Origin of the sequence: Coleofasciculus sp. FACHB-542 (genome assembly GCF_014695825.1) — a bacterium.
In the GTDB taxonomy this organism is placed as follows: Bacteria; Cyanobacteriota; Cyanobacteriia; order Cyanobacteriales; family FACHB-T130; genus FACHB-T130.
This window is the reverse complement of the sequence record NZ_JACJPB010000021.1, coordinates 1-115,343: the sequence shown is the minus strand read 5'-3', so window position 1 is coordinate 115,343 and position 115,343 is coordinate 1. Positions and strand designations below refer to the sequence as shown.

Sequence of the window (115,343 nt, the reverse complement as noted above, 5' to 3'; positions counted from 1 at the left end):
CTTGCGACTTGCGACGGCAAAACCGTCCCGATTTGCCCTGGAGACAGCTTATTAGTACCGCCGACGGGGATTCATAAAATTGAAAATACAGGTTGCGATCGCTTGTATACGCTGTGCTTTATGGTTCCCAACGAGGACTTTGTGGAACTGATTCGCAGCGGCGTCCCCGTCGAGTTGGATGAGGAGGATTTAAGAGTTCTGAATCGTTCAGATGCGCTTGTCGCCTGCTAAAGGTTCAAGAGAAAGAAACGGTTTGTCTGCTTAGTTATTAGTTACGAGTTATGAGTGAAGGCGAGATCCCCGACTTCTCGCAGAAGTCGGGGATCTGAACCGCTCGTATCTGATAACTAAACCAGGCTCGTTATCAATACAAATAAATTCAATAAATAGAGAAAGGTACTTATTGTAATTTAAAGTTTCAACTTATCTAAAAACTGTTTTTAGATAATCTTAAATTTTAAAATTGTTATAGTTTTGCCATGCTTGCCAAAAAACATAAATAGATAAAATCCCTAGCAAGGTGCGAAAGGCTAAACTGACGACTTCATCGGGCAATTTGGGGAGAAAGCGCGTGCTTATTTGCGCCCCCAAGAAACCACCACATCCTAAAAGAAGTCCTTCAACTAACAAAACATTGCCTCTAAAAGCGTGTCCGATAGTCGCTGATATAGCTGTAATAACGATGACACCTAAACTGGTTTGAATGGCGACTTTGATGGTTTCTCCTAAAAGTAAAATTTGCAGCGGCACCATAATTACACCGCCACCAACCCCAAATAAACCTGCGAGTATCCCAGCAGCGCTGCCAGTGGCAATTCTGGCAAAATTTGGATTGAAGAAGATGTTTGAATTTTTAGGGATGGTATCGTGGCTACCTGGAGTTTTTAGTTCCTGTTCTTCTTCCTGCTTCTTCTTGATTGTTAGCTGCTTGCGTAGTTCAACTAAGTAAATATTTAAAAGTAGCAATAATCCAAAAGCTGCTAGCAGTAAATAAGGACGGAATTGGGTAGCTAAATAAGCACCAATTTGTGCAGTGACTACAGCAGGAAATCCAATGGCAATCACTCTTTTGAAGCTGAATAACCCCATCCGCCAGTTTTGGACACTGCCAGAAATTGCCGTAATTAAAATTGCTAGGCTACTGGTGCCAACCGCTTGCACGGGTGTGTATTTCAAAGCGACTAATAAGGGGACAAGAACCGTACCACCGCCAATGCCTAAAAATCCCGCGAGAATTCCGGCAAAGAGTCCAGCGATCGCAAAAATCAATAAACTCGTGGTTGTCATAGTAAAAACCCCTGACGATTGAAGTCGCGGCTATACAAACAAAGCCTGCCTACGCAGACTAATAGGGATTGTATCGCTACAACTGTAGCGGCGATAATTGGGTGAGAACCTCGTCTTCTTGACCTGCTGCCCAACTAGCAAAATGCTTGGCTAAGGATGGCACGAATACCAAGGGATTTGAGAATCCGGAGAAGAGATAAGCGCCGTCTACGTTATTGAGTGCCCCAACTAAGGGAAGGCGATCGCTACTAAACGCAACCAAGCAGTGATGCCACTTTCCGGGTAGATTTTCTAGTGCAGGTAAGATTTTACCAACCGCAGCGCGGAGGTTCGCTTCACTTTGGGCCGCATCAATTTTAGCGTTGGGAGCGGTCAGAACTCGGCTAATTTGACCGATGCGTAAACTGCCATCTTGGAACTGAATCGCACCGGCATCTAGAATCGGTGGAACAGGCTCATAATCGGGTTCATCCCATAAGCGATCGTGTTCAGGGATAGTTGCTTGGGCTTCTAGTTGAAAGCGTTTGATCTCTGCTGGCATCACCGTTGTCTGCAACTGTACATCAATGGGTGGCGTTTCGATGAGTTCGGTATGGGTGAAATACAAGCGGATTGGAATCTCCGCAGCTTTGAGTAGCTGCCGACTCATGGCACCGGCACAAATAACGGTTTTGGCAGCGTGGTAGGTTGCAGTTGCGGTTTTGACTCCCTGAATCTTTGAGCCTGTGCCGAGTAGTTCCACCACCCGATCGATTTGCACCTCACCCCCAGCGCGGCGAAAAGCTTGAGTGTAGCCTTGAGTTAGTTTTTCGGGTTCAATGTGACCGTGACGAACCGTTAAAGCAGCTGCGATCGCATCTGGATTGAGTAGCGGTTCTATCTCGCAAGCTTCTGCAACGCTGAGTAACCGAGGCGGAATTGCAAACTCAGCGTAGTTGGCAGCAACTTTCTCCGGATCGTCATCAGTACCAATCGTCAAAATTAAATCCAATTCGCGGAACTGGGTATCGGTGTCTAATTCCTCAGATAAAATGCGGTGACGCTCAATCCCCTCAGCACATAACTGTCGCGTCAACTCAGTCGTCCCTGACCAGTAGGCAATTCCACCATAACTATAGCGAGTGGCACCTTGCAGTGAGGCGTGTTGCTCTAACAAAAGAACCGAAAAGCCTTTGATTGCCAGTTCGTAAGCCAGCGCCGCGCCTGTAATGCCGCCGCCGACAACAATCCAGTCGTAAGTTTTCATCATTGCCATTGGTCATTCCTGCGTCTAATGACGATTTTCCTTCCCCGCGCACACACGCTCTGTAAAGCTCTGTAACCCTAACAAGCCTTGGTTTTGCCCGATTTCTGGAAATGCTTTTCGTCGATTTGAAGAACCAAAAAGCAGGCAGTTGAAGGGTGCTAAGTGCAGATGCCGACAACTCGTCTTCAGTTCAAAGGAAGGTTAACACATGGCATTCGGTCTTCGTAAATTTAATTACAAATATGTTTCAACGCTGGCGCTACTCGGTGCAGGCGCATTTCTATTGTTGAACTCCCAAGCATGGGCGACAGCACTCACTAACAACGCTTCCGGTATTCATGTTTCTAAGACTAACGTAGGCAATACTACCCTCCAAATTGCCGCCCAACCCCAAACCGGCGTCAATCGGCGCGTACAGTTTGCACGGGGGAGAAGCTCTACTACGATTAAGGGAGCGGTGCCCCTAGGCAAAAAAGACATCTATACTTTCAGGGCACGGAAAGGTCAAACAATTATTACAGAAATAACCTGGGAAGGCGATCGCGTAGGTGCCGATAACAACGACGAAGGACTGTCTGGCTTCACCTTCGTTTGGCCTAACGGAGAAGTGATGGAACACCCACAAAATATTTATTTCCAGGCAACGTCAACAGGCGATTATCGGGTTGTGGTTGCACAGCCTTATAAGCTGACCAATTCCAGATACACATTTAAGTTGACGATTGAATAAGGAATCGGGCTTAAATAACGTATAAAGTTCGTGTTCCCTAGGGATATGGTATTGCCATGCCCCTAGGGTATTTTTATAGCCGCCCAGCACAGCCACTCAGCACTCGGTCAGCAGCTAGTAGATAATAAGAAATTTCTATGGAGTTACAAATGCAAAGCTGTCCCTGTTGCTGGAATAAGCGCTTATTTGCGTGGTTGCTATCCAAAGGCAACGCTGGATATGAAAAACTGGTAAGCGATCGCAAGCGCGATCTATTTTCTGACTTGCACGGCGACGTGTTGGAAATTGGCCCCGGAACGGGTGCTAACTTCCCTTATTATCCCAAAGACATTCGCTGGATTGGCATCGAGCCGAACCCGTATATGCATCCTTATCTGCGAAAAGAAGCCGAACGAAATGGCTTAAACAATCCCGATATCCGCAGTATTAGCGCCCAACGACTGGAAGCTGAAGATAACAGTATCGATGCGGTTGTTAGTACCCTTGTCTTGTGTTCGGTGCCGGATTTAACAGCAACTTTCCATGAAATCTTGCGAGTCCTCAAACCCGGCGGGCGCTTCTTGTTTCTCGAACACGTCGCCGCACCCCAAGACACTTTCTTGCGACGGGTACAGGAGGGAGTGCGTCCAGTGTGGAAATTTCTTGCCGATGGTTGCAACCCAGATCGAGAAACTTGGGTAGCATTGGAAAACGCTGGTTTTGACCGCCTCAATTACGAAAAGTTTGAGATCGATTTCCCCATTGTTAGCCCTCAAATCGCCGGTGTCGCGACCAAGTAGCAGGATTGTTTGGGAAAGTAATTGAAGTGCTTGGAGTGCGCTCTTTGTGTAGCCCCAAGTCCGCCTTAAACTCAAGTTCAAGGCTCATCGCTCAAGTCCATTGAAATAAACTAAAATTCTTAGGCAGTCTTCTCTTAGAAAACTTGATTCTGTTAGCCAGGAATTAAGCTCCGGGCGGGTAATGCGACTGGTGAAAGATGTGACAACCAACTTATCGTTAGCGTCGAGCTTAAAGTCGCCTGTAACAAGGTTGAAAGTTTATCCTAGATTGCGTCTGCATATTAGCTTTGCCGACCTTATAGCAAGTCTTTTTTCCTTTCTTTACTTCCCAAACAGAGAGCAAATCATCCGAGACATTCAATTTGATTGGCTGGGAAAGCGAGAACTTTTAGTAACACAATACGATCGCGTCAAAATTCTTTCTAAGCCTGGGTGTAAGAGTGGATGGGACGAGCAAATTGATGAATGTAGCAAGGTTCTAGTTACACTTTCAGTTAGAACAGCTCTCGATCTGCTGCTACAGTCATTAAACCTTCCTGCTGGGTCGGAAGTGTTGATGAGTGGTGTCAATATTCGGGATATGGTTGATGTGGTGAAACGGCATGGGTTAGTACCGATACCCGTTGATATTTCCTTAGATACACTTGCACCCGATCTGAAGTTACTGGAATCTCTGATTTCGGAAAAAAGTAAAGTTTTGATTGTGGCACATTTATTCGGCTCGATTATCAATCTGGAGCCTTATGCTGAACTGTGCAAGAAACACCAGATTTTCCTGGTTGAGGATTGTGCCCAAGCTTTTGCTGGTGACAAATATCACGGTTATCAGGATGCGGATGTAAGTTTATTTAGTTTTGGCCCGATTAAGTCCTGCACGGCACTTGGGGGAGCGATCGCTATCATTCAGGAGCGATCGCTTGCTCAACAAATGAGAGAGATCGAGCAACAATATCCCTCCAAGAGCGAGCCTTGGTTTTTTAAACGTATCCTTAAGTATTTTTGCTTAAAGCTTTTTTCGATTCCTTGGATATATTACCCTCTACTGGTTTTTCTTAAATACTTGGGAAAGAATCTCGACTCCGCGATCAACTCAATGACACGGGGGTTTTCTCAAGGAGATATTCTGACAAAAATTAGGTATCGTCCTCCGACTCGGATGCTGGTTCTTTTGAGGCAGAGATTAAGAACCTGCGATACCCAATGGTTTGAAAGGCGGTCAAAAAATGCCCGCAAATTTCTGTCTCTTCTCAAACCCGAAATTCCTTGCCCCGGAAGCCAAACTGAGTACAACTCGTTTTGGGTTGTTCCCATACTGGTTTCAAATCCCCCAGCAATGATGGCAAAACTTAGAGAGTCTGGTTTTGACGCTACTCAAGGAAATACCAGTTTGACCTTTATAGATATAGATATAGATAACGCTTCGTCAGGTGACAAACCAGCGACTGAAGCAGCTGAGAATGCACAACGGCTGATCCAATATGTGCTTTACCTGCCCGTGTCTGAATCTTTACCGGAAAATGACCTAGTGTGTCTTGCACAATTAATCAATTCCATGAAGTGTGCCCCATGACAGCAAAAATGTAAGGGCGACTAGGCGGACTGAATACGCACATATCCCCAAGCTTGAGGCGGTGGGACTAAATTCGCATGCATCAGGATGCTCCTCCCAAAGCATGATTTTTATTATGAAATTGAAATTCTGTCAAGATAATTAAAAAAGATGTTATATTAGTTTACATAGGTTCACACGAGGTTACACATTCATGCGATACACCAATAAAGAAGGGAATACCCTAACCCTCGATGAGTGTATGACTGCCGACAGCTTCTTTATGGAGGCTGATGTGTATGTCGGCGAACCACTAGAGATGCATTTCGACGAAAAACAAGAGCTAAAAGCAGGCAAGAAACCGAAGAAAGCAGTAGCAGCCAATCCAAGCGATCGCACATAAACCGCTCCCTACGAAGGTGTAATGGCTTTACTGTTGCAGAAACTTCAAAAATTAAAGAATTCTGGAAGTGTTACAGAGTGGTTGTTAGAGCGATTGACACCCATAGCAAGATCGGGGGTTTGAAAAAGCTCAACACGGCTAAAACACTTTCCTAAACCGGATATCTCTTCTCTAGACATTAACCTCGGCATACACAACCGAGGTTTTTTCTTGGGATACCCTTTAACTTTTGGGCAACGATAGATCAGAAACCCCCGTACCCCGACGTTATCAGCGATGGGATTTCTAAAAACTGAATCTCGATAAGGAGATGTATCGGGTTAAGCGCGATCGCCATTTGCAATTGGCGCTGAAATGATACCCTGTGCCTCCAGTACCGCCGCCACCCGGAGAATCAGCGTCTCGTTGTAAGGTGCGGCGATGATTTGCACTCCTAAAGGCATGGCATCGGGGCGATGAATGGGGACAGAGAGAACCGGCAAACCAATAAAAGATAGGGGTTGCGTGAAGAGTCCTAAGTGGGGACGGACTAGCACCTCTTCTCCAGCGATCGCCATTTTTTCTTGTCCAATCGGAGGGGCAATGCAGGGAGTGGTTGGGGCGAGAATGATATCAACCTCGCTGAAGATTTCCCGAACGCGATCGCGGTACCATTGCCGAAATCTTTGCGCCTGAATGTACCAGCTTGCTGGAATGAGGGCACCCGCTAGAAAGCGATCGCGGGTTGCCGGATCGAAATCTTGAGGACGCGATCGCAAGGAAGCTAAATGCAGATTCGACCCTTCACTCGCCGTAATCACATACGCCGCCGCCCTTGCCCGATGGGGTTCCGGGATGGTGACAGTTTCTTGCACGCCTAACGCCCGCGCGACATTAGCAACCGCTTCCAACGCTTCTGGTTCTGCACCTTGGGCAAAATAAACATCCGCCACGGCAATTCGCAACCCCTCAATGCTCCGCTTAAGATGCGGCAAGCACGGTTCTGGGGGGCGAGTTGTACAAACCGGATCTCTACCATCTGCCCCTTGCAAGACATCAAAAACGGCAGCTAGGTCGCGCACAGAACGGGCAAACGGCCCAATATGATCGAAGCTACTCGAAAACAATCCCGCGCCTGCTCTTGACAAACGCCCATAAGTCGGCTTAAAGCCGAAAACCCCGCAAAATGCCGCAGGAACGCGGATCGAGCCGTTCGTATCCGAACCCAGCGTCAGCGGCACTAACCCAGATGCCACAGCCGCCGCAGAACCTCCAGAAGAACCTCCGGTAACGCGAGTCAGATCGTGGGGGTTTGCTGATGTACCGTAGTGGCTGTTTTCAGTGACAAAGCCGTAAGCGTACTCATCCATGTTCAACGCCCCGACTAGCACGGCACCCGCTTGTTTGAGTTTGGCAACGGCGGTGGCGTCTTGGATCGCTGGAGGATTTTCGGCGTTAATTTTTGCGCCTGCGAGGGTGGTTAAACCGGCGATATCGAAGAGATTTTTAACGGCGAAAGGTACCCCTGCTAAAACACCCGGATCGTCGCCTTGAGCGATCGCGCGATCGATGGTTTCGGCGTCTGCAATTGCCGTCTCAGCCGTAACAGCCGTAAAACAGTTCAGCGTCTGATTCTGGTCGGCAATTCTCGCCAAGGTAGCAGCAACGACGGCTTTTGCTGAAACTTCAGAATTCCGCACGGCATAGGCAATTTGAGTAGCGTCAGGATAGGCTTGGCTCATGGTTGAAACACGGGTGCGGCTTCGATTTCATCGGGCAGAGGAAACTCGTTGACGAGTTGCGCGATCGCGGCAATTTTACTCAGATTCTCCACCACACCTGGATGGTGTTCTGGAGCCAGTGGCAAATCAATTAATTTTGCCATCAAATTGACATATTCTTCAGCGATGTCGTCAGTAGTCATTGCGGAAAAGGGAATGGGGAATAGTGCGTATTACTTGGGCAGATCCCAGATTAGTTCGATGAAAGCAGACTAACTTTCGCGGAGGGTTTGCATAAGTTTGTTCAGATGCGAACTCTATGCGCCAAGTATTTTTTTGTTTTCATGTCGTTTTTATCAACTGAGTTTAATTTAAATTTTATGAATAAATTTCCAGAGCGATCGCGTTGAATGAACGAGATTGGCGTGAATTTAGACACTAAAACCCAAAGATACCGGGAAAAAGTGGCGAGTTGCGATTTTGAGCGCGATCGCTGCTAATCATTGGGAATCCTAACAACTCAATAAATAATCCATAAGGTGAATACCAAAAAATTGTCATCTATCTTAGGGTAAAAAAAGCCTTGATGAAGGTGCGCTTTGGATTTCAATTTTGAAAGGTTCATGCTGAAAGTAACACGCTCCCAACTGCTGAGCTATGGCGTGGCTGTCTTGAGTGTGGTGGTAGCACTGCTACTGACACTCCTGTTACAGCCGCTGATGGGACCGCTCATTTTCCCTTTCTTTTATGCAGCAGTGTCGATTAGTGCCTGGTATGGTGGCATGGCTACGGGGCTGCTAGCTGCAATTTTATCGGCTTTAGTTACCAATTTCCTCTTCTTAGGGCCGCTCTATTCTGTAAACGTCACCAGCACGAGCCTTGTAGTGCGACTGGGTGTATTTATTCTGGTGACGTTCTTGATCAGCTCGCTGAACTCAGAACTACACACTGCAAAACAGCGGCTAGAGACGAGTCTGCTGAAGCTACAAGCAAGTGAGAAGCGCTATCGTCGCCTCATCGATACTGCCAACGAAGGCATCTGGACAATCGATACCCAAGGACGGACAGACTACGTCAACCAGCGAATGGCGCAAATGCTGGGATACAGGGTGGAAGAAATCCTGGAACGATCCATTTTCGACTTTGTGGATGAAGCGTCGCGCCAGGAAGCACTGCAAAAAATACTACAACCCAACCCAGACGTCACCGCTCAATATGACTTGCAGTTCCGCCGCAAAGACGGCTCGGATCTCTGGGCAATTGTATGTACCAGTCCAATTTTCAGCGACATGGGGGAATTCCTCGGCACGCTTGCCATGATTACCGATGTCAGCGATCGCAAGCAAGCAGAGTTGGTGCTACAGGAGTCCACCCGTCGCGTTACGAACGTCCTAGAGAGCATCACTGATGCGTTTGTCGCTTTGGATCGCCAGTGGCGGATCACCTATGTAAACCATGAAACAGCGAGGCTCAACGGGCAAAAGCTGGAGGAAATCGTTGGAAAAACTCACTGGGAGCAATGGCCTTGGTCAGTAGGGACGAAAGTTGAGCGAGAATATCGACGGGCAATTACCGAGCAGGTGGCTGTCCATTTCGAGGTGTTCTACGAGCCGTTAAGCATCTGGTTAGAGATCCATGCTTATCCTTCCGAAGACGGGCTGAGCATTTATTACCGGGACATCACCGAGCGCAAGCAAGCGCAGGAGACGCTGGAAAAAAAAGAAAATGAACTCCGCCTGATTACAAATGCCTTGCCAGTCCTGATTGCCTATATCAATTCAGAACAGCGCTATTGCTTTCACAACAAAGCCTATGAAGAATGGTTCGGGGATTATGGCACGCAAGTGAATGGAAAGCAAGTTCGGGAGGTTCTGGGCGAAGCCGCTTATGAAGCGACTCGTCCGTATATCGAAGCAGTCTTGTCAGGAAAACAAGTTACTTACGAAACCGAAATCCCTTATCAAGATGGTGGCATCCGCTACATCAGTGCCACTTACATTCCCCAGTTTGACAGTCTTGGGCAAGTTGAAGGATTTGTCGGCTTAGTTAGCGATATCAGCGATCGCAAAGCATCTGAGGAAGCGTTGCGTCGCTCGGAAGAGCGCTTCCGCAGACTCTTCGACTCCAACCTGAGCGGCGTTGCCTTCTGGAATTTGGATGGTTTCATCACTGAAGCCAATGACGCTTACCTCCGCTTGGTTGGCTACACCCGCGAAGAATTTACCGAATTGGGAAAAATCAGTTGGAAAAACCTAACGCCCCCAGAGTACCAACACGTAGATGAGCGAGCGATCGCAGAGGTTCTAGCAACGGGAGTTTCCAATATTTACGAGAAAGAGTACGTCCAACGGGACGGCAAGCGAGTGCCGATCGTTCTGGGGATTGCCTTGCTTAACGACTCTCAGCAAGAGGGTGTCGCCTTTTTACTGGACATTAGCGATCGCAAACAAGTAGAGGCAGAACGCGCTGTGCTTTTATCCTTAGAGCAAATCGCCCGTGCGGAAGCAGAAGCCGCTAGAGAGCAAGTCTCCAATATTCTCGAAAGCATCACCGACGGCTTTCTCGCCTTCGACCGCGAGTGGCGTTTCACCTACGTCAACCGCGAGGGAGCCAGAACTTTGGGTCGTTCCCCGGAAGAACTTCTGGGCAAGAACTTCTGGGAAGAGTTGCCAGAAGTTGTCAACACCCGCTTCGATCAGATGTACCGGCGGGTAATTGCCGAGCAAGTGCCTCTGGAACTGGAAGACTATTACCCACCATTCGACGCTTGGTTTGTCGTCCGCGCTTACCCTACGGAAACCGGAGGACTATCGCTATACTTCCGCAATATTAGCGATCGCAAGCACGCTGAAGCCGCATTAATCGAAAGTGAGGAACGCTTTCGCCTAATGGCAGATACGGCTCCCGTCTTGATTTGGATGTCTGGTTTAGACAAGCTCTATTACTACTTCAATAAACCTTGGCTAAACTTTACTGGCAGGACTTTGGAACAAGAGATGGGCAACGGTTGGATAGAAGGAGTCCATCCCGACGATCTCCAGTTTTTAGATACTTATGTAAATGCCTTTGATGCTCGTCAAGATTTCAAAATGGAATATCGTCTCAGACGCTTTGATGGGGAGTACCGATGGCTTCTAGAGATTGGGATTCCCCGATTTACACCGGATGGCAGTTTTCTGGGTTATATCGGCTCGTGTATCGACATTAGCGATCGCAAAGAAGCTGAAGCATCGATTCGACAACTCAATGAAAAGTTAGAAAAACGGGTCCAAGAACGGACTGCTCAACTAGAAGCTGCTAATAAAGAACTTGAATCTTTCTCCTACTCGGTTTCCCATGACTTGCGGGCACCACTTCGCCATATTAGCGGTTTCGTGGACTTGCTCCTAAAACGGCTAGGGTCAACAACCCTCGATGAAACCAGTCTGCGTTATCTCAAAACGATTGCCCAGACCACTAAACAAGCCGGAGTTCTCGTCGATGAACTGCTCGCCTTTTCCCGCATGGGGCGCACTGAGATGCGCTATGCATCGATTAATATGGATCGGCTGGTTCGAGAAGTCCAACGCGATCTAGAGCCGGAAATCAATAACCGGGCGGTAACTTGGCAACTTGAAAACTTACCTGAAGTCCAAGGCGACCCTTCCATGTTACGGCTGGTACTCCAGAATCTGATGGCGAATGCTATTAAGTACACGCAGACACGCACCCATGCCGAAATAGAAATTGGCAGCACTGACAATGAGTCTGAGGTTGTCTTTTTTATTCGTGATAATGGCGTAGGATTCGATATGCAGTACGTACACAAACTTTTTGGCGTATTTCAGCGCCTGCACAGCCAACAAGAGTTCGAGGGGACTGGCATTGGATTGGCGAACGTCCAGCGAATTATCCATCGTCATGGCGGTCGAACCTGGGCAGAGGGTGCGGTAGAGGGTGGAGCAACTTTCTACTTCTCATTGCCAAAATTGGCAGGAAAAACATGAAAATTAAAAATGCAAAATTAAAAATTAAGAAGAATAAATTTTTTAATTTTTAATTGATACAGGGGGATGAATGAAAGAATTGAAACGAATTTTGCTAGTTGAAGATAGTCCCAACGATGTTGAGTTAACACTCGCAGCGCTAGAGGAAAACCATCTAGCGAATGAAGTGGTGGTCGTGCGCGACGGGGAAGAAGCGCTAGATTATCTCTATCGACGGGGGATTTTTAAGCTGCGGATTGAAGGGAATCCGGTCGTGGTACTGCTAGATCTAAAATTACCCAAAGTGGATGGGCTGGAAGTGCTAGCACAGTTGAAGTCTGACCCTACGATGAAAGTAATCCCAATCGTCATGCTGACTTCTTCACGGGAGGAGCAAGATCTGATTAGGAGTTACGATTTAGGGGTGAATGCTTATGTTGTGAAGCCCGTTGATTTTCATGAATTTGTGAACGCCATCAAGGAAATCGGGCTTTTTTGGGCAATCGTCAATCAGCCACCACCTGGTTCTTTACCCATTGCCTGTACTGTCTAAGCAGGTAGAAGAAATTAAGCATTCACGATGGAGTTTATTCATGAAAACAAGGGATTATAAACGAAAATTTTTTAAATTATGAGTTTTAAATTTGGAATCAAAAAAAAATCTAATCACTCAAAATCAAAACTTTCATTTTCAGTTTTCAGCTTTAAGCAGTAATGTTGATTTCCACGGTTGCGCTGAATAATCAAAAAAAGGTTTGAGTCCTGTGAAAGTACTGCGTATCCTCCTACTCGAAGACAGTCTGCTAGATACAGAACTCATCTATGCGAATTTAAGCAATGGTGGGATTGACTGCGAGTTGGTGCAAGTAGAGACGCGCACTGACTTTGTTACAGCACTAGAAACAGACTCTTTTGACTTGATTCTCTCAGATTACTCACTGCCGTCGTTTGATGGCATCTCAGCGCTGAAAATCGCTCGCTCCCTTTGCTGCGATGTGCCATTTATTTTTGTCTCGGCGACGATTGGCGAGGAATTGGCGATTGACACTCTGAAAAACGGTGCGACAGACTACGTGGTGAAGCAACGGCTAGAGCGACTGGTGCCATCAGTCATGCGAGCTTTGCGAGAAAGCCAGGAACGCAGCGATCGCAAAGCTGCGGAACAAGACCTACACAAAAGCCACGAGCGGCTCAAGCTTCTATCGGAAACGGCAAGCAAGTTACTGTTGAACGATCGACCGCAAGAACTGATCGAAAACCTATTTCAAGAACTTTCTTCTCATCTAGGGCTTGAAGTTTATTTCAACTACTTGGTCGATCGGGAAAAACAACTTCTGCATTTAAACTGTTGTGGTGGAGTTTCCGAGCAAGTTTCTCAAGAAAGAGAGTGGTTGGATTTGGGTGAAACTGTGTGTGGACGTGTCGCTTTAGAGCGTCACCACTTCGTCGCAGAGAACGTTCAGCAATCCACAGACCCGAAAATAGAAATGGCGCGATCGCTGGGAATGACAGCTTATACTTGTCACCCGTTACTCGCCCACGGTCAGCTCATGGGAACCCTTTCTTTTGGCACCCGCAACCGCATCCGTTTCGAGACGGATGAAATTGAATTGATGAAGGTTGTTTGCGATCAGGTAGCGATCGCATTAGAACGCGCCCAAATGTTGACCCGTCAACGGCAATATACCAGCCGTTTGCAACGCCTCGCAGAGGCATCCGTTTCCATCAACTCAACCCTATCTCTCGACGAAATGCTATCGCTGATTACCGCACAGTCCCGCGAAATTATCGGGACACATCAGTCAGTCACTAGCATCACGGTAGGCGAGAACTGGGAACAGGCGATTAACTCAGTTTCTCTGTCAGATAAGTACGCGCAGTGGCGAGATTACAGTGAAACAACCGATGGTTCTGGCATCTATGCACTGGTCTGTAGCATGAAGCGCCCGATGCGGATGACGCAAGCCGAACTAGAAGCACATCCAGCTTGGCGGGGTTTTGGGAAGGCGGCGGATAAACACCCACCCATGCGGGGTTGGCTGGCTGTCCCGCTGATTGGTCGTAATGGAAAAAATATCGGTTTAATTCAGCTTTCCGACAAATACGAGGGGGAATTCACCGAAGAGGATGAAGCCATCCTGGTACAAATGGCTCAGATGGCATCGGCGGCGATTGACAATGCACAGCTTTACCAAGAATCTCAGCAAGCGAATCGCATGAAAGATGAGTTCTTGGCGATACTTTCTCACGAGTTGCGATCGCCGCTCAACCCAATCCTCGGTTGGACGCAACTACTCCGCACGCGAAAGTTTGACCAAGCTACCACCACTCGTGCGATTGAAACTATCGAGCGCAATGCTAAGTTGCAGACACAGCTCATTGATGATTTGCTGGATGTCTCGCGGATCATCCGCGGAAAAGTCGGTCTAAATATCTCCCCAATCAACCTAGTCTCTACCCTTGAGGCAGCTATCGACACGGTGCGTCTGGCGGCTGACGCGAAATCGATTCAGCTTCAGTCTTTCCTCGATCCATCTGTAGGGCTGGTTTCGGGCGATTCCAGCCGCATACAACAAGTTGTTTGGAATTTGCTCTCAAACGCGATTAAGTTTACGCCGGAAGGCGGTCGTGTTGAGATAAGACTGTCAATGGTCAGCGGTCAAAAGTCATTCGCCAACGAACGCGAACTCATGACAAATGAAGGACTCAGGACTTATCGCAACTATGCCCAAATTCAAGTCCTCGACACCGGGAAGGGCATCCGTGCTGACTTTTTGCCCCATGTCTTTGATTACTTCCGACAAGCGGATGGCTCAACGACTCGGAAGCACGGTGGACTGGGACTCGGTTTGGCAATCGTGCATCATTTAGTAGAACTGCACGGTGGGACTGTCTACGCAGAAAGTCCGGGCGAAGGACAGGGAGCAACTTTCACAGTAATATTGCCACTTATCAAGAGTGAGGCGAAAAAACTAACAATGGAAGAAGATGTTTTATTGGGTTCTGAATCCTCCGTCGGCAGCGCTTTACTCGATGGCGTGCGAGTACTGGTTGTGGACGATGATACTGACACGCGGGAATTTCTGACCTTCATGCTGGAACAATATGGCGCTGAAGCGATCGCAGCGGCATCGGCACAAGAAGCATTTGAGCGAATCCCTCAAGTCAGACCGGATGTTCTGGTGAGTGACATTGGGATGCCCGACGAGGATGGCTATTCTTTGCTTGGGAAAGTGCGGAAACTGGATGCCACCCAAGGAGGAGAGACTCCGGCGATCGCGCTGACTGCCTATGCGAGGGAAGAAGACCGCACGCAGGCTCTCTCGGCAGGCTTTCAGATGCATTTGGCGAAGCCAGTTGAGCCAGATGAATTGGCGAATGTGGTTGCAAAGCTGGCGGCAAGCACTTCAAACCGATAACTGCTAATTCTAATAGATGAATATAAATAGAAATAGTGGTTTGTACAATTGGGTAGTTTTTCGCAGCGATCGCTAGTCTTAACCCTTAGAGTTTTTCGTAGCGATCGCTAGTCTTAACCCTTCCAAGGTTAATCAAACTTTTTTTAAATTTAATAAAACTTAATCTTATATTAACGAGGATTTTACCACTTTTAGGTCTGCAACTCAAACCCCCCAGGAAAGTTTTTTGTTTATAGCTTGCTATCTCTTTGGAAGGTTGATCTCTCATTAATAAGAAATTAATTTACTGATATCAAAGCATTTTTATCTATCGGAAATAAACAGTTTGTACTCCTAACAGAACCAGAGACGATCTCAGTTCAGCCTAGGATACGTTTCTGCAAACTTTGCCTTTCTCAAACGAATCGTCTGCATTGATGACGAGCTGAAACTTTATCTGTAGCACGAGCTATTTTTTTCGGGCTTCTTATCAGAGTATTAAGCAATTTTAAGCAAAGTGAGTAAGCTAGCCATCAAATAAGCCGGTTGAGAAAATTTAATTGTCTTTATTTGTTTCCTAATCAACTATTAAACCTTTGCTTGATAAAGCAACAATGTTATATCGCCAATCGGTAAACAAACTGCGAAAATTCCTACCAAACCTCCGCTCTTTGCGTCGCTTTGGGATATCTATTCTTCTTTTCTTGGGCATCGTATTGTTTAGCTGGTTCGTGATGGCTCAGCAGCCAGTCACGCTCAACCTGTTGCTGCCTGCCCCTGATGCCCCACCCTTGCAGCGGATGATCAAAGACTTCGAGGCAGAGAATCCAGGCATTCGCATCAACATCGTTGAAGGTCCTAACGCTACAAACTTGGTTGAAGACCTCTATACCTCTGCTTTCATCTTGGGAGAATCTCCTTATGACCTGGTGGTCATGGATATCATCTGGACGCCAAAATTTGCGGCGGCGGGTTGGCTGCTAGACCTCAGCAACCGGATTTCCCAAGACCAATTGGCAGCATTTTCACCCAATGATGTCGAAGGGGGACGTTACGAAGGCAAGCTGTACCGACTGCCAATTCGTTCTGATGCGGGGATGCTCTACTACCGGAAAGACTTGCTAGCAGAAGCCGGATTGCAGCCACCAGAAACTTTTCAAGATTTGATGGCAGCTTCCAAAACCTTGCAGAAGACAGGAAAGGTAACATGGGGCTACCTCTGGCAAGGTCGCCAATACGAAGGAGCGGTGGCAATGTTTATGGAGGTTCTCGAAGGCGCTGGTGGCTTCTGGGTGAATCCCGACACGTTAGAAGTTGGGTTAGATCGACCGGAATCCTTAAGAGCCATCGAGTTTTTGCGTAGCACCGTTCAGGAGGGGATTGCCCCGCCTGGGGTGACAACCTACCACGAAGAAGATACCCGACGCTTCTTCCAGAACGGTCAGGCAGCGTTTTTAAGAAGTTGGCCTTATGTCTGGCCCTTAGCGAATGAAGAGACTTCGCCCATCAAGGGAAAAATCGGGATTAAACCGATGGTTCACGCCGCCGGTCAAAGTGGGGCGGCTTGCCTAGGCGGGTGGGGTTTTGGAATTTCTAAATCCTCTCGACATCCAGAGGAAGCCTGGAAAGCGATTCAATACTTTACCAGTGAAGAAACACAGCGGCAATTCATATTGAAAGAGGGCTATCTGCCCAGCCGACGGGAATTATTTACAGACCCACAGATTGTCGCTAAATACCCCCACTACCCGCAGATTTTAGAGGTGGTGCAAAAAGCCGTCTTACGTCCGCCGATTGCACAATATGCCCAAGCCTCTGATATTTTGCAACGCTACCTCAGTGCCGCACTCACCAACCGAACGAGTCCGGAAAAAGCAATGCAATCTGCCGCGAATGAAACGCGCCGACTCCTCAACGCGGGTCAAGCGAAACCGTCGGCATAACCAGGCAACCCTGTAAAAGGCAAAAGTAAATCAAAACAATATTTGCGGTTTCTTTTGCCTTTTCACCTTGGACTTTTGACTTTTTTAAGAGTTAGTCTTTTGAATTTTTACCTTTGACTTCATGATGAACCTGAATACAATCCGAGGTCGGGAACAACGCACGGGCTGGATCTTACTACTGCCTGCCTTGCTTGTCCTGTTATTGGTCTATGGCTACCCGATTGTCCGGGCATTCTGGTTGAGTTTGTTTACGAAGAACCTAGGAACCGAGTTGCAACCTGTCTTCGTGGGTCTGGATAATTACGGGCGGATGGCGGGGGATGGTCGTTTCTGGCAGAGTTTCTGGACAACAACAGTCTTCACTACCTCAGCCGTCATTATCGAGCTATTACTAGGGCTGGGAATCGCTCTGGTTCTGACTCAGAAATTTCGGGGAAGAAGCTTGGTGCGAACGACAGCTATCTTACCGTGGGCATTACCGACTGCTCTGATCGGTCTTGCCTGGGGTTGGATTTTTAACGACCAGTTTGGCGTTGTCAACGACATTCTTCGGCGAGTCGGTCTCATAGAAGGTGGGATTAACTGGCTGGGAGATCCAACGCTGGCATTGATGGCGGTGATCTTTGCCGATGTTTGGAAAACCACGCCGTTTATCAGCATTCTGCTCTTGGCTGGGTTGCAGTCGATTTCGCCTGACCTCTACGAAGCCCATTCGATTGATGGAGCAACCCCTTGGCAAAACTTCACTAGAATTACGCTACCGTTGCTGATGCCGCAAATCTTGATTGCACTGCTATTTCGATTTGCCCAATCTTTCGGGATTTTCGACTTGATTGCGGTGATGACAGGTGGCGGGCCTGGAGGTTCGACGGAAGTGGTCTCGCTGTACATCTACTCCACCGTGATGCGCTACTTAGACTTTGGTTATGGTGCGGCGCTGGTGGTAGTGACCTTTACGTTGCTGATTGTAGCAGTAGCGATCGCTAGTTTCTTGCTCAGTCGCTCTCGTGCCAAAACTTCAGGAGCCGCTTAAGTTATGACTGTCATTCCCCAAGAACGCCCAACCGCTCCAACCCCAACCAAGGGGAAAAAGTTTTCCTGGAAAAAAATCTTAATGCCCCTGGCAGTTGCCCTGGTAGTAATCTTCTGCCTAGCGCCAGTTTTATGGCAACTGCTGACTTCATTCAAAGTCAATGAGGATATTGCCGCCGTTCCCACGGTCTATTTTCCCACTCGATACACCCTTGCTCACTACATTGAGTTATTCGTTCGTCGTCCGTTTTGGCGCTACATCTTAAATAGTGCCTTCGTCTCGATTACTTCCACTGCTCTAGCTTTAGCCATTGGGGCACCCGCTGCTTACGCTCTGGCACGATTGCATCTTCGGGGCGGCAAAGTTATCCTTGCTGGTGTCCTAATCATTACTTTATTCCCTGGAATTTTGTTGTTCTTGGGACTGTTAGAAATTGTCCAGGCATTTCGCTTGGGTAACAACTATTTGGCGCTGATAGTTCCTTATACTGCTATCAATTTACCGTTGACGATTTTAGTGCTGCGAAGCTTTTTCGAGCAATTGCCAAAAGATTTGGAAGATGCTGCTAAAGTCGATGGCTATAATACGTTCCAAATGCTGACGCAAATCTTACTGCCGATGACGGTTCCAGCTTTGGTCACGACTGGAATTCTCACCTTTATTTTTGCTTGGAACGAGTTTATCTTCGCCCTCACCTTTATTACTCGTGAAGATATGAAGACGATTCCGGTTGGGGCTGCTCAATTAGGCGGTGCGTCCCTATTTGAAATTCCATACGGGCCAATTGCTGCGGCAACGGTCTTGGGAACTTTGCCCCTAGTTTTACTGGTGTTGTTCTTCCAGCGCAAGATTGTCCAAGGTTTAACAGCGGGTGCTGTTAAAGGATAAAGGGATGAATTTTGAGTTTTGAGTGATGAATGAATCACTCAACCTTAAAAATCATCCCTTTTCTCAGACTGAGCCAGAAACCGAGGTAAAAAAACTTTCAACCTTCAACTTTCTGCAACTTTCAACCTTCAACCTGTTTAAAATCATGGCTAGACTCGAACTCCGAAACTTAAATAAAACCTATAATCCCAAAGTCATCCCGGTCAAAGACGTTAGCTTGAGCGTAGAAGATGGTGAGTTTCTCACGTTACTTGGACCTTCTGGATGCGGTAAATCTACCATTCTGCGGTTGATTGCAGGTCTAGAGGAACCCACACGCGGTCGGGTCTCCATCGGGGATAAAGATGTTACAAACTTGCGACCGGGCGATCGCGACATTGCAATGGTATTTCAAAGCTATGCCCTTTATCCTCACATGACGGTTTACGAGAATATCGGTTCTGGTCTCAAACTGCAAAAAACACCCCCGGAAGAAATTAAACAACGGGTGGCAGAAGCTTCAAGAGTATTGGGATTAGACGAATTAATGAGCCGCAAACCGGGTCAAATGTCTGGCGGACAACGGCAGCGGGTCGCCCTAGCAAGGGCTTTGGTACGCCGTCCTCATGTCTTTTTATTAGATGAACCCCTAAGTAACTTGGATGCGCTGTTGCGGGAAAACGTTAGGGCTGAAATTAAGCAACTATTTGAATCTCAACACGTTCCGGTTGTTTACGTCACCCACGACCAGACAGAAGCGATGACGCTTTCTAGTAAAGTCGCTGTTCTCAACAAGGGCGATGTGCAGCAACTTGACCCCCCCGAACGTATTTATAATAATCCGGCAAATCTATTTGTGGCTGGGTTTGTGGGCAGTCCCCAAATGAATTTGTTAACGCTGCCTTGCCAGGGAAATTCCGCCATGCTAGGTAATTTTAGAATCCCGCTGCCGGAAGTTCCAACCGTGCCGCCGCAGATTGTGTTGGGGATTCGTCCGGAAAATGTTCGCATTGCACAACCTGAAGATAGAAACACCGTTCGGGGTCGGGTGTTTTTGGTAGAAAACTTGGGGATGAACAACTTAGTAAGCGTACGGGTTGAGGGTTCTGCTGGCGAACCCACGACAATTCGTACCTTGTTACCGACGGATCGGCGCTGGAGTGGCGAAGATATAACACTGGCATTGCCACTTCAGAATATCCACTGGTTTGATGTGCAGACGGGGGATGCTGTTTTTAGACGGCAACCGCTTGCGGTTGGGCGTTAGGCAACACTAAAGGTTCATTTTGCAATCAGAAAAAATTTTTGTTTGACTCGGTCAAAGAGCCAGGGGATTGTTTCCCTGACTCTTTGCTATGCCCCTACATCTGCGAAGACTCTACAGAGCTTGCCTGTGCTATGCACCGCTACGCTAACAAGCGATCGCGCTTCGGTAATGCTCAGAATGATAACCGGATTAAAATACTTTCTTAAAACACAAAACTGGTGCGGACGGTGCCGACATAAATTAGATCGTTGTTAGCATTGTGTTCGGGATTTGTAATTACAAAAAATCCTGGGGTAATCGCAATATTATCAGTGAGTTGATAGCGGTAAAAGGCTTCTAAATGTAAAGAGGTATCGGGATCTTCGCGCCCAACAACATCATTTTCAATTGCTTTAGGCGGTTGACCAATCACGAATCCGAGCAGATTACCGAGTCCACCGACATCGGGCAAAGCAAAGCTTAAAGCCCACGTAAAGATTTTGGCATCGCTGCCTTTATGTGGCTCGGATTCGGCACGAGCATTAATTAACCCTGTCCAGCCAGAAATGTTGAAGTTAGGGGAGACTTGATAAGAGGCTTGTAATCCATAAGCATTGGTAGAAAGAGCCGCACCATTAAAGGGGTCTTCGGCGTTACGACTGCCTTTGCCAGTGACGATGTTATAAGAATGAATATAAGTCAAACCCACACTCAGACTGTCTGTAGGATATAAAGTGACTTGAGCGATCGCGCCGTAACGACCCCCAAATAGACCCGTTTCCGCTTGATTGGTGTTCGATGCGAGATATCCCAAAGACAGCCGCACCGCTCGACTAATGCGATATTCTAAACCAAACCCCGTGCCTCCATTCAGCCCAAATAGCTGCGATTCTCCGGCAAAGTTAGAAACGGCAGCAAGAAGAGAATTGTTGACATAGGGATTGAGGGTAGGCGTAAAATCACCAAAGCCAATCCCGATCAGTCCAAAGTAAACGATCGCTTGCTCTGTCACCGGATACCGATAGAACAGTGCGCCAAGTTGAATGTCATTCTCGTTGTTTCCGGTGAATGAGAGTTTGGCAAAGTTGGTTCCCGTGACTTCTGCAAAGTTAGGCGTATTTTGAGCCGCTAATCGGGTTCTCAACAAGTCTTGACCAGAGAAACTGGTATCTAAATTCAATTCAACTCGGTTGCTGAGGACAACATTCGCATCGACATCCTGGTTGTTGATTTCGCCGCCACCAACTCCACTGACGGCAAACAGGATTTCTCCCCGGAGTCGAGTTGTCGTGGAAAAGCGTTGTTCTTCTAACTGAGTAACAGATGCCTCTAAGTTACCGACACGAGTTAACAAGGTTGCAAGTTCTGGTGCAAATTCGGTTTGTAATCGTTGCAGCGTCGCTAAATCTTCTTGGCTGGCAAGTTCGCCAGTTGAGGTTTGAATGAGTTGATTGATTCGATTGAGACAGGCATTTAACCCGGCGGCAAATTCATAGCGACTGAGTGCGCGGTTGCCTCTAAAGGTGCTATCGGGATAACCTGCAATGCAACCATAGCGCTCGACTAGGGATTCCAGCGCCTGGAATGCCCAGTCTGTCGGCTGCACATCGGAAAGTTGAGTGACGGAAGTGACTTGCTCCATCGAGTCAGCTTCTAGCTCATCTAGGCTGGTTGGCTCCAAGTCGTCGGGGGTTTGCGCTATTGTTGTCGCTTTTTCGCTTAACTCTGTTTCAATAACTGATTCAATAACTGGCGCTTCCGGTAAATTTGTATCGGTAGCGGCACGAGTCGGCTCAGATAGAACGGCAACTGAGCTGACATCTATGCTGACATCTATTGGTGAAAGCTCGGTGCTGTTTGCTCCTGGTGACTCCTGGGTTTCTGGGGTAGATGAGGCAATTGTTTCTAAGGAAGTGGTATTAGGTTCGGTATTGGCAATTTCTGTGGCGATCGCTTCTATAGCAACGGCACGATTGCACAATAGCAAAGCGACACCCCAGATGCCTATACCAAGTCCTAAAGCCCGGAATAGCTTAAACATAGTTCCTCCGCACACCTGTATACACGCTGGTGAAAGCGCTGAGTCGGCAAAGACAACCTGTGAAAAACTCCCTAGTTTTTCAAAATCTTTTGTAGTTAGGTTAAAACTCGGTTGTTCTCAGCTTTGCTCAACCGCGCTTTAAAAATTAATCTGTAGCTTGATTTTATCTATTATTTTCCGATTTTTAGCTGATTTGATGCAGTTATTGACATTCTGTAAACTTAGAAGCGGCGAATGAGAACTGCACAAATCTGAAGGGAATTATTAGGAGCGATCGCTCAAATCTTAAATGAAGGTTTAAAATTATATGTTCAAGGCGGAGCTACTTTTAAAATTCTTTGCTATAAAAAAGGTAAGAAAGATAAAGCATCCTTCTTAGGTAGCATTGTTGCTTATCATTTTCATGAATAATTGTTGAAGATGATATACGCGATCGCTTTGCCCTAAATGGCTCTCCCTTTAGAACAGCTTTCCAAGTTCCTGAATCGCATCTACCAGACACTCGCAACCCTAGGAGGTCACAACAATGAAGCGTCTTAAGCAATTGTCTCTGGCATTAATTGCAGGCACTCTTACCTTTGGCGTCGGCGCTTCTGGAGTAAACAATCCATCAGCGCAGGCGATTCAATTCTCAAATGGCAGAAGTTCTTTTGGTGTTCCTTTTCAATTAAGTAATACCAGAACAAGTCAAGCCAGCGTCCGGTTCAGAGGCGCAAGCTATTACTTCACTTTTAACTTACCAAAAACGGCGTCTCAATCTTTAAATCGAGTAACAATTCGTCAAAATGGTGGCAATTTAGTTGAATTCGATTCTGCCAGAACTAAAGCGTTTCTCAATGAGGAACCCAAAGAGAATTGTAAGTTGGGCGAAGTAAAAGTTGACAAAAAAACTCAGGAAGTTGACCTAGTATTCGATCCCCCAATTCAACCCGGTCAAACTGTAACGGTTGCCATTGGACCCTTTGAAAATCCTAGTGTTTCTGGGATTTATAACTTTGGCGTGTCAGCGTTTCCTACAGGCGATAAACCCGAAAAGCAATTTTTAGGTTATGGTCCTTTGCGCTTTTTTGATGCTCGGTAAAGTTTGTATTATCAATAAAGCTAAGCCGCAACCGCTGGGGAGTTTTCTCTAGCGGTTTTTTCGTGAATATTCTTGACAATATAGTGATTCTCGGTTAAGCATGATTTCTCTGTATGGGCGTTGTATTGTAGTGCGGGGATCGTCTGCCGCGATCGCGCCGAGCGAACTTACTCATACAGCCTAACTGGGGCTAAAAATCCTCTAAAAAACTCAGGGGAAAAAAGTTAAGCACAAACGTTTTTATAGATGAATTCATGGAAGTATAGCGATAGGATTAGATTTCTATTAAGTTAATTTAAAAATCTGGAAATTGTATAAGTTTGTAGCAAATAATACTAAATGAAAGGGTAGCAACCACAAACAGATTTGGCTGTGCAGGATACTCCGAGAGCCAAAATCCCCTTGGTATGATGAGAGCTTATTTCCAATTCCCTGCGTAGATTGCCCTAGACGACATCTTGAGTGCATCTTGTGAGCTATTTATGGAAAACCCAAAAAAAGTATCTTCGCATAAGCATATTGTTTTAACATCCCATCCTGGTAAATCGGGTAAAAAATCCGTTTCCGTTCATTGGGGAGAAAGCGATCCGATTAAACGAGGACCCATTATTGGGACATTAGCGAACCCAAATCAACGGAATGCAATTGGCACGCATTCGGGATCTTATGCCGTTTATCGGGCACTTGCGATCGCATCTGGCGCACTCCAGGCAAATCACCGCGCCGATTTAACCAATACCTCTCCGGTTGTCCACATTGGGCCATATCCCAGTTGGGCAGATGCGAACAAAATTGTCTCACTCGATCCATTTGGAGCAATTGTGGGTGAAGTTTTCCCTTCATTTTATGAAGAGGGGTACGATATTCGTCCCACCATTGCTGTCACCAAAGCTCATATTAATATGCCGGAATTGCAAGATTCTGTGGCAAAAGGGCGCTTGCAAGTTGACGGTCAAATTATCAAAAATAACGGTAATTTAGTCGTCACAAAGGTCGCAATCGATCCAGTCTGGTATTTACCAGGGATTGCCAAGCGACTCAACATTGAAGAAAGCGATTTACGTCGCATTCTCTTCCAGCAAACAGGCGGGATGTTCCCAGAATTGGTAACGCGCCCAGATTTACACGTATTCTTACCACCGATTGGCGGCACGACGATTTATCTGATTGGCGATGTCGCCGCAATTACAGATCCCAACCGACTGCTTGCCGTGCGGGTACATGATGAATGCAACGGTTCAGATGTGTTTGGTTCCGATATTTGCACTTGTCGCCCTTATCTGGTGCATGGCATTGAAGTCTGCGTCCAGACAGCACAAGCAGGCGGCGCAGGGGTGATTGTCTATTTCCGCAAAGAAGGTCGTGCCTTGGGCGAAGTAACTAAATTTTTAGTTTACAATGCCCGGAAGCGTCAGGAAGGAGGCGATCGCGCAGATGCCTATTTTGCCCGGACTGAATGCGTGGCGGGACTTCAAGATATGCGGTTTCAAGAACTGATGCCGGATGTGTTGCATTGGCTAGGAATTACGCGAATTGACCGCTTGGTGTCGATGAGTGATATGAAATACAACGCGATTACAAATTCTGGTATCGAGGTAATCCAACGCATCCCGATTCCCGATGATTGGATTCCAGAAGATGCGTGGGTGGAAATTGCTGCCAAGCAAGCCGCTGGTTACTACACGCCGGGAGAGGTGCCCACTGCGACAACTCTGGCAGAAATTAAGGGACGGGGTTTAGGGGATTAGGTTTTTTAACGCAAAGGTTTACGCAAAGGTACGCAAAGTTAATCTTTGCGTTTTTATTGTTTATGAGCAATTCTGAATCGGAAGCGATCGCATATTTGAGGAGTCCGGTGGCAATTCGGGAAAGATGCGATCGCCTCTTTCTTTTAGGCTGTGAAGACAAACTGCGTTACTTTCGAGTTGATTTAACGCAGTTAGACAAATGCGCTGATTACGTTATCGGGGTGATGCGCGATGATTATCCCGATCTCGATATTCCTTTTCACAGTCGCTGGCGACATTTTGAAGTCGGAAATGTGCCTCGTCTTTTGGAACTTGAACAAGCTTTAACGAGACTGAATCGCTTAGAAAAAGCGAAAGTTAAGTTTGATTTAGCGATTGTTAGCGTTTTACTGGATGCAGGCGCGGGCACTCATTGGCAGTATTGCGAACCAGAAACGGGACAAGTGTTTCGGCGTTCGGAAGGCTTAGCCGTGGCTAGCTTCCGAATGTTTTTTCAAGGTGCTTTCTCTAGTCACTCGAAATTACCATTACAGGTAGATGCCGATGGACTCCTACAGTTAACAGAAGACGCTTTAGTGCAGGGTTTCCAAGTTAGTGAAAAAAATCCGCTGGTTGGGGTGGAAGGGCGCGTTCAGCTGCTACAGCGTTTGGGACAAGTCCTCGCTCAAAATCCTAAGTTTTTTGGCACCGAAAGCCCGCGTCTTGGCAATCTAGTCAATTATTTGTGGGATAGCAGCAATCATGGACAACTGGCTGCGAGTAAGGTGTTGAGTGCAGTTTTGGAGGGGTTAGGGGAAATTTGGTCGGGGAGACTTGCGATCGCTGGGGTAAACTTAGGCGATGTGTGGATTCATTCAGCTTTATCGGGAGATAAGAAAAGCGACAATTATGTGCCGTTTCACAAACTCTCCCAGTGGTTAACTTATTCTCTTTTAGAACCCCTTCAGGAACTCGATTTAAAAATCACTGGACTAGAGGAACTTACAGGTTTGCCCGAATATCGTAATGGCGGTTTATGTCTAGATACTGGATTGTTACAAGTCAAAGATTCAGCAGTTTTGCAGGAACGTCATCCAGTAGGTTCTGAGGTAATTGTAGAATGGAGGGCTTTAACGGTTAGTTTGTTAGATAAAATTGCGGCAACGATTCGACAAAAGCTGAATATGACTGCTGATGAATTACCCCTAGTAAAAGTTTTACAAGGAGGAACTTGGAGTGCGGGGAGAAAAATTGCCGCACAATTACGAGAAGGCGGCGTTCCTCCAATTAAAATTGCGAGTGATGGAACCGTGTTTTAATAGAAATTACCTGGTGAATATAGCAATTCTCTATTGGATGCAGTATGGTTTAACCCCACCCCTGCCCCTCCCCGTAAACAGGGAGGGGTTAAATATTCCCTCCTGCTTGTAAACGGAGAGGGGTTAAATATTCCCCCCTCTCCGTTTACGGAGAGGGGTTGGGGGTGAGGTTCTTTTATATATTGCACTCAAGTGAAAAGGAATTTTTGCTTATTTTTTAAGCCTGCGTAGGTAGGCTTTGTCTTTGTGCATCTTTCGAGAGGAATTTATTAATGAATGCTGAAGTCACTGTAATCGAACATCCCTTGATCCAACATAAATTAACCCTGATGCGGAAAACGGAAACTAGCACAGGAAAATTTCGCAATCTCCTCAAAGAAATCGGAATGTTGTTAGCTTACGAGGTGACGCGAGATTTACCGCTAAAATATGAAGAAATTAAGACGCCTATTGCCCCAATGTTGGCACCGATGCTGGCTGCTGAAAAGAAGATGGTAATTGTCTCAATTATGCGGGCAGGACAGGGGATTTTAGATGGAATTTTGGAACTGATTCCTTCAGCAAGAGTCGGACATATTGGTTTATATCGCGACCCGACTACTCATGTAGCGATTGAGTATTATTTCAAGGTTCCGAATGATATTGAACAGCGAGATATTTTGGTTGTCGATCCCATGTTGGCAACCGGAAATTCAGCCGTCGCGGCGATTGACAGAATTAAGGAAGTTAGCCCGATGTCAATCAAGTTTTTGTGCTTGCTGGCAGCACCAGAGGGGATTGCACACTTACGCCGCGAACACCCGGACGTGCCTATTTATACGGCTGCAATTGACGAAAAATTAGATGAACACGGTTATATTGTCCCAGGACTTGGGGATGCAGGCGATCGCTTGTACGGGACAAAGTAGCGATTTGCGCTTAGGATTTGATGATTGAAATCAGTTGGGAAATCTCGTTAACAACAAAAGTTGGGTTGAGTGCTAAACATTTTGCGCGATCGCCATAGCCATAAGTAGCCCAACAAGCATCTAATCCAGCATTTTTAGCAAACATTAAGTCTACATGACTGTCGCCAAATACTAAAACTTCGTTACTTTGAATGTCTGGATAAATCGGCTGGATGACTGAGTGGAATAATCTTGCATCCGGTTTGGTTGGCATTTGTCCGTCATCGCCAATAACTAGATCGAAGTCAGTATTAATTTTTAGCTTTTCTACGGCAAGCTTTAAAAACTTAGTGTGTTTGACGCTAACAATTGCTAAGTTCAAACCTTCGGAGGATGCAGCTTGAATCACTTGCTTTACTCCCGAAAATAAATTGATTTTTAATAAACCTTCTGTTTGGTAAAAGTGTCTGTAAGTTTGAATCCATTTAGGAATTTCTTCGGGCGCGATCGCTGGGTGGAAAATCGGGAAAGCCTCGGCAAGCGTAACGCCAATGACTGAGCGAATCTGTTCTTCATCTGGCGGGTCGATGTTAAATGTCTGGAAGGTTTTGATAACGCAGGATATGATAGCTGGATGCGTAATTGCTAAAGTGCCATCAAAGTCAAAAATAATTAACTGATATCGACTCATTGTTCGCGACTTTCAGGAATGTAAGGAACACCGAGGGCGGCGGGAGGGGTTGATTTGCCAGCTAATCCGACTAGTGCCAACAGGGCAATGACATAAGGCAACATTACTAAAAATTGATAGGGAATATTCAGATTAAAGGCTTGAATTCGCAGTTGCAAAGCTTCTGTAGCACCGAATAACAAGCAAGCTAAAGCCGTGCTGACGGGATGCCATCTGCCAAAAATCAAAGCTGCAAGGGCGATAAAACCTCTTCCTGCACTCATATCCTCTACAAAGAATCTGACGTGAACTAATGTTAGATAAGCTCCTCCTAAACCGGCAAGACAGCCGCTGAGAGTGACTGCAACATAGCGCACCTTGGTGACAGAAACGCCAGCAGTATCCGCAGCACGGGGATATTCTCCGACGGCACGTAAAGATAAGCCTAAACTTGTACGAAATAGCAGGTATGTACTCAGGGGAACTAACAGAAATAATAAGTAAATTAAGGGGTCTTGATTAAAGAGGAGATTACCGATAACTGGAATATTTTTTAATCCGGGAATGCCGATGATTTGAATTCCTGGTAGCTGCTGCGCCTGACCGCTATTAAATAAGACACGCGACCAAAAAGAAGTTAATCCTGCGGCTGTAAGATTGATGGCAAGTCCAGATACTAATTGATCGACGCGCAAGGTAACGCACAGATAGGCATGAAGCAGTCCGACCAATCCCCCGACGACGATTGCTAACAGCATTCCCAGCCAAACATTGCCAGTAAAAAATGCTCCTGCTGCACTCGCAAATGCCCCGGAGAGTAACATTCCTTCTAGTCCAATATTTAGCACTCCCGATCGTTCGGAAAAAAGTCCACCAAGGGCAGCAAAGGCTAATGGTACTGAGAGGCGCAGGCTAGCAATTAGATAGTCGGTGAAAAAGTTGAGAGTGTCCATGCTGAATGAGGAACCTCTCCCCCAACCCCTCCCCTGCAAGGGAAGGGGAGAAAGATCCCTTGCAGATAAAAAATTTCTTCTTCCCGCTCCGATTAGGAGCAGGAAGAGAGATGCGAAGGGGGCTGGAGGTTATGTTTTTTGTGGTCTCGTGTAGGAAAAATTAAATCCTTGCTTTCTTTACCTCATTGTGAAGGTTTGGGGAAAGCGCGATCGCTTATGAGAGATAAACAGACGCGATCGCACTTAAACTGGCAGTGCCGGAGTCGTCTGAGAAGTCCCTGCCATCGCACCAGAGTAAACCAGACCCCGTTGCATATCTAGGGTCAAAATCGCCCCATCCCGAATCATTTCCGTCGCCTTCTTGACGCCCACAATGACCGGCACCCCAAGGCGTAAGCCAATCACCGCCGCATGACTGGTTAGGCTTTCATCCTCAGTAATAATCCCAGATGCCTTGCGAATTGCTTCCACATAATCGGCATTTGTGCCCGGTACTACCAAAATTTCCCCATGATTGAAATTGCCCACCTCTCTGGCAGTGCGAGCCACTCGCGCTCGACCGCTCACCGATCCCTGACCAATCCCAATTCCCTTTCCAAGAATGGATGTCACCACCTCAACTTTAATCAGGTCGGTTGAACCAGAGATACCTTGGAGCGTCCCGGCAGTCATTACCACCAAATCTCCTTCAGCCAGCAGCTGTTTCTCCAGCGCCACATTGATTGCCGCTTGGAACGTCTGACCCGCAGAAGGCAAATCCAGCACTAGAAGCGGCTTCACGCCCCACACCATCTGCAACTGCCGCGCCACGTCTACATGGGGAGTCACTGCTAGAACGGGCGTTGAAGGTCGAAACTTAGAAACATTTCGGGCAGTGGCACCGCTTTTGGTCAACGACATAATCGCAGCTGCCCCTAGCTGCTCAGAAATTTGACCAACCGCCTGACTAATCGCATTCGTGATCGAGCGAGTGGTGCCCCGGACGTTCCGGGCGATTTGTTCTTGCTCAATCCGCACGGCAATCCGCGCCATCGTCTCCACCGCTTCGACGGCGTATTTACCCACCGCTGTCTCGTTGGAGAGCATCACGGCGTCGGTTCCGTCCAAAATCGCATTGGCGACATCGGAAATTTCAGCACGGGTGGGACGGGGATTGTTCACCATGCTGTCCAACATCTGAGTTGCCGTAATCACTGGAATCCCTAGTTGATTCGCCGTGGCAATCAGCCGCTTTTGCAGAATGGGGACATCCTCAGCAGGCAATTCAACGCCTAAGTCACCACGAGCCACCATGACACCATCGCTAAGCGAGAGAATCGCTTCCATTTGGTCGATGGCTTCGTGCTTTTCAATCTTGACAACCACCGGCACTTGCTTACCAGCACTAGAAATCAGCTCTTTAATTTCCAGCACATCCTGGGGGTTGCGGACAAAGCTCAGCGCTACCCAGTCAACGCCTTGGTCAAGACCAAACATCAAGTCTTTACGGTCTTTGTCAGTTAGCGCCTTAATTGACAGATAGACGCCTGGGAAATTCACTCCTTTGTTATTAGAAAGCGGGCCGCCGACGACGACGCGACAGTGCAATTCCCGCGCAGTGGGGTCTACCTGCTCGACCCGCATTTCCACTTTGCCATCATCTAAGAGAATCATTGCCCCAGATGGGACTTCATCTGCTAGAGGTTCGTAGGTGACAGAGCTAATTTCTTGGGTGCCTGGGACAGGGTGACTGGTTAGGATGAAGCGATCGCCCTTATTCAGGACGATTGAACCCGTTTCAAACCGTCCCAAACGAATTTTCGGGCCTTGCAAGTCTTGCAAAATGCCCACCGGCTGATTCAGTTCAAAAGCCATCTGGCGGATCAAGCGAATGCTCCGCTGATGGTCTTCATGAGTTCCATGAGAAAAGTTGAGGCGCAGGGTCGTCGCACCCGCTTCAATTAAAGCGCGTAAGACCTCTGGGCTACTGGTAGCAGGGCCAATCGTTGCGACAATTTTTGTCCGGCGCTGGGGATTTCGCAGTTGCATGGGGCAAAATTCAGGGACAGAAGAGGACTGCGTGTAACAGGAAAGCAAAGGGATACTATCACATTTGTTCCAACTCCTATTAGGGCTTTGGAGCTGGTTCCCCTCTCTACTGTGTGGGTATTATACTAAAAAGCTTATTGATTTTACGGGTTTATCGGGTCGCTTCGGTCTTGGTTGAGGGGTTTCCCGGTCTCAGGTGCCGGTTTCTTTTGACCCTCAGCAAGCGGCTTGTAAACTAGACCAGAAGGCATAATTGTCCCGGTGAGATCGGCACCTGTCACGTCAAATGCTTCCTTCGCTTTGACTCCCTGTAGACTCGCATATTGCAAGTTCGCAAACCGCATCTTCGTACCGCTAAGGTTCGCGCCATTAAGAACCGCATTATTCAAATTCGCATTTTCCAAGGTGGCTGCTGTAAGATCGGCTCCAGCTAGCACGACACTGGTGAGATTGGCATTGAGTAGATTGGCACCCTTCAAGTTGGCACCGCTGAGGTCATACCCAGTTAAGTTCACATTGCTCAAGTCACAAAATTGGCATTCTTTATAAATTAATAATCTCTGAACGTGTTCTGGATTCTCTGCTTTGACCGGCACTGCAAAGCAGACAGGCATCAACAGGGCAACAGCGAGGATTCCTGGTTTCATGGGAGGCTAGCCAACTGAGGAAATGAGTATCGATTGAACTGCCAAAACACCCTCTTGGTAGCCATGCGCGATCGCGCTATAGAATGCACAAAATCAGAACAAAAGAGTCAATGGGGATAGAATGCGATCGCTCAATATCCATTCAATCCAATGACACCTTTGAGCTTAGCATCCTTCCAGTTGGCACCCGTCAGGTTGGCATTTGCTAAGCTAGCTTGACCCAAATCTGTTTGAGTCAAGTTGGCATAACTCAGATTAGTATTTCCTAAATTGGCACCCCGGAGATCGGCACTGCTGAAATTGGTGTAACTCAAATTGGCTCCTGTCAAAATAGCATTCGTCAGATTGGCACTTTCTAGATTCGTACCCATCATCGACGCACCGCTTAAATTGGCAGACCGCAAATTCGCCCCGCGCAAGTTTACACCGCTGAGATTAGCACCGTTGAGATTGGTACTATCCAGATAAGCATCCTGGAGGTTAGCACCTGCTAAATTAGCGTTGGTGAGGTTGGCAAGCGGCAATTTGGCATTGGTTAAATCAGCATCGTTGAATTTAGCACCCGTCAAATTGGCACGATTGAAACCAGCACCCGTCAAATTGGCACCCGTCAAATTGGCATTTGTGAGCGTAGCACTTTGAAAATTCGCTGCTGTCAGCGATCCTTTTTGCAGATTGGCACCCGTGAGAATTCCCCCATTCAAGTCAGCATTATTCAAAGAAGCCTGACTCAAATCAGCATTGCTCAAGTTGACACTATCCATATTGGCAGTCTCTAACTGGGCATTATTCAACTTGGCACCTGTAAGATTGGCACCGGCTAAGTTAACAATTTGCATCTGAGCATCTTTTAGGTTTGCCCCGCCTAAATTGGCACCCGAAAGATTCGCTTCGAGCAAATTCGCTTGTCCGAGATTTGCACCGACTAACTGAGCAAAATTCAGTTGAGTTTGGGCTAGCTGGGCACGCTCTAGCTTAGCGCCCGTGAGGTTCGCTGCATATAAGTTTGCCCCCCGCAATTTAGCATCTGTTAAATCAGCAACAATTTTATTTGCAGCCGCCAATTTTGCCTGTCTCAAGTTCGCCTTTTCCAAATTAGCGGCAGTTAGTTTGGCACCGTTGAGCTGGGCACCCTCTAGCTTAGCGCCCGAAAGGTCAGCCGCCGTCAAGTCCGCACCGTCAAGCTGGGCATTCTTCAAGTCGGCGTTTCTGAGGTTAATCCCCCTGAGTTGGGCATCTTTTAGGTCACATCCAGGGCAAGTTTTCAGCGTCAGTAACTTCTGCAAGTCTTTGGAGTTTGCCGCTTGAGCTGGGGTTGGTAGGCCAAGCGTTAACACTCCGACGGCTGAAGTCGCAGCTAAACAAACCAAGCCCGCGAAGGCGGGCTTAAGGACAGCGAATTGATTAACGAGTTTTGGGCGCATGGGGCAGTTCTTTGAGCCGCGATTAACAACTACTTAAGAGCCACGATACTGGATGCGGTAAATCCGGTTATTGGCTTCTTCCGTCAGCAGCAAACTCCCATCGGGTAGCACGAGTAACCCCACCGGACGCCCCCAGGTGGTTGGAACAGAGGGGTCTAGCAGGAACCCAGTGAGAAAGTCTTCATAGTAGCCCTGAGGACGCCCGTTAGAGAAGGGGGCAAAGACAATTTTGTAGCCGGTGCCTTGGTTGCGGTTCCAGGAACCGCGAAAGGCAACAAAAGCGCCATTGCGGTATTTTTCTGGAAAGGTATTGCCGTCATAAAACTGCAATCCCAAAGCAGCAGAATGGGCTTGGAAAAGAACGTCGGGCGTCTTTGTTTGCGCTACCAGGTCGGGACGTTTGCTCTTTCCGTTGACCAAATGACGCGGGTCAAGGAGATTTGGTGCCAGGTAGGCGTAAGGCCAGCCATAGAATTCTCCCTGTTGGATGCGGGTTAGATAGTCGGGTACCAGGTCGTCGCCCAGTCCGTCTCGTTCGTTCACGGCGGTATACAGTTCGCCGGTGGTGGGGTGAAAGTCGAGTCCGACTGGGTTGCGTAAACCAAACGCAAAAGTTTGCTGGTTGGAACCGTCTAGGTTCATCACCTGTACAGAGGCGCGGGGGATGGCTTCTTCTGAAGCGTTGGATGCCGACCCAACTGAGACGTAGAGCTTTTGCCCATCGGGTGAGGCAACGACGTTGCGCGTCCAGTGCTGGTTGTAGCCGCCAGGGGTTAAGTTAGCGATTTTTTCGCCGGTTCCAGTGAGTTGTTGTTGTCCTTGCGTGTAGGGATACCGCCGGACTTCGCCTGTGTTGCCGAGGAAGAAGTATCCGCCCGCAAAAGTCATGCCAAAGGGGATATTTACCCCATTTTGGGAACTGGCAAAGGTTTGGCGGACATCAGCGACGCCATCGCCGTTGGTGTCACGCAGTAGGCGAATCTGGTTTTGTCGGGTTTCGGTGACTAATACATCGCCGTTAGGGGTGAGTGCCAGCCAGCGGGGTGCATCTAATCCATCGGCAAAGACATTGACGACGAAGCCAGCCGGGACGCGCAGGGTGGGGTTTTGCGGGATGGGCACCACGTTGGGCGAGTTGGAGGCGCTGTCGCTGGCGTAGGGTTTGGGTAAGTTATCGAGGTTGATGCGAATCGGTTGGGGTGTCAGGGGTTCGGTTCGCACCACGTTGTTGGTTTGCGTCGCTTGGGAAAGCTGTTGGTTCGGCTGTGCCGGAGTTTCTGTCGGTTGTTCGGTTGGTCGGGTTGTCTGGGGGTCGAGGGATGCCTGAGTTGAGTCACAGGCGGCTACTGTAGTCAGGATGAGCAGCAGCAAGAAACGTATCGATTTCATGTCAACAATGTGGGAACTCTAATTCCAGGGTAGTCATTGAAGACTAGAGTGCGATCGCGCTCATGCGAAGCGAGGCGTTAGCCTAGCGCAGAAAAAGTCAGTTCGCACTCTTCGTTTCAGATCGAGTATTTAGTTAGCCGCTGCTCACCCTACACCTGTTCCTAAATATTATTTTTTGAAGTAATTATTTATCAATTTTTTTGATTCCTGCTCCAATTGTTCGATTAAAGTCTGTTGAATTTTCTCAGGTAAGCTTTTGAAAATGCTTTCATAAGATTCGTTAAATGTTTCTATTACATCATTCACAAATAATTGAAAAACTTTGTCTATTGCTTTTGGGTCTTTACCAGAAACCCGGCCTACTTTTGATAGAGTATTCATTAATCTATTTTCTGTAACCAATGCAAGCATCGCCTCATGGAGCCATTTTTCATCACTCAAATAGTGAGAAGATGTTGCTAATTTTTGGTCGCCCCACTTTTCTGCCTGATGGAATCGGCTCTCTTCAGCGAATTTTGGAATTTTTCTCTTCAAGACCGGCCTAATTCTTCCCTTGGGAGTATCTATATAGATCGACTTTACAGGTTTAATGACAATCCCTTCCGCCTGATTGCTAAACGGCAATTTGGGTAAACCTAATAAGGCAGGAATAGTAGAATTAAACTCTATCTTCTGTGCAAGCGCTTGTTCGTATTTTCCAGTAAATAGCGGTTTAGCACCCAGCATTTCTACTTGCTGAAATAATTTCAGCGCTTTCTCATAATCTATGTAATCTCGTTTGGCAGTTCTATTATTTTCTTCAACAGCAATATCAAAAGCACAAAACTCAATTTTAGGTGAATAATAGATTCCTGTTTGGACAGCCTGAACACTAGGAACAGTCGCTACGTCAGGATGGGGATATTCTCCGCCAAACAATTCCCCATACACAGAAACTCTAAACGTTTCCGGACGTTCCAACTGGATAATTTTGAATATATCTTTGGCTTGTTGGGCTAATTTATATCTAAGCGTTTGATATCCAAAAAAGTCTTCGTCTGGCTGCAATAATTCTTTTCTCTTGGCAAAGCGAACGTCTGATCCGTCTGCGATTATACAGAAATTCGCCCCGTGAATTTTTTCAGTTACCACCCAGGCAGTTTTCTTGAAAATGCGATAATCTGATTCTGTTAAATTCCAATTATTCGAGCTTTCCGGTATTTTTTCATAGCTGATATGCGTCCAGCCGGTGAAGTTGCTTTCTTGTTTGTCCATCGGTTTTATTTTTTTGGAAAGAAGCTGAGAAAATGCGATCGCGTGGCTAGTTGAGGGATGCGATCGCGATTGAGCCGCTTGTGCCTTGAGTGCTATGTAACTCAGATCACTCGAAAGGCTGAGAATTTTCACACGTTACTCATCGAAGCGATCGCTCGGCGGGACGGAAAGGGGTGAGATATTAAATATCGTAGAGTTGACGCCCAACAACCATGCTTCCCCAAATCCAACTACTCCCCGGTGCTATCTCTGAAATCCTAGCCTCTGTCAGCGAAACTGGTATTCTGACTCTGGCTGACCGTTATGGACTGATGGCAGCTGCTCTGGATGAGTCCTTGGATGAAGAAGAAAGAGGTTGCGTCAACAGACTGCTGCGTTCTGTACTCAAAGGACGGGTAGCAGTAGTGGCTGACCTCTCCGCTGCTGCTTAATCTCGAAGTCAGAAAGTGTGCATTGCTGCTGCCAGGACAATGGGCGTTGAACTCAGCAGCGATCGCATTCTAAAATTATTGCTGCAAAGATGACGCAGATAGGCAGAGAATGGCTACCCGCATTAATGAGGCGATTTCTAATGAAGAAACCTTGAATGGTAAATTAATTCGGGTGGTGCGTCCGCAGGGATGAAGAAGCGATCGCGAGTTCAACGAATATCACAAAAAATGGCTAGCAAATTCAGCGACTCGTGCTTGGCTTAACCCACCGAAACTGATAAGGTTCGCCTTTTGAACCCCAAACTTGATTACCAGCGGCATCAAAAGCGCGATCTAAAGTGTCCATTCCCGTAGAATGCAAGACAATTCGGTTTGTTACTTTGACAGCGCCTTTGTAGTCGCTGGGACAACCCGCCTCTGGTGTCTCGCCAATGTAGCGATCGCCATCGCGTTTCAAGAATACACTACACTTGGCAGACCCAACTTCGCTCAATCTCACAACCCGCTTGGCTTCTGGCTGACTGCACAACCCAATGAAAGCTTCTGGTGAGGGGGGTTTAAAGGATTGCGATTCAATGCTTTGATTATCGGTAGTGGGGGCAATTTTCAAGAATCTTTGCCGGTAAGGTTTAGCAAGATTCTCAGACATGGCTTGTTCTTGATAGAGAAAAACTGCCTGGGGATTTTGTTTAGTATCCGCCACACTAACTTTACAGGTCGTCATTCTCACATTTGGAGCTTTTGGTTTGGCTTGCGCTTGTGCGGAAGTATCCATCACTCCTACCAAATGCGACACCACTTCCCCGACTTGCTGCTGAATGGGTAATGATGCCTGGAGGTTGTTCGCCGGACACGAATAAGCTGCTGTGCCAGTTGAGGAGACAAGGGCGATCGCGATCAAACTCCGAGTTCTTGTATTCTTCACAATAGTCTCCCAGTGCTAATCAAAAACATAACGTTCAGCAACGCGCCAGTAGCGAGAAAAGCGCTTAAGGTCAATATATCCGTCGTATTTCACAAACGGCTCAACAGGTAACACTTCGATAGGCAGCGATTCCTCAATTTTGTCGCAAATGCCGTCAAAACGGGGGCTAGGACTTTCTGCTGTAACGATTCCATCGGCACTGTGTTCCTTGGCAAAAGCGATAACTTCAACAGCGACATCCCCACGTCGAATCGTTACTGGAAGTTCTAGCAAACATTCATAAATAAAAGTAATCCGCTTGAGACTCAGCTGCCACTCTTCAATCAAAGCATCGTCCCAAACCCATATCGCGGGGCTTTCAGGGTATGCTTGCAATGCGGGATTTCCAGGACTTAAACAGTCTCCATGCACCCAAATTATCGGCTGTTTCATTAATTCAAGACTCACGCACTCAAAACTCGCGCACTCAAAACTCGCGCACTCAAAACTCACGCGCTACCGACGCTTCTTCCCGCGCTGAAAACTCTTGCTACCGCCACTTCGATCGAAACTTTGAGCTTTAGGAAACAATCGCTTCTCTAGTTCATCGTAGCTGCCCTCGAAGTCACAATGACCGTACAGGGGGCATTGGCGGCAATAGACGCCATCCGTATAGCGTTCTAAGTTCTCCCGGTTGAAGAAATATGGCTTTTGGCTAAAGGTGCTGGCAACCCACTGCCAGGAGAGATTATTGCTGGCTGGATCGCCATCCAGTAAGTGTTGCAGAAACCATCTTGCCCCGACTTGCCAACGAATCCGCCGCCAGTGAACTAGGTAAGCGGCTAGCCACATTCGCCCGTGGTTGTGCAGGTAGCCAGAGGAGTGCAAGTCGCGGCTAAAACTGTCAATACAGACCATGCCGATGCTACTTTTGTCAACATCTTCCGGTAACTTTTCGGCATAGTCTTTGGCTGTGTAGCCTGTCTTGTAAGGCTCTTGATCTTCCCAAATGTCGTTTCCCAGCTTGGCATAGAGACGCTGCCAGTAATCGCGCCAGCCGAGTTCGTTGATGAGTTTTTGTGCGTCATCTCGGTTTTCCACTTTGTCCAGCACAGCATCCCGCACTTCTGCCAAGCTCAAGACGCCGTAGCGGAGATAGGGTGAAAGGCGCGTGACTGCGCCACTAAAAGAATTGCGCGTTTTGGCGTAACGGGCGGGATCTACTTGACTTAAGAAGGCTTCTGCGGCTTTACGTCCTCCTACGGTGGTAGCGATCGCGTCATCGCGTTCGGCGGCGGTAGGAAATTGTTCGCGGAGATAGGTAATTAAATCGTCGCGGCTGGCAAAATCTCGCCGCATATCTCGATTATTTGGCGTGGCGTTCATCGGTTAGCGATCGCTCCAAACTTATCGAGTGTAACAAGTGAGCCGCCTTCTGGCGCTCTTCAAAAGCAAAAAAGCCGTTTTCTTTGAGAAAACGGCTTTTTCGGAACTTATTGGATTGGTAAGCTCGCTGGCGAAGGTAAATCTTCTTCCAACATCGGTGCGGGTGCTTCTTGTCGCTCCAAAAATTTACTCAAGGCGTAAGCCATATCCCCTCTCGTCATCGGATTTAGGGGATTCAGATTGCCTTGTTCATCGGGATTAGCAAATCCCTCGTAAAGTGCAGTTGCCATCGATTTTTTAGCCCAATCCGGTATATTCCCGGAATCTGGATACTTCGCAAGAATTTTAGCAACGGTGTCATTCGGAAACTGAAATACACCGTGAGCTTGGGCAAAGATAGATAAAGCTTCAGCGCGATTGATTTTTTGGTTGGGGAAGAACATATCTCCCCGATATCCCTTCATAATGCCAGTTTTTAAAACTGTCTGAATGTCGTTATATGCCCAGTGGGAAGAAGGTACATCTTGAACTGAAATAACTTCTTGTTTGGTGGCACCCGCTCGTTTGTCCAGTTTAAAAGTTTTGACCAAAATTGAGGCAAGTTCTGCACGACTGATGAATTGTTCTGAACGAAACTGTCCATCAGGATATGCAGTCATTAATTTGGCAGCAATCACCTGTTCGATGGGGTCAGATGGGGCGTCTGAAGCAGGTTGTGTTTGAGCAGAAACAACTGCTGGAAAACATTGTAGAAACCCCAATAGAGAAAGAGTGCCCAGGATCTGACGCATAATTAAAATCACTTTTCAGTTGCTAACTTCACTGTATAAACACTGGAACCAAATCTTCATCGCCCATTCGGGTCAATCCAAGCGGGGATGTTGGCAATAATGGTGACGAATCTGGAGTTTGCAAAGTTGCAACCAGTGCTAAGACCGTGGATGCTTCCGAGGAGCCGTTGCAAAAAGTGGCATTCGCTGACGACGATCCCGGCTAAGAGCGCATAGGAAGAAGGCGATCGCAACAATCAGCCTAGACACTCCCAACCTAAACAATCGGAACCTCTCGAATTATTAACTTCCTTAGAAATCGCCACATTCGCTTCTGATAGCTGTGTCATAATTACGATCCTTAGATATCAAGTTCTTAACTAGGTGTAGCTCACTCACTTTATTTTTATGAACTTTCACAGCGAAAACAGAAATTCCTACTCCTAAGCTGGTGAACTAGGATGAGAAGGGACAACTGGGAAAAGGGGAAAGATGAAGTCTCAAAAAAGGCGTACACCCACTTCCTTTATCTGCCATCCCTGGTTTGTTCGGATTGCGCGATCGCTTTGGCGTATGCCGCAGTTAGCGGCTACTCGCTCTAGCGTATGACCGCAAGTTAGCGGCTACTCGCTCTAGCTGCTCCCGCTAACTGCAACTGCTCGCGTAGCAGTTGCATAAACTCATTCAACCTGCGTTCGTTCTCTCACACATGAGCAACTTTCCAGACTTATCCAGCCACGGTTATCAGGTCGTCCGAGAATTAGGACACAACCGCGCCGGTGGTCGAGTAACCTACCTGGCGCTCAATCTGAAAACTCGGCAACCCGCTGTCATTAAACGGTTTCAGTTTGCTAAAATCAACGCCACCTGGTCAGACTACGACGCCTACCAGCGCGAAATTCAAGTGTTACAGGGACTGAATCATCCCGGAATCCCCCGCTACCTAGATTCCTTCCAAACATCCGATGGCTTTTGCATGGTTCAGGAGTATAAAAAAGCACCGTCTTTAGCCGTACCTCGTAGCTTCGACCCGGATGAAATTAAGAAAATTGCCGTCTCTTTATTAGAAATTCTTGTTTATCTGCAAAATCGCATTCCCACTGTTATCCATCGAGATATTAAACCCGAAAATATCTTGGTTGATGGCAACATCAATGTTTTTTTAGTTGATTTTGGTCTGGCTCGAATTGGGGATGGGGAAGTAACGATGAACAGCGTGGCAAAAGGAACTTTAGGGTTCATGCCGCCCGAACAATTATTCCATCGGCAGCTTACTGAAGCCTCAGATTTATATAGTTTGGGAGCAACGCTAATTTGCTTATTAACTGGCATCAAATCTTCTGAGATTAGCCAGTTAATTGATGATGATTATCGAATTAATTTCAAGCATCTCGTTCCCAAGCTCAGTCTGCGGTGGATTGACTGGTTGCAAAAGATGGTGGAAATCAAACCAAAAGACCGCTATCCTAACGCAGCGATCGCCTTGGAAGCTCTCAAGCCTATCTATGTGATTCGCGTACCCGAAGCGAAGCTGAGTAAACCCATCCTAGAATTTAAGGCAAGAAAATTAGGTGAAAGGGTGACTCAAACAATCGCAGTTACGAACTCGATTCCTGATACCCTTCTGGAAGGAAATTGGGAAGTGGCACCCCACGAAAGCGATCCCCCCCATACACCAGATACTCACACTTGGATTTCTTTTGATTCCGTTAAGTTTGAGAACAATCAGGCGAAGTGTAAAATCAATGTGAATACCAGCAGGTTGATGGCAGATAAGACCTACGAGCGACATCTGTTATTACACACAAATTCTCTGCCAGAAACTCACGATATTACTGTTAAGATTCAGACTGCCCCGGTTCCGATTGCGAACAAAAAACTACCTTATATGGCGCTCGCTTTACTGGTGACACTTGCTGCCTCGGCGGCTTGGATTGAGGGAATCGCTTGGGGCGGAACGATTGCCCAAGTTGGGGCGATGGGTGTGGTCATGGCCGGGTTTATCACGCTGTTGGTCGCTGCATTTGGTGTGGCAGCAGCGGCTACGGCGGCGGCTGGGGCTGTGTTTGTCGCTAAGCTTCTATCCAGGTATAAAGTTAAGTTTGCGGGTATAGACACGGTTGTAGCTTTGTTGGTTGCGGGAATTGTCGCTTTTTTTGTAACGGGTTTTGGCGAGCAATTTAGAGTGGCAAATTCGGCGGCGGTTGGGTTTGAAGCGGTGGATTTTGCTGTATTTATGGCTGGTTTTGGGGCGCAGAGTCTGGCAGTTAGTTGTTTGAAAAGAGGATTTAGTCCCAATCTCGCGATTGGGGTGTCGCTATTAGCAATGGCGTTAGGCATGACTTTAGGAGTTGGCTTCCAAGTTGGATTGCTAAATCCTTTGGTGATGGGCGCTGTTTTGGCAGTTGGTTTACCTTTGGGAACCATCTTGTTTTATCCCCCTTTTGAGCGGGCAAGGTTAATTGGTAACTATCGCAAGTTTGAGCAACATTTGATTAAGCCGTAGTCAGGCAATTTGGCTCACGCCGCGTGCAACTTTTTTTAGGGAGTTTAGGCAAAGGCTTTCAACCTGTCAAACAGGTTGAAAGCTTTAAGGTAAGAGATTTATCTTCAGGAGCGGGGACGGTTTCATTCACACACCAAGGATATTCATGCCGTGAATCCTGGCAATCATCCGATTTGTTAAGGCTGGTGGTAATCTCTTTGGCTAAAGAATAATCGGATGTTTATACAGATATCTCAGGATTTTGAGGGCGATCGCACAAAGCAGAAATATGTTCCCAGATATTTGTGCCAAATTAATCTTCCAGTCACTCCGGCAATCGTCCCAAAACTGCCTCCGATAGGACCTAAAATATTTCCGACTCAATTGTTTGAGTCATTCTATAGCGATCGCGCAGTTAATTCTGCTTTAAGGTGTAAGCTTAAGGTGCTTTCATCCAAAGCGATCGCACTTCTACTCTTTGCCATAGTCCGGTTGTCCGTCAGCATCAAAAAAATTTCGCAGCCCGCTTTTGTTAATCCCTCTTATCTAGAGCTACCAGCCGAATGCTACTGCATACAGCTTTAAGCTCATCCTTTCATTGATTAACAGTTTTTTTTATCACTCCAACTTTTACTAGCCTTGTTAGGATACAATTGTCGGCTGAGTAAGAACTACCAGATGCTGCCTCTCGATAAGCGAGGAAATAGTCTACACTGCAAGGACTCGCTTCTGGGAGCGGCTAATACACCTGCCTCCAAAACAACCTTATTACCACTCTCCTACACGAGCCTCTTATGGAAACTAGACAATACACAGAAGATATAGATTTTAAAAAATACTGGCTTATCCTCAAACGGCGTTGGCTACCCGCCAGTACCGTCTTTATATTTACAGTTGCACTCGCCGCCGCATTTGCGTTCTTAAAAAAGCCTACCTACGAAGCCGAAGGGAGGCTTTTGTTTAAGAAGCAAAATACGACTTCTGCTTTAGTCACAGAGGCGGGAGCAAAAATCGGACAGTTAGAACCGCTCAATGTCTTGAATACTCCTCTGGATACAGAAGCCGAGATAGTCCGTTCTGAGCCTCTGATACAAGAGACGATAAATTCTCTAAACCTAAAAGACAAAAAGGGAGATCCCCTAAAACCTGCTGATTTCCTAAAACAGCTTACGGTAAAAGGGATCAAAGGAACCGATGTTTTGCAGATATCCGTTAAAGGCAAAGATCCCCAGGAAGCTGCAAAGATAGTCAACAAACTGATGGATTTGTATCGCGAGAAGAATGTACTTAATAACCGCGCTCAAGCAGCGGCGGCTCGCGAATTTATTAGTAAGCAGCTACCGAAGACTGAAGCCACTGTTCGTCAAGCAGAAGCCGCTTTGCGTAGTTTCAAAGAACAGAATAACATTGTAGCTCTAGAAGAAGAAGGAAGCTCAGCCGTAAAAGCGATCGCAGAGCTAGACAGCAAAAAAGCGCAAACTCAAGCTGAACTTGAAGATGCAACTGCTAGAGTCGCCGCCTTCCAAAGTAAGATAGGACTGAATTCACAGCGGGCTATGGCTCTAAACTCGCTCAGCCAATCTCCCGCAGTTCAGCAAGTGCTGATAGAACTCCAAAAAATTGAAGGCGAGTTGACAGTTGAGCGCACCCGCTTTCAGGATGAAAACCCCAAAATAATTAATCTCGAAAGCAAACAAGCGGCATTAAAAGCTTTACTACAGGAACGGGTAGGAGAGATTGTTGGCACCAACCAACAAGTATCCGAAGCAAATTTACAAATTGGGGAACTTGAACAAAAACTGACCGCAGAGTTAGTCAACGCAGAAGTGCAACGCTTAGGTTTGGCTAATCAAGTGACTTTTTTATCTCGCGCTCAGGAGGCGTACAAACAAAGAGCGAACATTTTACCTAGATTGCAACAGGGTCAGCGGGATTTACAACGGCAAGTAGAAGCCGCGCAATCTACCTACCAAATTCTTTTGAAAAATCTTCAAGAGGTACAGATTGCGGAAAATCAAAATGTAGGCAACGCTAGTTTAATTTCCGCCGCTACAGTTCCAGAAAAGCCCGTAGGTACTCGCAAGCTAATAATCATAGCTGCCGGAATTGTTGCAGGCAGTCTACTTTATGTAATTACTGCTTTCCTTGTAGACCTGAAAGATCCAACTATCAAAACTGCAAAGGAGGTGCGGGAGTTATTTAAATATACTGTCCTGGGAATGATTCCTTCTTTGAAGAAAAAAGTTACTTTTCGCAGTAAGAAACTAGAAAGAATTCTTCCGCAGCTTCCTGTTAGAGATAATCCACATTCGGTTATCAGTGAAGCTTACCGTATGCTTCAGGCAAACTTGAAGTTTCTCAGTCCAGATCAAGAGCTGAAAGTCATTGCGGTGACAAGTTCTGTTTCCAAAGAAGGCAAGTCTACAGTTTGTGCCAACTTGGCTATCGCTATGGCTCAACTAGGAAGACGAGTTTTATTAATAGATGCGGATCTGCACCATCCCATGCAGCATCATATCTGGGACTTGACTAATGCAATTGGTCTGAGCGATGTCATCGTTAATCAAGCTGAGTTTGAGATGGCTGTGCGAGAAGTGATGGATAACTTGGATGTGCTTCCTTCTGGGGTGATTCCTCCTAATCCATTGGCTCTTGTTGACTCAAAGCGGATGGCTGGATTAATTGACAATTTTTCTAAAGACTACGATTTTATAATCCTTGATACGCCTCCAATTGTTCTGGTGGCAGATGCTCTGGCAGTAGGCAAGATGACTGATGGTATGTTATTGGTAGTTCGCCCAGGCGTGGTTGATACTGTCAGCGCTGCTGCTTGTAAGCAATTTTTGGTGCAATCAGGTCAGAAGGTCTTGGGCTTGGTCGTCAATGGTGTGATTGTGGAAAACGAACCTGATAGTTATTTCCACCATGCCAAGGCATACTACAAGGAAGATGCCAGTACGCCAAAAATGCTGACAGCGAAGGCTCCTAAAAATAGCGATCGCGCTTAAACAAGCATTAATCGATTACTTCTAGCTCGAACCATAAGCGTACCGTTGTAAGGACGTTCTATACGCTTATGGCGAATCCTCTTCTCCTAACCGTGTTCGGGGTAGGAGAATTTTGTTATGGGAAAAAGGCGAGTCCCCTTTCCGTGTAGAGAAGACCGCTGATATACACTTGCTTAAATGCGTTACGTTGATACCCCTCACCAATAGGACAACTAAGCAAATTCGCTCTTGCAGGCTGCTACTGCGGATCGGCAAAGAAATATTTTCTAGTAGAGAATATTAAATAAAATTCTATTTTTGTATAGTGGCTGTCAAATTACACTTTTAAATACAGACTTCGTTAGCAGTCTATATCCGATGCCTCGGAAAGTTAATTGTAAAGTACGAAAGTACAATTTATACAATCAAGCGGTTTTACGTATAAACTCAGTTCGCATCTTCCATAAGGAGTATTCATAATTCCTACTTTTGATAGTAGTAATAGGCTTCGGAAAGTTAATCGTAAAGTACAATTCATCTAACTAAGTAATCTTACGTACAAACTTAGTCCGCATCTTCCATAAGGAGTATTCATAATTCCTACTTTTGATAGTAGTAATAGGCTTCGGAAAGTTAATTGTAAAGTACAATCCATATAACTAAGTAATCTTACGTATAAACTTAGTCCGCATCTTCCATAAGGAGTATTCATAATTCCTACTTTTGATAGTAGTAATAGGCTTCGGAAAGTTAATTGTAAAGTACAATCCATATAACTAAGTAATCTTACGTATAAACTCAGTCCGCATCTTCCATAAGGAGTATTTGATAACTACTACTTTTGATAGTAGTAGTAGGAGTAACGAGTTCTCTTCTAGGGTGGTATTAGATTTGGGAAAAGCTTAGGAATGGCTGGGTCAGGGTTTTTCGGGTTTGGGAGAAATTATTGGGCAGTGTGAAAATTGAGCGATTTTTTGCCTTCATAGCGTCTTGAACCTCATTATAAAGTTGCCATGAAGTCAAGTGGGAAATTTGAGAACTTTCTGTAAAATCTGGCAAATTCAATTTACTTAAGTAGGGTTTTACAGTAATCTAAGCAATTATGAGGAAGAGAATCTCAGACTCTCAAGTCAGCTAAGCAATCATGCTGAAATAAATCTACTGACAGACTGCTTAATTAATCTTTGCCACAACAAAAAAACAACCAATACACCTAGCTATATATAGGTATTGTTATGCGTAAACCTGTTTTGACTATCTTCTACCAGTTCAATCCGAGTAGCATTAGCATCGGGGGTATACAAACAGTCATACGCACTTTTGTTAAATACGCTCCTAGCGAGTTTGAAATCCGGCTGGTAGGCACGGAGAACGATCCATCGCAACCCATAGGAGTATGGAGAGACGCCCAGTTGGCAGGCAGAGAGATCCGCTTTATGCCCTTGTTTTTTATAGAAAACGATAACTTTAAAAAATTAGTACCAACCACTATTAAATATACGGCTGCCCTTTTGGGTCGGAATTTGAGTTCGGATTTCATGCACTTTCACAGGCTGGAACCCACACTTTTTACTCGCAACTGGTCAGGAGAAAAGACTCTCTTTATTCACAACGATATTCAAAAGCAAATTAATTCTGCGGACAAAAAAAATGCGATTCTGTGGCAACGTTTTCCAGCAGCATATTTTGCTATCGAACGCTATCTTGTAAGTCAGTTTTCTCAAATCTTGTCGTGTAATACTGAATCGGTGCAACATTACCAGCAGCATTACCCAGAGATAGCAGAGCGCATTTCCTACGTCAAAAACACAGTAGATAACGAAATCTGCTACCCATTGACCTTAGATGAACGAGAGAAAGGTAGGCGCACACTTGCACAGCAGATGGGTTTAGCGGAAGATACACGCTTTATTCTATTTGCTGGTCGCCTTCACGCCCAGAAAGACCCCGTCTTGCTAGTCCGCTCCATTGCTGCCCTGAACGATTCAAATGTTCACCTCCTCATAGCAGGCGATGGAGACTTAAAGGATAAGCTACGTTCTGAGATTTCCCGCCTTGGATTGTCCGGACAGGTAACGCTGCTGGGACCATTAGCCCAGGCAGAACTTGCACAGTTGCAACGTGTATGTAGTGTTTTTGTACTAACGAGCGCCTATGAAGGTCTTCCTATGGTCGTTCTCGAAGCACTTGCCAGTGGTACGCCAGTGGTGACAACCCAATGCGGCGAAACTCCAAACCTACTCACTACTGATAGTGGAGTGGTGTGCGAGGAGCGATCGCCAGCCGCAATTGCAGATGCCTTGCGGAAGGTACTGCACAACGGTGGAGATTATCCAATCGAGGCGTGCGTTAAAGCTGCCAAACCTTACAGTGCCAAGACTGTCGTGGGTGATATCTACAGCGATATGCTAAGCCGCTGGCAACAGCGGAATTTGTCTACTAGCCAGATTAATCAAAAAACTTTTACCGGGGTTTCGCCATGAAAATTGCCGTAATTGGAGCAAAAGGGTTGCCTGCTAAACAGGGTGGTATCGAGCACCACTGTGAAGAAATTTATTCACGGGTTGTGGAACAGGGTCATGAAGTGGATTTGTTTGCCCGTTCCTCATACACTGGAGATGTTTCGCTCAGCCATTATAACGTTCATGGTGTGAAGGTTGTTTCCATACCCAGCTTGAATATCAAGGGAATGGATGCTCTGTTGAGTTCGGCGTTGGGAGCGATCGCTTCCAATGCGAAGCGTTATGATATCGTTCACTTCCACGCTTTAGGACCAGCCCTCTTTACTTGGCTACCCAAACTTGCTTCCTCGGCAAAAGTTGTTGTTACCTGTCATGGCTTAGATTGGCAACGTGCCAAATGGAACAAAGCTTCTAGCGACCTAATCCGTCGCGGCGAACGTGCTGCTGTCCGCTTCTCTGATAGCATGATCGTCGTCTCAGAGGAACTGCGCTCATACTTTAAGGAAACTTACGGTAAGGAGACAATTTATATTCCTAACGCACCCTCAAATATGGGTGATTCAGACCCTACTTTTAGCTATGGAACTTCGCTAGGTCTGGAACAGGGACGCTATATTCTATTTTTAGGTAGACTCGTACCGGAAAAGTGCCCTGACTTACTCATCAAAGCCTTCCAAAACCTTCAGCAAGAAGGATGGAAACTCGTCATGGTGGGCGGTACCAGCGATACCAATGAGTTCACCTCGGAGATCACCGAGATGGCGGCGAATAACAAGAACATCATATTCACAGGTGAACTTAGAGGTCCCCGTCTTGCAGAAATCCTTCGGGGTGCGGGATTGTTTGTACTTCCTTCTGAGTTGGAGGGATTACCTCTATCAATGTTGGAAGCAATGCAGGAAGGTGTTCCCGTACTCGGTAGTGACATTCCCGTGCATCAGCAATTGATCGGCAAAAACCGAGGGATGCTTTTCCAGGTAAAAAATGTAGACTCCTGCCTCCGCAGCTTGGAATGGGCAATCAATCACCAGAATGAATTGGCGGTAATGGCTAAAAACGCCCAGAGTTATGTGCAAGCACACTATACCTGGAACCAGATTACTAGCGAAACATTGGAGTTGTACAGAACACTCACCGCCCTTGCTCCACTAGACAACAAAAACGGCAAACGAATTGCAGTTACATCAGACCTGGTCAAGGCTTAAGATCGCTGTTGCATTTCTAAATTGTCAATATAACTTAATATTTTCCTGCCAGGTGATAGGGGCGCACAAATAGCTGTACGCCCCTACTATTTTTTGTCTTTATATTATCTTTATATTTTTTTTACACAAAATAGCCATGAACACTCACTTCACCAGTGTTATAAGCGCGACACACCTATCTACATTCAATTACGTATTTACTAGCAGCATTTAGCAGCATTCAGTTAAAAAAACTTAGCTTTCAGGACAAAATCAGAAAAACATCCTTTAATTTATTTGTAGAAAAATATACTTAAAGCGTCTCCGTATGTTTTCGGGTTTATAAAGGAGTTCTTTACAAAAAATTCAAAAAATTCACTGATGTCAAGACCCTGTAGTGTTTCATATCCTAGAGGGGTAAACAAAACTATTTACCAAAATGAACGCCTTTATCAAGAAACTAATTTCTACAAGCGTCATGTTTCTCTTCACGGCTGCTGGTTTCGTAGTATTGGCATTTTCGGTAGTCTTGATGACGGTTGAATCCCTCGTCTCGTACGTGTTGTCACAAGTAACAGCACTACAAAATCATTCTTTAACAGAACGTGTTACTAGCGTGAAAGAACCGTCTTCTGTTAAAGGCTAATGCCTTGGTACTTTTCGGGTAAATTTAACCAGTATTCAGGGGCGAATTGCGTGTACGGGCGCGGAAGATAAAGCAGCCTACTCCTTGGAATCGTCAGGAGTTCCGTAGTAGATGCCCCTGCCATTGGTACCAACGAAAACCAAGCCAAACTGTTGCCAACTCGCCTCCATCGCATTTGGCTCGCCAGCGATGGGATTTTGGCTAGAACCAATGCTTATCCAAGTTCTGCCTCTGTCGAGAGAACGGAAGATTCCCTCGCCCATACCAGAAATTTTTCCATACAAATAAAGCTCTGGAGTTGTCCTTCCGGTCTGCGGTTTCCCAAAAGTAAACAAATGCGCCTTTTCTACTGAAGGCAGCTTAGCGAACGTTTTGCCACCGTCTGTGGAGTTAAATAAACCTTCCTAGTCTAAGCTGAGCCTGACTTCAGTTTTCGCATCTGGAACTGTTTTCAGCGCATACGAATAGTAGTCACTCTTAATATTGGGAATCGATGAGTTGACAATGCTAAAGGCTAAAGGATGCACCTTGGTCAGTGCTGCGGTAAACTTTGCTGTCGCTGTAATAGTAAAAAGTATTTCCATCTACTTTATTCGCCACCAAGGGCTGATCTCAATACCAGGGACCTTCTGAGCAATTTGGTAGTCCAGACACTGCACTCCCTGAAGCGCCGCCATTAGTGGTGCGTAGGGGTAGAGCTTTACTTACAGCTACAACGAACAAGTTTGGATTAGTTGCCGATATCGCTACGCGCAGTGGCATTGATGCCGGAAACGACGCAAACTTCTTCCAGGTTAATCCACCGTCTGTTGAAGTTGCTCCTGTAGAAGTTGAGTTCCACCTTGAACCGCCAACGCGGACAAGATGCCAACGCTCTTTGTAAGCGTTGGGGATAAAGTTGCGACTTTCGCCCATTGTCGCGCCTGCATTCGAGGATCTCCACACCCCATCGTGCCGCGAATCAAAGAAAATAATGTTGGAGTTAGCCGGATTGAGAGCTAGTCTTTTTCCCACCCAGCAATGCTCAACATTACTGTCTATCCCTAAGTTTATGTTTAGTTTAGTCCAGTTTTAACCTCGCTCTGTGGACTTAAAGATTGATCCTTTAGGTTGCCACTGGGAGTATTTACCTGCTGCCATGTAAACGATATTTGGGTTGATGGGATCTGTTGCGATCGCTTCTTCCCCGTAATATGTTTTCTCTTTCATTGTGAAGCTGTCATGTAATCGAATGCAGGTTTTATCTTCGGCATTCCAGCGATAAAAGCCACCAGCGTCGGTTCTGATCTAAACCAGATCCTTTTGTGCGTTGTAAGTATAAACACCTGTAACAAACCCTCTACTGCCTATCGACACGTTAGCCTAGCGACGTAGGAAGTGGGTGCCATCGGTACGGACACAAGATCCGCGCCTACAATCGGCTGTTGGTTGCTACCTATTGCTACTAGCAGTACACCCAAGCATAGTGCCAATAAACACAGGAGCCACAGCCCGATGGAGAAGTTTTAATATCATGATTGCCTAAACACTGGTAAGATTACAGACATTTTGCAGAGAATAATGTAAGTTATCTATTTCATAAAGTTGAAGTTCTAATGAAGAATTATCAAGCCTTCCATAGCTCAATGCCAAATGTGTAAATATTCAGTGTCTTTATAAAAGCTTTAAACTTTGGGGGGGAATTCTCACAAATCCACACTGTTGTCTGTGGTAAATTAAATTTGCTTGCTTAAAAAGAGATTGGCACCCAAGTACGATCGCTTTAACTGTTGCTGAGATATTTTTGCCAATCTCTACTAGCGTTAGTAGCAATTGACTATTTATTCAATGAAATATGCTGACGACCTTAGAAGGCCGTCTACTGATGCAGTAGCGATGAACCAAGGCAAACTAAGGAGAAAAATGTGCTGGAGCTGAGCCACCTGCTCAAAAAATTGATGAGCATTCTACCGATTTTCCCGCATCTTGCGCCGCTAAAGACTCCCAAGCTGCGATCGCTATCTATAAATCTCTTTTTCTGGAAGTCTTCATTGGTAGAACATCAAGGATTTCTCCGTAATATTTGCTACTTTGAGGGACAAGCATGAACCTGAAAACGCAAGTCATGCGGGGAGGAGTCTACCTGGTACTGCGTCAGGGACTGGGAGTATTCATCAGTCTGGCAGGAGTGATGCTAGTTACCAAAGTCATAGGACCGGAGAAATACGGTCTCTATGCTGCCACCATCAGTATATTTTTGTACCTTCAGATGCTCAGCCAGCTAGGCATTGAAGTTTATCTGGTGCGGCGGGAAGGGGAAGAGGAACTCGGAGTATATCACCAAGCTTTCACCCTGCTGTTGCTGCAAGCGTTTACAGGAATGCTTTTAGCTTTTTTGGCGCTTCCCTTAATAGAAAGCTGGGTGAATATCCAAGGGTTTCGCCCGGTAGCGCAAGTCTTGTTTCTGGGACTTCCCGTCGTTCTCCTCAATCAAGTCCCGATGGCTCGGCTAGAGCGCAATCTAGATTACAAGCGGGTAGCTTTAATTGAACTTCTCGGTCAGTTAGTTTACTACGTGATAGCCTTTCCAATGGCTTTTCGGGGAGCCGGAGTTTGGGCGCTGGTGGCTGGATGGTGGCTACAGCAAGTTCAAACTCTAGCACTACTCTACTGGAGTGCCGGATATCGTCCCCGCTTTGCTTGGAATTGGGTTTTAGTTAAGCAGATGCTGGGATACAGCATCGGATTTTCCACCTCAGTCTGGGTGTGGCAACTACGTACTCTGATCAACCCCCTGCTAGTAGGTAGATACGCTGGTGCCGAGGCAGTGGGATATGTAGCCTTAGCCATCCGGATCATCGACATTCTCAGTTTCGTAAAAACCGCAACCTGGCGGATTTCCATTGCCACCTTGGGGCGCTTGCAGGGAGATCGAGAGCGGTTACGGAGAGCTGTCACTGAGGGCATGGGCCTTCAGATATTAGCTTTAGGACCCCTGCTCGTAGTAGTCAGCTGGGCTTTGCCTGTGCTTATTCCATTGGTGTTTGGCGATCGCTGGCTTCCCGTAGTGGCGATCTATCCTTATATCGCCTTGAGCAATCTGACCAACTCCATGTTTAATATGCATTCCTCAACCCTCTACGTTTTGCGGCGGAACTGGGAAGTTACAGTTTTTCACATCGTGTATATGGCTCTTTTTGTAGGAGCAGCATTCGTGCTGTTACCCCGCTTGGGATTAGTGGGATACGGCTGGGCTGAGGTGGCGACTTTAGCGAGTTATATTGTCATCCACTTCTACCTAGTGCGGGACATTGGCAGTCCTGACTATCGATTGGCTGGCTTGTGGTGCGGGACCTTTGGAATAGCTTTGTTTGCCTACCAGTTAGGATGGTGGGTAGTTTTGGGCTTAGTAGTCGTGGCATTGTTGCCCAGTACCCAGCAGAAGCTGAGAGATTATATTAAAAGTATCAAAGGAGTAAAGCAGGAAAAATCATCCGAAGCTTAACGCCACCTTTAACAAAAACTGCATCATCCTAGAAACTTGTCAAAAGTCATTTTCTCCCCCCTCACCCGACTGAAAAGACCTAGACTTGAGTTGAATTCTAGATACTTTTACCACCCTCTAAAGTAGTGAATCCACTCCTAAATTTCGCTGAAAAGAGATTCTCGGTTCTGGCGCTGCTAGTGTTCTCAGGATTATTAAACTTTGCCAGCTTAAACAATGCGTCGGAGGGAACAGCTGGCTACGCTGTTTATGTTCCTTCCGTGTTTGACAAGATTATATCGCTGCTACAGTTGGGAGTCTATGCCGGGACAATTTTCTTGATTATTGCCCGGTTCAAAAGTGTTGTTCGTCCAGCTTTGAGAGACGTTTTCTTATGGGGTTTAGTCGCAACGATTGTAATCTCATTTTTTTGGTCTGATTTTCCGCCTATTTCTAGAAAAGCTGGCATCAATGTGTTACAAACAACCTTGTTTGGACTGTATTTTGCTTCGCGCTATACCTTGAAAGAGCAAGTACGCATAATAGCGTGGGCGCTGGGTATAGGAGCAGTAATTACCGTAATGTACACCCTAGTTTTTCGGGGAGGTGGAATAGAAAGTGGAACTCATGCAGGAGCTTGGCGGGGGCCTTTGTTACACAAAAACCTCTTGTCTCGCCTGATGCTGGTACCAGCATTGTCTACCTTACTTGTGGCTCTGAACGTTCGCAAATATCGTTACTTGGTATGGGGTGTTTGTGGTATTTGCGTTGGCGTGATTGTACTTACAACTTCAAAAACTGCTTTAATCATCTTCTTGACTTTGATAATTCTCTTGCCTTTTTACAGCGCTTTACGGTGGAGCGACAACTTAGCTATTCCCTTCTTCATTACATTGATATTAATCGGTGGAAGTCTAGCTACATGGGGCGTGGCAAGTTGGGATAACTTGCTGTTTAGCTTAGGCAAAGATCCTACCCTCAGCGGTCGTACAGAGATTTGGGATGCTGTAATAGAAAAAATCTGGGATCGCCCTTGGTTAGGCTATGGTTATCAGGGATTTTGGCTGGATGGAGGGGAGTCGGAATATGTTTGGCGTGTACTTCGCTATAAGGTATACCACGCTCACAATGGCTTTTTAAACTTGACGGTTGATCTCGGCTTTGTAGGGATATTCTTTTTTGGGATTAGTATTATTTTCACCTATTTTAGAGCCATAAAATGGGTGCGTTCCACTAAAGAACCCGAAGATTTATGGCCGATAACCTACGTGACGTTTTTACTAATGTATAACTATACCGAAAGTACAATTGTAGAACCGCACTCTCTGTTTTGGATATTGTATGTATCAGTAACCTTATCATTGAAGCGCCTCCCAATGTCGAATATTAGGTCGTTTGAGACGGAGGAAAGAAAAGAAGGATTAGTTGAAACAACGTAGTAAGGTTAGCAATAAATTTACCAACTTTTTCAAGTAACCCTTCCCTTAACTCCTCCCCAGAGAGCGGGAATTAGGGAATAGAAGTATTTTCAACCTCAAATAAAAATGTCTAGCATAACAATTTTTCTTACTTCCCTATATGGCGGTGGCGCTGAGAGAGTCCTCGTTAATTTGGCTCGTGGTTTTGTCGAGCAAGGCTTAAGCGTAGACTTAGTTTTAGTTAAGGTGGAAGGACCTTATCTGTCTCTAGTACCGCCAGAGGTGAGAATTGTGGACTTGAAAGGTAAGCGGCTGCTATCAAGTCTCCCCGCCTTGGTACGCTATCTGAAAGAAAATAAACCTACAGCTTTGCTTTCGGCTTTGGAAGATACGAATATAGTGGCTTTGTTGGCTCGAAGGCTGGCTGGTGTATCTACAAGAGTGGTAGTGAGCGTACATAACACCCTGTCTCAGGAGGCGCAAAACTCTAAGCAGCTGAAAAGGCGAATTGCACCTTACTTGGTACGCTGGTTTTACCCGATGGCTGATGCAGTTGTTAGTGTGTCTCAAGGGTCGGCTGATGATTTGGTGCATCTAGGATTAGCAAAAGAGCAAATCAAAGTTATTTACAACCCAGTTGTTACCCCGGATCTGTTCAAAAAAGCCAGTGAACTTGTGGAACATCCTTGGTTTGAGGCGGGACAGCCTCCGGTGATTTTGGGTGTGGGACGCCTGGAAAAGCAGAAAGACTTTCCTTCTTTGATTCGCGCCTTTGCTCAAGTGCAACAACAGCGTCCGGCGCGGCTGATGATTTTAGGGGAGGGAACGGAGCGATCGCAGCTTGAAGCTTTGGTGCAGGAATTGGGTATAGCATCGAATGTGGCTTTACCTGGGTTTGTGGCAAATCCCTATGCTTATATGGCATCTTCAGCAGTATTCGTCCTATCTTCTTTATATGAAGGATTGCCTACTGTACTCATTGAGGCGATCGCTATGGGAACCAGGGTAGTTTCTACCGATTGTCCTAGCGGGCCAGAAGAGATTTTAGCAAACGGAAAGTACGGTCAGTTAGTCAGTGTTGGAGATGTCAAAGGTTTAGCAGAAGCGATCGCGACTACCTTAGATAAGCCTTCTGACTCGGAAGCACTGCGGCTAAGAGCTGATGAGTTCTCCCTGGAAAAGTCTGTAGCACAGTATCGGCAAGTATTGGGTATTGATTCATAGGCATTGCTGTGTTCTTCCCAAGCTTGCTGCTATAACTGTCACTACTCAAACCAGACGCTCATAACAACACTAAAAGTATGAACAGCAATCCTAAAGTTAGTATCGCCATTAATAACTACAATTATGCTCGTTTCCTATCACAGGCAATTGATAGCGCCCTCAGCCAAACCTATCCCCACGTCGAGGTAATTGTGGTGGACGATGGTTCTACTGACAATTCACGAGAAGTTATTGCCAGTTATGGCGATAAAATTCTCCCGGTGCTAAAGGAAAATGGGGGACAAGCTTCAGCTTTCAATGCAGGCTTTGCCGCGAGTAAAGGAGATATTGTTTGCTTTTTGGATGCTGACGACACTTTTGTACCTGAAAAAGCAGAAAAAGTAGTAGAAGCATTAGGCGATCGCCCAGATTTAGGTTGGTGTTTCCATCCTCTTAAATTTGTGGACGAAAAGTTAGTGGAAATAAATGATAAAAAACTTAAAACCAGTCCCGATTTATTCCGCGAGTACGATTTGACACAGTTAACGAAAAGTGGCAGATTCTATAAAAACTTTCCCTACCCCTCTACCTCTGGTCTCTGCTTGAAACGGTCCCTCTTACAACAAATTCTGCCAATGCCGGATAAAGCAGGAAGCACTTTACTCAATGATGCTTTTTTAATTTTTAGCTCATTAGGGCTAAGTAAAGGTATCGTTTTGGATAAGGAATTAAGTCTTTATCGGGTACATGGGAAGAACGCCAATGCTATCGGAAAAGAGACTAAGGGGAAATCAAAAGACTATCAGAAGCGAACCGCCAAGATCAATATCCTTTTAGGCTATTGGATAGGAGTCAAATTCCCATCATTTTATGAGTTTTCTAACCACATGATGGCGACAGGAATGGGTGTGTATCTCCGGAATGGAGAAATGGATGCGGAGTTTAAAAAACTTGTTAAAAATCATCTTGCTACCGTAAAACCGATAGATAAACTAAAAATCTATATTAGAGCTTTCTATAATTTTGTAAAAAATCCTAAATATTAAACTTAAGCAATATAACTTCTCGTACACCATCAATTTACTAGGAATGAAATCGGGAATGAACAGAGACTTACACAAATAATTTATTGGGGTTCATCTGTGTTTATCTTTGGTTATAAATTATGAAAATACCAAAATTTATCGCTTTGACTGGTTTGCCTATTTTGGTGGGAATTATTGCTGCGTGTGCCACTAGCAACCAACAACCGCAAACATACAAAAGCCTTGGCATAGCATCTGTAGCCGCAGCACCCATCTACTCGATCGGGGGAAATGGATATCGCTGGGCTAACGTTTCTATAGGTGGAGGTGGGTTTGTTACAGGTGTCTACCCCCATCCTTTAGAAAAGGATCTTGTTTATATCAGAACTGACGTTGGTGGTTTTTATCGCTGGAATGCAGCAGATAAAAGTTGGATTCCTTTAAATGACAGCTTTCCACTTGCCCAAAAAACTTATTACGGGGGAGAAGCACTAGCCGTCGATCCAAATGATGCGAATATTGTCTACATGGCGGCAGGCAAATACTCCCAGTGGGAGCCGAAGGGGTCAATTTTCAAGTCTAGCGATCGAGGAAAAACTTGGACTAAGTTGAAGATAGACTTAGGGATGGACAGCAACTCCGAAGAGCGGTGGGCAGGAGAAAGGTTAGCTGTCGATCCGTCTAACTCTATAGTAATCTTTTTTGGTTCGCGGCACGATGGGTTGTGGAAGTCGTCTGACGCGGGGGCGACATGGGCTAGAGTTACTTCTTTTTCCCCGAATCTGACAAAAGGAATTGGAATTTTAGGCATTGCGTTTGACAAGCGATCGCCCGGTTTAGTCTACGCAAATGTCTATGGAGATGGAATCTATAAATCTACTGACACGGGTAATACTTGGAGCAAAATCCAGGGAAGCCCGACACAGGCACAGCGAATGGCTGTTTCCAGCAACGGTATTCTCTACGTTACGCACAAATCAGGAGTTAGCAAATATGCTGGTGGAACCTGGAGTAACATCACTCCAGATGGCAAGCCAGCGTTTTTCAATGCCTTGGGTGTTAACCCAACGAATCCCAATCATTTAGTAGTATCTTTAGGTCAAATAACTAGCAAAATCCTCTATAGTTCCTTAGATGGGGGAGCGACTTGGACAGAAAAAAAGGCAAATATAAACCACACGGTTTCTTGGTGGCATGATGCCATGTTTGAATCGTGGGTTTCAGCAATTGAATTTGACCCGAAAGTACCGGGAAAAGTTTGGTTGACGAATGGTTCTGGAATTTGGCAAACAGAAAATATCAACGCCAATCCGGTGACTTGGGCTAACTATCAGCAAGGACAAGAAGAGATAGTCGCTTTCGCCTTAGCTGCACCTCCAAAAGGTGCTGTGTTATTGAGTGGTGTAGCCGATGTAGACGGTTTCAATCACAACAATGGGCTTAATTCTTATCCATCGAAAAGGATGGGCGGTATCGGACCTTGGCCTCAGCATACTTACGGTATTACCTACTCTGAAAGCGACCCGTCGCGGGTGGTGCGGGTTGGTGGTGTGGAGTGGGAACCAATCCACAATGGCGGAACAACTTCGACAGACGGCGGATTGACTTGGAAGAAGTTTGGGTCATTTCCCTCAAAGGCAATGCCGTTGCGCGTAGCTATATCGGCAAATAACCCAAACAATTTTGTCGTGACTCTCAGCGAGGCTCAGCCGATACAGACAACTGATGGCGGCGCGTCATGGAGTAAAGTGTCGGGGCTACCTAATGGGGCTAAAGGCCCCTGGTATTGGGGTGAGCCGTTGGCCGCAGATAAAGTAGATGGCAACACGTTTTACTATTACAGCGAAGGCAAAGTTTATCGCAGTACTGATAGGGGCGCATCGTTTCAGGTTGTTAACTCATCGATTAAAAGCGAGTATTGGGCAGATTTGTGGTGCAGGCTGAAAACAGTTCCGGGTGTGAAAGATGAGGTGTGGCTTAGTCTGGATTGGAATGGTTTGTACCGTTCAACAGACGGTGGCAAGACGCTGACTAAGCTGCCTTCAGTAGAGAGGGCGCATTTGTTTGCCTTCGGGAAACCACCGGATGGCAGCACGACTCCGGCACTTTATCTCTATGGAAAAGTTGCTGGTATGGGCGAGGGAATTTTTCGTTCTCTTGATAGAGGCCAAACTTGGACGAGCATTGGCTCTCAAGAGAATCCTATCGGTGGTGAGCCAAATGTGATGGAGGCGAGTTGGCAGCAGTTTGGGCTGGTGTTTATCGGTACCAATGGTAGGGGCATCTACTACGGAAAACCAGATGGTTCCTCTGGATAGGCGGCTTCATCTTCCACGCGGGCGATCGCACTCCGTCACTGAAAGTTTGCTTTTTCCCGTTTCCAGCCTCCAACTTGAAACGCCTGTGATGAGCCTGAGCCTCATTACAGGCGTCAGCTTTTTTAATTAACTTTGCTTTGTATAGCGTCCCATCAGTTCTACAGCCTCCAAAATATGACCTTGCTACGGATAAAGCTGTAGGGGCACAAAGGTTTGCGCCCCTACAATCGTTACGTTTTATTTGAGTTCCGCGGGAGGCAGAGCCTCAGGGATGACAAGGCGTTTTAAGTCGAGGGAACCAACCGTTTCCGCAAGGATTCGGCGCGGCGCTTGGCGGTGCCATTGTCAGGCTCGTGCTTCAGCGCTTCCTCATAGCTTTCCAACGCCTGAGCAGTTAACTTCTTCTTCTCGTAAACATGACCCAGATTATTGAGCGCCGTGACATAATTTGGAGCTATTTTCAAAGCTTCTTTGTAGTTGCGAATCGCTACGTCGTACTGCTCTTGGGAGAAGTAAGCAAAGCCTAAGGCATTGTAGATAGGCGCGAGGTTTTCCTCTTCGGCATCCTCAGCTTTGAGTGCTTTTTGAAGCAGCGAGATTGCCTGGGTGTAAAGTTTTTTATCTAAATAGATGCTGCCGAGTTCGTAAAACTCTTGGGTTGTGCATTTGTCGTTTTGCACCTTATTTTGCAGCCGAGAGAGGACACTTTCAACTTTGCGGGTTTTGAAAACCTGGCGCACAACTGCCCAACCGGCAACGGCAAGCAGTACCAGCAACAAGGAGAGATAAAAAATTGCCAGAGAGTTATCCATTGCCCTTCAAATACAGAGATTAATTTGCTTTCTCTATTCATTATGGGACGTGATTGCGGCGGAGGTGGATCGCCACAGGTGCCCTATCGGAAGTTTTCTAAAATCGGTTGGTATCGCTCTGGGGGAGTTCCCAATACTTCACCCGTTCTTGTAGCCAGCCTTCTCGTTTCCAACGCGCGATCGCATCATTTACCCGTTGCCGCAATTGATTGTACTGCAAGCCTTTGGGCATCACTACTGCTAGCGGCTCCCCTGACAAGCGTACCGGCAGCAGTCGGTACTGGGGGTATTCCTGCACCCAGCCGCTGAGAATGCTGGCATCGGCGGCGAAGGCATCGGCGTTACCCGATTCCAGGAGCGATCGCGCCTGTTCGTAGGAATCTACGCCAATTAGCTGAACTTGGGGGATAAGATAGCGCACCGTAGAAATCGTATCCGATCCTTTCAGAACGGCGACTTTTCTCTGTTGCAGATCGTTAAGCCTTTGTAAGGATGCGTCCTGAGTGACTAAAGCGGTGCCGTCTAGGTAGTAAGGAATGCTGAAGTTGACCAAGCGATCGCGCGAAGCATTTTGTGTCACCCTCGCGATCGTCAGATCGACCGTTCCATCCACCACCACCGAGAGCCGCTCTCGATTCGCCACCGGTTGCAACTTTACCGCATCGGGTTTATCTAGTAGTTCTGCTGCCAAACGCTGGGCAATGTCAATTTCCAGCCCTTGCAGTTTGCCTTCCCCATCCCGAAAAGCCAGGGGACGGACATTGTCTTTCACTGCAACAATTAGGTAGCCGCGCTCCACAATCTCTTGTAGCTCGGCAGCAACCGCTAAATTTGGCGTTTTTATACTAGCAAAGAGCCAAAGAAAAAACATTCCCAGGCACCGCCTGGGAACGAGGCTGGCAACAAACGAGTGGCGAGCTTCATTCATCCCACCCTCTGGGAAGGACAAAGCCCTACATCCTTCATCCTTTACCCTTGAGCCTGTGTAGCGAGTTGCAGCACTTTGTCAAAGCCAGCGGGATCGAGAACAGCCATCTGCGCCAGCATCTTGCGATTAATCTGGACATTTGCCTTTTTCAATTTGCCCATCAGCTGGCTATAGCTAATGCCGTGCTGACGTGCTGCGGCGTTGATACGGGTGATCCAGAGGCTGCGGAAATCGCGCTTGCGCTTCTTGCGATCGCGGTAGGCGTTACGCAGCGCCTTCATGACCTGTTGATTGGCTGTCCGGAACAAAGTTGAATGAGAACCTCGGAAGCCTTTGGCTAGTTTGAGAATTTTTTTGCGGCGTTTGCGAGCAACGTTACCGCGTTTTACCCGTGTCATGGCTAATTATTAGTTGTTATTGATCGGTGGTCAGCAGTCATTCGTCATTAGTCATTAGCAATTGACTAGAGACTCATCATAGAAAGCAAATTGCTTCCTTACAAATAGGGCAGCATCAAGCGTACATTTTCTTCATCGCGTTCATGCACCAGAGCCATTTTAGAAATCCGCCGTTTCCGGTCAGAACTCTTGTGCTGTAGCAAGTGACTTTTGAAGGCTTTGCGGTGGACGATTTTGCCGCTGCCGGTGGCTCTAAAACGCTTTGCCGCTGCTTTACGGGTTTTCAGTTTAGGCATGGATGGTCTTTAATTCGACACAATCTATAAAGTTAGCACTATTTAGGCTAATTAGACAAGTTATAAATTTCAAATCTAAGGCAGAATCATAGGATTGCCGTTTGAAATGCGATCGTCAGGGAGAGATGCGATGAGTTTGGAAAAGCTCACGATAGGAACAATTGTTGAACAAGCTTTGCAGGACGGATATATGACGCCATCTCTAGCACAAGAGATTGGCAGCATCTGCGAAATTTCGGAAATTTCTGTTGACGACTACATCGCTTTAGATCGCTTATTCGGGCAACTTTTAACCGATGAAGCGATCGCGATTCCCGGAAAACAGTTTATCAATGTGATGGAAGCATTGGTGCTAATAGAAGCGAGCGTGCAGGTGCTAAAAATGGAAGTATCCAACCCTTGCCTTCTGGATCTGGGAGAGATTGCTGCTTATGCGCTCAATCGACTGCCACCCCTCTATGCCACCACTGAGGAAGGCGCTAGCTTTCAGCGTCAGCGTGGCAAGGAGGAACTTCGAGAGTTAATTACCCAGAAAGTTAAAGAAGCGATCGCGCGATCGCCGATGCCAGGATGATTCGGCTGCTCGCCCTTTCCCTGAGTTTATAAAGTGTATACCGCTAGCTTCGCCTTACTGAACCAGAATCCGTCCGGTGTAACCCGATCCGTTGTAGCGTTGAAGTACATTTTGGGCGATCGCTTCCGCCTTCCCAACCTCTACCAAAGCAACGCAAGCGCCCCCAAACCCAGCACCCGTCAATCGTGCGCCGAATACGCCACGGGTTTCTTGCAACATTCTCACCAGCGTATCCAACGCCGGTACGGAAACTTCGTAAGCGTCCCGCAAACTGGCATGAGAAGCATTCATCAACTCACCAAAGCGCTCCGGAGAGACGCCCTGTATCGCCTCCAGCACCCGGTTATCCTCTGTAACCACATGAAGAGCGCGACGCCGCAGCGGTTCGGGTAAAGACTCTACAGCTTGCGGCTCGGTGATATCTCTGAGCGCCTTCACTCCCAACAACCGTGCTGCTTCCTCACAATCAGCGCGTCGTTGGTTGTAGCCACTTGCCGCCAGGGTACGAGGTACGCCACTATCGATTACCACAACTTCTGCTCCCTTTGGGAAAGGAAGAACTTGACGTTCCAGCGTGCGCGTGTCCAGAAACAGCATCGAATCAGTGTCAGCAAGACTCGACGCCATCTGATCCATAATTCCGCATTGCACGCCAGCATAGTGAATTTCTGCCTGTTGTGCGAGTTGGGCGATTTGCACATCATCGAGAGTAAGTGAAAGAAGCGATCTCAATCCTCTGAGAGTCGCCACTTCCAACGCCGCACTGCTAGACAAACCCGAACCAATAGGAACGGAGGATGTAACATACACGTTAACCGGCGGGATAGTGTTACCTTCCTGCTCTAAAAGTCGGATACACCCAAATACATAACTTGCGAAACTAGACGGCGTATGAGTGCTTTCTAAAACGTCTACTTTTTCGTCAAGTTCCGCAGAGTAAAAGTGGTGCTGTTCATCTTTGCTAAATCCCAATTGTACCGTCGTTTTTTGGGGGATAGCTGTTGGGAGGACAAATCCATCGTTATAGTCCGTGTGTTCGCCTAGTAGATTTACTCGTCCTGGTGCGCTGGCTTCGACTTCTGGTTCTGTACCGAATACTTGTTGAAAATTCATCATGGTTTGTTGAGAGAAAGTACCTAGCGATGTTTATAATCGCAACTTCTGCCCCCCTTCAGAAGAAGGAGGGCAGAAATTGCGAGAGCTTTTATCAAACGAAGTCTGTCTTCGCTGACTGTCGAGAGGCAAAGTTTCGGGTCTTTACAAATAGATTTCAAACCGGCTGAGAAGCCTTTCCTAACTATATAGACTCAGGATTCAGTTGAATCATCTCCCAAGTCGTATAGGTTCCAACTGGACTCCAAAGCACATAGGGGAGTAATAAAAGAGCCGATAATCCAGAAATCGGTAATACAAACAATGCTAAAAGAACCCCTAAAATAACGCCCGATCCCCCTAATAGCGTACCGACTGTAAGGCTGCGGAGTCTGAGCGTGGTAGGAATGTAAGCGACTGTGACAATTTCCAAGAGTAGGTAAAGTGCCATCAACAACCAAGTTTTGAGGCTACCTGGATCTTGTCCCCAAATTATGGTTGCTGATAAAGCTCCGCCTGCAAAAACAATCGTCCAGATAAACGGAATCAGAGGCTCAAAGACAAGCCAACTAGGTCGGGTCAAGTTTTTGACCCATTGAGTATCGCGCGGTCTAAACAAGAGACTTCCTAGCGCAACGAATAAGGTCACGCCCCCAATAATCATCATTGAATTAATCATTTTTTTACCCTCTGCGATCGCCTAGCGTGCCAAATGGTTTATCGCTATACTTGCGCTCCCGATTGAGCTGAAGCAACCTGTACAAATCGATCGTGTCAATTTCAAGAATGACTTTAATCAGTCTTTGGTGTGAGAGTGTGGGTAATTTTGACTGTTATTAGCTTCACAGCACCCTTTATCTATCAAAAGATAGATTCAAAATTTCAATCCATTCTAGATATAGAACTTACAGTTTTTTCTACTATTTCTGTGGTGGTAGATGAATCTCATAAATGAAGGGAGTTTAAATAAAGTATTGATTATGCATCTTCCTTAAGTCTGGCTTGTTTTATCTAAACCAAAACTTCATAAAGTCTCAGTAGAACTACTTAAAGCCAGACCGACCGAATCATCGGGTCTTTAAGGGTTTTTTCGTTTTCTTGGCTCTTCAAAGTTTATTGTTTTGATAAAGATTCAGTATAAGTACTAGCATTTTTCTTAAAAAATATGTGAAACTTTCATGACAAGCGAAAACACTCTAAAAAACCTGGCGATCGCCAGATTACCAGCCTAAGTAATTTCCGCAAATATTTATCGCTTCTGTTGAGCGCCAAAGATACACAGTTGCCCTTGGTAAGACAATTGTGGCGATCGCACTTTGGATCATTTCCAATATCAAAATTAAGCTTTACGGAGGGAGGGTTATTTTATGTCTATTTCAACTACTTGGAATAAGTTATCAATGGCTGTTGCCGGTGCAACATTGATTGTAGGAACATTTCATTCGGCTCCTGCGAACGCCATAACATTTAAATTTCAAGGGGATGCTGAAGACGCAGGCTCAGTTGAAGGCAGCTATACCGTCGCCGATGATATCCTCAAAACCTTAGTTAGCGATGTACGGATACAAGCTCCTTTCCTACAGGTAGAGAATCCTTTGGATTTTTTTTCCTTTACCGTGAATGGCAATAACATCTTTAGTGGCAAGCCATCATACTCATCTTTAACATCTTTAATTCCGGTAAATGGAGTCTTTGCTTTCAGGGAGGTTTTGAGACTAGACGTTATAGATGATCGGGGCCTATTTTTCGCCTTTAAGCTAGATGTCGCAACCGCTGATGAAGGACTGATAGAACCGGTTGACCAGTGTTTAGTTAAAGAATGTCAAGGATTTCTGGGTTTTGCCCTTGGAGGTGGAATCAACTCTCCACCAGGCGTTATCGGAGGTGGCTTTGTTCCGCATAAACCTGTGAATGATGTCGAATCCGTACCAGAACCAACGGCAGCGATCGCGCTAGGTATCATCGGCGCTTCTATGCTAATCCGCAAAAGAAAATTATCGTCCTCGCTACACGCCTAAACTAGATTTCAATTAGCAATATTTGCCAGAATTAACTGCTTTGCTACAGCTGGCAATCCCTAAGAATTTGGCAGATTCATGACGATTGCATAGGCAGTTAAAAGCACCGAGTTTATCAACATTCAACTTTACTGAGGCTCGTTTTATGTCTACTTCAACAATGTGGAAGAAATTGTCAATAGCTGTTAGTGCAGCATTTTTGGCTTTGGGAACAGTTAATTTGGCTCCTGCGAACGCCATAACATTTAACTTTCAAGGGAATCTTGACGGAGACTCAGTCGAAGGCACCTACACCGTCGCCGATGAAATTCTAGACTTATTAGTCAGCGATGTACGCATAGGAAATTATCTAGATGTCAAAAATCCTTTTGATTTTTTCTCCTTGAGCGTGAATGGCAATAATATCTTTAGTGGCAAGCCATCAGACTCATTTTTAACATCTTTGATTCCGGTAAATGGAGTTTTTGCTTTCAGAGAGGTTTTGAGACTAGATGTTAATGATACGAATTTTGACTTTCAGCTAAGTGTAGCAACTGGTGATAATGGGCCAAGAGAACCTGTTGCTCAGTGTTTAGTTAAAGAATGTCAAGGATTTACGATTTTTAGCGTTTCGGGCGTTAATGGAAGTGGATTTGTTTCCCATAAACCCGTGAATGTCCCGGAATCCGTACCAGAACCAACCGCCGCGATCGCGCTAGGTGTCATCGGCGCTTCTATGCTAATCCGCAAAAGAAAATTATCGGCCTCGTCACACGCCTAAACTAGCTCCCAATTAGCAATATTTGCCAGAATAAACTGTTTTACTACAGTCTGCACATTCTGGCAAATTTTTGGTAATTGCAAAACAAGTAACTCCTCTTGTCGCTAGTCACTCCATTTCAAAAGAGAAATAGCTATGAAATTACACTTAAGCATTCCCACAGCATTGATGGGCTTATGCCTCAGCTTTTTGGCAGCGGGAGAAGTGCAAGCTGCCAGCTTCACCTTTACGAAAATTGCGGATACAAGCGATCGCTTCAGTTCCTTTCTGTCATCTCCCGCCTTAAATAATGCTGGAACCGCCGCCTTTTTGGCTGGACTAGATACAGGGAGCATAGGTATTTTCACGGCCAATGGCTCCACAATTACCACGATTGCCAACACCAATAATTTCTTTAGTAGCTTTCGTACTCCTCTCTCCATTAATGATGGAGGAACCGTCGCCTTCAGCGCTGTCCTAGCTCAGGTAGCCACAGGTATTTTCAAGGGGAACGGAACAACAACGCCCACTCCTGTCGCCCTTGCTTTCCCTCAATCCGACTCGAATGGTGTTGAGTCACCCTGGATTGATGATGACGTTATTGTCGCGAAGGACTACTTTAGTGATTTTTATTCGCCCTCGATTAATAATGCCGGAGTTGTAGCTTTCATAGAGAGCCTTTACCGAGGCAAGGGTATTGTCACCAGCGAGGGAAAAGTTATCAATACTACCTTTTATGGCAGCGTCAATTCTCCATTTATCAATGATGAAGGAACTGTAGCCTATAGAGTTCAAAGCGGGGGTCCTAGCACGGAAATTATCACGAGCAACGGCACCCCAACAACCATCATTGCCAGCATTGGAAATAATTATCCTGAGGATTCTGCCTTTGGTTCCCCTGCCCTCAATAATGTAGGAACCGTTGCATTTTATGCTCCTCCGGCTATTTATCCAAGCAATGGTTGGTATACTCCGCTAGTGCAATATGTGGGAGGAAAAAATGAAGCTTTGTTCGCTAGCAACAGCAAAATAACAACCTTAATTGCAGACACGAGCGGCTCCTTTAACGGCTTTCTTGGCGTTCCCTCAATTAATGATGTGGGAACCATTGCCTTTTTTACTAAACTGGATGCAGGCGGGACAGGGATCTTCACTGGAGCCGATCCGCTAAAAGATAAGGTAATTAGTACTGGTGATACCCTGTTTGGTTCCACCGTAACGTCCCTTAGTTTTTCGCGGGAAGGATTAAATAATGCTGGTCAGGTGGCATTTCTTGCCAGTCTTGCGGATGGCACTACGGGCATTTTCCGCGCCGATCCGGGAGTGTCTGGCGAACCGCCAAAGGATGTTCCCGAACCCACTTCAGGCTTGGGTTTACTCGCATTAGGTGCTTTGGGTGCTGGTTCAGTGATGCAGCGTCAACAGAAACAGCAGATCGACGACTAATTATAGATAGAGATCGCATTCCACTTTTACCCATTCCCACTTGCAACTTCTACAATTTTTGAGAAATGGCTTGTATGGCTACCTTCCGAAAAACACTTTCAGCCTTCGTCTTCAGCACAGCCTGCTTTTCCTTATCTGCACTGATGGTACCTAAAAGCGTGCAGGCTGCTACATTGACTACATTAACTTTTGATGAGCTGCCGACTCAACCAGCGGATGATTTGAGTTTTAAGGGCGTTACATTCGACTTTAAAGTAAATGGAGAAAACTCAACTGCTGCCACCTACAATGTTGAAAGAAAATTGAATCTCGGAGGTTTGTTCGGCGTTGAAGAAGCATTTTATTTCCTTGATTTATCACCCCCCGTCTTAGAGATCGGTGCGCCGGGAATTTTAACACTTGACTTTGCCATGTCTACTTCTAATATTATGTTCGACGTGGCGAAGCTAGGGGATTTTCGCTTTCAGCCTCTACCCAAATTAACCGTCCAACTTTTTGACGAAGACTTCACTTCTCTTAGCATCACAGAGGTGATTCTGGATAAAACATTCGTAGACGACTTTCCTTCCCCACTCAGAATTAGTGTTTCCGGCACTACTTTTACTTACAGCGGCACCCCTGTAAAACGGGCAGTTGTAGATTTCACTAACGAATTAGGTTCATGGGGATTTGACAACCTTAGTTATCTAACCGCCGATCGAACCGCTTCGGTTCCCGAACCAGCTTCTGTATTGGGTTTACTGGCATTCGGTGCTTTCGGTGCAACTTCACGACTTAAGCGCAAACAAAAAAAGTAAACTAACTCGGCATCCTAGACAGAGCAACCACCGATTTAGGAAAGCGACTCTTTAACGCGGGTATCACCGGACACGGTTTTTTCTCCTGTAAATTGTCTTGATTATTCCAGTTGAAGGTGTTCCAGCGGAAAGGTCCCTTTTGAGCAGCTGCCATCCAGAGTAGGCGCTTCGCTCGTGTCATCGCCACGTAGAGGAGGCGGAATTCCTCTGCGTTTTTGAGCTGTCCCGCTTGTTCCCAGGCTGCGGGTGCTGGGGGTAAGGGATATTGACCGTGGAGACTGGCGCGAATCTGCGCCCTAGCGACCTCTGCTAGGGTAAAATCGCCCAGGAATTGGGCAGCAGTAGGCACCCAAGGACTGCCGGGAATACTATCTTCGTGCAAAAACGGCATAAAGACATAATCCCAGTCCAATCCCTTGGCTTTGTGCATCGTAATGATGGTGAGTTGACCGGCGCGGACATAGCGGGCGTCTGTGTCCTCAGTTTCTACGGGTTCAAAGCGTTCGGAATTCACAATTTCGCTTAAGACTTCCAGAGTAGAACTCATGGAACTGTTGCCGTAGGTTTGTTGGGCGATCCGTTCGGCTAATTTATCCGCTGTGGCGAGTTCGGACGGGTCGTATTTTAAGGTGAGAGCGAGAAAGGTGGGCAATTGGTAGTGGGGCAGTTCCAAGCGGGCGCGAAGCAAACTGCGACAGTACCGCGCCGCCTGATGCACGGGCGGCGTTTGGGGAGGATCGAGCGGGCCGGGATAGAGAAATTGCTCTGGAAAAGTGGCGAGGGCGTTGAGGTCTTGGGTGGGAATCAGCTGGCGCTGTACGAGTACCTCTAGTGCGGCTTTTATATAGTCGGGGGAGTGGGGGCGATCGAGAAATTGTAAGAGGGCGAGGATTTCGGTGGGGACGTTAGAGTGGCGATCGCTCTGGGAAACGTCGTACACCTCAATCTTGTGCTGGCTTTGCAGATAACTCAGCCTTTCAGCCACAAATCGGGCTTGCCGATTTTCCCGCACCAAAACCGCCGCCCGCCCTTTGGGATTTTTCTCAAATAATTCGATCGTCCGTTCTCCGATCAGCTGGACGGTATGGTAAATGTCGCGGGGGGTATAGATTTCCAATCCTCGACCCGTTGGTTCCGGGTTGGCGTCAGATTGGGGATCTCCTGCGTCAACGGGATGAATGGTTTGGGGACGAAAGGGCAGTTCAGTTGGGTTTTGGGAGGATTTTGACGAAGTTGTTCCTCTACGGTCGGGTTTGCCCCCATAGGTGTGATTCACCCACTCCAGGACGAAGTTCGCGGCGTCAACAATCGTCTGGCTACTCCGACCCGCTCGATCCATCGTTGCCAAGCGTTCCTGGGCTTGGCAGGCTTCGCAGAAGCGACGGAAGTAAATCGGATCGGCAGGGGTGAAAGTGGAGTTAATCGCCTGGTTGGGGTCTCCCACGCGCACCAAGTTGAGGGCTGGGGAATTGCTGGCGGGTTGAGCGGCGAGAATTTCTAAAAGTCGGCTTTGGAGGGGGCTAGAGTCTTGGGCTTCATCTTCAAAGACGGCAAAGACTTGGTTTTGCCAAAGTTGGCGGGCGCTTTCGTTTTGCAGCACCCGCAGGGCACCGAGAATCATTTCGTCGTAGTCGATCAAGTCGCGCGATCGCAATAAAGCTTGATATTGCTCGTACAACCCGGCAGCGACGCTCAAAATTCCATAATCATCCGGCGTCTGTCTTGCCAGTTCCCACAAATTTTCCGGCAACAATCCAGAGCTTTTTGCTTCGTGAATTACCGTGTTTGCAAGACTGGGCAACACTTCGGTGCGTAAAACTGCCTGACGGCGCAACCGCTCGGTTTCTTCCCCATCAAATTGCAATCCCTCCAGCAGCGTGGAGTAGCGCTGAGGATTGTGAGAAATCCATCGCTCTACGCAGTCCCGAATTAAGCGGTGACTTTGGTTCGGAGAAACCAAAGTTACCGTTTCCAAATTCAAACCCGATAGCTCTGGATGGCGGGTAGCAATATTCAGTGCCAAACCGTGTAACGTATGGACAACAAAGCCAGTTTGCGGTAGTCGCAAATCCTCCCGCAGGCACTGCCGAATCTTGGCTTTAATATTTGCCGCAGCCGAGCGAGTAAAGGTGACAACGACTAAATAGCGTCGAGTATGCAATTGGTAACGAGCGATCGCTAATGCCGCCGCCACTGCCATCCCGGTCGATTTACCCGCACCGGGTACGGCAGAAACCGCCAAAGGGCCACCTCGCCAGTCAGCCATGCTTTGCTGCCCCGCTCGCAACCCATTGCGGAGTCGCTGCATTGCCTGTTCGCGCACTGCTGCTAGCGACACCTGAGCCAAATCCGGCACCATTTGGGCTGCTGTACCATCTGGGTGAATAAGATTATCGTCATTCATGGCTAATGGCTTGTGAGAGTTTTGAGTTGTAGAGTCGCGGTTTGTCGCGTCTAAGGTTTAAGTTTTGAGGTTTGAGTTGTAGAGTCGCGGTTTATCGCGTTTGAGGTTTGAGTTCCAAGAGAATTTTTTAGTTCAAAATTTAACACTTAAAACTTTTTACTAATTAGCAGCTAACAACAGAAAAACATGAATCGCCTAAAGTTCTTTCTACATTATTTAGCGCTAGCTGGGGTAATTGTCTTGGGCGCTGCTTTGCGGTTTTGGCATCTTGACCTGAAACCGCTGTGGCTAGATGAGGTGATTACAGGGTTATTTAGTTTGGGACGGACTTACAATGATGTCCCGCTCAACGTGGTTTTTCCTCTATCAACCTTAAAGCAAATTTTTACCCTGAAGCCAGAGGTTAGCTGTGCTGAAATTGCTCATACACTGGCAACTCAGTCTACCCATCCTCCCCTATTTTTTTGCCTGATGCACGGCTGGCTAAAAATACTCAGCCATGAGTACGGACACGGCGCTACCGTCCCCCTACTTCTTAGCACTGACTTGCGATCGCTCCCTGTGATTTTCGGAGTCGGCGCGATCGCGGCAATTTACTGGCTGGGTCGCATCGCCTTCTTCCCCGCTGTCGGTTTGATGACCGCCGCAATCATGGCGGTTTCTCCTTTTGGCGTCTACCTCTCCCAAGAAGCACGGCACTACACCCTCCCGGTGCTGTTGATTACCTTGGCACTGGTAGGATTCATTCAAATTCAGCAAGACCTGGAAAAAAATCGGCAGACGGGATGGCGCGTTTGGCTTGGCTGGGGAGTTGTCAACAGTATTGCCTTCTACGTCCACTACTTTTTTGTCTTGGCTTTCGTGGCGCAGCTGGTGACGCTCCTGACGATATTTTACTGGTGGCGGCGATCGCTTAAAATTCACACCTGGGTTGGGCTGAGTCTGACAATTTTGGGGATTGTACTCAGCTTTCTGCCTTGGTTGCCGGTACTACTGGGACATTCTGGACGTTCCGAAACCAGTTGGCTTCCGTCTCCCCATAATGTTGCGCCCTTATACCAAACTTTGGTCGGTTGGCTGCTGATGGCGATCGCCCTACCCGTAGAAAGTCAGCCTTTATGGATTGCGATTCCATCGGGGCTGCTGATGCTTCTGTTTGGCTGTTGGCTGGGAAGGCAAATTTATAATTTTTTTAAGGGAAAGAGGCAATTAACCGCCTCTGGAGGGCACACGCAGGTCAATCCAAGTCGCTTTAAAACCCTCTATTCCTCAGCAATTTTCGCCTTGGGTAGTTTCACTTTTTGCGTGCTGCTGCAATTCTTAGCCATTGTCTACCTGCTGGACAAAGACATCACCATTGCCCCTCGCTATCACTTTGTCTATTACCCAGCTTTGTGCGCCCTTTTGGGAGCTATCCTCACCATCGGGACTGCGGCAAAAGAATTGCCCACTGAAGATGCCCAAGAAAATTTTGATGGAAATGCACGAACTCAGCACCAAAGCCAAGATCCATACTTACTCCTGAGTCCTCAGTCCTCAGCTGTACTGCTAGTTTGCCTTCTCAGCAGCGTTTTTGTCGTTTTTAACCTGGCATTCTTAAAGCCCTTTAACCCCCTGCAAGTCTCCCACCATATGAACTTAGAACCGACCGTTCCTCTAATGGTTGTGGTGGGATACAACGATTCCCAGGATGTCGCTTTGGGGTTAAGCTTTGCCCTTGCTGTCGATAAAATCCGGGCACCTCGCGTCGGTGATTTTGAGCCGGAGGGCGAAAAAGCCTACTTTGCTTTCTTAAACGCGAAACCGAGTTATGATGCCCTTTGGCAAAATCTCTCTGCCATCCAAACTCCTTTGAAATCGCCACTGAATTTGTGGGTGGTTGCCCCTGGACTCAAGCGGGTCGATTATCCCCAGTCTTTGGCACTTGCCGAGCCAACGAGTTGTACGATTGACTCTACTCAGCACTACCGAATCGGGGTTCCTTATCAGCTATATCGGTGTCGTTAGCCAGTTTTGAGTTTTGAGTCTAGGACTTACGCACTAGGAACGGCAAAATGAACCGCGTAAGCCTTGCGAAGCGCGATCGCAATCCTAAATGATTATGAAGTCTTGGCTCTCTCTTCTTACTCTTCCTAAGCGCTAACGCGAACGCGAGGCTAACGCCAACGCTGTTCCTAAAAAAATTTACAACTCAAATAGGACTGCTATATCTTCGCTTTAGACAAGAATAAGAGTTTGAGAGAGTTTTTGCCTGAGTCCTGGAATTAAAGAATTCTCCTGTAACTCAAAACTCAAAACTCTGATTAGCCATTGGCAACTATTCTTCAATCTGCCATAAATCCTTAGTCATGTCTTCATCGACAATTTTCTTCGGACGCAACACTAGGATAATTTGTCCCAAGATGGGCACAGTAGGAGCATCGGGGAACCAGTGAAGTTGCAGCTCTCCTGACTGGTCAACGATAAAATAGCTGCTGTCATTCCATTCTTGTCGAGATCGATCGATGAGAACTAGAATTCCTTCCGGTTTGTTGGTATGTTGGCTGGGCAACTGGCTGCTGTTGCAGAGAATGACGACCGGGTCTTGTGCGTTCAAGACGACTTGCCAACCGGGTAGAGACACCCAAGATCCACTCCAAGAAGTTTGCACTAACCGGAACGGCTCAATTTGTTCCACTGGGGGAACTAATTGTAAGTCTGCGGGTGTCAAGGGCAGGGCACCCGCAACGGGTATCGTCCGAGGTAGTTGTTCGTCCTCGTCCAGTCGGTATAGGGGCAAAGAGGGGGCACGACGAGGGGCAGCACCGGCAATTCCTTCGGTTAGCAGCTGTTCGATTTGATTTCGGGCAGTTTGGCTGTGAGCAAACATTAAGCCGCGTGCAATAAAACGCGATCGCTCTTGCAAATTACTTAATTGTTTTGCCCGTCTCCAATACTGATAAGCAACTGCGTCTCCAGGATGGTCGGTAAATCCCTGCGGTAGAGTCCGCATCCGGGACAATTCTTTCACGTCTTTGGCGACTTCACGGGCAACATCGGCGTCGAGGTTTCTGGAGCGGATAAAGTCTGCCGCTGCGACCCGTTCTGGCTCAGTTAGAATCCGCAATTCGTATAAAATATCACTGCCAGTGCGAGAATAGTGCGATCGCACTTCTTCTACTGCCCCACCGTTGACCAAAGACGTATAGACCTGTGAGCCTACAATTACTTGATTCTGATGTATTGGCTCAAAGCCAGTTGCCTCAAAAATCGCTTGGGTACTGTAACCGGCTTTTTGCAATTTGGCACAGGCGTGTCCCCAGTCAACCCAGGTTCCTTCTTTACGTCGGAGCGAGAACAGCAAATCTTCAACATTCACGTTCGCTGACTCTGGTTGAAGGCTACGATCGGGAGTGTCTGCGGAAGGTGTTTCAGTCATAATGACCTCAAAAAGCTTTTCATCGCTATCAAGCGACCAGGAACGTTTTTAAATGTATCGCGTTCGGGTCACGAATAAATTTACATGGCAAGTTTAGTTTGAGGTCCGGTCTGTTTGACGCAAACCAGGAATTCCTAGTTATGTCATTTGTCCCGAAAGCGCTACTAAACAATCGGTCTTAAGATAGATGTTTTGTGTATCTGAATTTGCATTAACAAGTTGACCAAGAGTTTGTTGTATCGTTATGGACAATGCTATTCCAGAGCTTGATAGTATCAGCCGTCAGTTAATGAGCCTAGAACGCCCCAAGAAGCCCAAAATGTTGGTGGTAGACGATGAGCCAGATAATTTAGACTTGCTCTACCGCACTTTTCGACGAGATTTCAATGTGCTGAGAGCCGAAAGCGGTATTCACGCCCTGGAAGTGCTGGCGACAGAAGGGGAAGTAGCCGTGATTATCTCCGATCAGCGGATGCCTGAAATGAAGGGAACGGAATTTTTGAGCAGAACCGTGCCCAAGTTCCCGGATACGGTACGAATCATCCTCACGGGTTTTACCGATGTGGAAGATTTGGTAGAAGCGATTAATTCTGGACAAGTCTACAAGTACATTACCAAGCCTTGGGACCCCAACGAATTAAAGGCGGTAGTCCAGCGGGCAGCAGATACCTATGAATTGCTAAAGCAACGCACGGAGGAACTGCATCGCGCTCAAGCACAAACGGCACTGCTGGCAACGATTGTGCAAGTGGCTCAGGAGTCTCCCAATGTAGAGGCAACGCTAGAACCCATCGCCAGTGCCTTTGGCAGAAATTTCGCAGCAGATGGCTGTATTTTACAGCAGGTAGATGGCAATCAGCTGGTAGCGGCAAAAGGAACTTATAGTGCTGTAGGCGACACGGAAAACTGGCTGGAAAAAGACCCTCTGGTACAGGATGCGATCGCCTCTCGAAAACTTCAGGTTTGGGTAAATACTCCGGGAACGACTCCTCCAGCAAGTATCGAACAATACCAAGCTTCCGGTCTCCAGGCGCATCTAGCGATCCCGATCATCTATCGGAGCGACGTACTAGCGTTGCTATCCCTCCAGTGGAAACGACCCTGTAAACTACGCGAAGATGAGTTGAAATTCATTCACTTATCCGCCCAGCAGATTGCTCTGGTTCTAACCACGACCCGCACTCATCAGTAATCGTTAAGGGCTGATGGTAATTTCCTAATTAGCCATTAGCCCTTACCTGTTAGCAACTGAAACATCATGACCTCTGAGCATATTCAAGCCATCTTTGACCGCATTGCACCCGTTTACGACGAGCTTAACGATCGCTTAAGTCTCGGACAGCACCGCGTATGGAAGCTGATGACGGTGAAGTGGAGTCATGCGAGTCGGGGAGATATTTGCTTAGATGTCTGCTGTGGGAGTGGTGACATCGCCCAGCTACTGGCGCGACAGGTAGGGGAGAAGGGTCAAGTATTTGGGGTGGATTTTTCACCGGCGCAATTAGCGATCGCGAGAGAGCGATGGGAAAATAGGGGCACCCAAAAGGAGTGCCCCATCACCTGGATAGAAGGCGATGCCCTCAATCTCCCCTTCCCCGACAACCATTTCGACTGCGCCACAATGGGGTACGGACTTCGCAACGTCACCAATATTCCTCGATGTCTGGAAGAATTGCACCGCGTCCTCAAGCCGGGTGCCAAAGCCGCTATCCTAGACTTCCATCGTCCCAGCAATCGTTTCATGCGAAGCTTTCAGCAGTGGTATCTCGATACCATCGTCGTCCCAACCGCCAAAGAAATGGGATTGACGGAAGAATATGCCTACATTAGCCCTAGCTTAGATAAATTTCCCACAGGCAGCGAACAAGTGGATTTAGCTAGGAAAGCGGGATTTACCGCCGCTACCCACTATCAGATTGCGGGTGGGGTTATGGGCGTATTGGTAGTAACCAAAGCCTAAGATGGTAGTAGGGGGCAGCAGATGAGTTTTGAGTCATGAGTGTTGAGTTATGAGTTATAAATTGGGCCTAACTCAACACTTAAAATTCAACATTCATAACTTCCCTGAAAACGTAACCCCTGCCTAATTGGATCGCCGCCTTGAATTGGTCTAACCTCTGGCTTTACGTCAGTCCTCCGATCGTTGGTGCAATTATTGGCTATTTCACCAACGATATCGCCATTAAAATGTTATTCCGCCCCTATCGGACTCTTTACATCGGTGGGCGGCGCGTCCCTTTCACGCCTGGATTGATTCCCCGAAATCAGGAACGCCTAGCCAACCGGGTTTCTGACACGATTATGGGGTCGTTGCTGACGCCAGAAGAATTGCAAAAGCTGGCGCGACGACTGCTGCATACAGAACGGGTGCAAGGAGCAATTCTTTGGTTACTCCGATTGGCACTAGAGCAGGTCAAACCCGATGCCGAACAGAAAACCGCTAAAATTATGGCGGGAATTCTGCGGGATCTCCTGGGGGAATCGTTTCCCCGGCTGCTGAAAGTTTTAGCCCGCCGCGAGGATTTTCTGGAAGTCCAACTCAACCAAATTTTTGATAAGGTTTTGTTGGAATTTCAGCTCAGTGACGATCAGGCAAAGAAGCTTTCTGACTGGATATTGCAAGTGGTGCTACCACCAGATATTGTGCGGCAAGCTTTGATAGATTTCCTGACTGACCGCAATATTCAAGTCATTGATGAAGGCTTTCGGGCAAAGACGAGTGGCACTTACTGGGTAGTGGCGAATTTGTTTGGTCTTCGCAACACTCTGACGCGCCTGCGGACGTTTTGCCTGGATGAAAAAGAGGAAACAAATCAGCGGATAACAGAGTTGATTCTCTCTTTGGGAATTCGAGAACGTTTGCAGGAATGGCTGCAAAATCTCTCTTTACAGAATTTGCCGGTTTCGACGGTGCGCCAGTTGCGGAAAACGATGCGCGACAGCGTCCGCAGTTATATTCAAGAGCGGGGCGCTGATTTGTTGCAGGGATTGAGTGACTCTGTGGACTGGGAAAATATTGCTAAGTTAATCCTGGGTCGGCTGCGAACATCGCCTGCTGTCAACGCTTCCTTAGAAGTGGTTAGCAAAGAATTGGCTTTAATTTTAGAGCGCTATTTGGAGGAGGATCTGGAAAAAATTGTCGCTCAAGTAATTCCGATTTTGTCGATCGATCAGGTGATTATTGACCGAGTCAAGGGAACATCGGCGGCGGAATTAGAAATGGCAATTCAAGGCATCGTAAAAAGTGAATTGCAAGCAATTGTTAATTTAGGAGGCATCTTAGGGTTTGTCGTGGGTTTGTTACAGGGGGTTTTGCTGTTGCTGCGTTAAACTGTGCAAAAATTAACACGGTTCGTCTTGGAGTCTTTCGTAAGCTATGGCTTGGGCAGCTGGGCAGAGGTTATACGGCGATCGCTATATCATCGAAAGACCCCTGGGTCAGGGTGGTGTTGGGATTACCTATCTTGCTAAAGACAGAAAAGGCAATCAAGTTGTCATCAAGACGCTGAAGGACGATGTCCTCAACAACCCAGAACTCGCTTCTTTCCGGGATAAATTTCAGCGGGATTTCCGAGATGAGGCGCTACGCTTAGCCTTATGTCGTCACCCGCATATCGTACAGATTGACAATGCTTTTCAGGAAGGCTCGCTTCCCTGTATGGCGATGGAATATGTGGAAGGGGAAGATTTATGGAAGTGGGTGAACAGGTGGGGACTGCTGTCGGAAATAGAAGCACTGTGCTACATTCAGCAGATTGGTGAAGCGCTTACCGTCGTTCACGATAAAGGGTTGCTGCATCGAGATGTAAAGCCGCACAACATCATGCTGCGTTCTGGGAAATTAGAGGCAGTTTTGATTGATTTTGGGATTGCACGGGAGTTTATCCGGGATACTACCCAAGCTCATACTCAAGCTTTAACCCACGGTTTTGCACCGATTGAGCAATATGCTGAGGAAGCGAGGCGAGGCGAGTATACGGATGTCTACGCCCTCGCTGCAACTCTGTATTATTTACTCACGGGAAAGCGCCCGACTCCGGCTTTTGCCAGGGCGGCGAAAGTTCCCTTAGAGGCACCGAGACAAATTAATTCTAGTATTAGCGATCGCCTTGAGCTGGCAATTCTCCAAGGTATGGAGTTTGAACCAGAGAATCGTCCTGCTTCCGTGCAAGCTTGGTTGGATTTATTTAATTTCAGCAGTCTGAATCAAGATGCGGCGACGTTACCCATCCGAAACGTTGAATCAGTCATTACTACGTCTGACACCACGCTTCCCACGACAATGTTTGTTTCTTCAGACTCTCACAACAAGCTGAGTCCGGAGGCGGGGGAAAATTACCGTCAATTGCGGGATTTATTAGCAGCAGGGAAGTGGAGAGAAGCCGATATGGAAACGGCGGCGATTATGCTGAAGGTAGCCCGTCGGGACGAAGAATGGCTGGATTACGAACACATTGAATCGTTTCCAGGGCAAGATTTACGCACCATCGACACTCTCTGGGTAAACTACAGCAACGGACGCTTTGGCTTGAGCGTCCAGAAGCGGATTTACAACGAGTGTGGGAAAGATTTTGTCACGTTTGGCGATCGCGTGGGTTGGCGCGTCAACGAAACTTGGTTGTGGTGGAATGACCTCAATTTCACTTCCGATGCTCTCCCCGGACATCTTCCGGGATGGCGAGTTGGGGGTTCGGGGGGTGTTTGGGGTTGTTTTGTAACGGTTGGCGAGTCGCTGCTGGCGCGTCCCGATTTGTAAGCAGATCAACTCAAGAGCGATCGCTTTGTTTTGAAGCAGCTGGTTCGCAAGATTTCTGGAAATTAATTCTTAAACAAGTTGAATTTGAAAATTTTCCATTGCTTGTTTTTTCTGGGCATAGAGACTCCGCAACCTCCGCAATTGAGCCTCTGACAGCACAGATTTAATGACGCTCAGCAATTCCCCCCATCTGTACATTTCTGCCAAGGAAGGGGCTGTGTTTAGTTTCTGCTCGTAAAATTTCACCCAAAAGCCGGGGGCTTTATATTGATGCTTTCTCCAACGCTTGCGCCATCTGAGGAAATCTTTGGTAGTGGGTGTCTTTGCGCCTAAAATGGGTGGCAGATCCGCATAGCTGACAAACGTACTCACGCCTTTGCCAACAACGTGGATGACATATTGCCAACAGTCGATCCGATATATCTGTTCGGGGTTGAGGTTAAGCAAAAGCGCGATCGCTTCTTTCGTCACAAACCGAGCCAATTGATGAACAACCCTTGCTTCAGGCTGTGAGCTTGATATCATAATAATTAACTCCAATATCATGGAGTTTTTGTGGAATTAGCGATCGCTCTTCAGTTTCCGACGCCAAAGGGCGATCGCTTTTTACTGGATAAAATATTTTAGTCGAAATTTAAACTCTATGTCAAGAACAGAGTTAATAAAGTTGCGGATTAGGGAGTTTGCCGCCAAGGAAGGCTGGACGCTGAAGGAGGTTTCCGAACGTTCCGGAGTCTCCTACAGCACCATCAAAACTTATGCAGTGTCGCCGGGAATGGTGATGGCGGACTTAGCTGCTTTAAGAAAGTTAGCGCGAACCTTTGACGTGTTAATTGAAGATTTGTTGGAAGTGGTGCAAGAATAAGCGGCGTAACATTCAATAAAGTTTAAGTGAGCGATCGCGCTGTGGGGACATTTCTTGGTACTGTGTCAAAATGAACCCAAGCGTTTCAACATTGCAATCGATGGTTTGGGGCGGTGCAATTAATTTCAGCAGTAGGAATGGACTAGAGCAGACTGCAAGATTGACTAGCAGATGGAAATGGAAAGAAGCTGATAAAGAAACTGCGGCTGTTGTACTTAAAATAACCAATCGAAAAAGAAGGTTTGCTAGATATAGAAGCGATTAAAAAGATTCCCTATCCAGACTTTTGTACTATCGAAAAACTATGGTTAAGATCCAGCAACGAGCATTTTGGTTATAGCGTACAAAAGAGTATCTGGCAGAGTGTCGGTGGTAAGCTGCACGCTGGCGATAAAACTTGGCAAAGTTTTGGCGATCGCTTGGGATGGTTTGAACAAGGTTGGTGCGAATATGATGAACTTACCTTCAGCTTGGATGCACCAGCAGGACATCTTCCTTGGATGCGATCGCTTAATTTCTATCTTAATGGGGACGTGGGTTCTTCATTTTTAATTGTGGAAATGTCTTCTCTCGCGTCGAGACTGGCAACTTGTAGCCAAAAGTAATTTATAGCGGTTTGATAAGATTTGTAAAAGACGAGTGATGGGAAGCGATCGCTCTCTCTTGTCATCTAGTTTTCACAAGCGATCGCTTCTGGCAAGATAAGGAGAAGCGTCACATTCACAAAGGTCATCAGTTGCTATGCGTTTGAAGCGAATCCTTGGCTTTTTGGTGTTGTGTGCGGGTGTTAGCAGCCTCTTCATCTGGCAAGAAGGGCGATCGCTACCCGTCTCCCAAGCTCAACCTCCACCCTTGCCGGAGGGCGTGCGATCGCAGACTGATGTGCCCTATGTGCCAACGCCTAACGAGGTGGTGACAGCAATGCTAAAGATGGCTGACGTTACTCAAGATGATGTCGTTTACGATTTAGGTTCTGGCGATGGAAGGTTGGTTATCGCAGCCGCGAAGGAATTTGGCGCGAAGGGTGTCGGTTTCGAGATTAACCCCCGACTCATTCAGGAAAGTAACGAAAAAGCTAGATTAGCCAGTGTGAGCGATCGCGTGAAGTTTGTCGAGCAAGATTTGTTCCAAACTGACCTCAGCGAGGCCACCGTGGTGACGCTTTACCTGCTGCCTAAAGTGAACGTCCAACTGCGACCGAAACTCCTGCGCGAACTCAAACCCGGAACGCCCGTTGTATCTCACCAGTTCGACATGAAGGAATGGAAACCCGATCGCACTGAAGTGTTGCGGGTCGGTTCTCGCATTCATAGAGTTTTCTATTGGGTGATTCCCGCACAGGTAACAGGAACCTGGCAATGGAATATGCAATCCGTTGGCAGCAAAAACCCCTACACGCTGCAATTACGTCAACAGTTCCAAGAAGTTACGGGAACGGTGAGAATGAGCAATGACGAAATACCAATTACTGAGGCGAAATTAACCGGCGACCAACTGAGTTTTAAAGTTACACAGCCGAAGCAAGGGAAGCTAGTAACCATGCAGTTTAAGGGGCGCATTTCTGACAACACCATTATTGGAAGCGTGGATATATTAGGCGGTGCCAAAGTAGATAGACGCAACTGGTCAGCCCGACGCTAATACTAAATTGGTCAAATTCCTTTGATGCAAGAGTTTTAACTTTTACTCTAACGCGAGCAACAAAAGAGCGATAATTGCCCGAATTAAAGGAGTTAAACAGATTGTATCAGTCTGATGAAATGATAGTTAGCCTGCTTCGTTTCTCGGTGGGCACGTACCGTAACATTGTCTATAGAGTGTCATCCTTAGACCTCCTGCATAAATAGGAAAGCAATGTGCCAGTTAGCGATCAAGGTAAAGGAGAATCGGGAAAACTTTAGGAAGAAGGACGGCAAGAGGGAGTTAAAATGCCCTATAACGAATTAGAACATCTATCCGGTAGAAACTTTTTAGCGACTTCTGGCAAGATTAGGAGTCTTGAAGAGTCATATTGAACCAGCAGTCTCCCTGGCAGCTTCTCGCAGCCGCTCCACATCACGCATCGGTGGTGCACCAAAGAGCCGCTTGTATTCCCGGTTGAAGTGCGAGGCGTCATCATAACCCACATGGTAGGCAGCACTGTTAGCGTCAAGGTTTTGCCCCAGCATCAGACGGCGAGCTTCTTGAAGCCGTAGTTGCTTCTGAAACTGCAAAGGACTCATAGCAGTGACTGACTTGAAGTGATGGTGGAAGCCTGAGACACTCATTCCTAGATCGCGTGCGATGCTTTCAATCCGAAGCGGCTGGTTAAAGTCTTTGCGAAGTCGATCGACCGCTCTGGCGATGTGGTGAGTGTAGCCACCTAGAACGGCAATCTGACGCAGCCGATTTCCTTGCGTTCCCATTAGGAGTCGGTAGATAATTTCCCGTTTAATCAGGGGTGCAAGCACATGGGTTTCGGCAGGAGAATCGAGAAGCCTGACAAGCCGCACCACAGCATCCAACAAGTCTGCATCCAACGGACTCACGTCGATCGCTTTTACACTAGCACCCCGTTGCGCTGAGGGATAGCCTGCCTCAACCATAGCTGAGCCAACGAGGGTAGGGTCGAGATCGAGACGAAGACCTAGGTACGGTTTTTCCTGAGTTGCTTCTAGAATTTGGCTGGCAATCGGCAGTTCGACTGTCCCCAGCAGATAGTGCATCGGATCGTACTGATAGCGATCGCTGCCTAGCAGCACTTCTTTACTGCCCTGAGCGATCGCACAAAAGGCAGGAATAGAGACACTATGAAAGCATTCCGAAGGAGACGAGGTGCGATAGAAGTGCAATCCTTTCAGCAGCTCGATCGCTCCATCTTGACGAATCGCTTGGGCAATTCGCTCCCTTAGTTCCTCTCGGTTGGCTTGCGCTCGGTCTGCTTCACGCTTTGCCTGAGGGTTATTCATCAACGCTCTATCGGACTTTTCACTCGTTCTTGCAGCGTTCATTTCTGATGTCCGTTCAAATCGATTTATAGACACATCAAGGTCTAGAAAGGGTTTGGCAGCTAAGCCTGTATAAGAATCTAGCGCGGCTTGAATCGAAAGCGGTGCAAGTTTGCAGGATTGTACAACCATCCTAGACAATCGTCCTATTGCTTGCCTTTCAAGATTCCTAGAATGAGGTTAAAGCAATGAAACGTGATTCCGGCTTCTTGTAAGCGTCTGGATTTCTCTTCAAGAGAACACTCAGGTTTATTTGGTCAAGCGCTTCTTGCGATTGCACGAGAAGCATCCTCAAATCCACGGCAGGCATTGGTCGCTGTGGGAAAGCTTTGCACGGCTAAACACAAGCATGGAGGAATAGAAATGAAACGGCTCACGATACCTGTCATGGCATTTTCCTTATTAGCTTTGGGGTTTGCACAGGCAGGGCATACACAAGTCTCATCTGGCGATCGCCCACAGAGCGTAGAAATCACGCGGAATGGTTCGCAGCCTTCCACCGAAGGAGCAGCCGAATATTTCACGGGTTCTGTGAGTATCAATCCTCTTTTTCCGGTACACGATCCATCCCGTGCATCTGGTGCAAGTGTCACCTTCAAGCCAGGTGCCCGAACCGCATGGCATACCCATCCCCTGGGGCAAACTCTGATTGTGACGGCTGGAGTTGGCTGGGTTCAGCAATGGGGTGAACCAATTCAGGAAATCAAACCTGGTGATGTCGTCTGGATTCCACCGGACATAAAACACTGGCACGGAGCCACAGCCACCACAACCATGACTCACATCGCCATTCAGGAGGCGATCGACGGCACCGCTGTGGACTGGATGGAACAGGTCAGCGACGAGCAGTATGAAGGGAGATCCTGATGCTTTTAAGAGGGTTTCCCACCAAAGTAAAAAACGGTCAGAAGCGAATGCTGATTTTGCTTCTCGCCCTGGCGATGTCCCTGAGTTCCTCAGCCTGCCGTGCCGACAATAGTATGACCAGAAATGCCCCGTCAGAGATACCAACTGAACTATCAACCGAGCAGGCAAACAGGATGAAGATCAACATCCAGATCGGAAACAAGGTCGTAACAGCCACCTTGATTGACAGCAAAACCACTCAGGATTTTATTTCCCTGCTGCCATTAACACTGACGCTAAAAGATTACGCAAACACCGAAAAAATTAGTGATTTGCCAAGACGATTATCCACAGAAGATGCACCTCCGGGCAGCGATCCTGCGGTTGGAGATATTGCTTATTACGCTCCCTGGGGGAATTTGGCGATGTATTACAACGATTTTGGATACTCAAACGGACTCATTATTCTCGGAAAAATTGACGGTGACATCGAGGCATTGAATGTGCCTGGTTCTGTAAAAGTGACGATCGAGTTGCGATCGCAGTAAAGAGGGTACGAAATGAAACTGCTTGCGACGGCTATTGAGCCAAAGTGAACCCGCTAAATAAACCCACACATACGAACAAATCAATGAAACACCGCGTTCTAATACCAACCCTCTTGATGAGTGCAATCTGTGCAACGGCGGCATTTGCGCTCGACAAAACACACGTCTCACGTAAGAAGATATCCCAAGCACCCGTGCAGCAGTCCGCTGTGGTTGAGGGGGTAGACAACTTCTATAAGAGCGACAAGGTGACCATGCAGAAGGTTACATTCAAAAATCAATACAACATACAGGTTGCTGGGACTCTCTTCATCCCCAAAGCCTTGAATCAGAACGCCAGGAATCCGGCAATCATTGTCGGGCACCCAATGGGCGCAGTCAAAGAACAGAGCGCAAATCTGTATGCCCAAAAGCTGGCTGAGCAGGGATTCGTCACCTTGTCCCTCGATTTGTCTTTCTGGGGCGAGAGTGAGGGGCAGCCTCGCAACGTTGTTTCGCCGGATATTTATGCCGAGGATTTCAGTGCTGCGGTCGATTTTCTGGGCACTCGACCATTCGTTGACAGGGATCGGATTGGCGTTCTCGGGATTTGCGGCAGCGGGAGCTTCGTCATCAGCGCCGCCAAGATCGACCCGCGCATGAAGGCTATTGCGACGGTCAGTATGTATGACATGGGTGCTGCCGCTCGCAACGGGCTTAAGCATTCTACGACCCTGGAACAAAGGAAGAAATGGATCGCAGAGGCGGCCCAGCAACGCTATGCGGAGTTCACGGGCGGCGAGACCAAATACACAAGCGGAACCGTGCATGAACTCAATGAGAACTCTACCCCCATTGAGCGTGAGTTCTATGACTTTTACCGCACTCCTAGGGGCGAATACACCCCCAAAAGTTCGTCGCCGAAACTGACAACGCATCCGACGCTTACCAGCAACGTCAAATTCATGAACTTTTACCCGTTCGATGACATTGAAACGATTTCGCCTCGTCCCATGCTGTTCATCACGGGTGACAATGCACATTCTAAGGAGTTCAGCGAAGATGCCTACAAACGCGCAGCCGAGCCAAAGGATCTCTATATCGTTCCGAACGCGGGACACGTCGATTTGTACGACCGGGTGAACCTTATCCCGTGGGACAAGCTTGCATCCTTTTTCAATCAGCACCTCAGTCGGTAAGCGAGAAACTGGCAGGAGAATATATGCTACTCAACTCGAATGGAAACTTCACAGATAAGGTGGCTTTTGTCACCGGAGCAGCGAACGGCATCGGTCGAGCGACAGCGCTGGCATTTGCCCGTGAGGGCGCTAACGTGGTGGTCGCTGACATTTCAGAACAAGGCAATCAAGAAACAGTCCGCATAATTGAGGAACTCGACGGGCGGGCGGGAGCTTCGCTGCTGCCGAAGGCAATCGCCATCAGGTGCGACGTGACGCGAGCCGAGGACGTGAAGGCGGCTCTGGATAAGACCATTGAGATTTTCGGGCGACTGGACTTTGCCTTCAACAACGCTGGCGTGGAACAGAAGATAGCGGCGACAGCCGACCTTACAGAGGAGGAGTGGAACCGCATCGTCAACATCAACCTGCGCGGCGTGTTCCTGTGCCTAAAGCACGAAATCCCGCTGATGCTCAAGCAAGGGGGTGGCGCGATCGTGAATACCTCTTCAGGTGCTGGAGTCAAAGGCTTCAAAGGTCAAGCGGCTTACGTGGCTGCAAAGCACGGCGTGGTCGGACTGACCAAGGCGGCGGCACTCGACTACGCCTCACAAAACATTCGCATCAACGCTGTGTGTCCCGGAATCATCGACACCCCGATGATGGATCGCTTCAGCGGCGGCACTCCCGAAGGACGAGAACGAGTGATCTCGCAGGAACCAATTGGCAGGATGGGTCAACCCGAAGAGATCGCCAATGCCGTCATCTGGCTGTGTTCGGATGCGTCCTCCTTCGCTGTTGGGCACGCCCTGGTCATCGATGGCGGTCAAACGGTGTAGTGATGTGCAACGCCAACCCGATCGAACCCTAAACGCACGACAATAAAGCATTGTCGCCATCGTCTCCTTCACCGCCAACGGCGATGACTCATATCGCTACTCAGGAGGTACTCGACGCCAAGCCCTTAGACTGGATGGAAAAGGTCAGCAACGAACAATACCAGGACAGATTCAAGACCGAGTAGAAGTAAACCAGCTTATCTTCCAGATTGGAGCATCAATTTATGTACAACGCCAAAGCTTACTCCGCAGTCAGTGCAACATCACCGCTGGCCTCCGACACGATCGCACGGCGCGATCCTACGGAGCACGACGTTCAGATTGAAATTCTTTTCTGTGGCATCTGCCACTCCGACCTCCATTCAGTGCGGGACGAGTGGAGCGATTTCATGTCCACAACCTACCCGATCGTTCCCGGTCATGAGATTGTTGGACGGGTCACTCAGGTCGGCTCGGCAGTGACCAAGTTCAAGTCGGGCGATCTAGTGGGAGTTGGCTGCATGGTCGATTCGGATGGTCACTGTCCCAATTGCAAGGCTGGCTTTGAGCAGTTTTGCCAAAATGCGATCTTCACCTACAACTCTCCAGACAAGCACAAGACCGCTCCAGTTACCTATGGTGGCTATTCCAATAGCATTGTTGTCGATCAACGCTTCGTGCTGCGCGTTCCCCCAAACCTCGATCTAGCTGGAGTTGCACCGCTCCTATGTGCAGGCATTACCACGTATTCGCCACTCCGTCATTGGGGAGTTACAGAGGGTAAGAAAGTAGGTGTGGTCGGTCTGGGCGGATTGGGGCACATGGGCGTGAAGCTTGCTCATGCAATGGGAGCGCACGTTGTTGTCTTTACCACGTCCCCCGACAAGAAAGAAGACGCGCTCCGCCTGGGTGCCGATGAAGTTGTTGTTTCCCGCAATGCTGACGAGATGCAAAAGCACGCTGGTAGCTTCGATTTTATCCTCGATACCGTCGCTGCCAAGCACGACATTAATGCTTATCTCAACCTGCTGGACCTCGACGGTAACATCACCCTGGTTGGTGCGCCTGAAAAGCCTCTAGATGTCGCGGCATTTAGTCTGATTATGAGTCGCCGCAGTCTTTCTGGCTCTATGATCGGCGGCATCGCCGAAACCCAAGAGATGCTCGACTTTTGCGGTGAACACAATATCACCGCCGATGTTGAAGTCATCCCCATCCAGAAGGTCAACGAAGCCTACGAGCGACTGCTCAAGTCCGATGTGAAATATCGCTTTGTAATTGATATGGCTTCTCTGAAATCTGAATAACCGAGGTGAAACTTCGCAGGAGTACCAATGCAAACGCGCTTACGAGCGCTTGGTGAACAAGGACGCGCGCTATCACTTCGTCATCGACATAGCCCCGCTGAAGGCAGGCGCGTCGAACCGAAGCTAACCCGCTAGATAAACCCACACATACGAACAAATCAATGAAACACCGCGTTCTAATACCAACCCTCTTGATGAGTGCAATCGGCGCAACGGCGGCATTTGCACTCGACAAAACACACGTTTGGCGTAATAGCCCCCAAGCACTCGTGTAGCAGTCCCCTGTGGTCGAGGCGGCAGACAACTTCTATAGGAGCGACAAGGTGACGGTGCAGAAGGTTACGTTCAGAAACCAATACAATATGCAGGTTGCTGGGAATCTCTTCATTCCCAAAGCCTTAGATCAGAACACCAAGAATCCCGCAATCATTGTCGGGCACCCAATGGGCGCAGTCAAAGAACAGAGCGCAAATCTGTATGCCCAAAAGCTGGTTGAGCAGGGATTCGTCACCTTGTCCCTCGATTTGTCTTTCTGGGGCGAGAGCGGTCGTCGAGTCCGGGCGTGACGAGTATTTAGTCACATTGACGTCGTCGTCAACAACGTGGGGTATAGCCTGAGCGGCTAAGTTCGAGGAACTATCCTTATCCGAGATCGAGCGCCCGTTTGCGACCACCTTCCGTGGAAGCTCAACTCTGGAGAGCGACGTGACAACGAGTAAGCCTGACGAAATCCCCGAAGCGGTTCTTTGGCTTGATTCGGATGCGACTTCGTTTGTAATTGGACATGCGATGTCCGTCGATGGAGGATTTGTACGCTCCCAAACTGAGGAGGACGCTTCAGGGGCGAGACTGGCACTAATTTGACAACAGGATGCTTGTCTTTCGAGATCGTGACTTCTTCACCACGAAGTGCCACCTCAATTAATTTGGGCAGAGGTTGAGATGCCGCAGCGAGATCGATTTGCTGCATAAATCTAACCCTCTTTTTTATTCATCTTCCATCTTTTCTGAAAAATCCGTGTCTTGATACACTTGGTCAAGTGCCTGCTGTTGAGTCCGACGGGAAGGACGACGGTATTTTTTGGCTTCTAACCTGGGTTCGTATTGACTGTGCCCTTTACCCTTGGTTTTCATTTTCAGGGTGGCGTCGGGATCGGCTTGTTGGTTCAGATGAGTAGAAAGAGCGATCGCATCTTTCAGAAAATCTAGATAATGATCGTAACGTTCCCAATCCCCTCGCACCGCACAATTCGGCTCATCCCGATGCAGGCAATCACTAAATTGACATCGGGCAACCGCTAAGCGCTGGCGTGCTTCTGGGAAATAATGCACTAACTCTTCCGGAGTCGCATCCAAGTCTGGTTGGTTGAATCCAGGGGTATCTGCAATGAATCCGCCTGTCGGTAATTCAAACAATTCAACGTGTCGCGTCGTATGACGCCCTCGGCTGAGTTTGCCGGAAACTTCTCCGACGCGCAGATTGACGCTGGGAATAAGATAGTTTACGATGCTCGATTTCCCGACGCCAGAAAGACCCGCAAAAATAGTAATTTTATGATTTAGTTGATGCTGGAATTCTTCTAGACCTCGACCTGTGTGGACGCTGATAAATATCGGTTGGTAGCCCCATCCTTGCAAGCGATCGCGCCATTGGTTGAGTTGGTCAGTTGTCACTAAATCGCTTTTATTTAAGCAAAGGCAGACTTCTAAGCCAGTAGACTCTCCTTTTACCAGAAAACGACTCAATTGATAGGCATCCAACGTAGGTTCTTCTAGGGCAAAAACGAGAAGAATTTGCTGAGCATTTGCCACTGGAGGACGATCTAGTTCGCTTGTGCGGGGGAAAACTTCGGCGATCGCTCCCCGTCCACCTGCCCAGTCAGCTTCCTCAATCAGAACGCGATCGCCTACCATCACCTTCTGACCTATTTTTTTCAGCCTTGCCCGACGAGTACACAGGAGAAAGGGAGTTATCGGCGGGGTGTCAGATTCTAACTCCGGACTACTGAGGTCTAGTCGCACTTGATAGAAATTCGCCTGCACAGCCACCACCGTCCCAATTAACGGCGAAGATTCTTCGAACCGATCAACCGGATCTGGAAATATCTCCTCCCTCTCCTCTCCTGTCGGCGGTAGCGACGGAGGTGGTACAGAACTCATAGGGAAGCTGGACGCCTCACCCTCAGGGCAAAAAAGCCTGTGCGGTCTTCAGACGCAATGAATCGCGTCTCTTCAATTGTGTAGCCCGCCATCGCTAAACTATCAGGAACCTGCTCAATTGGCTCACCCGGATCTAGCCACACTTCTAATAAGGTACCGGGTGCCATTTGTTCTAGGCGGAGTTTAGTGCGAACGAAGTTAATCGGGCAAGGCGTCCCCCGCAAGTCCAGCTGAGCGTCCGGCACATCCGTTGCAGTCGCTGGATTGTCGATCACTTGAACAACCCTCCTAAAAATCCTTCTAAACCGCCTTTCCCAGTGCGATCGCCTTTGATTTTAGCCAGCTTCTCCAGCAGTTCCCGTTCTTCAGCCGTAATCCGATTGGGAATATCAATTCCTACATTAATCAGGTGATCTCCCCGGCTGACTGGGTTCCCTAGTTTGGGTACGCCATGATTTTCTAGCGTCAGCACCGTATTCGGTTGCGTTCCCGCCGGAATTGTTAACTCTACCGGCCCATCTACTGTATTCACTTCCAGACGGCATCCTAAGATCGCCTGCAAGTAGCTAATCTTAATCTCTGACAGGACGTTAATCCCATCCCGATGAAACTCTGCGTCTTCCTCAACAAACAAATAGACGTACAAATCTCCCGGAGGCCCACCGCGCAGACCAGCGTCTCCTTCTTTAGAAACGCGTAGCCGGGTTCCATTATCTACCCCTGGAGGGATAGTAATTTTAAGCTTTTTCGTCTCCTGTTTGCGACCGACGCCTCCGCAAGTTTCACACTTGTCCTCAATTACCTGTCCTTCACCGTTACAGGTGGGACAGACAGAGACTTGGGTAAAGCTACCAAAGGGAGTCCGTGTCGCACGACGCACTTGACCGGAACCACTGCAAGTCGGACAGGCTCGCGGTCGCGTTCCCGGCTTGGCACCTGCACCGCTACAGGTAGCACAGGTTTCTAGATGGGGAATCCGGATTTCTTTTTCGCCCCCAAAGACGGCTTCCCGAAATTCCAGCTTTAAATCTAACCGCAGGTCGTCACCGCGAACGGGACCGCTACGTCTGCGAGCAGCCGTTTGACCCCCGGCACCCCCAAACCCACTGAAGAAGCTTTCAAAAATATCGGCAAAGTTACCAATATCGCCTAAGTCTGGGCCAGCTCCGACACCAGAAGCCACCCCGGCTTCTCCATAGCGATCGTAGCGAGTCCGGGTTTCTGGTTCCGAAAGGACTTCGTATGCTCGATTGATTTCTTTAAAGCGTTCTTCCGCCCCTGGCTCTTTATTGACATCCGGGTGATATTTCCGGGCCAGACGGCGATAGGCACGCTTAATTTCCTCTTTGTCTGAGTCACGGGAGACCCCGAGAATTTCATAGTAGTCGCGGGCCATAGAACGCTGCTTCTTTAGGGGTTAAGGGTTAGGAGAACGGAAAAATGAAAACTTTAGATATCCTTCAATTTTTCATTTTTCCTTTTTTATTTTTAATTGATTTAGTCAACTGGCTCGTAGTCAGCCTGAACGGTATTATCGTCATCAAATCTAAAGTCATCGTCATCGGGTGTGGAGTCAGGCGCTTCACGAAACTCTGGGGATATGCCACTTTCCAAGCTTTCGTAATCATCCGGTGTCTCGCGTCCGCTGGCTTGCTGGTACACGGCAGCACCAATCGCAAACAGTGTCTGCTGAAAATCGTCAATCTGTTGTTTGATCTCCTCAACACTAATTGAGGGGTTAGCCAGCGCCGCTCGCACCGCTGTAGCCTTCTTATTTGCCTGCGTTTTGATATCCTCTGCAACCAGCTCCCCGTTATCATTTAACGTCGATTCATAGCTGTAGAACAGGCTATCAGCCTGATTTTTCAGCTCCACTACTTGCATCCGACGCTGGTCTTCTTCGGCATAGGTTTCAGCTTCGTGCCGCATCCGTTCGACTTCGCTGGCACTCAAGCCGCCGGTATTGCTAATCCGGATACTCTGCTCTCTCCCAGTGCCTTTGTCTTGAGCCAATACTTTGAGAATTCCATCAACGCCAATTTCAAAGGACACTTCAATTTGAGGGATGCCTCTGGGAGCGGGGGGAATTCCTGCTAGGAGGAATTTGCCAAGACTTTTGTTATCTTTCGCCATCGCCCGCTCACCCTGTAAGACGTGAATTTCCACGCTGGTTTGTCCGTCGGTGGCGGTGGAAAAAACTTGGGATTTCGTCGTGGGAATTGTGGTGTTGCGCTCAATAATTTTTGTAAACACTTCTCCCAAGGTTTCAATGCCCAAGCTTAGGGGGGCAACATCCAATAGCAGCAGATCCTCGACTTCGCCGCTTAAGACGCCTCCTTGGATCGCTGCTCCCAGCGCCACTGCTTCATCCGGGTTGATCGACCGATCGGGTGCTTTGCCACCAAAAAACTTCTTAATCGCATCTTGAACGGCAGGAATTCGAGTTGAACCTCCCACCAGGATGATCCGGTCAATCTCATTGGCTGTCAAACCGCTGTCTTTGATCGCCTGAGCTACAGGCTCAATGGTACCTTCCACCAAATGGTTGACGAGTTCTTCAAACTGGGCGCGGGAAAGTTCCATCTCTAAATGTTTTGGCCCGGTTTCATCGGCGGTGATGAATGGCAAATTGATGGAGGTGCTGCCCATGCTGGAAAGTTCGATTTTGGCTTTCTCTGCTGCCTCTCGCAACCGCTGGAGAGCCATTTTGTCGGTTCCCAGGTCGATGGAATCTTGCTGTTTGAAGTTTTCGATCATCCAGCGGACAATGCTGTTGTCAAAGTCATCTCCGCCTAGATGGTTGTTTCCAGAGGTAGCTTTGACTTCAAAAACACCGTCACCCAATTGGAGTACGGAAACGTCGAAGGTGCCGCCCCCTAAGTCAAACACCAGAATGCACTGCTCTTCATCTTGTTTATCTAAGCCGTAGGCAAGAGCAGCTGCCGTGGGTTCGTTGATAATCCGTAAAACTTCCAGTCCGGCAATGGTACCGGCATCTTTCGTCGCCTGCCTTTGGGCGTCTGTGAAGTAGGCAGGTACGGTGATGACTGCCTGGTCTACCTGTTCGCCAAGAAAGTTTTCTGCATCCTGCTTTAGCTTTTGCAGGATCATCGCTGAGATTTCTTGGGGGGTGTAGTTGCGTCCCCGAATTTGGACATCGACGGTATCATCGCGACCTTTGATACAGGTGTAGGGCACGCGCGATCGCTCTACTTCGGTGTCATCCCAGCGGCGACCGATAAAGCGTTTAATGCTGTATACCGTATTTTCGGCATTGGTGACAGCTTGCCGTTTCGCTAGCTGACCCACTAGGCGATCGCCGCCCTTGCCAAATCCCACGATACTTGGGGTCGTTCTCCCTCCTTCTGTGTTAGAGATGACGATGGGTTGACCCCCCTCTAAAACAGCCACGCAACTATTGGTCGTGCCCAAGTCGATGCCAATGACTTTTCCCATAGCTAGCTGTAGTAAAGGTTTACAGGATTTGTTAAGTAGCCGTCGAATTGCTTGTCCGAAATGGTTCGGACCCGGCACCAGATTTCCATCAATTTGATTGTAATTTCTGACGCCTTCAACCGTCGATGCAGTGCATCAAACTCCATTAACTTTCGCCAGAAAGCGGATGACCTTCCTCTGAGGTTACCACGGGCTCCATACCAGCAGCAACTTTGACTAGGGCGTGGCGCAAGACGCGATCGCCCAAGAAATAGCCGCGCACCAGCTGTTCGATCACGGCTCCTTCTGGATATTCATTCGTTGGTTCCCGCATCACGGCTTCGTGGAGATTGGGATCGAAATCTTGACCCTCCGGACGCATGGGAGATACTCCGATGCGCTTGAGAGCGTCTGCCAGCTGTTTGTAGACACTCTGGTAGCTTTTGTGAATGCTCCATTCTCCATCAGTTTGCGGCTTGATCTGCGATCGCGCCCGCTCAAAATTATCCACTACGGGCAGTAACTCAGTAATGGTTGTGCACTTGATCTGCACCTCCGAGTCTTCCTTCTCTTTGAGAGTCCGCTTGCGGAAATTTTCAAAATCTGCGGCTATCCTCATGTACTGAGTTTTGAAAGAGTCACACTGTTGCGTGCGCTCTTCCACTTGCGCTTTTAAAGCCTCCACTTCCCGCGTCAATGCTTCTACAGCCGCTGTGTTGCTGGCTGCTTCTGCGTTACTTTCGTCTCCGCTGGCTCCGGAGGTTGCACTGGCATCTGATACCACATCAGATGTTTGGCTTGTGCCATACACTGACGCCTCCCCTAATGGTTCTCCATTTAAGGTTCCCGTTTCAGATAATGGTTCATTCCCCATTTCCTGTGCCACCGCCTGGTTATCAACCATTGGAGGTGAAGTATTGTCTTGCTGATTTTCTTCCTCGTTCATTGGGCTATCATCCCAGCTAAGAGACTGCTCGCGCTCATTTTAATGGGTAGTCCTGTCGATGTCGCCACTACCACCTCCCGTTCTGTATCAGGTTGGTGTCTCACCACTCCCTGAGTTAGGGATGGAGAGAAGAGGCGCATTGCCACAAAACTTTCCCCTTTCTAGAATCATAGTGTGCCCAGGCATCCTGCCAATACTCTTTAAAGCTTTTGGCTTGACTTTCTGACAAGGCTTGGGTGGGAAAACCGTATCAACACGCCAACCCTACATTGTGCCAAGCTATGCCATCTGCTGGCATTTGCACAGAATTTTCTTTATAGAAGCAATTGCCTACTTTCCGATTGTAACGTCATCTTCACGAATTTCAGGATAGCCATTGAGCGAGTGGGCGTGCCAGACATCAGAATCTAGACAGTAGACTATGTATGAATCGCAAAATAAATTAAGACAATCCTACGCCTAAGACTTGGTTAAGGCTATTATCGTGAATGTTCCCTACCACGTTCAGCTTTACAGGCTCCTTGTCATTAACCAAGTCGTGTCCGAGTCTTCCAAGGCTCCGGCAGGTCTTAAATCTTAAAACTTACAGCATCGTTGTACGGATATTACTGCTTGCGGCTAGTGAGGAGCAAATTGGCTTATCGCGTCAATTTTGCCTTTAAAATCGCCGCAACGGCTCAGCATAAGTGATGAAACGGTCTGGTGATACTGCGGGGGCGCAAGCCTAAGTCGCGATCTAGATCGTAAAAATTTAGTTTTGGGCTGACGATAGCAATTTTCCTTCATGGTTTTGGGAACAATTTGTAAAGAGGTATTCTCACGGATCTATGACTCAATCCTCACCACGAAATCGCGCCCTTGCTGTCCGCAATGAGTTTTCGCCCTTCGGCAACCAGCTGATTCAGGCAGGCTATGTTGACACCGACCAAATGCGGCAGGCTATGGTAGAAAGCCGCAAGTCTGGTAGACCCTTAACCGAGGTTCTTGAAACGATTACTGGGCGATCGCTTCCCCCAGATTTGCTACGTCAGTATAAAAAACAACAGCTTTTTGAACTCAAAATTCTTTACGGAGTTGAATCTCTAGATCCGGAAATCAGCCAAATTCCCACTTCTCAGATTGGGTCTTTGATTGAAACCCTGATTCCGATCGATATCTGTAGTCGCTATAAACTGGTACCTTTAACGAAAAATGACACCCAGCCCCCCTCGGTACTGGTGGCAATGGTCGATCCAGATAATTTAGCGGCTCAGGACGATCTCAACCGCATCTTACGACCCCAGGGCATCGCCTTGCAGCGAATGGTGATCACTCTGGAAGACTGTTTGAATCTAATTAACCAATACAAGGATGAGCAAACCAGGAAAGAGGAAGTAGCGCGAATCCAAAAGTCTGTGGATGTCTCAGACGTTCTGGATAATTTGAACGACTTAGGCGATGCACCTCCTGAAATTGAAGATGACCTGAATGTAGAGGATGCACAGGGCGCTCCCGTCATCAACTTGGTTAACAGAATCCTCCTCAAGGGTCTGCAAGAGCAGGTTTCAGACATTCATATTGAACCCCAAGAAGAATTCTTACGCATTCGCTTCCGGAAAGATGGGGTGCTACAACAAGCCTTCGAGCCGTTCCCGAAAAAAATCATCCCAGCCGTCACAGCTCGCTTCAAAATCATGGCTGAGCTAGACATTGCCGAGCGACGGATGCCCCAGGATGGTCGTATCCGGCGGGTGTTTGAAGGGCGTAAGGTTGACTTTCGGGTGAATACCTTACCCAGCCGCTACGGCGAAAAGGTGGTCTTGCGAATTCTCGATAACTCTTCCACCCAGCTAGGTTTGGATAAGTTAATTTCCGATTCGGAATCGCTAGAAATTGTCAGAGAAATGGCAAGCCGTCCCTTCGGCTTGATTTTAGTAACCGGGCCAACTGGGTCTGGTAAATCTACCACCTTGTACTCGGTTCTGGCAGAACGGAACGATCCGGGAATTAATATCAGTACGGCAGAAGACCCGATTGAGTATGCCTTGCCTGGGATTACTCAGGTACAGGTAATTCGAGAGAAAGGAATGGATTTTTCCTCGATCTTACGAGCCTTCATGCGCCAAGATCCGGATGTAATTCTGGTGGGTGAAACGCGGGACAAAGAAACGGCGAAAACCGCAATTGAAGCAGCACTAACCGGACACTTGGTGCTGACAACCCTGCACACCAACGATGCCGCCGGTGCGATCGCCCGCTTAGACGAAATGGGTATCGAGCCATTCATGGTATCGGGTTCGCTGATTGGCGTTTTGGCGCAACGCTTGATGCGGCGTGTTTGTAGCGAGTGTCGCCTTTCCTATTCACCCACTTCACAAGAACTCGGTCGATTTGGTTTATCGGCTTCTGGGGACGGGGATATTACCTTCTACAAAGCCAATACTTTACAACCCGATGAAGCGAAGGAAGCCAAAAGCAGAAATGCTCTGTGCCAAAAATGTAATGGCATTGGCTATAAGGGACGTGTGGGTGTTTATGAAGTCATGCGCGTAACCGAACGCTTGCAAAATTTAATCAGCCAAGGTGCCCCCACCGAGCGCATTAAAGAAGCAGCCGTGGAAGAAGGGATGAAGACATTGCTGGCATACAGCTTAGACCTGGTACGCCAAGGTTATACCACTCTGGAAGAAGTAGAACGGGTGACATTTACAGATTCTGGTCTAGAGGCAGAACTCAAAGCCAAGCGGAAGAGCGGTCTAGAATGTGTCACTTGCACTGCTGAGTTAAAGCCAGAGTGGCTAGATTGTCCTTATTGCATGACGCCTCGCTTTTCCGAATAAATTTCAATCGTCAATCGCTAATGGCGAATGGCAATCACCCAAGCTACGCCCTTAGTCAAGGAAAAATTAGCAACTGAGAAATCAAGAATCACCCCAGGAGACAGCCTCATGGAATTAATGATTGAAGACTTGATGGAGCAACTCATTGAAATGGGCGGCTCAGATATGCACATCCAGGCAGGAGCGCCGGTTTACTTTCGCATTAGTGGGAAACTCAACCCCATTGGGGACGAACCGCTTCCTCCCCAGGAGTGTCAGAAACTCATCTTCAGTATGCTGAACAACACGCAGCGTAAGGAATTAGAGCAAAACTGGGAACTTGACTGCTCTTATGGGGTTAAGGGATTGGCTCGCTTCCGCGTCAATGTGTACAAAGAGCGGGGCTACTATGCGGCGTGCTTAAGAGCGTTGTCTTCTAAAATTCCGAACTTCGATCAGTTGGGTCTCCCAGACGTCGTGCGGGAATTGACTCACAGACCGAGAGGAATGGTGTTGGTGACGGGGCAAACGGGTTCTGGGAAAACCACCACCCTGGCTGCGATGCTCGACTTGATCAACCGGACGCGAGCAGAACACATCCTAACGGTGGAAGACCCGATTGAATATGTTTACCCGAACATCAAGAGCTTGTTTCACCAGCGTCAAAAAGGCGAAGATACTAAGAGCTTTGCGAATGCGCTGAGAGCCGCGCTCCGGGAAGACCCGGATATTATCCTGGTAGGGGAAATGCGCGACCTAGAAACCATTGGTCTGGCGGTATCAGCGGCTGAAACAGGTCACTTGGTGTTCGGCACCCTGCACACCAGCTCAGCAGCAGGTACTATCGACCGGATCTTGGACGTATTTCCTCCAGAGCAACAGCCCCAAATCCGCGCTCAGTTGTCTGGTTCGTTATTGGCAGTCTTCAGCCAATGCTTAGTGCCCAAACATAATCCGAAACCCGGTGAATATGGTCGGGTAATGGCGCAGGAAATCATGCTGGTAACACCAGCGATCGCTAACTTGATTCGAGAAGGAAAATCTGCTCAAATTTACTCTGCTATCCAGACTGGAGCAAAATTGGGAATGCAGACGATGGAACAGGCTCTAGCTGGCTATGTCAAAGCTGGTGCCATCTCCTTTGAGGCGGCGATGGGCAAATCATCTAAACCTGAAGAATTACAGCGTATCCTGGGGACATCGCCAGCGACAGGGGCAAAAGCTGGCGCTCGGTAGGTTCGAGGCGGTGTAAAACCTATTGCACTAAGCTTGTATGATGCCAGGTAGTCCAGACCGAATATGTTTCGGTCTGGACTACCTGGCAGCCCTCAGCAGAAATTGTCAAAAACCTCCCCGGAAGACACCTTCCCATTACAAAAATTTTCCTTTTAAAAGCCATTCTTCTTTCACTTAGAGGTGAGGTATGCCTACCTATATTGCTGATGTTCGAGACTCTAAAGGAGCCGCAAAGAAAGACAAAATTGTTGCCGACTCCCTGGGGAGTGCCCGCGACGCCCTGCGCGAAAAATGGGTTTCTGTTGCAAATATCAAAGAAACTCAAACCTTTGACCTGAGCAAATTAAACCTAAAAGAGTTTCAAACTTCTTTAGCGAAGGTTACGGTCAAGGATAAAGCCGTCTTTTCTCGTCAATTTGCCGCGATGGTCAACGCGGGTGTGGCGATTGTTAGATGTTTGGGCGTACTTTCGGAACAATGTAGCAATCCTAAGCTTAAAAAAGCGCTGGTGGAAATTAGCTCAGAGGTTCAACAAGGTGTGAATCTCTCGGATGCGATGCGTAAACATCCGGAGTGTTTCGATAATCTATACGTCAGTATGGTGCAAGCAGGAGAGGTCGGCGGTGTCCTCGATGAGGTACTCAACCGATTAGCCAAAGTCCTAGAGGATATGGCACGCCTGCAAAACCAAGTCAAAGGGGCAATGGCATACCCCGTGGCAGTGGGAATCTTGGCAATCATTGTCTTTATTTGTATGACCGTGTTTTTGATCCCAATCTTTGCTGGCATTTTCAAAGATTTGGGGACAGAATTACCGGCTCTAACACTGTTCATGCTGTGGATTAGCGAAATCCTCAGAAGTTGGAGGATCATCATCCCTATCATTACTGTCATCGTTGCCTCTTTTGTTTACAGACAGTATTACAAGACGCCAGTTGGTCGTGTGACGATGGATCGCTTTTTCTTGAAAATGCCGCTATTGGGCGACTTGAATGAGAAATCATGTGTTGCTCGCTTTTGCCGCATTTTTGGAACCTTGACTCGTTCTGGAGTGCCTATTCTCACTTGCATGGATATTGTGAGAGATACGGCGGGTAACCAGGTAATTGCTAACGCGGTGGAAGCAGCCAAGCTAGACATTCAACAGGGTGGGATGATGAGCTTAGCTTTGCAAAAAGAGCAGGTTTTCCCAATCCTGGCAATTCAGATGATTAGTATTGGGGAAGAGACAGGTCAGTTAGATGCCATGATGATGAAAGTGGCAGATTTCTATGAAGATGAGGTTGAGCAAGCGGTGAAAGCACTCACCAGCGTTCTCGAACCCATTATGATGGTGGTGTTAGCGGGGATGGTCGCGGTGATTTTGCTTTCGATGTATCTCCCCATGTTTGCTGTGTTTGACAAACTAGGCTAATCAATTTCAGGTTTTGGATTTTTCTCATTCCCAGATTTATCTGGGAATGAGATTTGGGATGGAGGGCTTATGGTACTTAACGATGACCTAATCTCCAATCTAAGATTGAAAATTTAAAATCAAAATATGTTTGTTAAGCAATCCTATTACGAAGCTAGCTTGGCGGAGTACAGTAACCTGTCTGGAGCGATCGCATTGCTCAAGCAGCACCGACCTTATCTGGAGATGATTCCTAGTATGCGCCGGTCTGAGGAGAGCGCGATCGCCATTCCTTTGCCGGTGGTGCGAATTCGCCATGCCTCCTCTAAAGCAGAAAGCCATGGCGTTGTCACATCTAGAGGAGAAGCGATTCGCTTGCCCTGTGATGTGGCAATTTTAATGTGTGACCCCGAATGGAAAATCAAAATGGGGGTGGAGATTTTTGTCTTTATTCACCGTCCCCAAGAAGACTTTTCCGACTTTTTGAGTCGATGGCGGCAGACGCAGGTGTGGCTGGACAAAGAATATGAGTGGTTGATGCCGCCTCGCCATCAACACATTTTCAGCGAGGGCGCTGACAAGCTATATCCTTTGTTTGTTGTATTTCCAGAGACGCCAGAACGAATTAAGCGAGGCTTAATGGGAGCCTGTCTCCCCTTTGTCATCCAGACCCCAATGTTGGATGTTGAGGAACAGGCACAGGAATCTTTTTTGCCTGAAAGTCCCAACGTTTGACGGTTGAAGCAGGTTGAAGTGTAATCAACCTGCTAACCTACCCATTTTCAACCTGTTAACTACTTGACAAACTGCGGCATGACTTCGGCGGCGGTCAACAAACCGTAGATGCCTCGACGATGGAGTGCGACTCCGGCTTTGAGATAGCCGAAGGCAGGGCCGCAGACATTGGCTGCCATACTGGTTTCATCGCCAAGGGTAAAGGTATGGGTAGAAATCTTGCCTTCAAAGGTGCGACCTGTCACTTGGACATTCGTGCTGAGTGGTTTTTTGGGATTGCGGGTATCGACGACGCCGCCGACCGTAACGCGATCGCGCGGACAAATTCCAGCTAGCTCTAGCATCACATCATCAGCGTGTTCCATATTCTCCAGAGCCAGGATGCCGTTGGTTTGATCCAGCAATGCTTCCACTTCGGCATCACTCATGGCTCTGGCGCGCTCCACATCGTAGCCGGGTAGATGGGCAATATCTTCCCGAATTGTCGCTCGGTAGGCTTCCCAATTTGCAATCCCTACCCCAAACGTAATCTTGACGCTATGGATTTCGGCATAACTTTGGGCAGCAAGAGCCGCGGCTGCCGTCAACAACCCAGGCGTCGCCCCACAGCCAGTCAGATAAGTAATTCCTGCTGCAAGAAGTTCCTCTTGCAGATCCAATAGCTGCTCGACAGCGCTGGTACGTTTCAGGGCGTCTACCAGAACCCCCCGCCAGCCAGATTGAATAAATTGCCGCGCGACGGACGCCATAAAGGTGTTGGGCAGATTAGGCAGTGCCAGGAAATATCCATCTACCGGCTTAGCTCGTTCGATTAAGTCTTGGATGCTCTGGCTGCTGAGGGTGCCTGTCGGCTCTAAATAGCCAAGAGAACCCCTTGTTTGGTAAATCGCAATGCTGGCATCTGGATCTAACCCTTGGGCGGCGTAGGTATAGCCTTTCTGGTCAGCAGCTGCAACCCAGATCATCTCGCGTTTTGGCGCAAGCACTCTGGCGGCAGCCTGCCCCAGTCCACCAAAGCCTAAGACGCCCACTCGAATGGGGGTTGGGGAGTTGATTGAACCTGTGACTTGCTCTGCACTCATAGCGTCTTCTTGCAATTGAACAAACTTTAATTATCCAGGCTCCTGGACGCGCCGGTTCGTTCACTTTTGAGAGCTTGAGCGATCGCTCAAGAAGTCTGTTGGCTTTTTTGCTCAATTTCGGATAATTTCTCTATCTTGACGCAGATGTAAAGTTAAGCGACACTGACAAATAATCAAAGTAAGACTCGCCTAATTAATTAAGTTTTGTTACGTTTTAACTCGTTGTGACTCAATTGCTCAACATTTGAGCAACATTAATTTATTAATATCCCAGCGAGTCAGTTCTAAGAAAGATGTCTTATTCGGCAGCATCAGCAGTATGGTTCGTGCCGCCGCCTAACTTGAGCAATCCCTAACCAATGAGCATGGAAACGCTAGAGTTTATCATTTATCCGGATGGTCGGGTGCAGGAGAAAGTCACCGGAATTACTGGGAAATCCTGTGCCGAAGTGACTGCCGCTATTGAAGCCCAATTGGGTCTGGTACTAACTCAGGAACCGACTTCTGAATTTTTTGCCTCAGTGATTCATCAGAGCGCGACGGCGACAGCCGGGGCAACTTATAGCGAGTGGTAAGGTAAGTTTTTTTTTGAGTCCAACTTAATTTATTTGAAAAAATCGTCATGTCACACTTTAGCAACATCAAAACTCAAATCCGCAATCTTGTCTCGTTAGAAGCCGCTTTGACCGACTTAGGAATAGATTGGAAATCTGGCCCGCAAACAGTGCGCGGCTATCGCGGTCAAACCCTTACGGCTGATGTTGCCATTGAGCAAAAAAATGGTTATGACATCGGTTTTCGTTGGAACGGTCAGGAATACGAACTTGTTGCTGACCTACAGTATTGGCAGCAAACGGGTTCTGTAGAGCGGTTTCTCAACCAAGTGACTCAGCGTTATGCTTACCACACGGTTGTCAAAGAATCTGCAATGCAGGGCTTCCAAGTTGCCGAGCAAAAACAGAATGAAGATGGTTCAATCCGCTTAGTTGTGCAGCGCTGGAGTGCCTAATGTCTGATTACCCAACTCCTGAACAGCCAACTCCCGAACGTTCTGGCTTGGAGCCAGAGTTAGGTGGTATTTGGCGGGATGCACCGGAACGTTCGGGTTTGGAGCCGGAGTTGGGTGGCACCCTGCGGCAAAAAGGCGTCTATGTTGATGAAATAACCTGTATTGGCTGCAAGCACTGTGCCCATGTTGCTCGCAATACTTTTTATATTGAGCCAGATTATGGGCGATCGCGTGTAGTTCGGCAGGATGGAGACTCGGAAGAAGTCATTCAAGAAGCCATTGACACCTGTCCGGTCGATTGTATCCACTGGGTCGATTACACGGAATTGAAAAAGCTTGAACAAGAGCGGCAATATCAGGTGATTCCATTGATCGGATTCCCTGCTGACCATGCGATTACGGCTGTGAAGCAGCGGCAAAAGAAGGTTAAAAAAAAGCAACCGAAACCCATAGACTAAAGGTTCGCTGGTATAAAAAATGCCCGTCTGTACGGGCTAAATAAATAAAACCCCCAACAGATGCCTGCTATTGGGGGTTTTATTTAAAGCGTTGCACTCTCGCTTCTAACGAGAAACCCCTTGCACGACTGGACGCACACCAGAGCCAGGGAACGGTTCCGGAGTACCCAACCAGTTAAAGTCATTCAGCCGAAAACTGATGGAACCCAGCTGCAAAACAGGGTTGTAACGCAGGACAATGTTGTAGGTGCGGCGGCTGTATTCCAGAAAGTAGTCGGTGCTGATGTTCTCCTTAGTATTTAAATTGACCGAGGTTTGAAAACCCAGGCGAAACGGGCCATAAATCTGTTGGGTAATGCCCGCGGAAAGGACGTTGGTGTCCACGAGGCGGTCAAATAAGAAAGGTGATATACCACCACGAGCAACTTGAGAGTAGGTAACATTAAACCCGGTGTAATCTAAAAAAGGTCGGGAGAAATGACCGAATTGCCCTTGCACCCCAATGCTCCCGCTCAGGGATTCCTGGCTATCCCCACTACTGTAACCACTATAAACGCCGGTGACGCCCGTCGTTAATAGTACATAGGGAACAACTGGCACGGGTGTGTAGCGCAGTCCTTCGGTGGGGGTGGCAGGCAACCCTTTACCCCGCCAAAGTAAAAAGTTGCGGTTGAGGGAGGCACTGGCTTGATAGCGACTGAGACTGACGCGATTGTTGGTTTGCCCTGGTTCGAGCAAGTCTAAACGGTCTGTATCTGCGTTGATGAACTGGGCACCCGCTTGATAAGTGAGGTTGATGCCAGTATTCCCTAAGGGAATGACCGGAGAAGTCAGAACTGCGCCTAAACTACTCTGGACAGTTTGATAGCCGAGGGAGCCGTTGAACAGGCGATCGCGGTAGCTATATTCTAAATTTAAGGTATGGGGTAGACGGGTGCCGATAATCTGGCGCAGCCGCAGGCTCGCTCTTAGCTGGTCGTCTGCGATCTCTTCGGGATCTAGACTGGTGAAAACAGCCGACCCTCTCAAGGTTGTGGTGGGACTGAGGGTGGCATCTAGTCTAGTCCTGAGACCAAACACGGAGGGATCGAGGAAGCTCCCCTCAGAAACGGCTTTTTGAAGAAAATATTGCGGGGTGACGCGCAATCGCACGCGGTTGGTAGAAATCAGTTGAAAGGTTCGTTCCGCAAACACACCACCTCGGTCTTCAGCATCATACCCGAAGGTGACGAGACCCGGTTCGGTTTCGCTCCGGTCAATCACTCTGCGATCTTGAAAAATTGGGATCGAAAAACCCTGGTCAAAAACGACGCGGGAGCGGGTGGTGGTAATTTCATCTACCAGGGGCGAAATCCGCCTAAATCTGGCTGTATCTGCCCGTACCTCAAGTTCTGGTGGCGAAAAGGGATCGTTGGTTAGGCGAACATTGGTAGCAAAAGCTCCTTCAGAGTCGAAATCCACCCGGTCGGCTTGAAAGCGCAGCCGGTTAATTGCGCCCCCTTCCTGAAACGGCTGCTGGTTTTGGATGTTCTGGCTAGCCCCAACGACCAGTCCGTAGCCGCCAGGACTGGTGATATTCGAGACGGGTTGGTTGGCGGTAATGCGATCGCTTAACGGTCGTACTGAGGCAGCCGCAGCACTGGCATCATTGGGTAAAGGACTCGAAAAATCTGCCCCTGCTGAAGGCTGGTAAATCTCGCCACTGGCATTTAGGAGGAAACCGCTATCCTGGGCAAAATAATACTCAACGCGATCGCCCCGCAGCACTTGTTCGCCTCGCGTCATAGCGATATTCCCGTCCCCCACTACAACGCGATTCGGCAAGTTTACCTGTAGCCGATCCGCATCTACTACAGCACCCTGGTAGCGCAAAACAACATCGCCTTCTGCTGTAACGACTTGTCGATCTACGTCGTATTCTTGCTGGTCAGAAGTTAATTCCACAACGCCTCCCGTACCACCGCCAGAAGTCGTAGGCGGAGGTGGCGTCGTACCGGGGGCGGGGGCGGGTGCTGGTTGATTTTCTGGGGTGGGAGGTGCGGGTGCCGGTGCCGGTGCCAATTCCTCTTCAGGCCAAGGCTCACCTTCCGACACGGGCGCTGGAGGAGTAGACTCTATCGGAGTTTCACTCGGCAAAGATTCCGGAGATTCCGGAGATTCCGGAGATTCTGAGGGTTCTGGAGGCTGTTGATCGACACTCGGCAGCTGCTTTTGCAACACAGGAGGAGTTGCTGTGCGTTCTTTTGCGATCGCAGCCTGACTTTCAGTGTTCTCTTGCCTAGGTTCTGACTCTTGATTTTCTACCGACGAAGCATCAAATTCAGCAACGTTCGGAAAATCCTGATCTGGGTATGCGTAAGGGCGAAGCCGTTGTGCTGACAATGCAGGGTCGTCGTCATTCTGGTCTGTCTGCACAGATGCTTCTTCCCTACCACTCCCATTCCTGACAATTGGATGACCCACTGAAATTGGGGCACCAAGGGGGGCAGCTTTTCTGGTGGGGATAGAAATTACAGAGAGCGAGGAAGAAGACTCCGGCGCAAACGTTTCCGGCTGCGTCGGGGCAGCAAGGGTCTCAGGTTGCAGGGTTCGCTGGGAATCCGATGCAATTGTTTGAGCGGAGACAGCTAGAGAAGTGACATCCTCTGGCGGCAACGTGTTGATAATCGCAGGCGGTGGGGGCGGCGGAACTGGTTGGGGCATCTTCTAGCAACAGGAGTTGAGCGGACAGCACCAATGCCTATCCTCAACTGCACTCTGAGTAGGGTGCCTCGCAGTGGACTGCTGCCCCGACATCGGCCTGAGGCATAAAGCGATCGCTGTTTATTCCAGATCCCGGCGTTTTGGGTTACGGGAAGGATCGCTGGACAAAAATCCAAACACAAAGAGCAGGCTGAAGAAGGCAACGACTATATAAACGACAATTTTGAGAGTCACCATACCGATATCTACTCCAGACGGGAAAGGCTGAATGTTGCTGCCTTAAAGGCAGAACAACTTTCTCATAATACCGAAATATTGCTTCATTTTTGCCTTGAGTCTGGAGTGATTGTTGACCTCAAGCGGTCAGTCCAGCCGTCGTTTGAGCTGCTTAAACTGCTCTGACGATTGCCAGAGCGCGAAGTTTCCCTAGCGATCGCTTAGTTGTTATACCACGAGATCGCACCCGGTTCCTGGGTTTTAACTTTTCCCTAGCTCAAAATCAAGGAAATTGCAGAACCCGGGAAATACTGAAATCCTTGCTAGGGTGCGATCCCAGATAGCTAAGGTGTTTGGACGCCAGGAGGATAAACACGCGAATGCCACTAAATGCCACTAATGGTGCCCAAGGGCAGCGTTGCAAGAGACGCGATGTTCACCGCTTTTAGGCGATCGCTCCTAGCACGGGAGCGCTTTTCTAAACAAATTTTCTCAATATTCCCTGAAAAAACTAGGATTTTAGATTGAAAGCGGCAGCTTGCTAAGGGCAGCTAGCTGGATAAAGGGATCAACATTTCCAGTCCAAAAAAAGAGTATAAAGAGCATCCAACTTGTAGCGGAAGTGAGTACACAATAGCTCTATTAAGACTTGAGAGGCTTTGTCAATGCAGCCGATTCGGACATTTAACGTTTCCCCCGCTTTGCCGTCAAGGCTAGAACCCTTACGAAAACTGGCATACAACCTGCATTGGGATTGGAACTTTGAAACCAAAGAGTTATTTCGCCGCCTAGACCGCGATTTGTGGGAATCCAGCCGTCACAATCCAGTGCTAATGCTGGGAACTATTTCTCAAGCGCGGCTACAAGAAGTTGCTGAAGATGAAGGCTTTGTTGCCCACATGGAACGAGCCAGCCGCCAGCTAGACGACTACCTGCAAGAACGGACGTGGTATCGCAAACACAGGAATGAGGTGAACGGTCAGAGGACTGAGAAGAAACAAGAAAATTCTTCTGCTTTCTCGCTCCGTCCTCAGGACTCAGGACTCAGGACTCAGGAGTGTTATGCCTATTTCTGCGCGGAATTTGGTCTAACCGACTGCCTGCCCATTTACTCTGGTGGCTTGGGCGTTCTCGCGGGAGACCATCTGAAATCAGCCAGTGACTTAGGCTTACCCCTCGTTGCCGTCGGCTTACTCTATCAGGAAGGGTATTTTGCCCAGTACCTCAATGCCGATGGTTGGCAGCAGGAACGCTATCCGGTTAACGATTTCTACAATATGCCGTTGCACCCGGAGCAAAATCCTGACGGTTCGGAACTGCGGATTTCTGTAGAGTATCCAGGGCGCACCGTCTATGCCCGTGTCTGGCGCGTGCAAGTGGGCACTGTGCCCCTATACCTGCTCGATACCAACATTGAGCCGAACAATCCCTACGACCACGACATCACCGACGAGCTGTATGGTGGTGACTTGGATATGCGGATTCACCAGGAGATGATGTTGGGCATCGGGGGCTTCCGGATGCTGAAGGCGCTGGGATACAAACCCACTGTTTACCATCTGAATGAAGGTCACTCAGCGTTTCTGATTCTGGAACGCATCCGGATGCTGATGCAGGAAGAGAAACTGGATTTTGCCGCCGCTAAACAAGTGGCGCAAGCAAGTCAAGTTTTCACGACTCACACGCCTGTCTCTGCTGGGTTCGATTTGTTCCCCCCGGATAAGGCTCTTTATTACGTGGGGCACTATGCCGATATTTACGGACTTTCCCACGAAGAGTTTCTCGGCTTAGGACGGGAGGACACTGGGGATTTGGCGTCACCGTTTAGCATGGCAGCACTGGCGATGAAGACATCGAGCTTTGTCAATGGGGTTGCTCAGCTGCACGGGTTGGTGTCGCGGAAGATGTTTCAGAGTCTCTGGAAAGATTTTCCACTCAATGAGGTGCCGATTACCGCGATTACGAATGGAGTCCACGCCCGCACTTGTGTAGCGAAGTCAACGCAGGAGCTGTATGACCGCTACCTTGGCCCTCAGTGGTCTGACGCGCCAGTAGACGATCCGTTGTGGGAGCGGGTGCAGTCGATTCCGGATGAGGAGTTGTGGCGCAATCACGAGCGTCAGCGGTCAGAACTGGTGGTGTTTGTGCGCGATCGCCTAGTGAGAAAGTTGCGCGATCGCGGTGCTTCTCCCTCTGAGATTGACCAAGCGCAGGAAGTATTAGATCCAACGGTGCTAACAATCGGGTTTGCCCGTCGTTTTGCGACTTATAAGCGGGCAACTCTGTTTTTGCGGAACCTAGACCGGATCAAGAAAATCTTGTTGGGCGATCCAAATCGGCGGGTGCAATTCGTCATTGCTGGAAAAGCTCATCCCAAGGATATGCCTGGGAAGGAACTGATCCGGGATATCATTCATTTCTCGCGGGAAGAAGGAATGAATGCCAGTGTGGTGTTTATCCCGGACTACGATACTTATGTTGCCCGGTTAATGGTGGCGGGTTGTGATGTTTGGCTGAACACCCCCAGACGTCCGCGAGAGGCATCTGGCACCAGTGGAATGAAGGCGGCGATGAATGGTTTGCCAAATCTGAGCGTGCTGGATGGCTGGTGGGATGAGGCAGATTATGTCCGCACTGGCTGGCCCATCGGTCACGGGGAAGACTATGAAGACCTCAATTATCAAGATGATGTGGAAGCGAATGCTTTGTACGACTTGCTAGAACAGGAAGTCGTGCCGCTGTTCTATAACCGGGATGGAGCTGGAATTCCCCGCAAGTGGACTGCCAAAATGAAGGATTCGATTCGGTTGAATTGTCCGTTCTTCAATACGTCGCGGATGGTGCGGGAGTATGCAGTGCGGGGATATTTCCCAGCAAGCGATCGCTACTCTACGATGACCGCAGACAACTACGCCCCCGCCAAGGATGTAGCCGCCTGGAAGCAACGAATCTTCGAGCAATGGTACAACATCAAAATCGAAGAAGTTGATGTCTCTGAACCGGCTGGGATTATGGTCAACCAAACCGTTAGCGTCAAAGCGCGGGTTAATCTGGGGGAACTCAGCTCCGATGATGTTCAAGTTGAACTTTATCAGGGTGCAGTTGGTGTCGATGGGGAAATTGTCAACGGCATTCCCGTAGTGATGGATTACCAAGGCAAAGATCAACAAGGATGTAGTATTTACACTGTTGATATTCTTTATACCTCCAGTGGTTTGCAGGGTTTCTCTTTACGGGTTTTGCCAAAACACAATAATCTATCAAGCCCCTACGAATTGGGACTGATTCTTTGGGCTTAGAAAGTTTTGAGTTTTGAGTTATTAATTCAAAATTTAAAACTCAAAACGATTTTTGGGGACAACAATATATCCAGTGGTGTCATCTCCCAGCACCAGATTTCTTTCTAATCCCCAGTACCACCAATGAGCGCCCACATAGGCACAGATGAGGCTATCTAGCTTATCTTCTAAGGCTTTAAAGGTTGCAAGAGTACTGGGGATTTCTGCAAGCATCGAACCCCAAAGATGGAGAATCGGCACAGAGGATGAAGAGACATTTAGGGCAGGGTGGAAAGTTGGTAAGCTATTGACAATATACTGGCGGAGTTTGATTAGTTCTAATTGACGCTCTGCCAGCTTGCCTTTTTTGTATTTAAGAATCCGCTCTAAGCTGAATAAATTTACGATGGCTGGGTGGGGAAATACTTCGATTTGATAGCGTCCCGGTTGCTGGGGTTTGATAATTGGTGCGTGAGCAAATCCACGGGATTCAAGGCTGAGTCCAAATCCTACGATGCGTTGGGCGAAGGGGAGTCCTAGATTCTCTGGGTAGCAACCCGCGTGATAGCGACCAAAATATTTGTGGGTAAGTTTATCAGGTAGTCGTGTCCCGGTGGTATTAGGAATCAGCGTTGGGGCATCAACGGCAATCATCGCTGGTTCTGCTGCGGGTGCCCAGGTATCAATCCAGTTGAGAATCTCTTCTATTGTTTCGAGTCTATCTAAATCCAGCAGATGCAATTGCCCATCTTCCCAAGCGAGGCAGCATAATCCGCTGGGTTGCGATCGCCATCCCAAATCAATGCCTAAAAATTTCATCACACTGAAATTTTATTATCTATGGTCATCTTAAGGGATTTATGGAATCCTCTGCTTTGTTTTTCTTTATGTCCTTGGTTGGCGTTTTTAGGAATTTATTTAAAAATGCTTTGGAAATAAAATAGAATTACTGTGTTAATTTTATTAGATTGAATTGAGTTTTTAAAAAACTAGCTTTTTTATCACTTTTTTCCGCCCATGTAATCTACTAAAATTTCGCTTTAAAATAAAGATAAAATAATTTTTTATTAGCTATACTTGAACAACTCTCAAAAAATGAATTTTAGCGAGTCTATACTACCCGAAGATGTAATCATTTTGGTTGTCTATTTTGTGCACCCAGAATCTCTAGATGCAGTTCTGGAATTTAGAGAAATAATCTGCCAGTAAATTTACCAATAAAACTCCTGAAAAGCGCGATCGCATTCTGAGTAGGGTTGGTTATTTTCCATCCGAGCAGAAAATTGATTATGGGTAAAGTGGAGCGTTTAGGTAACGAATAATTGCAAAAGACGCGATCGCTCCTTTGCCTCTGGGCTATTAAAATAACGCCTAAAATAACGCCGCGATGATGCCAGAAAATGGCAAACTAGATAGATAAGTTTTGTTAACGCAGCTATTCCCTGCTGCGCTTCTAGATAGCTAAATTGAAATTCATGGTTAAGCAGCGCGTTCTCTCTGGGGTTCAACCAACGGGTAATCTGCATCTAGGTAACTACTTGGGAGCGATTCGCAACTGGGTAGAAGGGCAGAGTCAGTACGAAAATTACTTCTGTGTGGTGGATTTGCACGCGATTACCGCGCCGCACGATGCCAGCACCTTGGCTGAAAATACTTATAAAATTGCTGCTTTGTATTTGGCTTGTGGGATTGATTTGGAAGATTCTAGTATTTTCGTGCAATCCCACATCCCTGCACATAGCGAACTGACTTGGCTGCTGAATTGCATCACTCCCCTCAACTGGCTGGAAGATATGATCCAGTTCAAGGAAAAGGCAGTTAAGCAGGGAGAAAATGTCAATACTGGTTTGCTAGACTATCCGGTGCTGATGGCGGCAGATATTTTGCTGTATCAGGCGGATAAAGTGCCGGTGGGAGAAGACCAGAAGCAGCACTTAGAATTAACCCGCGATATTGCGAATCGGTTTAATTACCAATTTTGCCGGGAAAAGCCGGTGCTGAAACTGCCAGAGCCGCTGATTCGGGCTGAGGGTGCTAGAGTGATGAGTCTGACGGATGGCACTCGGAAGATGTCAAAATCCGATCCTTCGGACATGAGCCGAATTAATCTGCTCGATACCCCAGAGCAAATCCAAAATAAGATTAAACGCTGTAAAACTGACTCAGTGCGCGGTCTAACTTTTAATGATTCGGAACGACCCGAAGCCCGAAATTTGCTAACGCTATACATGGTGCTTTCGGGCAAACCGAAGGAAGAAGTCGCAGCAGAGTGTCAGGATATGGGCTGGGGACAATTCAAGCCATTGCTGACGGAAACCACGATTAACGCCCTGAAACCGATTCAGGAAAGGTATCAAGCGGTGATGGATGACAAAGGCTATTTGGAGTCCGTGTTGCGGGATGGCAGACAGAAAGCGGAAGCGATCGCGTCCGTTACTCTCGCCCAAGTGAAAGCTGCCCTTGGTTATTCGGTTCCCCTTTAACCAGATATAAGTTATCAAGGATGGAAGCGATTAGTGATTGATGCTTCAGAATGAGTTATTTAATTCAAAATTCAGCAGGAACGCGGGAACCCCGCCCCTACAAGACCAATTTGCGTACTGCTGTGGAATCGGGTGAATTTTTAGTGACCGCCGAGGTTGCCCCTCCCAAGGGCGGCGATCCTTCCGAGATGCTGAAAATGGCGAAAACCCTCGAAGGTCGGGTTCATGCGGTCAATATTACCGATGGCAGTCGGGCGGTGTTGCGGATGTGTTCAATGGCGGCTTCGGTGATATTGCTCCAGCATGGAATCGAGCCGATTTGCCAGATTGCTTGTCGCGATCGCAACCGCATCGGATTGCAAGCTGACTTGATGGGTGCCCATGCGTTGGGAATTCGCAATATCTTAGCTTTGACTGGCGATCCTGTAAAAGCTGGAGATCATGCCGATGCCAAGAGTGTATTTGACCTAGAATCCGTGCGGTTGCTGGGATTAATCAAAAAAATGAATCTCGGCTTCGACTGGAACGACAAACCCTTGAGTGATGGGGCGACTGACTTGTTCGTGGGTGCGGCTATCGATCCGCAATTGGCTAGCTGGTCGGGGTTGCAAAGTCGATTTGAGCGGAAATTAGCAGCAGGGGCGCAGTTTTTCCAAAGTCAGCTAATTTGCGATTTTGACCGGCTAGAAAAATTTATGGATCAAATCGCGGCTGGCTGTGGAAAGCCAATTTTGGCGGGAATTTTTCTGCTCAAATCTGCTAAGAATGCCCAATTTATCAATCGATGCGTGCCGGGAGTAAATATTCCCGACCACATTATTGAGAGACTTGCCGCTGCTTCAGATCCCTTGCAGGAAGGGATGCTAATTGCCGCCGAACAAGTCAAATTAGCTCGTCAACTCTGCCAAGGGGTTCATATGATGGCAGTGAAAAGAGAAGATTTGATTTCCCCAATCCTCGATTTAGCCGGAATTCCACCACTGACTCCGGTGGTGACAGCAGGAGAAAATAATGAACGCACAAACAACAAAGCAGTTGCCGATTCCGCCTCACTTTGATGCCAAAAAGGTCGGGGAAGTCTGGCGGGTGCCTTATCAGCAACGGGCAGCGGATGCGAGGGAGTGGGCGAAAAAACACCAGATTTCAGCGGCGGCTGAGGACAAAACTCGCATTTGCCTATTGTTAATCGATGTCCAGAATACGTTTTGCATCCCCGATTTTGAATTATTTGTCGGTGGGAGAACGGGTACGGGTGCGGTAGAAGATAATCGGCGGCTGAGTGAATTTATTTATCGGAATTTGGGAGTCATTAGCGCGATCGCTCCCACAATGGATACTCACACGGCGATGCAAATTTTCCATCCCGTCTTCTGGATTAACAACGGCGGAGAACATCCCACCGCCGCCGTCACGATGATTACACCGGAGGATGTTCACCAAGGCGTGTGGAAGGTGAATCCAGCCGTTGCTGGAATTGCCGGTGTCGATTACGCCGAACTTTCCTCACACGCTTTGCATTATGTTAAGCATTTGAGTGAAGCTGGTAAATATCCGCTGACGGTGTGGCCTTATCATTCCATGCTGGGTGGAATTGGTCACGCTTTGGTGTCAGCGGTGGAAGAAGCACTATTTTTCCACTGTATAGCCCGGAATAGCCAAACGCAGTTTGAAATTAAAGGCGACAATCCTTTAACTGAAAATTATTCTGTCCTCCGGGCGGAAGTTTTGGAAAGTACAAATGGACGCCCGATTGCTCAGAAAAATACCAGCTTGATTCAACAGTTACTCGCGTTTGATGCGGTGATTATTGCTGGTCAAGCGAAGAGTCACTGCGTTGCCTGGACAATTGATGATTTGTTATCAGAAATAACAGCAAAAGACGCTAATCTGGCGAAAAAGGTGTATCTGCTAGAAGATTGCACCTCACCTGTTGTCGTTCCTGGAGTGGTGGATTACACGGATGGAGCAGAAGAAGCTTTTGCTAGATTTGCCGCAGCGGGAATGCATCTGGTTCAATCCACTCAACCCCTAGAAACCTGGACTGACTTTCCTAAAATTGGGAATGGGTAAGTGAGTTTTGAGTTTTGAGTAACAAAAGAGTTTTGAGTAACAAGAGAGTTTTTTAATCTGAAAATTAAACCTTAAAAATTATTACCAATTACCATTCACCAATCGCCAATCACCCCTTACCAATTACCGATGACTAGCAGCAACGATGCAATTCAGGCACTGCGCGAGGCTCTCCGATTTTCTCCGGATAATGTACCTTTGCGACAACATCTTGCAGAGACACTTTTGAGCCTGGGTCAGGCAGAGGAAGCTGAGCAAGAATACCGCCTCGCCTTAGCGCGATCGCCCGAAAATCAGCAGTTGAAATTGGGATTAGCTCGTGCCTTCTATCAACAAGGAAAGCATCCCCAAGCGCTGGTAATTGTGGAAGATCAAATAAAGCGCTTGGATTGTCCGGCGGGTGCTTTTCTGCTTCATGCGCGTCTTCTTCTCAACACGGGGGCTGTGGAACAAGCTGTCCGTCAGTATCGCAGGGCAGTCGAAGTCGATCCATCTGTCAAAGATGCTGATTTTGCCGAAAGGTTGGGAATTGGGGCACAGGAGGACGTTCAAGAGGTCGTAGACGGGAAAATTCGGGCAGGGGTGGGAGACTTTCCGCACCCAGAAGAAGATACTCCAGTCGAAAAACCCGCGATCGGATTCCGGGATGTTGGCGGGATGGAAGCGGTCAAAGACGAAATTCGGATGAAAATTATTTATCCCCTGAAACAGCCGGAACTGTACAAAGCTTATGGGAAGGCAATTGGGGGCGGAATTTTAATGTACGGCCCTCCGGGTTGCGGTAAAACTTATCTGGCTCGTGCGACAGCTGGCGAAATTAATTCTAGTTTCCTGTCTGTTGGAATTAACGATGTATTAGATATGTGGTTGGGCAACAGCGAACGCAATTTGCACGACCTTTTTGAACAAGCTAGACGCAACCAACCTTGCGTATTATTTTTTGATGAAGTTGATGCTTTAGCTGCCAGTCGTGCGGACTTGCGACAAAATTCTAGCCGCATGGTAATTAACCAATTTCTATCAGAATTGGACGGAGTGAGGAGTTCTAATGAAGGGGTATTAATTCTAGCTGCAACGAACGCTCCTTGGCACTTAGACTCAGCCTTCCGTCGTCCGGGTCGTTTTGACCGCATCTTGTTTGTACCACCGCCTGATGCAGAAGCAAGGGCGGCGATTTTGCGCTTGCTGTGTCGGGGTAAGCCAGTGGAGGATATTGACTACAACCACTTAGCCAAGAAAACTGAGAATTATTCAGGCGCAGACTTAATGGCAGTGGTGGATGTGGCAGTAGAAAAGAAGTTAGCTGAAGCGATGAAAGTAGGTATCCCGAAGCCACTGACTACCAAAGATTTAGCCTCGGCGGCGGGAAGCGTGAAACCTTCAACAAAAGAATGGTTTTCAACGGCTCGAAACTACGCCTTGTATGCGAATGAGAGCGGTTTGTACGATGACATCCTGAAATATCTGAAACTCTGATGGGCGTACATTTAGAGCGTGCCGAAATCCTCATGGCTCAATCGCGTTATGAGATGGCGGCGCAGGAATTGCAGCAGGAATTAGCAGTCGATCCAGATAGCGCCCAGGCTTATGCGTGGCTAGGCTGGTGCTTGAGGTTTCTCAAGAAGTACGAGGAAGCAATAAAAGAAGCTGAGCAAGCAATTAAGCTGGCACCAGATTGGGAGAATGGTTATTACGTTCTGGGTTGGATTCTCTGCGATCGCAATCAGCTTCTGGAAGCTGAGAACGTAACCAAAGAGGCAATTCGCCTAAATCCTGAAAATGCCAACCATTTCATCCTACTATCAAACATTCGAGTTAAACAAAAGCGATGGCAGGAGGCACTAGAAGCAGCGACGCAGGGGCTTAACATAGAGCCAGAGAATGTTGACTGTTTGAATAACAAAGGGATTGCCCTATTCGAGTTGGGTCGAACAGAGGAGGCAATCGCTACGACTGAGCAAGCGATCGCGCTTGACCCGGAGAATGCCCTCAACTACAACAACTTGGGATGGATGATACTGAATCGGGAAGGAAGCCCCACGAAAGCTTGGGAGTATTTCCGCCAAGCACTCCGACTCAACCCCAATTTGGAATCTGCACAGGATGGACTCATCCAAGCGATCAAGTTAAAAAACCCACTATACAGACCAGTTTACAGGTGTGTAATATTCCCGTACCGCCGTTTACAACTAGGCAGATTTTTGAGCGGGAAAGCTTTGTTGGGCTTCTTTGCGTGCTTGTGTTTGGGATTCCGTATATTGCTGAATCTTGCTGCAACTAATCCCAATCCTTTGATTTGGTTAGCGCTGATTGTTTTGTTTTGGTTAATCTTTTTGCCTTGGTTTGTAGACCTCTTGATAACCCTATTACTCGAATTGAAGTTTAAGCAATCCTATTGGCTCACGACTTTAGTTTGGGCAATAGTAAGCGCATTTTATTTGTGGTTAATGACCGGAAATTCTAAAACTCTGTTTGCTCCCGTTTTATTCGGATTGTTGCTTCTGCCTGTATCGGCAACGTTCCGATCTTCAGCGGGGTGGCACAGCAGCCTCATGGTGGGATATACAACCATCATGGGGTTAGTTGGGCTGGCAGGGCTAGTTCTTCCATTACCAGGGCTACCTTTTGTAAGTGTTGACGTTTGGTTCTGGTTGACTTGGTTCATCGTTCTCGCATTGGGAACGCTTTTTTCCTTTTTTTTGAGCGGAAGAAGCTCTCCCAAGTTAAAGTAGTGCCTGAAAAAGAATGGTTTTTGACTGCTCGTAATGATGCCTTAAGTGCTTATGTAAAATAAATTACACATAATAAAAAGTAGAATAAGCTAAAACAAAAGTCAAGAAAACAAGAGACTTATGAGATTTATTAGAGATTTAAGCCGAGAAACTCA

General features: G+C 47.6%; 99 protein-coding genes and 1 pseudogene (1 of these 100 running past the window's edge). 59 read left to right on the top strand and 41 right to left on the bottom strand.

Going from position 1 to position 115,343, the window contains the following annotated elements; translation table 11 throughout:
• Nucleotides 1-231, top strand: partial view of a cupin domain-containing protein gene (locus H6F52_RS06020; protein ID WP_190532768.1) — the 3' portion only. The gene continues 225 nt to the left of window position 1, outside the view; the window shows 231 of its 456 coding nt (coding positions 226-456); its start codon lies beyond the left edge, outside the window; its stop codon occupies nt 229-231.
• Nucleotides 232-450: 219 nt separating this feature from the next.
• On the opposite strand, the gene H6F52_RS06015 is transcribed toward H6F52_RS06020, so the two are convergent.
• Nucleotides 451-1,287, bottom strand: coding sequence for a sulfite exporter TauE/SafE family protein (locus H6F52_RS06015; RefSeq protein ID WP_190411427.1), 837 nt, complete (start codon nt 1,285-1,287; stop codon nt 451-453).
• 76 nt (nt 1,288-1,363) lie between these two features.
• Complete coding sequence (locus H6F52_RS06010; RefSeq protein ID WP_190532868.1) at nt 1,364-2,533, bottom strand: FAD-binding oxidoreductase; 1,170 nt, start codon at nt 2,531-2,533, stop codon at nt 1,364-1,366.
• Between the two features lie 208 nt (nt 2,534-2,741).
• Between H6F52_RS06010 and H6F52_RS06005 the strand changes: the two genes are divergently transcribed.
• The 4 genes from H6F52_RS06005 (at nt 2,742) to H6F52_RS05990 (ending at nt 5,994) form a co-directional block, all read left to right on the top strand.
• A complete protein-coding gene (locus tag H6F52_RS06005) occupies nt 2,742-3,263 on the top strand; it encodes a hypothetical protein (protein ID WP_190526835.1) in 522 nt (173 codons plus the stop codon).
• A 149-nt stretch (nt 3,264-3,412) separates the two neighbouring features.
• A complete protein-coding gene (locus H6F52_RS06000; protein ID WP_190532765.1) occupies nt 3,413-4,042 on the top strand; it encodes a class I SAM-dependent methyltransferase in 630 nt (209 codons plus the stop codon).
• Nucleotides 4,043-4,223: 181 nt separating this feature from the next.
• Entirely contained in the window at nt 4,224-5,612 is a 1,389-nt protein-coding gene (locus tag H6F52_RS05995; protein WP_190532762.1) for a DegT/DnrJ/EryC1/StrS family aminotransferase, read from the top strand.
• A 193-nt stretch (nt 5,613-5,805) separates the two neighbouring features.
• Complete coding sequence (locus H6F52_RS05990; protein WP_190411487.1) at nt 5,806-5,994, top strand: hypothetical protein; 189 nt, start codon at nt 5,806-5,808, stop codon at nt 5,992-5,994.
• A gap of 320 nt (nt 5,995-6,314) precedes the next feature.
• Here H6F52_RS05990 and H6F52_RS05985 read toward each other — a convergent pair whose 3' ends face one another.
• Nucleotides 6,315-7,715 (bottom strand): AtzE family amidohydrolase, encoded by a 1,401-nt coding sequence (locus H6F52_RS05985; RefSeq protein ID WP_190532760.1) that lies wholly within the window; start codon nt 7,713-7,715, stop codon nt 6,315-6,317.
• Entirely contained in the window at nt 7,712-7,897 is a 186-nt protein-coding gene (locus tag H6F52_RS05980; RefSeq protein WP_190411431.1) for a DUF4089 domain-containing protein, read from the bottom strand. The genes H6F52_RS05985 and H6F52_RS05980 overlap by 4 nt, the downstream gene beginning before the upstream one ends.
• A 420-nt stretch (nt 7,898-8,317) precedes the next feature.
• Between H6F52_RS05980 and H6F52_RS05975 the strand changes: the two genes are divergently transcribed.
• The 7 genes from H6F52_RS05975 to H6F52_RS05945 all read left to right on the top strand — a co-directional run bounded on the left by H6F52_RS05975 (nt 8,318) and on the right by H6F52_RS05945 (nt 20,167).
• Nucleotides 8,318-11,680 (top strand): PAS domain S-box protein, encoded by a 3,363-nt coding sequence (locus H6F52_RS05975; protein WP_190532757.1) that lies wholly within the window; start codon nt 8,318-8,320, stop codon nt 11,678-11,680.
• 70 nt (nt 11,681-11,750) lie between these two features.
• Nucleotides 11,751-12,212, top strand: a complete 462-nt coding sequence (locus H6F52_RS05970) for a response regulator (RefSeq protein ID WP_190411433.1) — start codon at nt 11,751-11,753, stop codon at nt 12,210-12,212.
• A 211-nt stretch (nt 12,213-12,423) separates the two neighbouring features.
• On the top strand, nt 12,424-15,078 hold the full coding sequence (locus tag H6F52_RS05965; protein ID WP_190532754.1) for a response regulator: 2,655 nt from the start codon (nt 12,424-12,426) through the stop codon (nt 15,076-15,078).
• 593 nt (nt 15,079-15,671) lie between these two features.
• Nucleotides 15,672-17,000: an ABC transporter substrate-binding protein gene (locus tag H6F52_RS05960; RefSeq protein ID WP_190532751.1), complete on the top strand. Its 1,329-nt coding sequence runs from the start codon at nt 15,672-15,674 to the stop codon at nt 16,998-17,000.
• Between the two features lie 121 nt (nt 17,001-17,121).
• Nucleotides 17,122-18,033, top strand: a complete 912-nt coding sequence (locus H6F52_RS05955) for an ABC transporter permease subunit (protein WP_190436357.1) — start codon at nt 17,122-17,124, stop codon at nt 18,031-18,033.
• Nucleotides 18,034-18,114: 81 nt separating this feature from the next.
• Entirely contained in the window at nt 18,115-18,921 is an 807-nt protein-coding gene (locus H6F52_RS05950; RefSeq protein ID WP_242033863.1) for a carbohydrate ABC transporter permease, read from the top strand.
• A gap of 145 nt (nt 18,922-19,066) precedes the next feature.
• Entirely contained in the window at nt 19,067-20,167 is a 1,101-nt protein-coding gene (locus tag H6F52_RS05945; protein WP_190411438.1) for an ABC transporter ATP-binding protein, read from the top strand.
• Nucleotides 20,168-20,369: 202 nt separating this feature from the next.
• Here the strand turns inward: H6F52_RS05945 and H6F52_RS05940 are convergent, their stop codons facing one another.
• Entirely contained in the window at nt 20,370-22,187 is a 1,818-nt protein-coding gene (locus H6F52_RS05940; protein ID WP_190532745.1) for an iron uptake porin, read from the bottom strand.
• Between the two features lie 526 nt (nt 22,188-22,713).
• On the opposite strand from H6F52_RS05940, the gene H6F52_RS05935 reads away from it, so the two are divergent.
• The 4 genes from H6F52_RS05935 to upp all read left to right on the top strand — a co-directional run bounded on the left by H6F52_RS05935 (nt 22,714) and on the right by upp (nt 27,222).
• Nucleotides 22,714-23,268 (top strand): DUF2808 domain-containing protein, encoded by a 555-nt coding sequence (locus H6F52_RS05935; RefSeq protein WP_190526853.1) that lies wholly within the window; start codon nt 22,714-22,716, stop codon nt 23,266-23,268.
• Between the two features lie 482 nt (nt 23,269-23,750).
• Nucleotides 23,751-25,016 (top strand): GTP cyclohydrolase II, encoded by a 1,266-nt coding sequence (locus H6F52_RS05930; RefSeq protein ID WP_190532741.1) that lies wholly within the window; start codon nt 23,751-23,753, stop codon nt 25,014-25,016.
• Between the two features lie 62 nt (nt 25,017-25,078).
• A complete protein-coding gene (locus tag H6F52_RS05925) occupies nt 25,079-26,314 on the top strand; it encodes a URC4/urg3 family protein (protein ID WP_190532738.1) in 1,236 nt (411 codons plus the stop codon).
• A 272-nt stretch (nt 26,315-26,586) separates the two neighbouring features.
• Nucleotides 26,587-27,222 (top strand): uracil phosphoribosyltransferase, encoded by a 636-nt coding sequence (gene upp, locus H6F52_RS05920; RefSeq protein ID WP_190426659.1) that lies wholly within the window; start codon nt 26,587-26,589, stop codon nt 27,220-27,222.
• Nucleotides 27,223-27,232: 10 nt separating this feature from the next.
• On the opposite strand, the gene H6F52_RS05915 is transcribed toward upp, so the two are convergent.
• The 7 genes from H6F52_RS05915 to H6F52_RS05885 all read right to left on the bottom strand — a co-directional run bounded on the left by H6F52_RS05915 (nt 27,233) and on the right by H6F52_RS05885 (nt 35,698).
• Nucleotides 27,233-27,892, bottom strand: a complete 660-nt coding sequence (locus H6F52_RS05915) for an HAD family hydrolase (RefSeq protein WP_190532735.1) — start codon at nt 27,890-27,892, stop codon at nt 27,233-27,235.
• Nucleotides 27,889-28,824 (bottom strand): ABC transporter permease, encoded by a 936-nt coding sequence (locus H6F52_RS05910; protein WP_190532732.1) that lies wholly within the window; start codon nt 28,822-28,824, stop codon nt 27,889-27,891. The genes H6F52_RS05915 and H6F52_RS05910 overlap by 4 nt, the downstream gene beginning before the upstream one ends.
• A 243-nt stretch (nt 28,825-29,067) precedes the next feature.
• A complete protein-coding gene (gene pyk / locus H6F52_RS05905) occupies nt 29,068-30,852 on the bottom strand; it encodes a pyruvate kinase (protein WP_190532729.1) in 1,785 nt (594 codons plus the stop codon).
• Nucleotides 30,853-30,995: 143 nt separating this feature from the next.
• On the bottom strand, nt 30,996-31,499 hold the full coding sequence (locus H6F52_RS05900; protein WP_190411447.1) for a pentapeptide repeat-containing protein: 504 nt from the start codon (nt 31,497-31,499) through the stop codon (nt 30,996-30,998).
• Nucleotides 31,500-31,630: 131 nt separating this feature from the next.
• A complete protein-coding gene (locus H6F52_RS05895; RefSeq protein ID WP_190532726.1) occupies nt 31,631-32,923 on the bottom strand; it encodes a pentapeptide repeat-containing protein in 1,293 nt (430 codons plus the stop codon).
• Between the two features lie 33 nt (nt 32,924-32,956).
• Complete coding sequence (locus H6F52_RS05890) at nt 32,957-34,312, bottom strand: sorbosone dehydrogenase family protein (protein WP_190532723.1); 1,356 nt, start codon at nt 34,310-34,312, stop codon at nt 32,957-32,959.
• Nucleotides 34,313-34,480: 168 nt separating this feature from the next.
• On the bottom strand, nt 34,481-35,698 hold the full coding sequence (locus H6F52_RS05885) for an RNA ligase family protein (protein ID WP_347276189.1): 1,218 nt from the start codon (nt 35,696-35,698) through the stop codon (nt 34,481-34,483).
• Nucleotides 35,699-35,778: 80 nt separating this feature from the next.
• Between H6F52_RS05885 and H6F52_RS05880 the strand changes: the two genes are divergently transcribed.
• Entirely contained in the window at nt 35,779-35,997 is a 219-nt protein-coding gene (locus H6F52_RS05880) for a hypothetical protein (RefSeq protein WP_190532721.1), read from the top strand.
• A 241-nt stretch (nt 35,998-36,238) separates the two neighbouring features.
• Here the strand turns inward: H6F52_RS05880 and H6F52_RS05875 are convergent, their stop codons facing one another.
• The 5 genes from H6F52_RS05875 to H6F52_RS05855 all read right to left on the bottom strand — a co-directional run bounded on the left by H6F52_RS05875 (nt 36,239) and on the right by H6F52_RS05855 (nt 39,311).
• A complete protein-coding gene (locus H6F52_RS05875; RefSeq protein WP_199299640.1) occupies nt 36,239-36,922 on the bottom strand; it encodes a chromophore lyase CpcT/CpeT in 684 nt (227 codons plus the stop codon).
• A 15-nt stretch (nt 36,923-36,937) separates the two neighbouring features.
• A complete protein-coding gene (locus tag H6F52_RS05870; protein WP_190430818.1) occupies nt 36,938-37,354 on the bottom strand; it encodes a hypothetical protein in 417 nt (138 codons plus the stop codon).
• Between the two features lie 63 nt (nt 37,355-37,417).
• Nucleotides 37,418-38,260 carry an FAD-binding domain-containing protein gene (locus H6F52_RS05865; RefSeq protein WP_190532861.1) on the bottom strand — a complete coding sequence of 281 codons (843 nt, stop codon included), beginning with the start codon at nt 38,258-38,260 and terminating at the stop codon, nt 37,418-37,420.
• 134 nt (nt 38,261-38,394) lie between these two features.
• Entirely contained in the window at nt 38,395-39,078 is a 684-nt protein-coding gene (locus H6F52_RS05860; protein ID WP_190430327.1) for an S-layer homology domain-containing protein, read from the bottom strand.
• A 56-nt stretch (nt 39,079-39,134) separates the two neighbouring features.
• Nucleotides 39,135-39,311, bottom strand: a complete 177-nt coding sequence (locus H6F52_RS05855; RefSeq protein WP_190436328.1) for a hypothetical protein — start codon at nt 39,309-39,311, stop codon at nt 39,135-39,137.
• Between the two features lie 455 nt (nt 39,312-39,766).
• Here H6F52_RS05855 and H6F52_RS05850 point away from each other — a divergent pair, with 455 nt between their 5' ends.
• From H6F52_RS05850 to H6F52_RS05830, 5 genes are all read left to right on the top strand, one after another.
• Nucleotides 39,767-41,563 carry a serine/threonine-protein kinase gene (locus H6F52_RS05850; protein WP_190532719.1) on the top strand — a complete coding sequence of 599 codons (1,797 nt, stop codon included), beginning with the start codon at nt 39,767-39,769 and terminating at the stop codon, nt 41,561-41,563.
• A 216-nt stretch (nt 41,564-41,779) separates the two neighbouring features.
• Complete coding sequence (locus H6F52_RS05845) at nt 41,780-42,127, top strand: hypothetical protein (RefSeq protein ID WP_190532715.1); 348 nt, start codon at nt 41,780-41,782, stop codon at nt 42,125-42,127.
• 209 nt (nt 42,128-42,336) lie between these two features.
• Nucleotides 42,337-44,550 carry a polysaccharide biosynthesis tyrosine autokinase gene (locus tag H6F52_RS05840; protein ID WP_190411461.1) on the top strand — a complete coding sequence of 738 codons (2,214 nt, stop codon included), beginning with the start codon at nt 42,337-42,339 and terminating at the stop codon, nt 44,548-44,550.
• 1,214 nt (nt 44,551-45,764) lie between these two features.
• Entirely contained in the window at nt 45,765-47,012 is a 1,248-nt protein-coding gene (locus tag H6F52_RS05835; protein WP_190430324.1) for a glycosyltransferase family 4 protein, read from the top strand.
• Nucleotides 47,009-48,196, top strand: coding sequence for a glycosyltransferase family 4 protein (locus tag H6F52_RS05830; protein WP_190532712.1), 1,188 nt, complete (start codon nt 47,009-47,011; stop codon nt 48,194-48,196). Before H6F52_RS05835 ends, H6F52_RS05830 begins: the two co-directional genes overlap by 4 nt.
• A gap of 702 nt (nt 48,197-48,898) precedes the next feature.
• Here H6F52_RS05830 and H6F52_RS05825 read toward each other — a convergent pair.
• From H6F52_RS05825 to H6F52_RS05810, 4 genes are all read right to left on the bottom strand, one after another.
• Complete coding sequence (locus tag H6F52_RS05825; protein ID WP_190678293.1) at nt 48,899-49,084, bottom strand: hypothetical protein; 186 nt, start codon at nt 49,082-49,084, stop codon at nt 48,899-48,901.
• Between the two features lie 141 nt (nt 49,085-49,225).
• Nucleotides 49,226-49,405 (bottom strand): hypothetical protein, encoded by a 180-nt coding sequence (locus H6F52_RS05820; protein WP_190532706.1) that lies wholly within the window; start codon nt 49,403-49,405, stop codon nt 49,226-49,228.
• 28 nt (nt 49,406-49,433) lie between these two features.
• Nucleotides 49,434-49,835 (bottom strand): hypothetical protein, encoded by a 402-nt coding sequence (locus tag H6F52_RS05815; protein ID WP_190411465.1) that lies wholly within the window; start codon nt 49,833-49,835, stop codon nt 49,434-49,436.
• Nucleotides 49,836-49,892: 57 nt separating this feature from the next.
• The gene (locus H6F52_RS05810; RefSeq protein WP_190411466.1) at nt 49,893-50,030 is read right to left on the bottom strand and encodes a hypothetical protein; all 138 of its coding nucleotides are present in this window, start codon (nt 50,028-50,030) and stop codon (nt 49,893-49,895) included.
• 874 nt (nt 50,031-50,904) lie between these two features.
• On the opposite strand from H6F52_RS05810, the gene H6F52_RS05805 reads away from it, so the two are divergent.
• The 5 genes from H6F52_RS05805 (at nt 50,905) to H6F52_RS05785 (ending at nt 58,248) form a co-directional block, all read left to right on the top strand.
• Complete coding sequence (locus H6F52_RS05805) at nt 50,905-52,305, top strand: oligosaccharide flippase family protein (RefSeq protein WP_190436313.1); 1,401 nt, start codon at nt 50,905-50,907, stop codon at nt 52,303-52,305.
• 125 nt (nt 52,306-52,430) lie between these two features.
• Entirely contained in the window at nt 52,431-53,723 is a 1,293-nt protein-coding gene (locus tag H6F52_RS26355; protein ID WP_190532704.1) for an O-antigen ligase, read from the top strand.
• A gap of 105 nt (nt 53,724-53,828) precedes the next feature.
• The gene (locus H6F52_RS05795; protein ID WP_190526894.1) at nt 53,829-54,926 is read left to right on the top strand and encodes a glycosyltransferase; all 1,098 of its coding nucleotides are present in this window, start codon (nt 53,829-53,831) and stop codon (nt 54,924-54,926) included.
• 77 nt (nt 54,927-55,003) lie between these two features.
• Nucleotides 55,004-55,951 carry a glycosyltransferase gene (locus H6F52_RS05790; protein ID WP_190532701.1) on the top strand — a complete coding sequence of 316 codons (948 nt, stop codon included), beginning with the start codon at nt 55,004-55,006 and terminating at the stop codon, nt 55,949-55,951.
• 119 nt (nt 55,952-56,070) lie between these two features.
• Complete coding sequence (locus H6F52_RS05785) at nt 56,071-58,248, top strand: hypothetical protein (RefSeq protein ID WP_190532698.1); 2,178 nt, start codon at nt 56,071-56,073, stop codon at nt 58,246-58,248.
• 284 nt (nt 58,249-58,532) lie between these two features.
• On the opposite strand, the gene H6F52_RS05780 is transcribed toward H6F52_RS05785, so the two are convergent.
• The 4 genes from H6F52_RS05780 to rpmI form a co-directional block, all read right to left on the bottom strand.
• Nucleotides 58,533-59,060 carry a tetratricopeptide repeat protein gene (locus H6F52_RS05780; RefSeq protein ID WP_190413797.1) on the bottom strand — a complete coding sequence of 176 codons (528 nt, stop codon included), beginning with the start codon at nt 59,058-59,060 and terminating at the stop codon, nt 58,533-58,535.
• A 97-nt stretch (nt 59,061-59,157) separates the two neighbouring features.
• On the bottom strand, nt 59,158-59,931 hold the full coding sequence (locus tag H6F52_RS05775) for a transporter substrate-binding domain-containing protein (RefSeq protein WP_190532858.1): 774 nt from the start codon (nt 59,929-59,931) through the stop codon (nt 59,158-59,160).
• A gap of 98 nt (nt 59,932-60,029) precedes the next feature.
• Nucleotides 60,030-60,386, bottom strand: coding sequence for a 50S ribosomal protein L20 (gene rplT / locus H6F52_RS05770; RefSeq protein ID WP_190413799.1), 357 nt, complete (start codon nt 60,384-60,386; stop codon nt 60,030-60,032).
• Nucleotides 60,387-60,484: 98 nt separating this feature from the next.
• Complete coding sequence (rpmI, locus tag H6F52_RS05765; protein WP_190413800.1) at nt 60,485-60,682, bottom strand: 50S ribosomal protein L35; 198 nt, start codon at nt 60,680-60,682, stop codon at nt 60,485-60,487.
• Nucleotides 60,683-60,812: 130 nt separating this feature from the next.
• Between rpmI and H6F52_RS05760 the strand changes: the two genes are divergently transcribed.
• Nucleotides 60,813-61,256, top strand: a complete 444-nt coding sequence (locus tag H6F52_RS05760) for a late competence development ComFB family protein (RefSeq protein ID WP_190532696.1) — start codon at nt 60,813-60,815, stop codon at nt 61,254-61,256.
• A gap of 54 nt (nt 61,257-61,310) precedes the next feature.
• Here the strand turns inward: H6F52_RS05760 and galK are convergent, their stop codons facing one another.
• Nucleotides 61,311-62,369 carry a galactokinase gene (gene galK / locus H6F52_RS05755; RefSeq protein WP_190532855.1) on the bottom strand — a complete coding sequence of 353 codons (1,059 nt, stop codon included), beginning with the start codon at nt 62,367-62,369 and terminating at the stop codon, nt 61,311-61,313.
• Nucleotides 62,370-62,553: 184 nt separating this feature from the next.
• The gene (locus H6F52_RS05750) at nt 62,554-63,027 is read right to left on the bottom strand and encodes a tryptophan-rich sensory protein (RefSeq protein WP_190532694.1); all 474 of its coding nucleotides are present in this window, start codon (nt 63,025-63,027) and stop codon (nt 62,554-62,556) included.
• A 688-nt stretch (nt 63,028-63,715) separates the two neighbouring features.
• On the opposite strand from H6F52_RS05750, the gene H6F52_RS05745 reads away from it, so the two are divergent.
• From H6F52_RS05745 to H6F52_RS05730, 4 genes are all read left to right on the top strand, one after another.
• Nucleotides 63,716-64,366 carry a PEP-CTERM sorting domain-containing protein gene (locus H6F52_RS05745; RefSeq protein WP_190436301.1) on the top strand — a complete coding sequence of 217 codons (651 nt, stop codon included), beginning with the start codon at nt 63,716-63,718 and terminating at the stop codon, nt 64,364-64,366.
• 145 nt (nt 64,367-64,511) lie between these two features.
• The gene (locus H6F52_RS05740) at nt 64,512-65,126 is read left to right on the top strand and encodes a PEP-CTERM sorting domain-containing protein (RefSeq protein WP_190532690.1); all 615 of its coding nucleotides are present in this window, start codon (nt 64,512-64,514) and stop codon (nt 65,124-65,126) included.
• A 135-nt stretch (nt 65,127-65,261) separates the two neighbouring features.
• Entirely contained in the window at nt 65,262-66,551 is a 1,290-nt protein-coding gene (locus H6F52_RS05735; RefSeq protein WP_199300426.1) for a choice-of-anchor tandem repeat NxxGxxAF-containing protein, read from the top strand.
• Between the two features lie 74 nt (nt 66,552-66,625).
• Nucleotides 66,626-67,348: a PEP-CTERM sorting domain-containing protein gene (locus H6F52_RS05730; protein WP_199300424.1), complete on the top strand. Its 723-nt coding sequence runs from the start codon at nt 66,626-66,628 to the stop codon at nt 67,346-67,348.
• Nucleotide 67,349: 1 nt separating this feature from the next.
• Here H6F52_RS05730 and H6F52_RS05725 read toward each other — a convergent pair whose 3' ends face one another.
• Nucleotides 67,350-69,707, bottom strand: a complete 2,358-nt coding sequence (locus H6F52_RS05725) for an ATP-dependent helicase (protein ID WP_190436609.1) — start codon at nt 69,705-69,707, stop codon at nt 67,350-67,352.
• 231 nt (nt 69,708-69,938) lie between these two features.
• Here H6F52_RS05725 and H6F52_RS05720 point away from each other — a divergent pair, with 231 nt between their 5' ends.
• A complete protein-coding gene (locus H6F52_RS05720) occupies nt 69,939-71,759 on the top strand; it encodes a glycosyltransferase family 39 protein (RefSeq protein ID WP_190532687.1) in 1,821 nt (606 codons plus the stop codon).
• A gap of 310 nt (nt 71,760-72,069) precedes the next feature.
• Here the strand turns inward: H6F52_RS05720 and H6F52_RS05715 are convergent, their stop codons facing one another.
• Nucleotides 72,070-73,170, bottom strand: coding sequence for a RuBisCO accumulation factor 1 (locus H6F52_RS05715; protein WP_190413806.1), 1,101 nt, complete (start codon nt 73,168-73,170; stop codon nt 72,070-72,072).
• Between the two features lie 244 nt (nt 73,171-73,414).
• Between H6F52_RS05715 and H6F52_RS05710 the strand changes: the two genes are divergently transcribed.
• The 4 genes from H6F52_RS05710 (at nt 73,415) to H6F52_RS05695 (ending at nt 77,926) form a co-directional block, all read left to right on the top strand.
• A complete protein-coding gene (locus tag H6F52_RS05710) occupies nt 73,415-74,362 on the top strand; it encodes a response regulator (protein ID WP_190413807.1) in 948 nt (315 codons plus the stop codon).
• 66 nt (nt 74,363-74,428) lie between these two features.
• Nucleotides 74,429-75,130, top strand: a complete 702-nt coding sequence (ubiE, locus tag H6F52_RS05705; protein ID WP_190532684.1) for a bifunctional demethylmenaquinone methyltransferase/2-methoxy-6-polyprenyl-1,4-benzoquinol methylase UbiE — start codon at nt 74,429-74,431, stop codon at nt 75,128-75,130.
• 140 nt (nt 75,131-75,270) lie between these two features.
• Nucleotides 75,271-76,500, top strand: a complete 1,230-nt coding sequence (locus tag H6F52_RS05700) for a DUF445 family protein (RefSeq protein WP_190532681.1) — start codon at nt 75,271-75,273, stop codon at nt 76,498-76,500.
• A gap of 46 nt (nt 76,501-76,546) precedes the next feature.
• Complete coding sequence (locus H6F52_RS05695) at nt 76,547-77,926, top strand: serine/threonine-protein kinase (protein ID WP_190532678.1); 1,380 nt, start codon at nt 76,547-76,549, stop codon at nt 77,924-77,926.
• A 69-nt stretch (nt 77,927-77,995) separates the two neighbouring features.
• On the opposite strand, the gene H6F52_RS05690 is transcribed toward H6F52_RS05695, so the two are convergent.
• Nucleotides 77,996-78,451 (bottom strand): hypothetical protein, encoded by a 456-nt coding sequence (locus H6F52_RS05690; protein WP_190532675.1) that lies wholly within the window; start codon nt 78,449-78,451, stop codon nt 77,996-77,998.
• A gap of 118 nt (nt 78,452-78,569) precedes the next feature.
• On the opposite strand from H6F52_RS05690, the gene H6F52_RS05685 reads away from it, so the two are divergent.
• From H6F52_RS05685 to H6F52_RS05675, 3 genes are all read left to right on the top strand, one after another.
• Nucleotides 78,570-78,791, top strand: a complete 222-nt coding sequence (locus H6F52_RS05685) for a helix-turn-helix transcriptional regulator (RefSeq protein ID WP_190413812.1) — start codon at nt 78,570-78,572, stop codon at nt 78,789-78,791.
• Nucleotides 78,792-79,033: 242 nt separating this feature from the next.
• Nucleotides 79,034-79,396 (top strand): GUN4 domain-containing protein, encoded by a 363-nt coding sequence (locus H6F52_RS05680; protein WP_190532671.1) that lies wholly within the window; start codon nt 79,034-79,036, stop codon nt 79,394-79,396.
• A 136-nt stretch (nt 79,397-79,532) separates the two neighbouring features.
• Entirely contained in the window at nt 79,533-80,432 is a 900-nt protein-coding gene (locus H6F52_RS05675; RefSeq protein WP_190532669.1) for a class I SAM-dependent methyltransferase, read from the top strand.
• A 365-nt stretch (nt 80,433-80,797) separates the two neighbouring features.
• On the opposite strand, the gene H6F52_RS05670 is transcribed toward H6F52_RS05675, so the two are convergent.
• Complete coding sequence (locus H6F52_RS05670; RefSeq protein WP_190532846.1) at nt 80,798-81,781, bottom strand: AraC family transcriptional regulator; 984 nt, start codon at nt 81,779-81,781, stop codon at nt 80,798-80,800.
• A 360-nt stretch (nt 81,782-82,141) separates the two neighbouring features.
• Between H6F52_RS05670 and H6F52_RS05665 the strand changes: the two genes are divergently transcribed.
• The 6 genes and pseudogenes from H6F52_RS05665 to H6F52_RS26350 all read left to right on the top strand — a co-directional run.
• The gene (locus H6F52_RS05665) at nt 82,142-82,645 is read left to right on the top strand and encodes a cupin domain-containing protein (RefSeq protein ID WP_190532843.1); all 504 of its coding nucleotides are present in this window, start codon (nt 82,142-82,144) and stop codon (nt 82,643-82,645) included.
• Nucleotides 82,645-83,172, top strand: coding sequence for a cyclophilin-like fold protein (locus H6F52_RS05660; RefSeq protein ID WP_199300422.1), 528 nt, complete (start codon nt 82,645-82,647; stop codon nt 83,170-83,172). The genes H6F52_RS05665 and H6F52_RS05660 overlap by 1 nt, the downstream gene beginning before the upstream one ends.
• A gap of 83 nt (nt 83,173-83,255) precedes the next feature.
• Complete coding sequence (locus H6F52_RS05655; protein ID WP_190526917.1) at nt 83,256-84,350, top strand: alpha/beta hydrolase; 1,095 nt, start codon at nt 83,256-83,258, stop codon at nt 84,348-84,350.
• A gap of 23 nt (nt 84,351-84,373) precedes the next feature.
• On the top strand, nt 84,374-85,168 hold the full coding sequence (locus H6F52_RS05650; protein WP_190532666.1) for an SDR family oxidoreductase: 795 nt from the start codon (nt 84,374-84,376) through the stop codon (nt 85,166-85,168).
• A 224-nt stretch (nt 85,169-85,392) separates the two neighbouring features.
• A complete protein-coding gene (locus H6F52_RS05645; RefSeq protein ID WP_190413822.1) occupies nt 85,393-86,454 on the top strand; it encodes an NAD(P)-dependent alcohol dehydrogenase in 1,062 nt (353 codons plus the stop codon).
• 161 nt (nt 86,455-86,615) lie between these two features.
• A pseudogene (locus tag H6F52_RS26350) lies at nt 86,616-86,999 on the top strand (alpha/beta hydrolase); the annotation flags it as partial.
• Between the two features lie 77 nt (nt 87,000-87,076).
• Here H6F52_RS26350 and H6F52_RS05635 read toward each other — a convergent pair.
• The 6 genes from H6F52_RS05635 to grpE form a co-directional block, all read right to left on the bottom strand.
• On the bottom strand, nt 87,077-87,424 hold the full coding sequence (locus tag H6F52_RS05635; protein ID WP_190436270.1) for a hypothetical protein: 348 nt from the start codon (nt 87,422-87,424) through the stop codon (nt 87,077-87,079).
• Between the two features lie 17 nt (nt 87,425-87,441).
• Complete coding sequence (rsgA, locus tag H6F52_RS05630; RefSeq protein ID WP_190532663.1) at nt 87,442-88,614, bottom strand: small ribosomal subunit biogenesis GTPase RsgA; 1,173 nt, start codon at nt 88,612-88,614, stop codon at nt 87,442-87,444.
• Nucleotides 88,611-88,886: a sulfurtransferase TusA family protein gene (locus H6F52_RS05625; RefSeq protein WP_190413870.1), complete on the bottom strand. Its 276-nt coding sequence runs from the start codon at nt 88,884-88,886 to the stop codon at nt 88,611-88,613. The genes rsgA and H6F52_RS05625 overlap by 4 nt, the downstream gene beginning before the upstream one ends.
• Nucleotides 88,886-90,010 (bottom strand): molecular chaperone DnaJ, encoded by a 1,125-nt coding sequence (gene dnaJ, locus H6F52_RS05620; RefSeq protein ID WP_190526929.1) that lies wholly within the window; start codon nt 90,008-90,010, stop codon nt 88,886-88,888. The genes H6F52_RS05625 and dnaJ overlap by 1 nt, the downstream gene beginning before the upstream one ends.
• A gap of 101 nt (nt 90,011-90,111) precedes the next feature.
• Nucleotides 90,112-92,070, bottom strand: a complete 1,959-nt coding sequence (gene dnaK / locus H6F52_RS05615; RefSeq protein ID WP_190532660.1) for a molecular chaperone DnaK — start codon at nt 92,068-92,070, stop codon at nt 90,112-90,114.
• A 145-nt stretch (nt 92,071-92,215) separates the two neighbouring features.
• A complete protein-coding gene (grpE, locus tag H6F52_RS05610) occupies nt 92,216-92,995 on the bottom strand; it encodes a nucleotide exchange factor GrpE (protein WP_190532658.1) in 780 nt (259 codons plus the stop codon).
• 827 nt (nt 92,996-93,822) lie between these two features.
• Here grpE and H6F52_RS05605 point away from each other — a divergent pair.
• From H6F52_RS05605 to H6F52_RS05590, 4 genes are all read left to right on the top strand, one after another.
• A complete protein-coding gene (locus H6F52_RS05605; RefSeq protein ID WP_190413827.1) occupies nt 93,823-95,814 on the top strand; it encodes a GspE/PulE family protein in 1,992 nt (663 codons plus the stop codon).
• Between the two features lie 108 nt (nt 95,815-95,922).
• Nucleotides 95,923-97,029: a type IV pilus twitching motility protein PilT gene (locus H6F52_RS05600; protein ID WP_190413828.1), complete on the top strand. Its 1,107-nt coding sequence runs from the start codon at nt 95,923-95,925 to the stop codon at nt 97,027-97,029.
• Between the two features lie 187 nt (nt 97,030-97,216).
• Nucleotides 97,217-98,443: a type II secretion system F family protein gene (locus H6F52_RS05595; protein WP_190526935.1), complete on the top strand. Its 1,227-nt coding sequence runs from the start codon at nt 97,217-97,219 to the stop codon at nt 98,441-98,443.
• A 126-nt stretch (nt 98,444-98,569) separates the two neighbouring features.
• Entirely contained in the window at nt 98,570-99,157 is a 588-nt protein-coding gene (locus H6F52_RS05590) for a hypothetical protein (RefSeq protein WP_190427630.1), read from the top strand.
• A 59-nt stretch (nt 99,158-99,216) separates the two neighbouring features.
• On the opposite strand, the gene H6F52_RS05585 is transcribed toward H6F52_RS05590, so the two are convergent.
• A complete protein-coding gene (locus tag H6F52_RS05585; RefSeq protein ID WP_190436256.1) occupies nt 99,217-100,239 on the bottom strand; it encodes a saccharopine dehydrogenase-like oxidoreductase in 1,023 nt (340 codons plus the stop codon).
• A gap of 365 nt (nt 100,240-100,604) precedes the next feature.
• Here H6F52_RS05585 and H6F52_RS05580 point away from each other — a divergent pair, with 365 nt between their 5' ends.
• The 3 genes from H6F52_RS05580 to H6F52_RS05570 are packed head-to-tail and all read left to right on the top strand — an operon-like array spanning nt 100,605 to nt 101,706.
• The gene (locus H6F52_RS05580; protein WP_190413832.1) at nt 100,605-100,814 is read left to right on the top strand and encodes a DUF2997 domain-containing protein; all 210 of its coding nucleotides are present in this window, start codon (nt 100,605-100,607) and stop codon (nt 100,812-100,814) included.
• 47 nt (nt 100,815-100,861) lie between these two features.
• A complete protein-coding gene (locus H6F52_RS05575; RefSeq protein ID WP_190532656.1) occupies nt 100,862-101,248 on the top strand; it encodes a DUF1257 domain-containing protein in 387 nt (128 codons plus the stop codon).
• Nucleotides 101,248-101,706, top strand: a complete 459-nt coding sequence (locus tag H6F52_RS05570; protein ID WP_190532652.1) for a ferredoxin — start codon at nt 101,248-101,250, stop codon at nt 101,704-101,706. Before H6F52_RS05575 ends, H6F52_RS05570 begins: the two co-directional genes overlap by 1 nt.
• 105 nt (nt 101,707-101,811) lie before the next feature.
• On the opposite strand, the gene H6F52_RS05565 is transcribed toward H6F52_RS05570, so the two are convergent.
• The gene (locus tag H6F52_RS05565) at nt 101,812-104,409 is read right to left on the bottom strand and encodes a DUF3769 domain-containing protein (RefSeq protein ID WP_190532649.1); all 2,598 of its coding nucleotides are present in this window, start codon (nt 104,407-104,409) and stop codon (nt 101,812-101,814) included.
• 120 nt (nt 104,410-104,529) lie between these two features.
• On the bottom strand, nt 104,530-104,646 hold the full coding sequence (locus H6F52_RS05560) for a photosystem II reaction center protein I (RefSeq protein WP_190413836.1): 117 nt from the start codon (nt 104,644-104,646) through the stop codon (nt 104,530-104,532).
• 644 nt (nt 104,647-105,290) lie between these two features.
• Between H6F52_RS05560 and glgP the strand changes: the two genes are divergently transcribed.
• Complete coding sequence (glgP, locus tag H6F52_RS05555; RefSeq protein WP_190532646.1) at nt 105,291-107,924, top strand: alpha-glucan family phosphorylase; 2,634 nt, start codon at nt 105,291-105,293, stop codon at nt 107,922-107,924.
• Nucleotides 107,925-107,957: 33 nt separating this feature from the next.
• Here the strand turns inward: glgP and H6F52_RS05550 are convergent, their stop codons facing one another.
• Nucleotides 107,958-108,722 (bottom strand): DUF429 domain-containing protein, encoded by a 765-nt coding sequence (locus tag H6F52_RS05550; protein ID WP_190532836.1) that lies wholly within the window; start codon nt 108,720-108,722, stop codon nt 107,958-107,960.
• 656 nt (nt 108,723-109,378) lie between these two features.
• On the opposite strand from H6F52_RS05550, the gene trpS reads away from it, so the two are divergent.
• The 5 genes from trpS (at nt 109,379) to H6F52_RS05525 (ending at nt 115,188) form a co-directional block, all read left to right on the top strand.
• On the top strand, nt 109,379-110,386 hold the full coding sequence (trpS, locus tag H6F52_RS05545; RefSeq protein ID WP_190532643.1) for a tryptophan--tRNA ligase: 1,008 nt from the start codon (nt 109,379-109,381) through the stop codon (nt 110,384-110,386).
• A 50-nt stretch (nt 110,387-110,436) separates the two neighbouring features.
• Nucleotides 110,437-111,444, top strand: coding sequence for a methylenetetrahydrofolate reductase (locus tag H6F52_RS05540; RefSeq protein ID WP_190532641.1), 1,008 nt, complete (start codon nt 110,437-110,439; stop codon nt 111,442-111,444).
• Nucleotides 111,398-112,456 carry a cysteine hydrolase family protein gene (locus H6F52_RS05535; RefSeq protein ID WP_190532638.1) on the top strand — a complete coding sequence of 353 codons (1,059 nt, stop codon included), beginning with the start codon at nt 111,398-111,400 and terminating at the stop codon, nt 112,454-112,456. The genes H6F52_RS05540 and H6F52_RS05535 overlap by 47 nt, the downstream gene beginning before the upstream one ends.
• A gap of 129 nt (nt 112,457-112,585) precedes the next feature.
• Nucleotides 112,586-113,932 carry an ATP-binding protein gene (locus H6F52_RS05530; protein WP_190532635.1) on the top strand — a complete coding sequence of 449 codons (1,347 nt, stop codon included), beginning with the start codon at nt 112,586-112,588 and terminating at the stop codon, nt 113,930-113,932.
• A complete protein-coding gene (locus H6F52_RS05525) occupies nt 113,932-115,188 on the top strand; it encodes a tetratricopeptide repeat protein (protein ID WP_190532632.1) in 1,257 nt (418 codons plus the stop codon). Before H6F52_RS05530 ends, H6F52_RS05525 begins: the two co-directional genes overlap by 1 nt.
• Nucleotides 115,189-115,343 lie beyond the last annotated feature (155 nt).

What these genes read in the sequence shown, in the direction of transcription:
- H6F52_RS05970 (WP_190411433.1), top strand. Translation starts at nt 11,751, where the DNA reads ATGAAAGAATTGAAACGAATTTTGCTAGTTGAAGATAGTCCCAACGAT.
- dnaJ (WP_190526929.1), bottom strand. Translation starts at nt 90,010, where the DNA reads ATGGCCCGCGACTACTATGAAATTCTCGGGGTCTCCCGTGACTCAGAC.
- H6F52_RS05670 (WP_190532846.1), bottom strand. Translation starts at nt 81,781, where the DNA reads ATGAACGCTGCAAGAACGAGTGAAAAGTCCGATAGAGCGTTGATGAAT.
- H6F52_RS05820 (WP_190532706.1), bottom strand. Translation starts at nt 49,405, where the DNA reads ATGGAAATACTTTTTACTATTACAGCGACAGCAAAGTTTACCGCAGCA.
- H6F52_RS05980 (WP_190411431.1), bottom strand. Translation starts at nt 7,897, where the DNA reads ATGACTACTGACGACATCGCTGAAGAATATGTCAATTTGATGGCAAAA.
- H6F52_RS05710 (WP_190413807.1), top strand. Translation starts at nt 73,415, where the DNA reads ATGGACAATGCTATTCCAGAGCTTGATAGTATCAGCCGTCAGTTAATG.
- H6F52_RS05850 (WP_190532719.1), top strand. Translation starts at nt 39,767, where the DNA reads ATGAGCAACTTTCCAGACTTATCCAGCCACGGTTATCAGGTCGTCCGA.
- H6F52_RS05745 (WP_190436301.1), top strand. Translation starts at nt 63,716, where the DNA reads ATGTCTATTTCAACTACTTGGAATAAGTTATCAATGGCTGTTGCCGGT.
- H6F52_RS05665 (WP_190532843.1), top strand. Translation starts at nt 82,142, where the DNA reads ATGAAACGGCTCACGATACCTGTCATGGCATTTTCCTTATTAGCTTTG.
- H6F52_RS05655 (WP_190526917.1), top strand. Translation starts at nt 83,256, where the DNA reads ATGAAACACCGCGTTCTAATACCAACCCTCTTGATGAGTGCAATCTGT.
- H6F52_RS05810 (WP_190411466.1), bottom strand. Translation starts at nt 50,030, where the DNA reads ATGAAAGAGAAAACATATTACGGGGAAGAAGCGATCGCAACAGATCCC.
- H6F52_RS05650 (WP_190532666.1), top strand. Translation starts at nt 84,374, where the DNA reads ATGCTACTCAACTCGAATGGAAACTTCACAGATAAGGTGGCTTTTGTC.
- H6F52_RS05830 (WP_190532712.1), top strand. Translation starts at nt 47,009, where the DNA reads ATGAAAATTGCCGTAATTGGAGCAAAAGGGTTGCCTGCTAAACAGGGT.
- H6F52_RS05730 (WP_199300424.1), top strand. Translation starts at nt 66,626, where the DNA reads ATGGCTACCTTCCGAAAAACACTTTCAGCCTTCGTCTTCAGCACAGCC.
- H6F52_RS05690 (WP_190532675.1), bottom strand. Translation starts at nt 78,451, where the DNA reads ATGATATCAAGCTCACAGCCTGAAGCAAGGGTTGTTCATCAATTGGCT.
- H6F52_RS05695 (WP_190532678.1), top strand. Translation starts at nt 76,547, where the DNA reads ATGGCTTGGGCAGCTGGGCAGAGGTTATACGGCGATCGCTATATCATC.
- H6F52_RS05715 (WP_190413806.1), bottom strand. Translation starts at nt 73,170, where the DNA reads ATGACTGAAACACCTTCCGCAGACACTCCCGATCGTAGCCTTCAACCA.
- H6F52_RS05535 (WP_190532638.1), top strand. Translation starts at nt 111,398, where the DNA reads ATGAACGCACAAACAACAAAGCAGTTGCCGATTCCGCCTCACTTTGAT.
- H6F52_RS05780 (WP_190413797.1), bottom strand. Translation starts at nt 59,060, where the DNA reads ATGGATAACTCTCTGGCAATTTTTTATCTCTCCTTGTTGCTGGTACTG.
- H6F52_RS05845 (WP_190532715.1), top strand. Translation starts at nt 41,780, where the DNA reads ATGTTTATACAGATATCTCAGGATTTTGAGGGCGATCGCACAAAGCAG.
- H6F52_RS05805 (WP_190436313.1), top strand. Translation starts at nt 50,905, where the DNA reads ATGAACCTGAAAACGCAAGTCATGCGGGGAGGAGTCTACCTGGTACTG.
- H6F52_RS05760 (WP_190532696.1), top strand. Translation starts at nt 60,813, where the DNA reads ATGAGTTTGGAAAAGCTCACGATAGGAACAATTGTTGAACAAGCTTTG.
- H6F52_RS05675 (WP_190532669.1), top strand. Translation starts at nt 79,533, where the DNA reads ATGCGTTTGAAGCGAATCCTTGGCTTTTTGGTGTTGTGTGCGGGTGTT.
- H6F52_RS05950 (WP_242033863.1), top strand. Translation starts at nt 18,115, where the DNA reads ATGCCCCTGGCAGTTGCCCTGGTAGTAATCTTCTGCCTAGCGCCAGTT.
- H6F52_RS05580 (WP_190413832.1), top strand. Translation starts at nt 100,605, where the DNA reads ATGGAAACGCTAGAGTTTATCATTTATCCGGATGGTCGGGTGCAGGAG.
- H6F52_RS05865 (WP_190532861.1), bottom strand. Translation starts at nt 38,260, where the DNA reads ATGCGGCGAGATTTTGCCAGCCGCGACGATTTAATTACCTATCTCCGC.
- H6F52_RS06015 (WP_190411427.1), bottom strand. Translation starts at nt 1,287, where the DNA reads ATGACAACCACGAGTTTATTGATTTTTGCGATCGCTGGACTCTTTGCC.
- H6F52_RS05960 (WP_190532751.1), top strand. Translation starts at nt 15,672, where the DNA reads ATGTTATATCGCCAATCGGTAAACAAACTGCGAAAATTCCTACCAAAC.
- H6F52_RS05840 (WP_190411461.1), top strand. Translation starts at nt 42,337, where the DNA reads ATGGAAACTAGACAATACACAGAAGATATAGATTTTAAAAAATACTGG.
- H6F52_RS05570 (WP_190532652.1), top strand. Translation starts at nt 101,248, where the DNA reads ATGTCTGATTACCCAACTCCTGAACAGCCAACTCCCGAACGTTCTGGC.
- H6F52_RS05740 (WP_190532690.1), top strand. Translation starts at nt 64,512, where the DNA reads ATGTCTACTTCAACAATGTGGAAGAAATTGTCAATAGCTGTTAGTGCA.
- H6F52_RS05925 (WP_190532738.1), top strand. Translation starts at nt 25,079, where the DNA reads ATGAGCAATTCTGAATCGGAAGCGATCGCATATTTGAGGAGTCCGGTG.
- H6F52_RS05785 (WP_190532698.1), top strand. Translation starts at nt 56,071, where the DNA reads ATGAAAATACCAAAATTTATCGCTTTGACTGGTTTGCCTATTTTGGTG.
- glgP (WP_190532646.1), top strand. Translation starts at nt 105,291, where the DNA reads ATGCAGCCGATTCGGACATTTAACGTTTCCCCCGCTTTGCCGTCAAGG.
- H6F52_RS05955 (WP_190436357.1), top strand. Translation starts at nt 17,122, where the DNA reads ATGATGAACCTGAATACAATCCGAGGTCGGGAACAACGCACGGGCTGG.
- H6F52_RS05910 (WP_190532732.1), bottom strand. Translation starts at nt 28,824, where the DNA reads ATGGACACTCTCAACTTTTTCACCGACTATCTAATTGCTAGCCTGCGC.
- H6F52_RS05880 (WP_190532721.1), top strand. Translation starts at nt 35,779, where the DNA reads ATGCTTCCCCAAATCCAACTACTCCCCGGTGCTATCTCTGAAATCCTA.
- dnaK (WP_190532660.1), bottom strand. Translation starts at nt 92,070, where the DNA reads ATGGGAAAAGTCATTGGCATCGACTTGGGCACGACCAATAGTTGCGTG.
- H6F52_RS05930 (WP_190532741.1), top strand. Translation starts at nt 23,751, where the DNA reads ATGGAAAACCCAAAAAAAGTATCTTCGCATAAGCATATTGTTTTAACA.
- H6F52_RS05900 (WP_190411447.1), bottom strand. Translation starts at nt 31,499, where the DNA reads ATGAAACCAGGAATCCTCGCTGTTGCCCTGTTGATGCCTGTCTGCTTT.
- H6F52_RS05750 (WP_190532694.1), bottom strand. Translation starts at nt 63,027, where the DNA reads ATGATTAATTCAATGATGATTATTGGGGGCGTGACCTTATTCGTTGCG.
- H6F52_RS05635 (WP_190436270.1), bottom strand. Translation starts at nt 87,424, where the DNA reads ATGCAGCAAATCGATCTCGCTGCGGCATCTCAACCTCTGCCCAAATTA.
- H6F52_RS05825 (WP_190678293.1), bottom strand. Translation starts at nt 49,084, where the DNA reads ATGGGCGAGGGAATCTTCCGTTCTCTCGACAGAGGCAGAACTTGGATA.
- galK (WP_190532855.1), bottom strand. Translation starts at nt 62,369, where the DNA reads ATGAATTTTCAACAAGTATTCGGTACAGAACCAGAAGTCGAAGCCAGC.
- H6F52_RS05590 (WP_190427630.1), top strand. Translation starts at nt 98,570, where the DNA reads ATGTTTGTTAAGCAATCCTATTACGAAGCTAGCTTGGCGGAGTACAGT.
- H6F52_RS05890 (WP_190532723.1), bottom strand. Translation starts at nt 34,312, where the DNA reads ATGAAATCGATACGTTTCTTGCTGCTGCTCATCCTGACTACAGTAGCC.
- H6F52_RS05990 (WP_190411487.1), top strand. Translation starts at nt 5,806, where the DNA reads ATGCGATACACCAATAAAGAAGGGAATACCCTAACCCTCGATGAGTGT.
- H6F52_RS05985 (WP_190532760.1), bottom strand. Translation starts at nt 7,715, where the DNA reads ATGAGCCAAGCCTATCCTGACGCTACTCAAATTGCCTATGCCGTGCGG.
- H6F52_RS05575 (WP_190532656.1), top strand. Translation starts at nt 100,862, where the DNA reads ATGTCACACTTTAGCAACATCAAAACTCAAATCCGCAATCTTGTCTCG.
- upp (WP_190426659.1), top strand. Translation starts at nt 26,587, where the DNA reads ATGAATGCTGAAGTCACTGTAATCGAACATCCCTTGATCCAACATAAA.
- H6F52_RS05530 (WP_190532635.1), top strand. Translation starts at nt 112,586, where the DNA reads ATGACTAGCAGCAACGATGCAATTCAGGCACTGCGCGAGGCTCTCCGA.
- H6F52_RS05685 (WP_190413812.1), top strand. Translation starts at nt 78,570, where the DNA reads ATGTCAAGAACAGAGTTAATAAAGTTGCGGATTAGGGAGTTTGCCGCC.
- H6F52_RS05525 (WP_190532632.1), top strand. Translation starts at nt 113,932, where the DNA reads ATGGGCGTACATTTAGAGCGTGCCGAAATCCTCATGGCTCAATCGCGT.
- H6F52_RS05540 (WP_190532641.1), top strand. Translation starts at nt 110,437, where the DNA reads ATGAGTTATTTAATTCAAAATTCAGCAGGAACGCGGGAACCCCGCCCC.
- H6F52_RS05835 (WP_190430324.1), top strand. Translation starts at nt 45,765, where the DNA reads ATGCGTAAACCTGTTTTGACTATCTTCTACCAGTTCAATCCGAGTAGC.
- H6F52_RS05585 (WP_190436256.1), bottom strand. Translation starts at nt 100,239, where the DNA reads ATGAGTGCAGAGCAAGTCACAGGTTCAATCAACTCCCCAACCCCCATT.
- H6F52_RS05725 (WP_190436609.1), bottom strand. Translation starts at nt 69,707, where the DNA reads ATGGTGCCGGATTTGGCTCAGGTGTCGCTAGCAGCAGTGCGCGAACAG.
- H6F52_RS05565 (WP_190532649.1), bottom strand. Translation starts at nt 104,409, where the DNA reads ATGCCCCAACCAGTTCCGCCGCCCCCACCGCCTGCGATTATCAACACG.
- H6F52_RS05935 (WP_190526853.1), top strand. Translation starts at nt 22,714, where the DNA reads ATGAAGCGTCTTAAGCAATTGTCTCTGGCATTAATTGCAGGCACTCTT.
- H6F52_RS05995 (WP_190532762.1), top strand. Translation starts at nt 4,224, where the DNA reads ATGCGACTGGTGAAAGATGTGACAACCAACTTATCGTTAGCGTCGAGC.
- H6F52_RS05720 (WP_190532687.1), top strand. Translation starts at nt 69,939, where the DNA reads ATGAATCGCCTAAAGTTCTTTCTACATTATTTAGCGCTAGCTGGGGTA.
- pyk (WP_190532729.1), bottom strand. Translation starts at nt 30,852, where the DNA reads ATGCAACTGCGAAATCCCCAGCGCCGGACAAAAATTGTCGCAACGATT.
- H6F52_RS05870 (WP_190430818.1), bottom strand. Translation starts at nt 37,354, where the DNA reads ATGAAACAGCCGATAATTTGGGTGCATGGAGACTGTTTAAGTCCTGGA.
- rplT (WP_190413799.1), bottom strand. Translation starts at nt 60,386, where the DNA reads ATGACACGGGTAAAACGCGGTAACGTTGCTCGCAAACGCCGCAAAAAA.
- ubiE (WP_190532684.1), top strand. Translation starts at nt 74,429, where the DNA reads ATGACCTCTGAGCATATTCAAGCCATCTTTGACCGCATTGCACCCGTT.
- H6F52_RS05775 (WP_190532858.1), bottom strand. Translation starts at nt 59,931, where the DNA reads ATGTTTTTTCTTTGGCTCTTTGCTAGTATAAAAACGCCAAATTTAGCG.
- rpmI (WP_190413800.1), bottom strand. Translation starts at nt 60,682, where the DNA reads ATGCCTAAACTGAAAACCCGTAAAGCAGCGGCAAAGCGTTTTAGAGCC.
- H6F52_RS05605 (WP_190413827.1), top strand. Translation starts at nt 93,823, where the DNA reads ATGACTCAATCCTCACCACGAAATCGCGCCCTTGCTGTCCGCAATGAG.
- H6F52_RS05790 (WP_190532701.1), top strand. Translation starts at nt 55,004, where the DNA reads ATGAACAGCAATCCTAAAGTTAGTATCGCCATTAATAACTACAATTAT.
- H6F52_RS05645 (WP_190413822.1), top strand. Translation starts at nt 85,393, where the DNA reads ATGTACAACGCCAAAGCTTACTCCGCAGTCAGTGCAACATCACCGCTG.
- H6F52_RS05795 (WP_190526894.1), top strand. Translation starts at nt 53,829, where the DNA reads ATGTCTAGCATAACAATTTTTCTTACTTCCCTATATGGCGGTGGCGCT.
- H6F52_RS06000 (WP_190532765.1), top strand. Translation starts at nt 3,413, where the DNA reads ATGCAAAGCTGTCCCTGTTGCTGGAATAAGCGCTTATTTGCGTGGTTG.
- H6F52_RS05595 (WP_190526935.1), top strand. Translation starts at nt 97,217, where the DNA reads ATGCCTACCTATATTGCTGATGTTCGAGACTCTAAAGGAGCCGCAAAG.
- H6F52_RS05735 (WP_199300426.1), top strand. Translation starts at nt 65,262, where the DNA reads ATGAAATTACACTTAAGCATTCCCACAGCATTGATGGGCTTATGCCTC.
- H6F52_RS06005 (WP_190526835.1), top strand. Translation starts at nt 2,742, where the DNA reads ATGGCATTCGGTCTTCGTAAATTTAATTACAAATATGTTTCAACGCTG.
- rsgA (WP_190532663.1), bottom strand. Translation starts at nt 88,614, where the DNA reads ATGAGTTCTGTACCACCTCCGTCGCTACCGCCGACAGGAGAGGAGAGG.
- H6F52_RS05660 (WP_199300422.1), top strand. Translation starts at nt 82,645, where the DNA reads ATGCTTTTAAGAGGGTTTCCCACCAAAGTAAAAAACGGTCAGAAGCGA.
- H6F52_RS05600 (WP_190413828.1), top strand. Translation starts at nt 95,923, where the DNA reads ATGGAATTAATGATTGAAGACTTGATGGAGCAACTCATTGAAATGGGC.
- trpS (WP_190532643.1), top strand. Translation starts at nt 109,379, where the DNA reads ATGGTTAAGCAGCGCGTTCTCTCTGGGGTTCAACCAACGGGTAATCTG.
- H6F52_RS05915 (WP_190532735.1), bottom strand. Translation starts at nt 27,892, where the DNA reads ATGAGTCGATATCAGTTAATTATTTTTGACTTTGATGGCACTTTAGCA.
- H6F52_RS05895 (WP_190532726.1), bottom strand. Translation starts at nt 32,923, where the DNA reads ATGCGCCCAAAACTCGTTAATCAATTCGCTGTCCTTAAGCCCGCCTTC.
- H6F52_RS05560 (WP_190413836.1), bottom strand. Translation starts at nt 104,646, where the DNA reads ATGGTGACTCTCAAAATTGTCGTTTATATAGTCGTTGCCTTCTTCAGC.
- grpE (WP_190532658.1), bottom strand. Translation starts at nt 92,995, where the DNA reads ATGAACGAGGAAGAAAATCAGCAAGACAATACTTCACCTCCAATGGTT.
- H6F52_RS05550 (WP_190532836.1), bottom strand. Translation starts at nt 108,722, where the DNA reads ATGAAATTTTTAGGCATTGATTTGGGATGGCGATCGCAACCCAGCGGA.
- H6F52_RS05975 (WP_190532757.1), top strand. Translation starts at nt 8,318, where the DNA reads ATGCTGAAAGTAACACGCTCCCAACTGCTGAGCTATGGCGTGGCTGTC.
- H6F52_RS05860 (WP_190430327.1), bottom strand. Translation starts at nt 39,078, where the DNA reads ATGCGTCAGATCCTGGGCACTCTTTCTCTATTGGGGTTTCTACAATGT.
- H6F52_RS05940 (WP_190532745.1), bottom strand. Translation starts at nt 22,187, where the DNA reads ATGTTTAAGCTATTCCGGGCTTTAGGACTTGGTATAGGCATCTGGGGT.
- H6F52_RS06010 (WP_190532868.1), bottom strand. Translation starts at nt 2,533, where the DNA reads ATGAAAACTTACGACTGGATTGTTGTCGGCGGCGGCATTACAGGCGCG.
- H6F52_RS05945 (WP_190411438.1), top strand. Translation starts at nt 19,067, where the DNA reads ATGGCTAGACTCGAACTCCGAAACTTAAATAAAACCTATAATCCCAAA.